Below are 115,343 nucleotides of genomic sequence, written 5' to 3' on the forward strand. Positions count from 1 at the left end.
CAATGACGGACTCTATCAAACATTTTACTGGATTTGATATTTCAGGAAAAAGTGAAACAGCGTTATTTGATGCTGCCAGAGGAATGGGAATTGATGTAGATGCAACCATGGGGAAAGGGAAACTGATTGATGAGATTTTTGGCGCGAAATGCGAAGGAAATTACATTCAGCCTACTTACATCACGGATTACCCAAAGGAAATGTCTCCGCTTTGCAAGCAACACCGTGACAATCCAGAATTGACAGAACGTTTTGAATTGATGGTTTGCGGAAAAGAAGTGGCAAACGCCTATTCTGAATTGAATGACCCAATTGACCAAAGAGCCCGTTTTGAAGACCAAATGAGATTGGCTGAAAAAGGAGATGATGAAGCCACAGGAATAATTGACGAAGATTTCTTGAGAGCATTAGAATACGGAATGCCTCCAACATCCGGAATGGGAATTGGAATGGATCGATTGATTATGTATTTGACAAATAATGCTTCTATCCAGGAAGTGTTGTTGTTCCCGCAAATGCGCCCAGAAAAAACTCAAGTTAAAATTGAATTGGAAGACGATGAAAAATTGATTATTGACCTTTTGAAAGTCAATGAAAACCAAATGGATTTTGGTTTACTAAAAATCAAATCGGAACTGAGCGGTAAAAAATGGGATAAAGCCATGAAAAATTTATCTTCTTTAGGATTGACCGAAGTTGTGGTAAATGGCGACAGCAAAGCGTGTCGATTGAAAGCCTAAGTGTATTATAGAGCTATATTTATAAAAAAGGAGCTTCAAATTGAAGCTCCTTTTTTATAAAGAATATTATTTTTTATGACTTTCCGTAACTGATACCAAGTTGTTTCTAAAGCAGTAATCATCAATCTAACCCGATATCGCGGATTTCATAGCAGTTACTTTTTTGATTCAGACCCAAATATATACTTTTTTGCCATTGATACAAGTAACGTATAGTCATATAGTTTAAATAGGACTTCAATGGTTACTACCCAAGGAATCCATCCATTTACGACTTGTGGTAAAAGCCAACACAGTGAGTAACTGCATTGACAATTAAAAAAGATGTCTGATTATTTTTTCCAAGCTCTTCCGGCAAAAGCATCATCTAATTCAGGATTTGTGTTGTGATTAGAATAGTTACTAATTGTTTTTACCGCAATTCCGGCAATAATACCTAAAACATGCGTTTCTGTATATCCTGCGGCTAAAAAGGCATCAACTTCTTCTTGTGCAACATTCCCGCGGTTTGCAGTAAGCGAACGCGTTAGTTTTGATAAAGCGGCTAGTTTTAGATCTGGCACTTCTTTTCCATCGCGAATGGCATTGGTTACTTCAGTGGGTACTTTTGACATTTTATCGGCAATAAAACTGTGAGCAGCCGTACAATATTCACAATTATTTTCATAAGCTACCGAAAGAAAAACAACTTCTTGTTCTACAGAATTAAAACCTGAATTGGCTCTAAAGCTGTTGTATCCATAAATATAGATATCTAACAACGCTGGATTTTGCCCCATGCCTTTGTACATATTAGGTACAAATCCTAATGTTTTTTGAGTGTTGTCAAAAATTGCTTGAGATATTGGAGAAACTGGATTATTTTCTAATTTTAAATGTGCCATAATTTTTGTTTTATATTAATTAGTATTTGTTATTCAACATTACAAAGGTGCAACAAATAAGAAGCTTAGACTTTTGTAATTCGTTCAACTATTTGGATAATTGGTTCAAACGGAAATTCGATGGCGTTTGACTGTATTTTTCGTGAAAAAGTGTCGAAAAATTGGCTAAATCATTGAAACCACAATCGAAAGCAATGTTTGTAATGCGTTCATCAGATATTAATAAAAGTTCAGCTGCTTTTTCTAATTTTTTATTTCTAATATAATTGGCTGGACTATCGTCATAATTTTTTTTGAATTCTCTCTTGAATGATGAAAGACTTAGGTTGGTCATTTGAGCCAACTCTTCCGAACTTATAGGATTGTATAAACTATTTTCTATAATTTGCTTAAAAGTATAACTAGTAGGAGAAAAAAGTTGAGATAAAATTTGTTGAATAACAGGCGCATTTTTGGTTTGACATAAAAGCAGAATTATTTCTTTTAATTTAATGACTAACAAATCTTCGTTAATAAGTGTGGGATTGTCAAAATAAAAAAGCAAGCCTTCTATGTATTTTTGGATTAGAAAATCGTTATTGATTTGGGTTATATCAATAGTTTGATCGACTAATTTTGGTTGCTGAAAAATCTTAGGCAGATCGGTCTCATAAATTTTCTTGAGTATTTCAGGATGAAAATGGACAAATACGATCTGACTTTTTTTAGAAAGAGTATTGCCTTTCATTTGACTGAAGTAAGTACCACATTTGAGTAAAACCGCTTCGTTTACGGGTACTGATATACTTTGATGCTGCATTTTGTAGTCTACTTGCCCTTCGAGCATGTATAGAAAACAAGCTTCATTAGGCACTGGATTTGGGATTTTGAATGGTGCTTCTATTGTCACTTTTTCAAAAATTATATTTCCGAATAATTGGTATTGTTTTCTTTCTGTAATCATTTGAATAGTGTTAAGAGCAAACCAACATCTCGTTTATTTTTTCCGAGACGAAAAACAAAAACCTAGTTTTAGAGTCAAATGGAATTAATCCCTTTATAAATTCCAGCTTCCACTTTTTTTAGCGATTTCCGTCAATGGCTATTCGTTTTTGTTTGTCGCTTTATAATTAGCTAAAGTACTATAAAATTTAGATTTCAAAACCATATCTAACTCTTTTACTACGATATTTAGCTTTTTTTTGATAGTCTTTACCATCGAGTCTAGAGTTAAATTACTACTGTTTTAGGGGTGCAAAAAAACAAATAATAAACCATAGTGATAGTTTTTTAGAATTTCACAACAAATTAACGATTGAGTTATCGCATTAATTATAAGTAAAGCTATCCCAAATCAGGATTTTAAATATGATTTAAACCTTTACTACCCTAAAATCAAACGATAATTTTTTGTTAAGGATTAAACTTTTTAGGTCTATTGTTATCTTATATACATAAAACTTAAAACAAATGAAAAAATTATTTATCGTTGCATTATTAGTTGTCGGAATGACAAGCTTTGCACAAGAAAAAGAAGCAAGACCGGAAAGAGCTCAAATGGAGCAATTAACTCCTGATCAAAGAAATCAACTGCAGTTAAAAAAGATGACTCTGGAATTAGATTTGAATGCTTCACAACAAAAAGAAATGAGTACAATCATCGCGGAACAAAGTACTAAAAGAGAAGCTAAAATGGCCGAACGAAAAGCAACTAAAGATTCAGCTAAAAAACAACCGACTTCTGACGAACTTTTTGCTAAGAAAAGCCAAATGTTAGATGAGCAAATTGTGATGAAAAAACGAATAAAAAAAATTCTTTCAGCAGACCAATATAAAAAATGGGATGAAATGAAAGGGAACAAACATCACGGAATGAAAAAAAGAATGATGCATCATAAAAACAAAAAACCAGTAGAAACGGGTAATAAAAAATAATCCTTTCACTTAAACTAAGTAATAACCATGGTATAATGTCGTATTTTAAAATCAGGATAAAATTATATAACAATCTGATTTAAAACTATTTTACTTAAAGTTAATTCTTTTGACTTTACGCCTTTTAAACTTTCGACTTACTTGTTTCATCTTACTTCATAAAAAAGCCCCAAAATTTGGGGCTTTTTTGATTTAAAATGTTTTCGAAACTTTAGCTATCGCTTGAATGGTGAAATCTAAATCTGCATACGTTAATGCATCCGTAATAAACCACGTTTCATAAGCGGATGGCGCAATATAAATTCCTTCCTGCAATAATCCGTGAAAGAATTTCTTGAACGTTTCGTTGTCGCCGTTTGCAGCCGTTTGAAAGTCTACAACCGGAGCCGCATCAAAGTGAACCGAAATCATTGAGCCAACAGTGTTGATTGTAAATGTAACATCATTTGCTTTCAGCACTTTATCAATTCCTGCCGCCAAATACGCTGTTTTCTCTTCTAGTCTTTTAAAAATAGTACGATCACTGTTTAAAGCTTGTAACATGGCTAATCCTGCGGCCATTGCCAATGGATTTCCAGACAATGTTCCTGCCTGATACACAGGACCTAACGGAGCAAGATAATTCATGATTTCTGCTCGGGCGGCAAATGCACCAACAGGCAATCCTCCACCGATTACTTTCCCAAAACAAACGATATCAGCCGTTACATGCAATAATTCCTGAACACCACCAGCGGCGAGTCTGAAACCGGTCATTACCTCATCAAAAATCAAGAGAATTCCGTTGTCGGTACACAATTGGCGTAAGCCTTCCAGAAAGCCTTTATTAGGCGGAATACAACCCATATTCCCCGCAACAGGTTCCACGATTATAGCAGCAATTTCATTTTTATTCGCATCTATTAAAGTGGCTACGTTTTCTAAATCATTGTATCGTGCCAGCAAAGTATCTTTGGCCGTCCCTGCTGTAACACCAGGACTGTTTGGCGAACCAAAAGTAATGGCTCCACTTCCGGCTTGTATCAAAAACGAATCCGAATGTCCGTGGTAACAACCTGCAAATTTGATTATTTTATCTTTTTTTGTAAAACCACGAGCCAGCCGTACAGCGCTCATACAGGCTTCGGTACCAGAGTTTACAAATCTAATTTTATCGATATTTGGAACCATAGCAACGGCTAAAGCAGCAATTTGTGTTTCTAATTCTGTGGGCATCCCAAACGAAGTTCCCAACTTTGCTTTCTCTATCACGGCGTGTACAACCGGTTCGTAAGCGTGTCCTAAAATCATTGGTCCCCATGAATTGATATAATCAATCAAACGGTTGCCATCTTCATCGTACAAATAAGCACCTTTGGCACTTTTGACAAAAATAGGAGTTCCTCCCACTGCTTTAAACGCTCTTACGGGTGAATTTACGCCACCGGGAATTACTTTTTCTGCTTCAGCAAAAAGCTGACTACTTCTTTTATATAACATGTATGGAATTATGAATTATCGTTATTTTAAAATTATTTTACTACCAGTTTTTGTCCAATAGAAAGGGCATTGTCCGAGAGGTTATTTTTTTGTTTTAAATCCTCAATCTTTAATTCGAATTTTTTCGAAATAGAATATAGCGTATCGCCTTTTTGAACCACATAGGAATCCAGCCCCTTAGGGATTGTATTTCTGGATTCAACCGTTAATTCTGTTATCATTTGTTTTTCATTGGACACATAATTAATATCCAGAACCTGATTGTCATATTCATGCAAATTGTAGCGTTCAATATACGAAATCAATTTATCCGGATATTTAGGATCTGTGGCATACCCGGCGGCTTTTAAGCCTTTGGCCCAAGCTTTATAATCGCCTTTTGAGAATTCAAATAATCCAGCATAGCGGCTTCTTCCTGTTAAAAATAAAGCGTGATCTTTAAATGATTCTGATGGATTGTCATATTTTCTAAAACATTCCTGTGCAGCATCGTCATCATGCCTGATACTTTCACCTGTCCAGCCTACATGGCATTTTATTCCAAAATGATTGTTCGCATTTAAAGCCAAATTACCCTTCCCGGCACCAGACTCTAAAATGGCCTGCGCTAAAATAATACTTGCAGGAATACCATAATTCCTCATATTGCCCATTGCAATATCTTTGAATATGGAAACGTAGGTTACAATCACATCATTTGTAACTATTGTTTTTGAAGTTGAAACAATCTCTTCCGTTTCACTATTATTCAGTTCTTTACTTGATGATTTTCCTGCGGTGGCACGTACTGTTTTGGTTTTCTTTTCATATCCTTTTTTAGCCGTCGTAGCAATTTTTGATTTTGAAGGCGCTTTTTTGGTAGTAACAATAATTGGTTTAGTGGCATTACAACTCACCAAAGTTATTAGTATAAATAGCAGTAGGATTTTCTTAATCATTGATCTCAATTATTGGTAATTGTTTGTTCCGAAGTTTCATATTCATTCCCTGAATTCCCTGAATTCCGCCCGTATGAATTAGTAAAATTTTTGATTGGGCAGGAAAATAGTTTTTTTGAATTAGATCTATAACACCAAAAACCATCTTTCCCGTGTAAATTGGATCTAAAGGAATCTTATTTTGCTTATAAAATGAATTGATAAACCCGATTAATGCTTCATTAACTTTTCCGTAGCCCCCAAAATGATAGTCTGTAATGAACTCCCAGTTTTCATTTTGTACAAAACTACGAATTTCTTCTTTCAAAAAGTCGCCTTTTAAGGCCGGAAACCCTAAAACTTTTTGATGCGACAAAGCACTGTTTATGATACCGGAAATGGTACCGCCAGTTCCTATCGCACAACAAATATAATCAAATTGAGCATCTTCCTGAGTTAGAATTTCCTCACATCCCTTGATAGCAAGATCATTAGTCCCGCCTTCCGGCAGGAGATAAAAACGACCGAATTGTTGTTTTAATTTCTCCAAAAATGAGTCATCACTTTTTAACCGATACGCGTCTCTTGAAATAAATTCCAGTTGCATTCCACAATTTTGAGCGAAAATTAATGTTGGATTCTCTGAGATTTTACTTTCTAATTCCTCACCACGGATAATCCCGATGGTTTTAAATCCTTTTTCTTTTCCCGCATAAGCCACAGCTGCTATATGATTGGAAAAAGCACCTCCAAAAGTAAGCAATGTGGTCTGCTCGTTTTTTTTGGCTTCAAGCAAATTGTATTTCAGTTTTCTAAACTTATTTCCGGAAACAAAAGGATGAATCAAATCTTCTCGTTTGATGGTTACTGAAATAGAGTTCGGAAATGCTGTAATTACCTTTTGATTCAAACGAATATCTTTTGACACAAAGGTAAATTTATATATAAAAAAATACAACCTTTATAGATTGCATTTTGTATTAATTCTTTTCAAGTGGATTTAATTTTTAATTATAATTTTCTGACCACCTCTATTTTGTCTTTTGTAGCTAATTTTACAATGTAAATACCATCGCGAAGACCCGCAGTAGAAAACGCATAGCTGGTATTAACTCCCAAATTTTCTTTCTTAAAAAATCAATTTTCCGGCTACATCATATAAACCACAAGCAACAAGATCCAATAACAAGAGATTACTGATTTTTAGATCTTTTGCAGAATTGTTTTGATAAATTACAAAATTTTTACGCACTGCCTCTTCAACTCCTAAACGGGAATTGTTTTTAAAGGTAATTTCAAACTGGGTATTATTGACACCAGCTGGAAGTGACAACTCATGGAAATCGTTTTTCATCTCTAATCCATGATATCCTTTTGGAATTAAATATTTAGAAACAATCAGAAACATTCGCTATAAAATTATAAATTTGTACTACTAAAATGGTGCTTTTTAATGAAAAAGCGCAATCATTTGAATCCCAATTTAGCAATTGAACGAAATCGAATGACGCCTGCAATCGCACAATACCAAATATGATGGACCAAAGTACTGAAAATAAATTAATAGAAGGGGAAGATTTCTATTACACACCCGAAGGCTATAAATGTTTTACTGAAAAACACCATTTAAAACGGGGTTATTGCTGTAAAAGTGGCTGTCGCCATTGTCCGTATAAAAGCCCGCTAACCCCCAAAGGGGGAAAAAGAAGAGATTATGAATAATAAAAGCTTACATTACTATGACTAATTCACCTCACATAACTCCTACCACAATTCCGATTTCAGAAACCAGGACCCTTTTTAAAGAACAAATACAACAAGGAATCCCATCGGTTTTACCAAAACCAAAACCATACGATATAGATATCAATCACGCACCAAAGCGTAAAGAAATCCTTTCGAATGAAGAAAAAAAATTAGCACTTCGTAATGCTTTGCGTTATTTTGAACCAAAACATCATAATGAGCTAATAAAAGAATTTCGACAAGAATTAGAAATATACGGCCGTATTTATATGTATCGCTTTCGTCCCGATTATGAAATGCGTGCGCGTCCAATAAATGAATATCCTGGAAAAAGCGAACAAGCCAAAGCAATTATGCTGATGATTCAAAACAATCTGGATTACGCCGTGGCACAACATCCGCACGAATTGATAACCTATGGCGGCAATGGAGCTGTATTCCAAAACTGGGCACAGTATTTATTGACGATGCAATACTTATCAGAAATGACCGATGAGCAAACATTGACGATGTATTCCGGGCATCCAATGGGATTATTTCCCTCGCATAAAGAAGCGCCACGAGTTGTAGTAACAAACGGCATGGTAATCCCTAATTATTCTAAACCGGATGATTGGGAAAAAATGAATGCTTTAGGCGTTTCTCAATACGGCCAAATGACCGCCGGAAGTTACATGTATATTGGCCCGCAAGGAATTGTACACGGAACAACTATCACGGTTTTGAATGGTTTTCGTAAAATAAAACGCAGTCCAAAGGGCGGATTATTTGTTACTTCTGGTTTGGGCGGAATGTCTGGCGCACAACCTAAAGCCGGTAATATTGCCGGTTGTATCACCGTTTGTGCCGAAGTAAACCCTAAAATTACACATATTCGCCACAGTCAAGGATGGATTAATGAAGTGATTGAAAATATTGATGCGCTGGTAAAAAGAGTCGCTTTGGCGCAAGCCAATAATGAAATTGTGTCCATCGGATATCTTGGAAATGTGGTTGAGGTTTGGGAAAAATTTGACCAGGAAAACATCCATATTGATTTAGGATCAGATCAAACTTCGCTACACAATCCTTGGGCAGGTGGCTATTATCCTGCTGACATTTCCTTTGAAGAAGCCAATGAAATGATGGCATCAACTCCTGATTTATTTAAAACAAAAGTACAAGAAACATTACGACGTCATACGACAGCAATCAATAAACACACTGCCAAAGGAACGTATTTCTTTGATTATGGAAATGCTTTCTTACTGGAAGCTTCCCGTGCCGGTGCAGATGTCATGGCAGAGAATCACATCGATTTCAGATATCCGAGTTATGTACAGGATATCATGGGACCCATGTGTTTTGATTACGGTTTTGGCCCTTTCCGATGGGTTTGTGCTTCGGGAAAACCAGAAGATTTAGCCAAAACAGATGTAATTGCTTGCCAGGTTTTGGAAGAAATGTCCAAAACAGCTCCCGAAGAAATTCAGCAACAAATACAAGACAATATTCATTGGATAAAAGGCGCACAAGAAAACAAATTGGTTGTAGGCTCACAAGCACGAATCCTTTATGCAGATGCTGAAGGACGCGTAAATATTGCCGAAGCTTTCAATCAGGCTATTGCCAATGGCGAAATAGAAACCGTAATTTTAGGTCGCGATCACCATGATGTTTCCGGCACCGATTCTCCATACAGAGAGACTTCTAACGTTTATGATGGCTCAAGATTTACCGCCGATATGGCGATACAAAACGTCATTGGAGACAGCTTTCGTGGCGCCACTTGGGTATCCATTCACAATGGCGGTGGCGTGGGCTGGGGAGAGGTAATAAACGGCGGATTTGGTATGGTTCTTGATGGTTCAAAGGAAGCGTCAAGACGTTTAGCATCAATGCTTTTCTGGGATGTCAACAACGGAATTTCCAGAAGAAGCTGGGCTAGAAATGAAGGAGCAGTATCTGCAATAAAAAGAGCGATGCAAACGGAACCTTTATTGAAAGTAACCATCCCTAATATAGTCGCTGACAATTTGTTGGATTTTTAAAAATTTGAACGTATCTTTAATAAACATTTAGTAATCAAAAAAAACAGGTCATGAAAGCAATTAAACTCCTTCTCGCATTTCTACTTTTAGTATTTGCCTCTTGCGCTTCCGTAAAAGTATATTCTGATTATGATAATAATGTCGATTTTACTCCATACAAAACGTATGCTTTTCATAAAAAAGGCATCGATCGAGTTGAAATATCAGAATTGGACAAAAAAAGAATACTCAATGCCATAGATCGAGAATTAAGCAAAAAAGGAATGACCAAAAGTGAAAATCCAGATTTGCTGATTAATATATTAACTAAAGAAAGAGAACGCATTGACGTAAACCAGTTCAACGCAGGATGGGGTTACGGATGGGGTTGGGGATGGAATCCTTACTTTTGGGGAGGCCGCAGCAGTTTTGTTTCCTCATCAACAGAAGGGACATTGTATATTGATTTAATTGATGCCAAGAAAAAAGAATTGGTTTGGCAAGGCGAAGGAGTTGGTTATTTGACCGAAACCCGAAGTGAAAAAGAAAAACAAATCAACGAATTTGTGGCAAAAATTCTTGAACAATTTCCGCCCAAAGTAAAATAGTTTACCATCACATTTCAACATAAAAGCCTACCTTTGCGTAGGCTTTTTTTATACCTAATTATGGCACAATTTAACGACATTTCCACATTCGAAGATATCAAATTACTAGTGAATACTTTTTATTCTAAAGTTCAAAAAGACGAATTTATCGGACCCATATTCAACGAAAAAATAGGCAATCGCTGGCCGGAACATTTAGAAAAAATGTATCGCTTTTGGCAAACTATTTTACTTGAAGTGCATTCCTATTCCGGAAGCCCATTTCCGCCACACAAACAATTACCGGCCGCCAAAGAACATTTTGACCGCTGGATGCAAATTTTCACTGAAACAACTGACAACTTATTTTCTGGTCCATTAGCCGACGAAGCTAAACTTCGGGCAAAAAATATGGCTGAAATGTTTAATTACAAAATTGACTACTTCCGCAATCTTGAGAAAAGTCAAACGGACAATTCATAGTTTTTAAAGTGGGTTTAATCCAAAATATGTTCCTTTTTGCAAACAGCAACAAATTATTTTATGCGCAATTTATTATTACTTGTCGTTTTACAAGCTTTCCTCCTTTCTTGTTCCAATTTAAAGCAAACAGCTGACAACAAGTCAACCCCAAGTTTAAAACTAATCAGTTCCATTGAAATTCCTTTTGAGGAAACGTTTCAAAACACAAAAGTGGGCGGATTGTCCGGAATCGATTATGATGCCAAGAATGATTTGTATTATTTGATCAGTGACGATAGATCCATGTTTAACAATTCAAGATTTTATACGGCAAAAATTCATTTGCTCGAAAATAAAGTTGAACGTATTGATTTCCAAAGTGTCACCACTTTAAAAAATGCAACTGGGAAAGCGTTTGGCAATTGGAACACCATGCCAACTACTTCAGCAGACCCGGAAGACATCCGATTCAATCCAATAACGAACACTTTGGTTTGGAGTAGCGAAGGCGCTCGAGTGCTAACAGCAGATAAGGAAGTTTTACAAGATCCTTCTCTAAATTTCATGAATTTAAAAGGTGATTTTCTAGGCAATGTCACCTTACCGGAAAATTTAAAAATGCAGAAACTGGAAAAAGGTCCGCGAAACAACGGCACTTTAGAAGGAATTACTTTTGACAAAAACTATAAAAATGTCTATACCAATATTGAAGAACCATTATTTGAAGATGGCGACCAAGCCAATACCAGCAAAGGCGGTTTGATTCGGTTGTATCAATTTGATGTCAAAACAAAAAAGAACACCGCTCAATACGGCTATAAACTGGAACCTATTGCTCGTGAGCCTAATCCGAAAGGGGCATTTGGTGTAAATGGCGTTTCGGCAATTCAGTATTATGATAAAAATCAATTACTGGTAGTGGAACGCTCCTATTCTACCGGAACGCAAGCCTGCACGATAAAAGTATTTTTGTGTGACCTGAAAAAAGCAACTAATATAAAAAATTACAGCTCTTTGCAAAATCAAAAATTCGAATTGGCTTCTAAAAAACTGGTCCTTAACATGGATGATTTGGGAATTTTTATTGATAATATCGAAGGACTTACTTTTGGTCCAAAATTGGCAAATGGTAATCAATCTATTATTTTCATTTCAGATAATAATTTTTCAGATAAACAAAAAACGCAGGTTTTGGTGTTTGAGTTGGTGAAGAAGTAAATCCAAAAAATAGCTATCAATCCTCTATCCAGTTCGCCAAAGAACATATTCAGTACCAACAAAAATGAGAATGCACAATGTTTAATTTAGCGGAAGTCAATGAAACATAATTGGAGAATGTTTGAAATTATACTATCTGGAATTCAGATTTGCCTCGGTATTTTAATATGGTTTTTTGTCTATTTAACTTGCAATCAATATTATACTTTTTTGTGGAAAAATCCATTAATAGACCATCATAGCATTGTTCAAATGGCTGTCAGAAAAAATATAACTTTAGTAATTCTATCACTTATTGCTATTTCATCAGCAATACTTTTAATCAAAAACCTATCTAAAGGCTGGGTGATGAGTGTTATAACTTGGATTATGCTTACAATAACATTGATAATCAACTCCTATCGATTAAACCAAAGCAATCCTAATGAGTTAGATTTAGTTTCTATATTTATTATAGGAATAATTACATTTGTTTTTATAGCTATTGTATTCGCATTAAATAATATAGAATTCAAACGGAAATACAGCCCAACCATAAAAAACTGGATTTTCATAGCAATTTCTATTGTTGTACTGACAGCTTTAAAATTTTTATAAGCTTAAGCGAGAGTGTGACGAACTGAGCAGACTTTGTACGTGTAATGTATTGATGAGATTGCTTCGTTCCCCGCAATGACTGAACGCAACTAAATTATGTTGAATTATCTAATCTCAAATTAAACTTCAACTCCCCTAGCCCCGATTGCAATGAAAAGCTTTTTGTGAAAGCCGTTTTGATTTTTTTTGTTTATAAAAAGCGACTCCTCTCCCCAACCCTCTCCAAAGGAAAGGGAGAAAAGAGGAATACCCCCCTTTTTATTTCTCCTGCCGGAACATTAGAAAAACAAACGGGTTTGCAAAAACTTGCAATGAAAATCGGGAAATAGCTCCTGAAATTTGTACTTTTGCAGTTGAACTACAAGGTTTTCGATATGAACTCAACTATAGAAAGCAATCCGTTATTAGACCGATTGCCAAAGCACTTAAAACAATTCATTAAACCTCAGGATTACAGCGATTATACGCCCATAAATCAAGCGGTTTGGCGTTATGTGATGCGCAAAAATGTAGCTTATTTATCAAAAGTGGCGCATAGTTCCTACCTGGAAGGATTGAAAAAAACAGGAATCGAGATTGACAACATTCCGAGCATGTATGGAATGAACCGCATTCTGACTGAAATAGGTTGGGCAGCGGTTGCGGTAGATGGATTTATTCCGCCCAATGCTTTCATGGAATTTCAGGCCTATAATGTGCTTGTAATTGCTTCTGACATTCGCCAACTTGAACATATAGAATACACGCCCGCACCAGATATTATTCACGAAGGTGCAGGTCATGCTCCCATTATTGCTAATCCGGAATATGCGGAATATTTACGCCGTTTTGGAGAAATAGGCTGCAAAGCGCTCTCTTCACATAAAGATTATGAAATGTATGAAGCCATCCGACTGCTTTCGATCGTAAAAGAAGCTGAGGGAACTCCCCAAGCTGTTATTGATGCTGCCGAAAAAGCGGTAGAAGATTTGCAAAACAATATGGGTGAATTATCAGAAATGGCGCAAATTAGAAACCTGCATTGGTGGACTGTCGAATACGGACTCATTGGAACCGTAGAAAATCCTAAAATTTATGGTGCCGGTTTGTTATCTTCAATAGGCGAAAGTGCGCACTGCATGACAAACGAGGTCAAGAAAATTCCGTATGACCTATCAGCAGCAAACCAGAGTTTTGACATCACAAAATTGCAACCGCAACTTTATGTCACACCAACATTTGCTTATTTAAACCTAGTTTTAGAGGAATTTGCGAATAAAATGGCACTCCGAATAGGCGGTTTATCCGGAATAGAAAAACTGATAGACTCAAATGCTCTGGGAACAATTGAATTGAGTACAGGCTTGCAAATTTCGGGCGTTTTTAGTACCGTAATTGCACACGAAGGCAAGCCTATTTATATACAAACCATCGGAAAAACGGCTTTAGCTTCTCGCCAAAAAGAACTGGTTGGTCATGGAACTTTGACACATCCTGAGGGTTTTGGGAGTCCTATTGGGAAGCTGGAAGGAATCAATCTGGCAATTGAAGACATGAGTCCAAAAGATTTGAATGCCTACGATATACTGGAATCTAAAACGGTCAAACTGGAGTTTGAAGGTGGCATCACTGTTGAAGGTGAAATCATAACCGGCTCCAGAAACTTACAAGGCGAAATTATTTTGATTCGCTTTAAAAACTGTACTGTGTCACACGGAGAAACGATTTTGTTTCAACCAGAATGGGGCATTTATGATATGGCTGTGGGCAAAAAAGTGATTTCGGCTTTTTCAGGCCCTGCTGATGTGAATAGTTTTGATTTGATTTCGCACCTTCCCTCGAGCAAAACCATCAAAGTGACGCATACTGCAGAACGGGATGATTTAGAGGTTTTGTACCAAACTGTTAGAAATAGCAGAGAAACCAAGGAGACAGAAACACCCTTGAAGCCTATATTCGAAAATTTACAAACCAATCACCCAAAGGATTGGTTATTAGCTGTTGAAATCACCGAGCTGCTAAAAGAAAGAAATGAAATGAAATTATTACAGGAAATATTGGTTTATCTCGATCAATTAAAACAAAAAAGACCTGAAGTAGCACATTTGATTACTGGTGGTTTGGATTTAATCTTTGACAAAGAGAAAGCTTAGTTTTCCAATTTAGGTTTATCAAATCGAGCGCAGTCGAGATTTTTCAATAGGCTTAAACAGCTATAAAAATGGTTTCGACTGCGCTCAACCTGACAAAAAAACTATTATAATTTTATTTTTTGTCCAAAATCTTTTTCGCTTTCGATTACTTTTCCTTCGTATTGTAATTTCCAGCCCATTGAATTACTCAAAATTAATATTTTGGACAATTCGCTGATTAATCGGTTTTGAGCATTGGTTTTCAGTGAAGACTTTTCTATTTTCTTGGCGAGATTTGCTTTGACCGATTTATTGATCTTATTATAATCATCTCCCGTAAACGGATTCAGCTTGCTTTGTTCTACGTTATAAAACTGAATATCCGGACTTATTTTTATTTCTTCTTTTGGAATACTAACAATAGTGATGGTTTTATTTTTTTCATCTATTTCATATTTCATTTGGCGCAAATCATAAGCAACTGTAACATCAGCATTGACTATTACCAATGCTTTTTTCTCAAAAGAAAGCATATCCAACAAATATTTTTGTTGATTTTTATAGGTAATCACTTCGGAGAAATGACCTTCAGTAACTACTAATTTTCCAACATTTAGAATTTGTTGCTGAATGAGATTTGTGTTGTACTGGATATCTTCATCGTCGTTTTTCTTAAAATCGCAGTATTTGAATAATAAAAATATTCCCCCGATAACTACTATTGCAATACCTATTCTTCTTAACATAATTAAAATTTCATAAATGAATATTCTGATTCCAATTTAGTGATTTTTTCTCTGACTTTAGACTCAAATTTTAAATGACTTTCAGATTTCGGATTAAAAGGCTTGTGCGAAAGACTTTTTTGAATAGTTGAAACTTCATCCATTGTAGCAAAAGCAGTTTCAGAAATTATAGTTTCCTTGAAACGTTTCCAAATATAATCGATTGCCACTGGATTGGGATGCAACATATCTTCAGTATAAAAACGGTAATCCCGAAGTTCATCCATCATGATTTCGTAGCTGGGAAAGTAATTTATAGTCGAAAGTCGAAAGTCAAAAGTCCCATGAAGCGCACTAATTATATTGGCTTTGCTCCATTGATTTTCGACAAAACCATCTTTGATGTGACGCACTGGAGAAACGGTAAAAATAATGGTGCAACTAGGATTTACAACATGAATTAATTTCAGTGTCTTTACTATACTTTCTTCTATTTCTTCAACAGAAAGTAATTCTTTCTGAAACAGCTTTTGCGGTACTTTATGACAATTAGCCACAACACAATTGCTTTCTATATTTCGATATACCCACGAAGTTCCGTAAGTAATAATAATATGGGAAACATGCTGCAATTGCAGTTTTGTAGCTATCAGTATTGCATTTAAAGAAGCTAACAATTCCTCTTTACTAGAACTGCTCAAATCCGAATGCACATCAAAACAATGCCAGCGTTCATTGTAAAAAAAAATGTCGCTTTCTGTAAGTTGCTTTCCGGAAACAGCAAAATCAACTAGTTTTTCAATCGCTATAGGATGAAACAAAATGCCAAATGGATTACAACTATTTTGAAATTTAAAATAGTCCAGTTTCTGCGCCATATTTACCGCAAAACAAGAACCCAAAGACATGATTTTAGAAGTATAATCAATAGGAAACTTACTTTTAGGAATGGGAACTTGGGTTCTGAAATTCATATCTATTTCTCGCAAAGCCGCATAGGTTAAAGGTTATTTACAATTCTTGTAATTCCTGTTTTAATTAGTGGTTCGTTGAAATTAATTAACAAGCCAAATTTCATTCCTGTAATTTTCAGATACGTTTAAAGTTGTATTGGATGAACATTAGCAATTTGTTCAACTGATTTTATTTCTAAAATAACTTTATTTTCTATGATTAAGTCAGTTCTGAATCCAATATCTAATTTTACTTAATCCCAGACAACGGGAAGTGGTTTTTGACTTTCAACTAGTAGTCCTCTTTTCGTTAACTCATAAAACAAAACAACTTCATAAACTGATTCTAATAACCCTGGACCAAACTTAGTGTGCATCTTCTAACAAACATCAATAACAATTTTTGAAATCTCGTTTTCAGTCATTTTTATATTTCTCGCTAATATATTAAAAAAATTACGATATAATTACTTTACAAACTCAATTGCTTTTTCTAAAGCTTGCTGAATTCCTGCGACATTCTTCCCTCCTGCTGTTGCAAAAAACGGCTGTCCTCCGCCTCCACCTTGGATAAATTTACCCAATTCACGAACCACTTGTCCTGCATTTAGGTTTTTCTCCGCAACTAATTCTTTAGAAATATAACAGGTCAACATTGGTTTTTCTCCCGAAGCTTCGGGATTCACTGTAGCCAAAACTAGAAATAAGTTATTTCCTAAATTTCCTAATTCATACGCCAAATCTTTTGCTCCCTCCGGATTCAAATCGACTTGTTTTGCCAAGAATTGAACGCCATTAATTTCCTGTATCTCAGCGATTAAACTCGCTTTAAGATTTTTGACTTTATCTTTTACCAAAAACTCAATTTGCTTAGTCAATTTGACATTTTCTTCTTGCATAGAATGAACGGCTTTCAGAATATCCTGAGGATTTTTTAAGGCTATTTTTACTTCATTCAATGTGCTTTCATGCGAAGCAAAATGTGCTTTTACCGCATCACTTGTAATCGCTTCTACACGACGAATTCCTGCAGCAACCGCTCCTTCTGAAACGATTTTGAAATGCCAGATTTCAGCTGTATTTTTCACGTGGATTCCACCGCATAATTCCATGCTTTCGCCAAATTTAATCGCACGAACCTCATCTCCATATTTCTCTCCAAAAAGTGCCATCGCTCCTTCTTGAACTGCTTGCGCAAAAGGAATATTTCTTCTTTCAATTAGTGGTAATTGCTCTTGAATTCTTGCATTTACAAAATCTTCCACTTGCTGCAATTCGGTTTCCGTCATTTTAGCAAAATGAGAAAAGTCAAAACGCAAGTAGTTTGGATTTACTAGCGAACCTTTTTGTTCTACGTGTGTTCCAAGAATACTTCTCAAGGCTTGGTGCATTAGGTGTGTCGCCGAGTGATTTCTGGAAGACAAACTTCTCAAATCTTGATTTACTTTGGCTACAAAACCAGCATTTATATTTTCCGGTAATTTTTTTGCAAGATGTAAAATCAGGTTGTTTTCTTTTTTCGTATCGATGATTTCGATAGTTTCATTTGCAGACCCAAGCGTTAGCGAACTGGCGGAGCAAACTAACGTTCCTTTATCACCCACCTGTCCTCCACCCTCTGGATAGAAAGGGGTCTTATCTAAAACGATTTGGTATAAAACACCATCTTTTTTACTGTCTACTTTACGAATGCGAGTGATTTTTACGTCACTTTCTGATTGGTCGTAGCCTACGAATGTTTCTACATTTCCTGGAACTAATAGCAACCAGTCTTCGGTAGAAACTTCTGATGCGGCACGGGAACGTTTTTTTTGTTCTTGCATGGCGGCGTTAAAACCAGCTTCGTCCAGTTCGAATCCTTTTTCTCTAAGAATTAATGCGGTCAAGTCAATTGGAAATCCAAACGTATCATACAATTCAAACGCTTTTGTTCCAGAAACTGTTGAACCTTTAGTTTCGGCAACCACATTTTCTAATAATTGCAATCCTTGGTCTAATGTTCTCAAGAAAGAAGATTCTTCTTCACGAATTACATTCGTAACCAATTGTTGTTGCGATTTGATTTCCGGAAAAAACTCTCCCATTTGATTCGCTAAAACAGTAACTAATTGATTGATGAACGGTTCTTTTATATTAAGAAACGTAAATCCGTACCGAATGGCACGACGCAAAATTCTACGAATTACGTAACCAGCACCTGTGTTTGATGGCAATTGTCCATCGGCAATAGCAAAAGCAACCGCACGAACGTGATCGACTACTACCCGAATAGCGATATTTATTTTTTCCTCATCTGCATTCGGTACGGACAAGTCTCGACTTGTACCTACGGAATTTGATGTGTATTTTAATCCTGTAATTTGCTCTACTTTTTCGATAAGTGGCATAAACACATCCGTATCATAATTGGATGTTTTTCCTTGTAATGCCATACACAAACGCTCAAATCCCATTCCGGTATCAACGTGTTTTGCTGGCAATTTTTCCAGAGAACCATCGGCTTTACGGTTGAACTCCATGAATACATTGTTCCAGATTTCCACTACTTGGGGATGATCATTGTTAACCAAACTTTTTCCTGAAACTAAGGCTTTTTCTGCTGCAGAACGAATGTCAACGTGAATTTCTGAACACGGCCCGCAAGGTCCTTGGTCTCCCATTTCCCAGAAATTGTCTTTCTTGTTTCCAAGAATGATACGGTCTTCGTCAATTAATGCCGCCCAAATATCCCAAGCTTCCTGATCGAATGGTACGTTTTCACTTGGATTACCTTCAAAAACGGATACGTATAAGTTTTCTTTTGGAATTTTATAGACTTCTGTCAAAAGTTCCCATGCCCAGTTGATAGCTTCTTTCTTGAAATAATCTCCAAAAGACCAGTTTCCCAGCATTTCAAACATGGTGTGATGGTAGGTGTCAAAACCTACATCTTCCAGATCATTATGTTTTCCTGAAACACGAAGGCATTTTTGCGTATCAGCAATTCTGTTGCTTTTTGGAGTTCCGTTACCTAGAAAATATTCTTTGAACTGGGCCATCCCTGAATTGTTGAACATTAGTGTTGGATCATCCTTGAGAACTATGGGTGCCGATGGAACGATTAAGTGTCCCTTTGATGCGAAAAAATCTAGAAATTGTTTGCGTACGTCTTGTGATTTCATTTTTTTATTTAAATATTTAAAGATTCAAAAATTTAAAGATTAGTTAGAATTGAATTTTTCAATCTTTTAATCATTAAATCTTTTAATTTCTTTTGCCCCAGATAGTAGTGAAAAGCTTCGAGATTTATACATTTATTTTTTCTTGAGGTGGCAGAGCGACCGAAGGAAGCTCCTGCTAGCTCATTAGAAAAAAAATGTATAAACGAGAACTTGCAACAAATAGCTGGAATAGGCACATTATTTTATTTATTATTGAAAAAAGGGTGTAACAAATGAAACATTTCTTAAATTTGTTCGTCTAACCTTTTACAGTGTGCAAAAATAGGGTATTTTAAAATATGTCGAAAGTAAAATATTATTACGATTCTGAAAATTTAGCGTATAGGAAAATAAAAACTCGAAAAAGAAGAAAATTTGGTGTTATCATTCTGTTTTTGCTGGCCTCGATATTATTTGGTTTTTTGAGTTTTATTGTATTATTGAACACCCCTTATTTTGAAACGCCTAAAGATCGGTTGCAGGCTCGTGAAATTGAAAATTTAAGATTGAATTATGCGATTTTAAATAAAAAAATGGATCAGGTAAATAGCGTAGTTGAGGCTCTTGAAGACAGAGATAATAATTTGTATCGGGTATATTTCAATAAAACAGCAATTCCTGACTCTGTCCGGAAAGCGGGATTACCGGGAATAAACAGGTATAAAGTACTAGAGGGATATGACAATTCCCAGTTGGTACTGAATACCACCAAAAGAATTGATGTATTAAGTAAGGAACTCGCCATTCAATCCAAATCACTGGATGTCATTTTGAAAATGGCAGATGCTAAAAGTGATTTTTTGTCTGCCATTCCTGCCATTCAGCCAGTGCGAAATGAAAATTTAAAACGACTGGCATCTGGTTTTGGTTATCGAACAGATCCGTTTACAAAAGTAAGAAAAATGCATGAGGGAATGGACTTTACCGCCAAAACAGGAACTCCAATTTATGCCACTGGAGACGGAATTGTAATAACCGCCGACAATAGGGCCTCTGGATATGGAAATCATATTGTAATTCGGCATGGATTTGGATACGTAACATTATACGCGCATTTGAGTAAATATAAAATACGAGCTGGACAGCGTGTAAAACGCGGAGATGTCATAGGATATGTGGGAAGTACCGGAAGATCTGAAGCACCGCACTTGCATTATGAAGTTCATAAAGACAACAAAGTGGTAAATCCGCTTAATTTTTATTATGGAAACATTTCGGCAGTAGAGTATGTTGCTATAGCACAATTAGCGAATCAAGAGAATCAATCGTTAGATTAATGCTTTAACAAAGTGTTCAGTATTCAGTCGTAACAGTTTATAAAAGAAGTGTTCAGAAAAGATTAAAATAAAAAATATGCACATTGAACTTTCTAAAGATAAAAGATATTACAGCATTGGCGAAGTAGCCAAAGCATTTGACGTGAACGCCTCGCTGATACGTTTTTGGGACAATGAATTTGATATTTTGAAACCAAAAAAAAATGCCAAGGGCAATCGCATGTTTACACCCGAGGATATCACTAATTTGCAATTGATCTATCATTTAGTCAAGGAAAGAGGTTTTACGCTGGAAGGGGCTAAAACCCATTTGAAGGAAGGACAAAAGAAGGCTTTGGACAAGTTTGAAATAATCAGGAAATTAGAAACGATACGCACACAATTAACAAATATTAAAAACGAATTGTAATCCCAAAACAAAACAGGGATCCTACTATTTACAATTAAAATTAAACAACAAACATTAAATTAAACAAAGATGAAAAGATTTTTGCCTTGGATTATCGTAGGAGTTATTATTATTGGTATGTACAGCTGGATTAAAGGGATCAATAATACTGCGGTAACAATGAACCAAACAGTAGAACAATCGTGGGGAGATGTACAAACGGCGTACCAAAGAAGAAATGACCTGATTGGAAATCTAGTAAATACTGTAAAAGGTGCTGCTGATTTTGAAAAAAGTACCTTGACTGCTGTTATTGAGGCACGTGCCAAAGCTACCTCAACTACTATTGACCCAACGAACATCACACCGGAAAAATTAGCTGAATTCAACAAAGCACAAAGTGGTGTAAGTAGTTCTTTGTCTCGATTGTTAGTATCAGTAGAGCGCTATCCTGAGCTGAAAGCCAACCAGAATTTCTTGAAATTACAAGATGAATTAGCTAGCACAGAAAATCAAATTTTAACGTCAAGAACGCGTTTTAACGAAGCAGTTAAACCTTATAATTCACACATTAAAACGTTTCCAAACAGCTTATTTGCAGGAATGTTTGGATTCAAAGACAAAGCATATTTTACTGCTGTTGAGGGAGCGGATGCACCTGTTGAAGTAAAATTCTAAAGTTAGATTATTAGACTTTTTATCTTTTTAGAAGTCAAAATAAAATAAATTTAAATTAAAGAAAAAACCTTTAAAAATTAACAATTTTTGATTTCAGGTTCAACAATTCTGAAATCAAAAATCGTTAATCTTAACTCAAAAATATTTCAATGTCAAAAGTAGCAGAATTATTAACCCCGGAAAACGAACAGGAGATTGTTGAAGCTATTCGCATGGCTGAAAAAAACACTTCTGGTGAGATTAGAGTTCACATAGAAAAAACAACTTCCATGGATGCGTATGAACGAGCCAGAGACGTTTTTCATGAACTTAAAATGGATGAAACCGAACTTAAAAATGGTGTTTTAATATATTTAGCTGTTGATGATCACCAATTTGTAATTTGTGGAGACCAAGGCATCAATGATGTTGTTCAAGATGACTTTTGGAATTGTACACGGGATCTAATGGTCGTTCAGTTTAAAACCGGGAATTTCAAGCAAGGACTTATTGACGGAATCACCAGAGCCGGTGAACAATTACAAAGTTATTTTCCTTGGCAAGAGGGAGACACGAATGAATTATCAAACGAAATATCTAAAGGATAATGCTATTACAAAAAAAGAATACCCTAATTTGCCTAAAGTTGTTTGTTTATCTGTTATTTACACAAGTTAGTTTTGCGCAATTTACCATACCTGAAAAACCAACGTTACAAACCTCTGTTTACGATTATGCCAAGGTTTTAAGTGCCACAGAAAAAGCACAATTAGAAGAAAAACTGATTAAATACTCTGATTCTACCACAACTCAAATTGTAGTGATCACTATAGAAAGCCTAAAAGGGGAAGATGTAAGTCAATTAGCTACCCGGTGGGCACAAACTTGGGGAATTGGAGGAACTGCAAAAGAAGACAATGGTGTCATTATTTTACTCTCTAAAACCGAAAGAAAAATTGCAATAAACCCTGGTTATGGTCTAGAAGACAGGCTTACCGCAGGAACTGGTGGAGAAATAATCCGGAATATAATCATTCCAGAATTTAAAAAAGGAACCTATTACAGTGGATTAGACAAAGGAACAGATGCCTTAATTGATGTTTTTAAAGGCAAATACAAAGGTGTTCGCAAACAAACACCAAAAGAAAAAGAATTCCCGATCCTTCCTATTATAGTTATTGTGATCGTGATACTGGTATTAATATCCCGAAATAAAGGGGGTGGAAATTCAGGAAATTCCGGTGGCGGAGGTCCAAGTCTACTCGATGTCATTATTTTAAGCAGTCTTGCCGGTGGCAGAGGTGGCGGCGGTTTTGGCGGTGGAGGCTCTTCTGGAGGTGGTTTTGGTGGCGGTTTTGGTGGCGGGGGATTCTCTGGTGGCGGATCAAGTGGTAGTTGGTAACTTAGGACTGGGATGTGTTTCCGCATTAAAACCTTGTTTATTAAACAAATACAACCGTGATTGATACCCAACCCAAAAAAGTAGATTTCTTTTTAAATACCAATAATTTAGCTCATTTTTTTGAAACCTATTTACAGAATAGCAATAATCCAAATTAGTAGCCAAATTAACCAATCAATGATATTACATGCTTTCACATAAAGCCAAATATGCGCTAAAAGCACTGCTGTTTTTAGCGCAACAAGAAGAAACCCATATTTCTCGAACTATCGAAATTGCCGAGGCAGCCTCTATTCCAAAAAAGTTTTTGGAACAGATTCTATTGGATTTAAAGCGTGGCCATTTCGTAGGGAGCAAACAAGGGAAATTTGGCGGTTATTATCTTTTAAAATCTAAAAATAACATTACTTTAGCCGATATTCACAGGCTTTTTGATGGTGCAATTGCCCTGCTACCTTGTGCCTCATTGAATTTTTACGAACGTTGTTCTGATTGCGTTAATGAATCGGAATGCCTACTAAGACACGGATTGATTAGTATTAGAGAAGAAACTTTAAAGGCTATGGAAGGCATCACTATTGCTTCATTGGTAAAAAAATAAAAAATATCATTTAAACTCTACTAATTTTATAGAATTAATTATATATTTGCCTCGAATTTAATATATCATTAACAATACAAATTTAAAAGTATGAAAACGTACCGAAGTAAGTTTGCTTTTTTGAATAGAAAATCTCGCAAAAATCAACTAATTATAATTACAAAAAAGAGCTCTCAAATGATGTGTATGTGTTAGTAAAAAAAATTTAAATTAAATTCTACTAATTACATATACTTACTTTAAATGAAAAATTATATAAATAATACCCTTGTAATACTATCCGTTTTAACGTTCACAATATCATTTGCGCAAAACATTGAAGGTGTAATTACAACAAACCTAAACATACCATTAGAAGCCGCAAATATTGTACTAAAAGAAACAACTTCTAACACAATTACAGATTCTAGCGGAAAATTTACGATTGACTCGAAAGGAAAATTCCCTTTAACTCTTTTAGTTCAATATGTGGGATATAAAACCGCAGAAATAGAAATTACTTCCTTACCGATATCTACATTACAAATAAATCTTACTGAAGAAAATGTATTGGTCGAGGTGGTCGTTTCTTCAAGACGCCGGATAGAGAAAGTACAAGATGTGCCAATTGCAATCTCCGTAATAACGGGAAAACAGGCAGAACAATCTGGAGCTTTTAACGTTAATCGCATAAAAGAACTTGTCCCATCCGTTCAATTGTATTCATCAAACCCCAGGAATACGGGAATTAATATTCGAAGCCTAGGTTCTCCTTTTGGACTTACAAATGACGGAATCGATCCGGGTGTTGGTTTCTACGTTGATGGCGTTTATTATGCACGTCCAGCTGCAACCACTTTAGATTTTATCGATGTCGAACAAATTGAGGTATTGCGTGGTCCACAAGGATCTTTGTTTGGTAAAAACACCACTTCGGGTGCCTTTAACATTACTACACGTAAACCAAGTTTTATATCAGATGCTACCTTTGAAGTAACCTACGGAAATTACAACTTTTTGCAAGCTAAAGCTTCGGTTACTGGAGCTTTGAGTTCAAAAATCGCCGGTCGAATCTCATTTTCAGGAACGCAACGTGACGGTTTAATCCATAATGTTGTTACTGAAAAACCTACAAACACATTAAACAATCAAGGAATTAGAGGACAATTACTTTATACTCCTTTTGAAAGAACAAATATCATATTAGCTGCAGATATCACAATACAACGTCCAGATGGATATGCTCAGGTAGTTGCGGGTGTCGCACCAACAGAAAGAGCGGCTTACCGTCAATTTGATGCTATTATTGCTGATTTGAATTATCAATTGCCAAGTTTAAACGCGTTTGACCGTAAAATTGATCACGATACGCCATGGCGTTCAGGACAAGATATGGGAGGAATATCTCTTAACATAGATACAAAAATTGGTAATGGGACACTTACGGCAACAACAGCTTGGCGTTTTTGGAATTGGGATCCATCAAACGATAGGGATTTTACAGGATTACAAGTATTAGCCAAATCGCAAAACCCAACCAGACAGACACAAATAACACAAGAAGTACGCTATGCAGGTCAGCTTACCTCAAAATTAAGCGGTGTAGTAGGTTTATTTTTTATTGACCAAACATCACAAACAGATGGTACAGAAGAATCCGGTAATGCACAATGGCGATTTGCGCAAAGTACTACCAGTAATTTATGGAAGACACCTGGCCTATTTGAAGGATATGGGATCAAAACCGATGCCCGCATTAGAGCTTCCAGTGCGGCAGTATTTAGTCAGTTGGACTGGGTAATAACAGAACGTTTGCATGTATTACCAGGTTTACGTTATAATTTTGACAAAAAAGACGCTACTTACAACCGTACAACATATGGAGGACTTCAAACGAATGATCCAGCCTTAATTGCCTTGAAAAAATTAGTTTATACGGATCAGTCTTTTTTATCTAATACTAATAATATTAATTTTTCTGGAAATATAACCGTTTCTTTTAAAGCAACTGACAAGATTAATGTGTATGCGACTTTTGCAAAAAGCTACAAACCCGTTGGAGTAAACGTAGCTGGATTACCTACTCTTGCCGGGCAACCAATTCTTGAACTTGCAGTAATTAAACCGGAAGAAGTAAATCATTATGAAATTGGAGTAAAAACAGCACCGTTTAAAAACTCAATATTCAATTTTACCTTCTTTAATACCGATATCAAAGATTTTCAAACCAATGTACAGGCCGCTGAATTAGGTATAAACCGTGGCTATCTTGCCAATGCAGATAAAGTAGAGGTAAAAGGGGTAGAATTAGACGCCAGTTTTGTAATCAACAAACATTTAACCATCAATGGAGCAGCGACCTATACAGACGGTAAATATGTCAAATTTATAAATGCACCCCTTCCGTTAGAACAAACAGGAGCAGCAGTATCCTTTAAAGATGTTTCCGGAACTGCTTTACCTGGTGCTTCAAAATGGGCAGGATCTTTAGGAGGTGAACTTTCAGATAATGCCAAATTTTTTGGAAATACAGGAAAAATATTCTTTGGAATCGATTCTTATGCCCGTTCTGAATTCTCTTCTAGTCCATCAGCTTCAAAATATTTAGTCGTTCAGGGTTATGCCTTATTTAATGCTCGTGTAGGTTTCCGGGCAACAGATGGTTTGTCGGTACAATTCTGGGGACGTAACCTTTTAGACAAAGAGTACTACGAACAACTATTACCGGCGGGTGGAAATTCAGGACAATATGCAGGGGTATTAGGCGATCAAAGAACGTATGGTATTACACTTCGTTATTCGTTATAGTAGCACTAAATATAAACAAGCATAACAGCACCAGTAAAACTGAGTTTTGATTGTGCTAGATATGCAAATAAAACGAACCGTATTAATTCTTTTACATTTTTAAACCTTTAATGTTGAACTATTTTGTCCTCTAAAGCAGCATATACTCTGTTTTTTTTGTGCGGCATTTGTTATACAAAAAAACTGCCCCAAAAAAGCGACTAACTTTTTGAGGGCAGTTCAATATACATAGGCTCATTGAAAAAACCATTGAAGGTTCTTATTTTTTAATTAACTTCTGACTGTAGCTTGTACCATCTTCTAATTTTATAGTGACAATATAAACCCCTTGAACCAGATTACCCGTGTCTACCCTAGATTGGAAACCTAAGTCCATTTTAGACTCTATTAATTGTCTTCCGTTCATATCAAATATAGAGACTACAGCCTTCCCCGCATTTTTATTTGATCTGATAAACAGCTCAGAACTCATTGGATTAGGATAAATGCTGAATAAAATTTCTGTGTTGTCCAAAAGGGTTAAATTACCACAAACCCCTATTAAAGGAACGTTAACAGTAAAATCTTCCACCTGATCATTCCTTCTTTCTGAGGTTCCTTGTTGCGCTAAAGCCCCAACCCCTCGTCGGGCAAATACCGCACGTATCAAGCATTCATTTGCACCACCATAGAGCACAGCATCAGCCTGTATAATTGAATTTCTTCCCTCTACAAATCCAACATTACCACATGTAATTAATTTTAAACCATCCATTACTAATTGGATAGCCATATTATTTCCACCTGTACCATAATAAATATCCGGATCAAAACCATACTTACCGATAAAAGCCCAATACATATCCCAAATCATAGTTGACCAAACAAATCCTACACCATGAGGTACGCTTATTGCAGGATTCGCAATATCAGCATAAGTATAATCATTGATTGACATATCAGTAGAATATGGAGAAGGACGTATACCAGGCCCTTCGATACCCTGAAACTGTACATAGGTTCCAATCCCTCTTTTTTGTTCGGGGGTATCGTTTATTTTTTGGGTCATTATAAGTCCAAAAAAGTCAGACCAACCTTCTCCCATTTGCTCTTCATAAGCTTGACTCAATAAACAATCAAAACGATTTCGACCTCCAACTAACCGTGTTGATATTCCATGCCCATATTCATGAGCAATTATTCCTTGATCCAAATCACCATCTCTATTGATCAAATTAGCAAGAGGACCTCTGTCAACTAACCGACCGAAAACAGGTTCTGTTGCCATTTTGTCTAGTAATATCTTTCCGTCCTCAAAAGACAAACCTACTGTGGGGATTGTAATCGTTTTGTATGGTACACCGCCTCCATTTACTGGACCAGCGTTTGGAGCGTTGTTAATGATTATGACACCAATAGCACCATTGTCCTGCGCTATTGTAATTTTATCAACAAATGGACAATTACCACGGATGATAACAGCAATTTTACCTTTAACTGCAACCGCACCAGCAGCTGTATAAGCTGTACATCCATCCCTAGGATCAGGACTCTGCGCTGGTGTACCGGGGGGAGTGGAGTTAGTTGAAACCCATGGAGTCCCGTCATCTTCTACAAGAACTAATCTGCTGTCAATAGAAGGATCCCCTTCTCTAGGAATAGCTACAAATGGAAAGCGCACGGAAGCATATGATTTCCGAAGTTCAGTTGCACTTGGAGGAATGACATCAAGAAACTCCCCAAAAGGAGATGCGCCCCATAAAAACATTTGCATTGTTGGCTCAAATCCATCAATCAAAGTACCAAAATTAGCATTATTAAGCCCACTACCGTCCTGAGCTTCAGCCTGTACTTCATCTCCATCCCAATCATTAATGGTTGCGCTGGTAGGTCCAGCAAAACGATCGTAATCACCCTCCTGGAAATTCCCATTCGTTTCGTCAAAACCATAGGCATAGGAAACATCATGCATGTAGTTGTTCCAAACAAATAAATTGACAATTGCAGCTTTTTGATAGGCTATCGGAGCCTTGCCTAAATCTAAAGGGTAGTCAAAACTCAGCGTACCTATACTGCTGGGCGCAGCAAAAGAATCTTCGGTCGCTGGCCCGTTAATCTTGCCCCCATCTTCATAGGACTGGACGTTATTACCAAGCGTCTTGGATTCTATTTTTCCACCAAATTCATGCCAGCCTTCCGGTGAAGGGACAGCACTTCCTGCTTTTTGTGTACCGATACGTGCTGGATTATTAATCATAGTCCTGCTGCCATGATTGGGAGTCTCAACACCCAAAGGAAAAGCATTGTATTTAGATCCATCCGTAGCAGAAAGTGCTACATTAGATTTCGAATCGAGTACAATAACATTTTTACTATCTTTTTTAAAATTAAAAAAAAGATTGTCTTTTTCATAGCTATGGCTGTGATTCTTGTGACTCCTTTGATTCACAGGTTTCTCATCAGTTACAACAGGTATATCAAAATTACAACTGATCATTAAATCGGATTTCTCTAAAAGTGTCCCATTAGAAGCATTGATCTTTGTTTGCCACCAATGCGAGGCTGGATCTTTAACAATAATCTCATAGGACAATACGAAAGTACCGGTAGAATTCTTAAAATAATTTAATGGAGCTTCAAAATTGCTTGTCTCTAGCTCCGAAGGCTTAAGATCTGATTTAGTAGCATAATTCACTACACTAACTCCGGCAGTATTGCTCAATCCTAACTCACTGATCGCCTTTCGTGCGGACTGAGCTGCGGTCAAACTAGCATTGCTACTACTGATGTTTCCGTATATATTTTTCACAAAAGTATGCTTAAAACTAGTAACCACATTGTTTTTTAAAAGCACTGTGGCTGCTGTATTTGCAATTTTAACCCCTCCTACCTCTTGTTGCAGATACGCAATTAAATAATCCGAGTTTTTAAGCGTCCCATAACTGGTTATGGTAAATTGATTGGCATCTGTAGCAGATAAATTTAAACTTGCAAAATTCACAAGCAGATAGTTTTTTATAATATCTTTTTTATCTTGACCATGACCTATGGTGCTCAGTGTTAAAAAATAACAAAACAAAAAAACAGAGTAAAGGTTTCTCATAATTAGCAGATTTTTAATTACTTAATTCAAATCTAAAACGAATGTAAATTATGAAATTTGATTTAATAAATTTTAGCGTATAATTTGAAATAAAAAACTAATAATTTATATTTAAACGTAAAAAATCAGGTAAATAGCAATTTATTACACTAAAATAAAAGAAAAAAATATTTTTCAGCAATGCCAAAAACATATTTGTACACGTTTATAAAAGGCAATTTTAGGCGATTAAAAATTCTAGCGATTAAAACTAAAGGCTAAACTTACCTATCCGTTTTATTTCTTTTAAAAACAAACTGATTTATACTGTTTTGAAGACTACAAAATGCTATCCATATCTAATGCAACAGTGTTAAACAGCTATATACTTGGCCTCAATGAGTACAAATGACATAAAACCACTAGGTTCTACACCCAAGTTTTCATAAGTTTTACCTGCACTATAACGAAGTAAAAAAGTATTGATGAATTACTTACAAAAACATTAACGCACTTAATTATAACCAGATTGTTAGTACCTTATTTTGAATGCATACCAGTTTTAAAATATTTCATAAAATAAAATAAAATATCTCCTATAGAAATACTAGACTTTGTTTAAATTTGCCTTAATTGAAATAAAATTTAGTGAAAACCATTAGAATTATCTTGTTTTTATTTGTGTCACTGGGCTGCCAAGGACAAAGCAGCAAAATAGTGGATCATCAAAGTATTCTTTGGACACGCTATTACAACCAATTATCGTTAAACGAGAAGTGGTCTCTGCATTCTGAATTTGACAATCGTCTTTTTGTAAAGCCTATAGCTGAAAATTTATATGTTATTCGTGTTCAAGGACGTTATAAAATTAATGATCATCTGGAAACTGGAGTCGGTTTTGCTTATTTCTCTGTTGACACGCAGGTTCCTGAAATTAATTTTGATTTTGAAATCCCGGAATATAGAGGGCAACAGGACATTACATGGAAAAAAATCATAGGTAAAGTAACTTTCCATCAACGTTTTCAATTAGAAGAACGTTTTATTCATAACGCTAGCAAGACTGATTTATCGCCGGGAACCTCGTTTTCATGGAGGTTCAGATATAGACTTCAAGGGGATTATACCTTTTGGAAAAAAGAAAAACACTTTGTCAAAGCAATATTATCTGATGAAGTAATGGTTAATTTTGGAAAAAAAATCATCAAAAATACGTTTGACCAAAACCGAATTTACATCGCTCTGCAATATGGTTTTAATCCGAATATTGCTTTAGAATTGGGCTATTTAAACAGTTTTCAGCAGCGATCCAACGGAATTGATTATTTCAATAGAAATATTATCCGATTCAGTATATTGCATAAAATAAGACTCCAAAAAAAGAACCGAAAGAACTATTAGTACGTATATATTTTTACTAAAAATACTAAATAATCATATTTTAAGTACTGATTATAAGTATATTAACTAAATATTTAGAATTTAAGATGTGTCTTTAATTAAAAGATATAGCCATGAAAAATTTCGCAATTAAACTCGTGTGGTTTACCACCATTTACGTTTTTGTATTTGCCGGTTTATGTCAAACCACTATTCCTTTGCCAATTTTAATGATCCGACATTGCGTAAGTATACCATTAATCCTATTTATGGTTTACACCGTTCTAGCTGACGATTAAAACTATAAAAACATTCAAAAATTGGTACAGTGACCATCCTACGGAAACTTTTGAAGAAGAAAAACGTTAATTGCTCAAATCCATTTTATGCAAAAAAATCCCGATAAAATCGGGATTTTTTTTATTTTTCTCTAATATAAATATCGATTGGAACGCCTGAAAAGTCCCAGTTTTCTCTAATTTTATTCTCCAGATAACGTTTGTATGGTTCTTTTACATATTGTGGCATATTAGCAAAAAATACAAATTGTGGTGTTGGTGTTGGCAACTGCATGCAGTATTTAATTTTTACATACTTCCCTTTTGTTGCCGGTGGCGGGTAGGCTTCAATCACTTTCAACATAAATTCGTTGAATTTTGAAGTTGCAATATGCTGTTTTCTGTTTTCAAATACTTTGACGGTTGCTTCTAATGCTTTTAATAAACGCTGTTTGGTCAAAGCCGAAACAAAAAGAATAGGCACATCCGTAAATGGCATCAATTCTTCTCTGATTTTAGCTTCATAATCCCGAGTTGACATCGTTTCTTTTTCGACTAAATCCCATTTGTTTACTAATATTACAACTCCTTTACGGTTTTTCTCAGCCAACCAGAATATACTTTGATCCTGACCTTCAAATCCACGCGTGGCATCAATAATCAAAATGCAAATATCCGCATGCTCAATCGCACGAACCGAACGCATTACTGAGTAAAACTCTAAATCTTCCTTCACTTTCGCTTTACGACGAATACCCGCAGTATCCACTAAGTTAAATTCGAAACCAAAACGGTCAAATTTTGTGTCAATTGCATCCCGAGTTGTTCCCGCAATATCTGTAACAATATACCTGTCTTTACCAATTAAAGCATTGATAAAGCTTGATTTTCCAGCATTAGGACGTCCAACCACTGCAAAACGAGGCAATACAACTTCTTCCTGAGTTGGCTCTGGTTTTATAGGAAAAGCATCAATTAATGCATCTAATAAATCACCGGTTCCACTTCCTGAAATACTGGCAAACGTATAATATTCTCCTAAACCAAGGTTGTAAAACTCAATCGCATCTTTCTCACGCATGGAATTATCTACCTTGTTTACAGCCAGTAAAACTGGTTTTGTCACCTTACGCAACAATCGTGCAACGGCATCATCCATTGGAGTAATTCCTTCCTCTACATCTACCACAAAAATGATAACATCAGCCTCATCTATTGCAAGTTCGACTTGTTTACGGATTTCTCCTTCAAAAACATCATCAGAACCACGCACGTATCCGCCGGTATCAATTACAGAAAACTCTTTTCCGTTCCATTCGCTTTTTCCGTAGTTTCTGTCACGGGTCACTCCCGAAACAGAATCTACAATAGCTTCTCTTCTTTGTATCAGCCTATTAAAAAGGGTTGATTTCCCTACATTAGGTCTTCCTACTATCGCAACAATGTTATTCATAATCCTATTTTCAAATATTTTGCAAAGGTATGCTTTTTTTAGTTTGTAGTGACCAGTTTTGAGTATTCAGCAAAAAAGCACACTAACTGCACGCCTTCAAACTAAATTTCAATGCCTTTTTAGGAGCTATTTCCAGCTGTCCACTCTATCTTTTATGTTTTAAAGAAAAACATAAAAGGATGCCGTTCCCATCTGGGCTAGGGCATTTCGAATTCTAATATTATTTATCGGAAAGTTTTTAGAGCTGAGCGCTAATAAACTGAACACTGAACTTATTGATTATACCCAAATCGTTTCAACATATTAACGTTGCTACGCCAGTTTTTGTTGACTTTTACGTACAATTCAATATGGATTTGTTTTCCGAAAAACTTCTCCAAGTCGGCACGAGCTTCCATTCCTACTTTCTTCAAAGCAGCTCCTTTATGTCCGATGATGATTCCTTTTTGAGTTTCGCGCTCCACCATAATCAAAGAACGGATTCTGATGATATTTTCATCCTCAAAAAACTCTTCGGTAACAATTTCTACAGCGTATGGAATTTCTTTACTATAATTCAATAATATTTTCTCCCGGATGGTTTCATTCACAAAGAAACGTTCTGGTTTGTCTGTCAATTGATCTTTCGGGTAATACGCCGGTGATTCCGGTAATAACTCAATGATACGTCCAAAAACTTCCGGCACATTAAAATTCTGCAAAGCAGATATTGGAAAAATTTCTGCGTTTGGAACTTTCGCTGCCCAAAAAGCAACTTGCTCTTCTAGCTGTACTTGGTTTGAAGTATCAATTTTATTCAATAAAAGCAGAACCGGGATTGTGGCGTGAATAATTTTATTAAAGAAAGCTTCATCTTTCAAATCCTGCTCTCCAATTTCGACCATATAAATCAAGATATCAGCATCTTCAAAAGCAGACTTCACAAAATTCATCATAGATGCCTGCATTTCATAGGCAGGCTTTATAATTCCTGGCGTATCTGACAAGATCAATTGAAAATCTTCCCCGTTTACAATTCCAAGAATTCTATGGCGTGTTGTTTGTGCTTTTGAAGTAATTATGGACAATCGTTCTCCAACAAAGGCATTCATTAATGTTGATTTCCCAACATTTGGATTTCCTATGATGTTTACAAAACCTGCTTTATGTGACATTTCTAATATAATTTATTGTGCAAAGGTAGACATATCAAGTCAATAGACGAAATAAAACATTTTTTAAAATTTATGTTTGAATTTATTAAATTTGGTTGTACATTTGCACTCGAAACAACGCGGGATAGAGCAGTAGGCAGCTCGTCGGGCTCATAACCCGAAGGTCACAGGTTCGAGTCCTGTTCCCGCTACTAAGTTAATCGTATTGAGATTACAAACGCACATCGCGGGATAGAGCAGTAGGCAGCTCGTCGGGCTCATAACCCGAAGGTCACTGGTTCGAGTCCAGTTCCCGCTACTAAGAGAAACCCATCAACATTTTGATGGGTTTTTTCATTTTTAAACCCTTCCTCAACCCCTATAAATATTGAGATTAACTCAAATATGGCAAGCCCTACAAGGAAAGTTCCTCTATTGACAGCAATCATACCTTGCACGAAAGGCTCTATTATAAAGAGATTTTATTCCTTGGTCGATGGTATGAAGTAAATGTCAATTTGCATTTAGAGAACTCCTTATTTAAATCACTAGAACAAGGCGAGGAACAATTACTGGATAAAGAGCGCCAGGTAATTGTTAGATAAAGACACACGGGAAAAATTAAAAAAGTTCATTTGAAAATACAGACTGGCTTTTGTCTTAAGAATATGCTTTTTTTAGTTTTTAATTTATTTTTCGGAATGCTACTTTTTGAACTTCAAAACAGAACCTCATGGATTAAGAAACCTATCCACTAAAGAAATAAGTCTAAGCTAACTAATGGAGAACTCATTTTGAAATGGAAACATCAAGAAAGGTGTTGGCCGATTTGTTTTTTCATTAGAATAACCAAAAACAACTAAGAAATTCAAACAATAGAGATCCAAAAAACTTCCCAAATATTTAAAAGGAATAGATCAAAACAGACAACTAATACACGAATCCGTAAAGCATTTTAAAACTAAAAAAAACCTGCGTGATAAGTCACACAGGTTTTTTACCAACTACGTTTACTAAAATCAACCTATCCAAAATCAACTAAATTCAATTTATTAAAAGATACTAAGCGGTTATTTTATTTAAAATTAATCCTCCGAAACAATAGCTGAGTTTCTATTGGTCGTAACTTCTAATAGCACTGCAACGCCTTTGTCATTCAACATTGTCATATTTAACACATCTAAAACTGCTAAATCTTTAGACACTACTCCATTAAATCTATTGTATGAAATATTCATTTCTTTAAGATTTTCTAATTTTTCTAATTCTATTGGCACTTGACCGTTCATTTTGTTGTCAAATAAACTAAGATTTTCAAGTGCTGTCATGTTTACCACTTCACTACTTAATACTCCCGAAAGTTTATTACTATTTAAGAGCAATATTTTTAACGTTTTTAAATCATATAAAGAATTTGGAATTTCCCCTATAATTTCGTTGTTAAATAATGATAGTATTTCTAACTGTTTCAAGGATCCTATTTGCATGGGCAATTCCCCTGAAAGCGCATTCATATACAACTCTAAGTCTTTCAAATTACTCATTTCACAAATAGAGGAAGGAATTGTTCCTGACAACTTATTAAAAGAAAGGTTCAATACTTTCATTTCTTTTAATTTTCCAATAAAAAAAGGAATCGACCCTGATATTTGGTTCTTGTGTAAATCCAACTCTTGAAGACCTACGAGATTAACAATTTCAGCTGGAATTTCACCCACTAAATTATTATCAGCTAGATGTACTGCAATCACTTTTTCGTCTTGTACTTTTATGCCATACCAAGTGGTAACAGGTGATGATAAATCCCACTTGACATGCCACTGACTTCCACTAGTGGACTGGTACAGTTTTACTAAGGCATCTTTCTCCTGATCAGATACATCGGCCAACATTGAACATGAAAAAAAAATGATTAAAAACAGAGTAGTTACACTTTTCATCCCTTTAAATTTAGTCTTTTACATTCCTAAAATAGATGGTTTCTAGTTAATCAGCAAATAAAACCGATGAAATACATGTTTTATAATTTTAAATAGAGATATCTCTTACAGCAAAATATTTTTTAGAGTGCGTTCTATAACTACTCTGTCAATGATTGAACTTCCTTTTTCTTAGAACAATTCTAATTAAATTTAGCTTCATCAGGACAAAATAAATTACAAAACACCTGACTGGCAGTATATTTTGGATGGATATTTCACAAATATGAGAGTAGTAATTTGCCCCAAAATTCAACAACAACAACAACAACAATAAAACTACATTCCCTAAAGCTCTTCGATGGCTTTTGCCAAATCAAGATCCTTATCCGTTACACCATCTGCATCATGAGTAGTCAGCCGAATGGTTACTTTATTATACATGTTGCATAATTCCGGATGATGATTTTTTTTCTCCGCTTTTATTCCTACTTGAACTATAAAACCTAAGGCTTGAGTAAAATCCAGGAACATAAACTTTTTCTCAATTCCATTATTAATATACTGCCAGTCTTTCAATTTTTTCAACTCTGATTGAATGGATTGTTCGGTGTACGTTTTCATACTTTTATTTATTTATGGGTTGATCTGCCTGTAACTTGCTGATGTAAAACAATATTCAGATTAAAACAATTATGAAGATCCAAATTTCAGGAATATAAAGTTAGTAAATTTTGATATATTGAAAAATAATTTAACTTTATTAACTAATTTTGGCGAAAAATATTTCTTTTTAATTTGAATTCAGCATACTCCTTTAAAATTTATACTACTACTGCGCAGCTCCATTCAAACTGGGATGACATGGCGATTTCGACTGTTTTTTTATCCAAAAAATATCTGGATGTTTTAGAAAGATCATCCCCTGAGAACATGATTTGTCATTATATTGGACTCTTTGAAAATGACACTTTAGTAGGGATTGCGCTTTCCCAATTTCTGGATTTAAACAAACTGGAATCTTTTGGAGAACGCGATAAGTGTATCAAGACAGCGGTACGAAATTTTGTTTTCAGGAACTTTGGATCTCATGTACTGGTTATTGGCAACAATATGTTAACCGGACAAAATTCTTTTGCTTTGTTAGACACCATTGATAAAAAGAGAGCTTTACAAGTATTGAATACTGCTGTAACTGAATTAAAACAACGCTTTAAATCCAAAGGCAAAAAAATTCACATTACCACCTACAAAGATTTCAATTGCGAAGAAATCAAAACCTTCCGTATTCCGGAATTCAAAAATGAATATCCGTTTTCGACACAGCCTAATATGGTTTTCACCATTAATGAAGCCTGGAAAACAGAACAAAATTATATTGACTCTCTTTCAAAAAAATACCGGGATCAATATAAAAGAGCAAGAAAGAAGGCAGATCAGATTGAAAAAAGAAAATTACACTTGGAAGACATCATTGCCTTGGAAGAAACGATTTATGATTTGTACCTTCATGTGGCTAAAAATGCTCCCTTTAATACTTTTTTTCTTCCAAAAAATCATTTTAGGATTTTTAAAGAAATTTTCAAAGACAAATTTCTTTTTTATGGTTATTTTTCAAAGGACAGACTAATAGGTTTCAATACTTTGATTAAAAACGGTTCCATAATGGATACCTACTTTCTGGGATATGATGAAAGTGTTCAGCGCGAGAAAATGCTGTACCTGAATATGTTATATGACATGATTGCCTATTCAATTAATAAAGGCTTTCAGGAAATTATCTTTGCAAGAACTGCTTTGGAAATCAAAAGTTCTGTTGGCGCTAAGCCCATAAAAATGTATGGATTAATAGGCCACAGCAATAGGGTTGCCAATCATTTTATGCCAAAGATATTCAAATATTTAGAACCTAAAATCAAATGGCAAGAACGCAATCCGTTCAAATAAATCCATAATCTGGATCAGTATATGGTACGGCAACTTTCATGTGTTTGGGTAAAATTTCGACATTTAGCTTAGTTTCGGATCCACAATATTCACCGTCAACTTGAAAACTAACCGGCACACTAGTCGTGATTAAAGCATTTTTTACTGATATTATTTCTATATCTTCTGCATCATCTGTTGTTATATTTCCGGTAATAATTTTCCCAAGCACTACTAAATCTAAATTTTTCAAGATCACTAATTCAAATTTCCCATCGTCCATTAGTCCGTTAGGATTAATAGAAACTCCTGTTCCATATTTTTTTGAATTGGCAATAACAATCATTCTCGCTACACATTCAATAGTGGGAAAATCACCTGTTATTGTGGCAAAAAAAGGCTCATCTAAATCAATCAGAGTAGACACCGCTTGCAAAGCATACCCCAGTTTTCCCCGAATCGTACTTTTTTCATAGTTCTTAATCAATTCTGCATTAAGTCCAATATCACTTAGGTGAACACTTTTTTTTCCATTAATAGAAATCATATCAATCATCATGTACTCATTGTGAAAAGCAATTTCTAAGTTTTCCTCAAGTGTGGCAGGTAAATTCAAGTCTACTGCCAATCCATTAGCTGATCCGGCGGGTAAAATTCCTAAAATTACATCTTGATTTTCCATTGCTTCGGCTACCATTTTTATGGTTCCGTCACCTCCTGTAATAATAATTCGTTGTGGTTTGTAGGTTTGATACAGCACCTTTATATTATCAATATCATTTACTCCCGAGGTATTATAAATTACCGGATTAAAATTTTCTTTTTCAGCAAAAAGTGCCACAGCATCAATAAATTCAGATTTATCAATGTCACCGGAAATAGGATTAACAACAACAATAATGTTATTTCTCAAACTTTATCTTCTTTTATTAATTAAAATTAATTAAATTCATCTCCAATCAAAAGTACTACAATAAATGAAACCAATTTTAAAATTATATCGTGGCTACGCTAATGAGCAAGAATTAATTGTCATGGGGCATGTGTTCAAACCAACAACAGTTAAAGAATATAATTTTCAAAAAAAGAACTTTAAAAATGCTACTTCAGTAATCAAAATGTTTCAAATAAAGACACAAGCAAATGCTGATGTGTATTTAGAACAAAACAATTCCAAAATCCATACCAGAACACTAAATGATGGTTATTTTAAGTTTTGCGTGCCACTAGATCAGGATTCTAAGTATGGCTGGATTGATTATAAAGTGAGTATTACTCATAATAACGAAACCATTACAGCCAAAGACAGTTATATTCGTCCACACAAAGGAAATCTGGGAATCATCTCTGACATTGATGATACTTTTTTAGTTTCTCACACGCTGAATCCTTTAAAAAAATTATATGTTTTATTGTTTAAAAACATATATAAAAGAAAAACTTTTGATGATGTAGTTACCCATTATCAAGCCTTGAGTTCGGCAGGAAGAACAAACAAACACGAGTTAAATGCGTTCTTTTATGTTTCCAGCAGTGAATGGAATTTGTATCGTTTTGTCATACAATTCACTGAAATTCATAAGCTTCCAAAAGCCGTTTTATTACTGAAAGACATCAAGACGAGCCTGGCTGATTTTTTCATCACCGGAAGTGGGGATCACAACCACAAGTTTGACAAAATAAAACACATTCTAGAGTTTTATCCCAATTTAGAGTATGTACTTCTAGGGGATGATTCACAACATGACCCCTATTTATACGAAGCTATTTGTAAAATTTTCCCAGTTACCGTAAAAGCAGTTTATATCCGACAAACTGGGACTTCTAAAAAAGAAAAAATAATTACAATTATGGAAAATTTAGAAACCTTAAAAGTTTCTATTTGTTATTTCAAAAACAGTAGTGAAGCTATTGCACATTCAAAATCTATTGGGATTATTAAATAAAAGAAGAGCTCCAAAACCGGAACTCTTCTTTTTTACACAGTATCAATTTCTTCCTGAACAGCTTCCCAATCTAAAAGAAATTTGTCTAACTCAGCCTTTTTCTTATTGTACGCCATAAAAAACTTAGCATCCTCAATATGTTTATCATAATTAGAAGCCAGCATTTTATCATCTTGCTGAATGTCTTTTTCTAATTGCTTGATTTGGCTTTCGATCTTGCTTAACTTGTTTTGTAATGCTTTTCCTTTTTTCTGATCTTCGTATGATGCTTTATTGCTTTCTTTAGGTGATGCTACTTTCTGAGCCTCTTTTTTTTCTACTTCACGCATGTTTTCCATATTGCGTTGTTCTAAAAAATAGTTGATATCCCCTAAATATTCTTTTATTTTTTGGTCTTTAAATTCATATACTAAATTTGACATGCCCTGCAAGAAATCCCTATCGTGAGAAACCAGTAATAAAGTACCGCCAAATTTTTGAAGAGCGGCTTTTAACACATTCTTCGATTTGATGTCCAAGTGATTAGTAGGCTCATCCATCAATAAAACATTAATAGGTTGCAACAATAATTTACACAACGCCAAACGGTTTCTTTCGCCTCCGGAAAGGACTTTTACCTTTTTATCTACATCGTCACCACGAAACAAGAAAGAACCCAGCATATCGCGTACTTTCATTCGGTTCGTATCTGCCGCCGCATCTTCCATCGTTTGCAACAAAGTGATTTCGCCATCCAGATATTCAGCCTGATTTTGTGCAAAATACCCCAATTGTACATTATGTCCTAACTTGATATTTCCTTTATACTCGAATTCGTCAACAATAGCCTTAATAAAAGTTGATTTTCCTTGCCCGTTTTGTCCTACGAATGCTATTTTACTTCCACGCTCCACTAATAGATTGATATCTTTCAAAATCGTTTTGTCCCCGTAGCTTTTGGTCACATTTTCAGCTTCTATAACTACTCGTCCCGGTTCTTTCGAAACTGGAAAAGTAATATTCATAACGGAATTGTCATCTTCATCTACTTCAATACGTTCTATTTTGTCAAGTTTTTTAATCATCGATTGTGCCATGGAGGCTTTAGAGGCTTTGGCACGAAATTTTTCGATTAATTTCTCTGTTTCTTCTATTTTTTTTGCTTGATTTTTTTGCGTAGCCAATTGTTTTTCACGAATCTCATGACGCAATTCTAAATATTGAGAATATGGTTTATTGAAATCATAGGCTTTACCAAGGGAAATTTCGATTGTTCTGTTTGTCACATTATCTAAAAACATTTTATCGTGCGAAACAATTACCACCACACCGGGATAATTGCGAAGAAAACTTTCCAGCCAAATGATACTCTCAATATCCAAGTGATTCGTGGGCTCATCCAGCAGCAAAACATCATTGGCCTGCAATAATAACTTGGCTAATTCGATACGCATTCTCCATCCACCGGAAAAAGTTTCGGTTTGATTATCAAAAACATCTCTTTTAAATCCTAAACCAAGTAAAATTTTCTCCGTGTCCCCCACATAATTATAACCGCCCAATAATTCAAAACGATGGGTGTAATCCGATAAGTCTTCAATGATTTGACTGTATTCATCACTTTCATAATCCGTTCTGGTAACCAATAAGTGATTGATTTCTTCGAGCTTTTTCTCTACAATTTTAATCTCTGTAAACGCTTCATATGCTTCTTCCAGAACCGTTCTTCCTTGTTCAAAGTCAATATCCTGACGCAAGAATCCCATACGAAGGTCTTTCTCTTGAGAAATAACACCTGAATCTGGAGCAAAATCTTTTGCTAACATTTTAAGCATGGTCGATTTCCCCGCTCCGTTCTTTCCTACAAGACCCACGCGGTCTCCGGCACCCAATCGAAAGGTAACTTCTTCAAACAAATAGGAACCACCAAATGAAACGGATAAATTGTGTATATTAAGCATGTATTGTGATTTTATTCCTTTTTGAATGCGTAAATTTGTAACTCCAAAAAAGGAAAAATTAAATTTTTTGCAAATGTTAAAAAAAGGATCCAAATTATATAGCATTTTAACAGGAACTTGTCCTAAATGTCAGAATGAGAGTATGTATTTAGATAAAAATCCGTTACATCTAAACAAAATATTGAAAATGCACGAAAATTGCAGTCATTGTGGTTTAAGATATCAAATTGAACCTTCTTTTTTTTATGGCGCTATGTACGTTAGTTACGGATTAAATGTAGCAATAGGAATTGCTGCTTTTGTCATCTCTTTTGTTCTCTTCGAATCCAGTCTAAAAGTTGCATTCCTTGCAATAATAGTATCACTGGTTATTTTATTCCCTTTTGTTTTGCGATGGGCAAGGAATATTTACATCAACATGTTTGTTTCGTATGATCACAAATTAAATAAAAAATAACACTATTTTTTTCCTTTAGATACAAATCGATTGATGTCAATTACAGTGTCTAAAGGAATTTTATTTTCAATAGTGTCAAATAAAGCTTTTGCCATTGCAGGACCTAACATAACTCCTCGTGTGCCCAAACCATTCAAAATATGTACTGAATTATAATTTTGATGTGTTCCTACGAGTGGTCTTCTATCTTTTACCGTGGGGCGAACTCCGGCAAAATGAGCCACAATTTCAAAATCACAAGTAATAATCTCTTTTATTCTTTCCACTAATTCCGTTTTTCCTTCTGGAGTAGGTAAATCTGTTTTATCTTTCCAATTGTAAGTGGCTCCTACCTTGAACAAATCATTTCCAAGAGGCAAAATAAAGACACTTGTATTGACGATCACATCTAAACGCAAATTAGGTGCTCTAATGACAAAAAGCTCCCCTTTTGTACCGTCTAATGGCAAATGTTTAAAATAAGGATTTCCATGCATTCCAAAGCCTTCGGCAAAAACAATATGTTTCGCTTGAATGTCTTTGTACCGAATACCATTTGAGTCAACCTGAAGCGCCTCATAATCAAAAGACTCCTCCTGAAACATCTTATTATGGATAAGATAGTCTCTGTATTTACGCAACAACAATGAGGTATCAACATAACCCGTCTGCAAAACTTCTCCGTATCCAAAGGGAGAATCAATTCCAGAAAATTTCTCAAAAATCAATTTTGTGGATAAAAATGGCGAAAGATTTATTTTATCCGAAGCTATAAACCAATTATTCTGTTCTTCGACGGAGAAAAATTTTCTCAAAATAGGTCTCTTAAAATCTACGGTACATTCTAATTTTTTTTCCAACAGCGCATAAAATTCATTCATCAAAACTAATTGCTCTTGTGCCTGCCAAACCTCACTGAATCGTTTTAAAATAACAGGGTTATACAAACCCCCCGCGATTCTTGAAGAATTTTGAGAATTATTATCCAGTACTAAAATACTTTTATCATTTCGCAGCGCAACCTCTGCAAATGAAATACCCGCTAAACCTGAACCAATTATTAAATAATCAATCATTTGAAGAAATATAATTTAAACTAAAGACAAAGTAAATACATTAAAACACAAAACTCTTACCATCACAGTAAGAGTTTTGTGTTTATAGTAAAAAAACTGAAATTAATAATTCCACATATCAGATTCGAAATTGCGAATTTTCTCTTTCACTCGATCGGATTCTAACAACTGATTCTGGGCATTATCTTTCATATACTCTTCAATGGATCTGTCTCCATAAACATTTTCTTCTTTGTAAATAAAACTATTAAAACGTCTTGAATTTAAGATTTGATCAAATGAAATCGGCATCGCTGAATTTTTATCATTGAATGCTTTAGCATCATGCAACACATCTCTTGCTGCTGGAAAAAACACCCAAAACAACTCAATATAATCTTTTTGATCACTATTCATCGTATAAACATCCGGAGTCACTGGACAAATACCCAATAAACGATACTTTAATTCACTCTGCCTTTTATCAAAATACCAATACCCCTTAATTTTATACTGTGTTACGTCCTGAGCAGAAAGATCCTGTCTCAGAATATACTCTTCTGATATTTGATTCCCTGCATTTATTTGTTCTCTACCGGCGTCTGTAGTATCTATTCGAGTTAATGAAGCTTGGATGTCTTTAAATGATTTTTTAGTGTTAAAATAACTATCTGTATACACTTCTGTTAATTCACCACTTTTTATGGCTTTAGTCAGCACATCGTATAACGAACGCCTATCCGAACCAATATTTGCAGTATCTACAGGAAAATACAATGAAAAATTAATCTTTTCGTTTAAATCGATTATTTCCCAGGTTGTTTTTCCCATTAAAACATCTCTATCATGCACATATCCATAGGACAAAGGCCTATCGTTATCTGAAATTAATTGTGCATCAGATTTTAGACCTATCTCGTCAGGAGTTTTTGCATTAAGCAAATTAGATTGTGCAACCGAAGCAAGACTTCCTGTGGAACAGACTATAGCGATTAAAAAATTTCTTACATTCATCATAGTATCATTATAAGATATTGAAGTAGGTTTATATAAAACCGTACTAATTATTGTATTTCAAAAATTACTGGAGCTGTTCTTGGCAATAAGTAGCTTCCTGCACCAACAAGTTTGGTTTTAATCTCAGAAATGGTCACTTGATCACCTCTTCCTGCTTTTGACAATACGGCCTTACATTGTGCATTTAATCTGTTTCCTGATACAACTACTGTCGGCTGTCCGGTAACTTTTAAATTAAAACCAACTACATTTAAACCAACTTCAAAATCAAAATCTTCCAATTTAGCTCCAATAGTTGCAATTTCAAGATTTGATTTTGGTCCTTTTACAACACCTGTTTCTCCCCTAATAGTTCCAGCTGGCCCCGGAATACCTTTGATTCTGAAAACTTTTTTATCAGTAGCCACTTTTCCGTCAGACATTTTTCCTGATACGCTGACTATAACTTCATTACCACCACCAGGATTCATAACGTATTTACCGTTGCCTACCTTTGATAAACCTGGAGCAGAAGCATTAACAGCATTATCCGGAATACCTGCAAAGGAAATAGTCATAGGATTGGATACGCCTCTATAAACGACATTCATCTTATCTGCTGAAATTGTTGCAGAATTAGGTCTTGGCACCACAACATATTTTCCAGCAAATTTCAATGGAATTGTTTTACCATCCTCTACAAACGTAAATTGTCCTGCAATATTTTGTTCACCTACACCACCAGCTGTTAAAGCAATCTTAGCTTGTCCCGTAGCCGGATCTAACCTAGCACCAGTAACACTTGTTGGTTTGGTATTCTCGTCATAACGTCCCAAAACTACTTTACCTGTAACCTGTTCGCCCTGGAAATAAGCATTTTTATCCAATACAACGATAGCTTGATAATTACTGTAAGATGCCGCTGCAACCGCCGCTTTACCTAATGCCGTACTGTACACATCTGATTCTGCTTTTTTAACATCATTCTGCCAAGCAGATAGTTTAGCTAAAGAAGCAACTGCTGGAAAGCCTTTAAAATGATAATCTAAATAAGGTATCGCTATACCGTCTTTATTCTTAACATCTGCCAAACTAAACTTAGCTTGAACTTCAGATAAAATTGGCGCTAATTTTTTATTATCACCCAAAGCCAACTTCATGTCCGATTTATACTTTTCAACTGTTGAAATAACTTCTTTTCCTTTAGCGGAGTAACCTGCGGGACTGAACCATAAATTATCTATATTATCTCCTTTGTCCATAGCCTCATACGGTAGTTTACCCGTCTCCGGATCCACTTCGGTTCCTACTAAAACTTCCGCTTTTATTTGTCTAATATAATCGTAAAAATTTTTTGTTATCACTTCTACTTTATGAGCTGTTATGGCCGCTGCAGCAAATTCGCCACCTGCTTCCGCTGCTTTCGCATCTAATCCAGCTAACATTTGAGCGTTTGATTGTTGGGCTGAAGCGTTTGACCCTTCAAATTTTTCATTCATTAATCCAAAAGCAGACAACACTTCTTTGGACATATTTAATGCTAACATTGCGATGAAAACCAAATACATTAGGTTAATCATCTTCTGTCTAGGGGTTAGTTTTCCTCCTGCCATATTTTCTAAATAATTAGTTTAATATTTTTTTATAGTTTGAAACTAATTATCCTTTATTATTCATTGCAGAAAGCATTCCACCATATACATTATTCAAAGAGGATAGGTTTGAAGTCAATGACTGCATTTGATCTTTTAATTTTAGGTTGTTTTCAGCAACTTCTTCATTAATTTGTACATTTCTGGAGGCGCTTTGTAATTGTATTTTATACAGACTGTTCAATGACTCCATTTGGGCTGCAGCCAAAGTCAACTCCTCGCTGTATTTTTTAGTAGATGTAATAGAATCTATTGTTGGGGCAATTCCCTTTGCTGCTGATTCGAAATTTTTGATGCTATTACCTAAACTAGCCATTAATTCCCCATCAATTTTGGCATCTTTTAACATCATATCTAATTTTTGAGACAACAATCCTTGTGCATCAGATGGTGTTTCTACTTTTTTAGTTGCTGGTTTAGCCTGACCGTTAGCTAATTCCGGATATACTAAAGTCCAATCCAAATCATTATCAACCGGTTCAAAGGCAGAAAGCGCAAAAATGGCTGCTTCTACAACAAGACCTATAGTTAGCATTAAATTTCCTGTAATAAAACCAAATTCAATATGGGTGATTTTGAATAGTGCGCCTATGATTACAACAGCAGCTCCCATGCCGTATGCGAAATTCATTGCTTTCTTACTTAATAATGCCATAATAGTGTTTTTAAAAAATGAATAGATTTGGTTTGTTTTAATTATCTCTTTTTTCCGATTCCGGTAGTTTGAACTCCCATGTAATCCTGAACGGTTCTAAAACCTATATAACTCCTGGCTGAATCAGCATATTCATAATCTCTTGTACCTACCTGTAGGAAATAAGCAACATCTTTCCATGAACCACCGCGCAGTACTTTGCGTTTATTTGAAGTATCCTGAACATTTGGATTCATTGACGATACATACTCATACGCATTTGGATCATATGAAGAATCGGTCCATTCCGAAACATTTCCTGCCATATTATACAAATTATAACCATTTGGTTCATACGATTTTGCTTCAACAGTATACAAGGCTTCATCTGCTGCATAATCGCCCCTGTTGGGTTTGAAATTTGCCAAGAAACAACCTCTGTCGTTTTTAGTATATGGCCCTCCCCAAGGATAAGTAGCAGATTCTAAACCTCCTCTGGCTGAATATTCCCATTCTGCTTCGGTTGGCAATCGAAAAGAATTGATTAAGTCTTGTCCTTTCTTTTTTGATTTGATATGGCTGTTTTTATATAATGTTCTCCAGGCGCAAAATGCTTTTGCTTGAGTCCACTTGACCCCTACTACAGGATAATCTCCGTAGGCTTTGTGCCAAAAATAATCATTATGCATTGGCTCATTGTAGGAATAGGCAAAATCTTTAATCCAAACGCTAGTATCGGGATATACATTTATTTCTTCGGTTTTGATATAGTCTTTTCGTCTTCCGTCTTTTGCTTTGGCAGCAGCCTGAATATCCATCCAAGAATAACGGAATTTCAATTTATTAACATCAATAGTGCGAAGACCATTGTATGATTCTTCTATTGGCAAATACATAGAATCCATTACTTCAGTATAATATTCATCCGGATATAGTTTCGTATCCATTATTAATTTTACTTTTTTATTCAGCTTTCTACCAGCATAAGGATCGTCAGCGGTTCCTACACTATAATAATTATCATACATGTATTTGTCATAGGCTGTCATTTTCTCTGGATCCGAATCATTAAAAGCAAAGTCACCTATGCTTCCTGCATTCTTACCTTTAGCCGTTGAGGCATCAGCAGTTTGCCCTACTTCATCAGCTAAAATGGCTAATCTCACCCTCATTGTAGAGTCTTTTACCCACTCTACAAACTTACGGTATTCACTATTGGTAATTTCCGTTTCATCCATATAAAAGGAGCGAACCGTAACTGTTTTTGTTGGAGCGTCCTCTACATTGGCTAAATCAGCATCTGACTTACCCATTATAAAAGCGCCACCTGGGATTAATGCCATTCCAAGAGGTTTTTCCGGATGCCATTTCCCTCCATTAATACCAACTAGTTCTCCTCTGTCGCTTGATTTACCACAGCCAATTAAAAGGGTCAAAATTGACGTAAATGCAATGAACTTCTTCATATAAATTTGGTTATATATTCATTATTTTTAAGGGTGTAAACCTATTTATTATTTTTTAAAAAAACAATTTTTTTAAACTAAACAAACTCTATTTTATAAAAAAAGAATAAATAAGCATAAAATTATCCTAAATGATGTTTTTCCTCTGCGCTTTCCACCATCTTTCGGGCAATTCCTGATTACAAGCCATTAAATATTCTTCATAAGAACATGGTAATAACGTGTTTCTTTTTAATTTATTATTAACATTTGAAATAAATGGAATTTCGATCCACCATCGGTCTGTTTTATCACTTTTATAAAAAACAAGATCCTCTTCTTCCATGGGAACTATATATTTCAAGTAGTTTTCTTTACTTCCAAAAGGATACTCATGCGAGCGATAATGAAAGCCTTCTATGAAATACCAAATTATTTGTGCTATGATCACTGATTCTTGTGCGGAATTATTGTGATTAAAGATCCCCAATGCGGAAACTTTATCACTTATTCCTGCATATCGTGACAGCGCGCATATTTCTTTCCCGTTAAAACCATTGGGTGCAAATGAACTAAAATTGCCGGAATCAGATGATTTTACAGCATTTAAATCAATACTGACCACATCTGCATCTCTGAAAACAGGTTCAGATATAGCTATATTATTCGAAACCTCCCCTAATCGATAGGCATCAAAAAACAATTTCTCTATCAAATCTATTTCTTCTTGCGAATTAAAATACGTTTGATAGCCTATGTTACAATAATTAAAGAGATTGTTCGGCTCGTCTATAATTATTTTTGTCAAATAAGAAGTGGCCGAGGCCTGTTCATTCTCTTTTCCAAAATCAAACTTATTATCGATAGCGACTAAATTCACCATCTGTTCTAAATCATCATACGCTCTGTACAAAGCATAGGTCAGATCCTGAGAACCTCCAATAACAATAGGAATAATCTTCTTTTTTATTAAACTTGCTGTTACTTTTTTTAAGGCAAAGTAGGTATCTTCCGTAGAGTTTCCAGCAAGAATGTCACCTAAATCAGCAATAGATGCATCCCAGTTTCCAGGAAATAATCCATATAATTCTTTCCTAACCGAGAGTAAATCAACAGTGGACACCGCATTGGCATTGCCTCGGTTTTCTAAAACACCTAGTACGGCAATTTTAATCTTGTTTAAATCAGGGAATTGTTCCTGGGTATGCAACACAATTTTACCGCCCAGTTGCTGTGAAGTCAATCCATTTATATATTCCAGGATTTCATCATCAACGGGCTTTAGAAAATCAAATTCCATTTTTATATTTTTTTCCCTTAATCACAACTCTTAACAAAGAGCGATGAAACCGGAATTAGTGACTAATTACTTTTTTGCGACAGGTTTCTTAACGGCTGTTTTTTTGACAGCTGCTTTCTTTGCTGGTGCTTTTTTGGCGGCTACTTTTTTAGCAGGCGTTTTTTTGGCAATCATTTCTTGGACTTCCGCCAATGTTAATTTGGCAGCATCTACGTCTTTACTCAATTCAATTTTGAGTTTTCCTTTGGTGATTACAGAGCGACCCCAGCGGGCTTTCTCGACCAGAATACCTTCATCCTCCCAATTATGCAATACTTTATCGATATTTTTTTGCAATTTATCTTCAATCAATGCTTCTATATCAACTTGAGACAAATCATCAAAATTATATTTCTTACTTACATTAATAAACAAGCCATCCCATTTGATAAAAGGACCAAAACGACCAACGCCTTTTTGAACACCTTCGCCTTTATAAACGGCAATTGGAGCATCGGCAATAGCCTTTTCATCGATTAATTCCTGAGCCCTTTCAAAATCAACATCCAGTGGATTTTCTCCTTTTGGCAAAGAAACAAAAGCCGCACCATGACGAATATAAGGGCCGTAACGACCATTACTTACCTCAACTTCTTCGCCTTTATATTCTCCAAGATTTTTTGGTAATAAAAATAGATTCAGCGTTTCCTCTAAAGTGATGTTCCCAATATTTTGATCATTCATCAAACTCGCGAACTTTTTTTCTTCATCATCAGCTGCACCAATTTGAGCCATTGGTCCAAATTTTCCTAAACGAACCGAAACCGGCTTTCCTGTTTTTGGATCGGTTCCAAGAATTCTCTCCCCGCTTTCACGATCTGCATTGGCCTCTACATCTTTCACTATAGGGTGAAATTTATCGTAGAACTCCTGCATCATTTTAGTCCACTCAATATTTCCTTCCGCTATTTCATCAAAATCCTCTTCGACTTTTGCAGTGAAATTATAATCCAAAATATTTCCGAAATTCTTTACCAAGAAATCCGTAACAATTGTTCCAATATCTGTAGGAACTAATTTTCCTTTATCAGATCCGGTGTTTTCTTTCAGCACCTTCGCTGCTACTTTTCCGGATTGCAACATCAATTGCACGTAATTTCTTTCTTGCCCGTCCAGATTTCCTTTTTCTACATAATTCCTGTTGATAATCGTAGAAATTGTTGGCGCATAGGTAGACGGACGACCAATTCCTAACTCTTCTAATTTTTTTACCAATGAAGCTTCGGTATATCTTGCAGGCGCTCTAGAATATCTTTCGGTTGCTGAGATGTAATTGTTTTGTAATTTTTCATTGACTTTCATTGCCGGCAACATGCCTTCCTGCTCTTCTTCATCGTCATCATGCCCTTCAAGGTATACTTTCAAGAAACCTTCAAAAAGCAAAACCTCTCCGGAAGCCGTGAATATTTCACCATGATTATTCGCTTCAATTTTCACGTTAGTACGTTCTAATTGTGCATCACTCATTTGCGAAGCCAAGGTTCTTTTCCAGATCAAGTCATACAAACGCGCTTGATCTTTGTCTATATTTACCGTATGACGGGACATATCCGTAGGACGAATTGCCTCGTGTGCTTCCTGTGCTCCCTTACTTTTATTGACAAAAGTTCGAGGTTTAGAGAACTCTTTTCCGTAGGATTTAATAATTTCAGCCTGAGCCGCTTCCATCGCATCTTTAGATAAATTCACGCTATCCGTTCTCATATACGTGATCAGTCCGGCTTCATACAGGCGTTGCGCCAGTTGCATGGTAATTCCTACCGGCAAATACAATTTACGAGCGGCTTCTTGTTGCAATGTTGATGTGGTAAACGGACCTGTTGGTGTTTTTTTGGTAGGTTTAGTCTCCAAATCGGCTACCTTATATGTAGAACCTATATTTCTATTTAAAAAATCTTCGGCTTCTTTTTTAGTATTGAAATTTTTAGGCAGTTTGGCTTTGAATATTTTACCGGTTTCATTAGTAAATTCTGCCACAACAGAATACGTAGCTACAGCATTAAAGTTTTGAATTTCCCGTTCCCGTTCCACTATCAAACGAACTGATACTGATTGCACACGGCCTGCCGAAAGCCCTCCCTTTATTTTTCTCCAAAGTACAGGAGATAATTCATAACCTACCAATCGATCTAATACACGACGCGCTTGCTGCGCATTGACTAAGTTATAATCAATTTCTCGTGGATTATCAATGGCTTTTAGAATTGCAGTTTTAGTGATTTCATGAAAAACAATCCGCTTGGTTTTGGTCGCGTCTAATTTTAATTCTTCGGCTAAATGCCAAGAAATAGCTTCTCCCTCGCGATCCTCATCACTTGCTAACCATACCATTTCAGCTTTTTTAGCAAGTCCTTTTAATTTAGTAACCAATGCTTTTTTATCAGCAGAAACTTCGTATTTGGGTTTGAAGCCATTTTCTACATCAACACCAATTTCCTTAGACGGCAAGTCAGCAATGTGCCCATAACTTGACTCGACCTGAAAATCTGCTCCTAGAAATTTTTCGATTGTTTTTGCCTTTGCAGGTGATTCCACTATAACTAAATTCTTTGCCATATTCCGATTGTTTATGTCGGCAAAAGTAGAAGATTTTTTTAAATTTTAAGTTTTTTAAATTTTAAAAGTCAATTTAATCATTCAGTTGCAAGTTTTGAATGATTTGAATCCTATACTTTAAAAAAAATAAATCACTGCGGTTTTATTAAAAATACTGCCTTTTTATGATCTATTTCCTAAAATCCAACTGCAATTAAGTATGTGAAAAGTTTAAAAGTCGTCAAGTCAAAACAAAAAACATAGCCAATAGTATCTTAAAATCAACTTGTTCCATCATTTTCTCTAATTTTAAAACACCCCATTATACAATGATTGTTACTTAAAACTTAAAAGAAGCCCTTTTACACAACAACGACATTCAACCCCATTTCTTCCAGTTTCGTTTTAGTTTCGATATCGATACCTTCATCGGTAATTAAAACATCAATTTTTTCTACATTGCAGATTTTACCAAAACCCCTGACATTCATTTTAGTTGAATCGGCCAAAACAATTACTTTTTCGGCTACATCAATCATCGCTTGATTCAAATGAGCTTCCATAGCATTTGAAGTACTTAAACCAAACTCTAAATGAAGCCCATCAGTTCCAATAAATAATTTATTACAGGAAAACTGGCTCAAAATTCCTTCAGCAATAGCACCCACAACTGAAGTTGATGCTTTTCTAATATCACCACCCAGTTGAATGGTATCAATTTCCGAATGTTTGCAGAGCTCTAAAGAAACTTTAAGCGAAGGAGTCAGTACAGTTAATTTTTGAAAGCCCCCCATCACTTTAGATAAATTATGAATCGTAGTCCCGGAGCCCATAATGATGTAATCATTGTCATTAATGTAACTCAAAGCCGCTCTTGCGATAAGCTTCTTTTGCTCTACCTGAAGCAATTCTTTATCACTTACATTTCTTTCAAACGCATAAATGGGCTGTTTACTAGCGCCTCCATGGGTACGATGCAACAGATTCTTGCTTTCTAAAAAACTCAAATCCTTCCGTATGGTTACGGACGAAACCTTGTGTGTTTCGCACAGCTCCACCACATGAACATACCCTTTTTGATTTAATTCCTCTATTATTAGTTCCTGTCTGATATTAATTATAGTCATACTACTGTTTAAATATTGAAATAAAGATAGGTATTCTTTTAGAAATAAAAAATAAAACAGGTTATTTTGAATAGTTTCATTTTGTTTCGATTTATTTCGTTATGTTTGTAAAACGAAATATTGTGTTACGGTATAAAAACAATAAAATGAAAAGATCAGAACAATTAATTCAACTTACACAAACCAAAAATTGGGATGTAATTATCATTGGCGGTGGTGCTAACGGATTAGGAATAGCGCTAGACGCAGCTAGCAGAGGTTTCAAAACCATACTGTTGGAATCAATTGATTTTGCCAAAGGAACCTCCAGTCGAAGCACAAAGTTAGTTCATGGTGGGGTTCGGTATTTAGAACAAGGAGACATTGCTTTGGTACGCGAAGCCCTAAAAGAAAGAGGCCTAATGGCACAAAACGCTGGTCACTTGGTGAAAAACCAATCCTTTGTGATTCCAAATTATAATTGGTGGGGCGGTTATTTCTATACCATAGGATTAACCATATACGATATGTTAGCCGGACGATTAAGCTTAGGCGCTTCTAAATATGTGTCCAGAAAAAAAACAATAGAATTGCTTCCGACCATTACACAAAAAGGATTGGTTAGCGGCGTTGTATATCAAGACGGACAGTTTGATGATTCGCGTTTGGCAATCAACATTGCGCAAACAGCCGTTGAAAAAGGAGCTACGCTTTTGAATTATTCGAAAGTGATTAATTTATTGAAAGACGATAAAAACCAAGTTACGGGAGTAGAATTTGAAGATAAAGAAACCGGCACCAAATATAAATTAAACGGAACTGCCGTTATTAACGCTACCGGGGTTTTTACCAACTCAATCATGAAAATGAATGATTTGGAATACAAGAAATATATTGTTCCAAGCCAAGGGATTCACTTGGTTTTTGACAAATCGTTCTTACCAAGCGAACATGCTTTAATGATTCCAAAAACAAGTGACGGACGCGTTTTATTCGCAGTGCCGTGGCATGATAAAATTGTGGTAGGAACCACCGATACTTTGGTTAAAAAATCGAGTCTGGAGCCAATTGCCTTGGAACAAGAAATTGATTTCGTTTTAGAAACTGCTCAAAGATTTCTAGAGAAAAAACCAACAAGAGGCGATGTTTTATCAGTGTTTGCAGGCTTAAGACCTTTGGCAGCGCCAGAAAAAAAAGGGCAAAGTACCAAAGAAGTTTCCAGAAGTCATAAAATAATTGTTTCGGATACCGGATTAATCACCATCACCGGAGGAAAATGGACTACGTACCGAAAAATCGCTGAAGACGTTATTGGCAAAGCCATCAAAGTCCATAATTTACCTAAAAAAGGATGTAAAACGGAACACATCGCTATCCACGGCAATAAAATAACTTCCGTAACAGACCGAGAGAATCATTTATACATTTATGGAACTGACATTCCTAAAATACTGAAATTACAGGAAGACGAGCCTTTATTAAAAGAGAAACTACATCCTGATTATGATTATACCATGGCAGAAGTGGCTTGGGCTATTCGTTTCGAAATGGCCAGAACCATTGAAGATGTATTGGCCAGACGCGTGCGACTTTTGTTTTTAGACGCCAGAGCAGCGATTGATTCTTCTGAAAAAGTTGCTCAATTATTAGCCAAAGAATTAGGCCGTGACACCCCTTGGGCCGAAGCTCAAACAGCTGAATTTAGAACTCTGGCCAACGGTTTCCTTTTAACAGAATTTCAAGTAAAATAATCTACAACTCTATTAACATAAAAACACCCAAAATGAAAAACAAACTAATTCTTGCCCTTGACCAAGGAACTACCTCCTCCAGGGCAATTGTCTTCAACCACGATGGAGAAATTGTCAACGTGTCTCAAAAATCTTTTGAACAAATTTTCCCAAAACCAGGATGGGTAGAACACGATCCAAACGAAATCTGGTCCTCACAAATGAGCGTAACCGCTGAAGTTATTGCAAAAGTAGGAATCTCAGGAAAAGAAATCGCCGCCATTGGCATCACCAATCAAAGAGAAACCACAATTGTTTGGGATAGAGAAACCAGTATTCCAATTTATAATGCCATTGTTTGGCAAGACCGGAGAACTGCAAAATATTGTGACGCATTGAAAGCTCAAGGGCACGGAGATATGATCAAAGAAAAAACAGGACTGGTTTTAGACGCTTATTTTTCTGCCACAAAATTAAAATGGATTTTAGATAATGTGGAAGGGGCTCGTGAAAAAGCAGAACAAGGAAAATTGTGTTTTGGAACTGTCGACACTTGGCTTATTTGGAAATTGACCCGAGGTAAAATGTTCATGACTGATGTTTCTAATGCTAGTCGTACGATGATGTTAAACATTCATACTTTAGAATGGGACCAGGAATTATTAAATTTATTCGATATCCCGCAATCGATATTGCCAGAAATAAAACAAAGTAGTGAGGTCTATGGAGTAACCTCAACCACGCTGTTTTCTACAAAAATCCCTATAGCAGGCGTTGCAGGAGACCAACAAGCAGCTCTTTTTGGACAGTTGTGTATCAATCCCGGAATGGTAAAAAACACGTACGGAACCGGTTGTTTTATGCTAATGAATACTGGCGAAAAGCCCGTTTATTCTAAAAATAATTTATTAACAACCATAGCCTGGAAAATTAACGGAAAAACAACTTATGCATTGGAAGGCAGTGTTTTTGTGGGTGGTGCGGCCGTACAATGGCTAAGAGATGGTGCTAAAATGATTGATGCTGCCCATGAAATTGAAGAACTAGCAGCCAGCGTTCCGGACAACGGAGGTGTGTATTTTGTTCCCGCATTAACAGGTCTAGGAGCTCCTTACTGGGACCAATACGCTCGAGGAGCCATAGTTGGGATAACCAGAGGAACCACAAACGCGCACATTGCGAGAGCAACTCTTGAAGGAATAGCGTATCAAGTCTATGATTTAGCAAAAGCCATGGAGGCCGATTTTGAAAAAAAAGGAACAGAACTACGAGTGGATGGCGGAGCAGTTGCAAATAATTTATTGATGCAATTTCAATCGGATCTTTTTAATTTCAAAGTGATTCGCTCAAAGACATTAGAAACAACAGCCCTAGGAGCAGCTTATTTAGCCGGTTTAGCTATTGGATATTGGGACAGCGTAGATGAATTACAAAAACAATGGACAATAGACCGTGAATTTTCACCCGAAATGCCCAGAGACACTGTCACTGAATTGGTAAAAAACTGGGATAAAGCGGTAGGCCGAGCTGGAAACTGGATAGAAAATTAATCATTAAAACCATACATTATGACTCCATTTATTGCAGAAATTCTCGGTACCATGCTAATGATTTTATTAGGTAATGGCGTAGTTGCCAATGTAGCTCTTAAAGGAACCAAAGGAAATAATTCCGGATGGATTGTCATCAGTACAGCATGGGGTTTTGCCGTTTTTGTAGGCGTTGCTGTTGCCGGTCCGATTAGCGGTGCGCATTTAAATCCTATTGTCACCTTAGGCTTAGCACTCATAGGAAAATTTGCCTGGTCACAGGTTGCCTCCTACATCTTGGCTCAATTCATTGGAGCTATGCTGGGAGCCTTTTTAGTTTGGCTTTCCCATAAAGATCATTTTGCAGCCACAGAAGATGAAGGCGGAAAACTTGCTTGTTTTTGCACAGGACCCGCGATTCGGAATTACTCCTCCAATTTAATGAGTGAAATCATCGCCACTTTTGTATTAATTTTCGTGATATTCTATATTGCCGGTCCAGAGCTGATCATGAGTTCTGATACTGGCGCTGCAATTGGACTTGGAACTGTTGGCGCTTTACCGGTCGCTATTTTAGTTTGGGCTATAGGATTATCCTTGGGAGGAACCACAGGGTATGCTATAAATCCTGCAAGAGATTTGGGACCTCGAATCATGCACGCTATTTTACCCATAAAAGGCAGCAGCGATTGGAGGTATGCCTGGGTTCCTATCGTTGGCCCTATAATAGGTTCCTGTTTGGCCGCAACCTTATATATGTTACTTCTCTAACCTTCTTTTTTAAAAGTAAAATCATGCGAAAATTATTTTTCACCACTATAATCTCTATTATAGGGCTAGCTGGATATGCCCAAGAAACTCCTGTTGCCGATACCATTCCAGCAGCTGTAGCAAACACAAAAACGAACCGACTAGATTTTGATGTAGAATTAAAAACGAGCCACCTCTGGAGAGGACTGGTTATCAACGGAAGCATGACTGCCATGGGAAACATTCATTATGCTTTGGACAAAAAACGAAATCTAACCGTGGGTCTTTGGGGCGGGAATGGGTTTGATGGCGAGTACAAAGAAATTGATTATTACATTCAATACAAAAAAAATGGTTTTTCAATCGCCTTATGGGACCTATTCAATACTACAAATATTGAAAACCCTGCCGTTTTTAATTACGATCGAAAAACAACCACGCACATTCTTGACTTAAGAACATCCTATCAATTTCCTGACCGATTTCCTTTGCGGATAGAAGCTGATTTTCTGCTTTACGGTAATGATCGTGAATTAATGAATAACCTCGATTATAAAAACAGATATTCCACCTATGTTGAATTAGGATATCCGTTATTGAAAAATCAAAAAATCACTTTAGAGGCCTATTTAGGAGCCGGATTTGCCTTAAACGGAGAATCCCATTTATATACAAATGATCCCAACAGTAATTTTGATATTGTAAATACCGGAATCAGGGCGTATAAAAACATTCACATTCTAAATTACAAACTTCCTGTTTCCGCAGTAGCCATGTGGAATCCAGCCCTTAAAATTGCCCGAATTCAATTGGGTGTGGTATTGTTCTAATTACAACAACAACACCTGGTTTGATAACGAAAACGTTCTTTTAGAAACAAAAGAACGTTTTCGTTATTCCAAAATTAAAACCCAAAATAGTGTTAATTCTTAATCTGACATCTTGTCATATTTATTTCAATTGCGTTATCTTTGCACTTTGAAAATATGCAATGGAAAAGATAATAGAAGAAAGCAAGCAGGGAGAAAGTCTTGTTTTAGAAAATAAACCCGAGAACACGAAGAAACTTTTTATTGAGAGTTACGGTTGCGCAATGAATTTTTCGGATAGTGAAATTGTAGCTTCTATATTATCCTCAAACGGATATAATACGACGCAAATTCTGGAAGAAGCCGATTTAGTTTTGGTGAATACCTGTTCTATTCGGGATAAAGCAGAGCAAACAATTCGCAAACGTCTAGAGAAATACAATGCCGTAAAACGCATTAATCCAAAGATGAAAGTGGGCGTTTTGGGCTGTATGGCAGAACGTTTGAAAAGTAAATTTCTGGAAGAAGAGAAAATTGTTGACCTCGTTGTAGGTCCTGATGCCTATAAAGATTTGCCGAACCTTTTGCAAGAAGTAGAAGAAGGACGTGATGCCATTAACGTGATCTTATCGAAGGATGAAACTTATGGCGATATTTCTCCTGTTCGATTGATGAGCAACGGAATTACGGCTTTGGTTTCAATTACTCGTGGTTGCGATAATATGTGCACGTTTTGTGTGGTACCTTTTACCAGAGGACGCGAACGCAGCCGTGAACCACAAAGTATCATGAAAGAAATTCAGGATTTGTGGGACAAAGGCTTCAAAGAAATTACACTTTTGGGACAAAATGTGGATAGTTTTCTTTGGTACGGCGGCGGATTAAAAAAAGATTTTGAGAACGCTACCAAAATGCAAAAAGCAACTGCTGTTGACTTTGACCAACTCCTTGAAATGGTAGCCGTAGGTTTTCCTAAAATGCGTATTCGATTTTCAACCTCTAATCCGCAGGATATGCATGAAAGTGTGTTGCACGTGATTGCAAAACATCCTAATATTTGCAAACACATTCACTTGCCTGTCCAATCTGGAAGCAATAGAATTCTGAAAGAAATGAACCGTTTGCACACGCGTGAAGAGTACATGACTTTGATTGACAAAATCAGGACTATTATTCCAAATGGTTCCATTTCACAGGATATGATTGCTGGTTTCCCTACAGAAACCGAACAAGACCATAAAGACACCTTGAGTTTAATGGAATATGTGAAATATAATTTTGGGTATATGTATTCGTATTCCGAACGTCCGGGAACTTTGGCTGGAAGAAAAATGGAAGATGATGTTACCGATGAAACAAAAGCAAGAAGACTGCAAGAAATTGTCGATTTACAACAAAAACATGCTTGGTTCCGCAGTGAAGAATTCATTGGACAAACCGTAGAAGTTTTAGTAGAAAAAGTTTCGAAAAAATCGACTGAGGAGTTTTCCGGCAGAAATTCACAAAGTACTACCGTAGTTTTCCCAAAGGAGAATTATAAAATTGGGGATTTTGTTTTGGTTAAAGTTGAAAGTTGTACAAGCGGCACTTTGAAAGGGAAAGCGGTTGGTTTGAGTGAAATGAATTAATAAAATTAGTGGCTAATTTTTAATTCATTAGAAATAAAAGAGTTTAAGTAATTATAAATGAGATTGCTTCGTGCCTCGCAATAACAATATGGAATCAGTTCAAAATATTAAACAACGATTTGAGATTATCGGGAATGACCCGAAGCTTAATCGTGCGATAGAAAAAGCCATTCAAGTTGCTCCTACTGACATTACCGTTTTGGTAGCCGGAGAAAGCGGAGTTGGAAAAGAAAATATTCCCAGAATTATTCATTCGCTTTCGCACAGAAAGCACGGAAAATACATAGCTGTAAACTGTGGCGCCATTCCAGAAGGAACCATTGACAGTGAGCTTTTTGGGCATGAAAAAGGCGCTTTTACCGGAGCAACAGGAACTCGCGAAGGTTATTTTGAAGTGGCTGATGGAGGAACTATTTTTCTGGATGAAGTGGGCGAATTACCCTTGACCACCCAAGTGCGTTTGTTGCGTGTTCTTGAAAATGGTGAATTTATAAAAGTAGGTTCTTCACAAGTACAAAAAACAAATGTCAGAATTGTGGCGGCCACAAATGTCAATTTATTTGATGCTATCGAAAAAGGGAAATTCCGTGAAGACCTCTATTATCGTTTAAGTACAGTGGATATTACTTTGCCCCCTTTACGCGATCGAAAAGAGGATATTCACTTATTGTTTAGGAAATTCGTCGCTGATTTTGCCCATAAATATAAAATGCCTCCTTTGAAACTGGATGAAAGTGCTGTGCAATTATTGCAAAAATTTCGTTGGAGCGGAAACATCCGACAATTGCGAAATGTAGCGGAACAAATATCCGTTTTAGAAACCAACAGAGAGATATCCGCAGTGACATTACAATCCTATTTACCCGTACAAGGAAACAATTTACCTTCCGTTATTAAAGACCAAAAAAACGAAAGTGATTTTAGTACCGAAAGAGAAATTTTGTACAAAGTACTTTTTGATATGAAAAGCGATCTAAATGATTTAAAAAAACTAACCTTAGAACTCATCCAGAATGGCGTTTCTAAAGTGCAGGAAACAAATCAAAACTTGATCAAGAAAATATATGGATCTAAGGAAAATGATAGTGAAATTGATTTTGAAGAAGAACCAAGAGCAACTTTAATAGCTGTAAAAAACAATGACAACGCTTATCAGGAAAGGGATGATACTTATCTTTTTGCCGAAACTGTCGAAGAAGAGGAAACCTTGCGTCTGGAACAAAAGGAAATAGAAATGATTAAGAAATCATTAGAAAAAAATAAAGGAAAACGAAAAGCCGCTGCAGATGAATTGGGAATTTCCGAAAGAACTTTATACCGGAAAATCAAACAATTTGATTTATAATGTAGTCCGAAAAATACAACTTGTTTAATTGAAAATGAATATATTTGACCCGAACATTGGTGAGCCGGCGAAGCAATTTTTAAAAAATAAAATGAAATATCTAAAACGTATACTTCTCTCCGTACTTATAATAAGCATCAACAGCTGCTCGGTTTACAACTTTACAGGGACGGGGAAAATTGATGCTGAAACATTTCAAGTGGGCTTTTTTCAGAATAATGCTGAATTAATTGAACCCGGAATTGACCGGACATTTACACTAGAACTTCAAGATTTGATTCAGAATCAAACCAATTTAAACTTGGTACAAAATGGTGCAGATTTAACCTATGAAGGAGAAATTGTTGATTACAGAATTAGCCCTATGACAGCAACGGCAGACCAGCAAGCTTCTCAAAACCGTTTGACAATTCGTGTGAATGTTCGTTTTACCAATAAGAAAAAAGAAACAGATGATTTTGAAAAACCATTTACTTTTTTCTTTGATTATCCTGCACAACAACAATTGACAGGCGCAACCTTGAATGCTGCTTTAAAAGATATTTTTGAAAGAATAACACAAGATATATTTAATGAATCTCTGGCTAAATGGTAAATAAAGAAATATCCAGTTGGCAGTTTTTAGTATTCAGTGCAATATACTAAAACTTGAAGCCTGATTGTTGAACATTGATTACTGAACATCGAACACTTGAAAAATGAATGTAACTGATTATACTTATTTGATTAACAAACCTGATGTTGTACATCAAAAGCAAACAGAAGCTTTGGAAAAAGTATTAAACGAATTTCCTTATTTTCAGAGCGCCAGAGCACTTCACCTAAAAGGCCTGTACAATGAGAACAGTTATAAATACAATGGTGCTTTAAAAATAACGGCTGCTTATACAACGGACAGATCCATTTTATTTGACTTTATTACCTCCGATGTTTTTACTTCAATTCACAAAAGTCTCTTTACTAAAAAAGCACTTGAAATCCTTGACATTCCGGTAGTTGAAAGTGAAATTATTTCGTTTCAAGAAAAAAAAGAACCCAAATTAAATCCTTTAGAACAATCCATTCTTACCTCAATAAAGGAAGCTTCTCCAACCGCCCCAATCCAAACGAATTCTATACCAATAGCAGAAAAAATGGATCTTGGAAAACCGTTGGATTTTTCGGCAAAAGAACAACATTCCTTCCAAGAATGGCTACAGCTCTCTCGTACAGAACCTATAGAAAGAGAGAATGAGGATTCTAAAAAACCGGATGCTCCAATGGACGAGGAGAAAAGAAAAAAATTAGACTTAATCAATAAATTTATAGAAACAAGTCCAAAGATTTCTCCTGTAAAACACGGCGCTGCTTCCTCAGTATCCTTAGACCTAAATGCACCAGATAACTCGTACTTGATGACCGAGACTTTAGCCCGAGTTTACTTGGAACAAAAAAAATATCAAAAAGCGATACAAGCTTATGAAATATTAATTTTGAAATATCCAGAAAAAAGTAGTTTCTTTGCAGACCGCATAACGGATATTAAGATTTTACAACATAATAATAATTAAACAATGAGCACATTTTCAATTTTTTTAGTTTTAATAACTATAGTTTGTTTTCTATTAATCGTAGTAATCATGGTTCAAAACCCTAAAGGTGGTGGATTATCCTCTACAATAGGTGGTTCTCAAATGTTAGGCGGGGTACAAAAAACAACTGACTTTTTAGACAAAAGCACTTGGACATTAGCAACTATATTAATCGCACTTATATTACTTTCAAGCTTGAGCTTTACAGGAACATTAAGTGATACTGATTCTAAAATCATTGACAATATGGGAACCGCTGCACCAAACACAACTACTCCTATAGCAGTACCTGCTCAAAACACACCTGCAGCTACAAATCCAGTAAAATAAATCACTTCTACATATTCTAAATGCCAGCCTGTCAAAGCTGGCATTTTTTATAAGAAAATGTGTCAGTTTGATTAAGATGGCACAATTTCTGAAATCTTCATCTTTATTAATTAATATTGAATACTAAAAAATATAAAATCATGGATTTAAACATTAAACCTCTTTCAGACAGAGTCCTTATCGAGCCCGTTGCTGCTGAAACAAAAACGGCGTCAGGAATCTTCATCCCTGATACTGCCAAAGAAAAACCACAAAAAGGAACTGTTGTTGCTGTAGGAAACGGAACAAAAGACCACACTATGACAGTGAAAATTGGTGATTCTGTTTTGTACGGAAAATATGCTGGTACTGAATTGAAACTAGAAGGAAAAGATTATTTGATCATGCGTGAAGACGATATTCTTGCAATTATCTAAATTAAAGTACGGACAAGTCGTGACTTGTCCCTTCAAATAAACATTAAACAAAATTTAAAATGGCAAAAGATATAAAATTTGATATAGAAGCACGTGACGGATTAAAACGTGGTGTTGATGCATTGGCAAATGCAGTAAAAGTAACGCTAGGGCCAAAAGGTCGTAATGTTATTATTGGAAAAGCTTTTGGCGGACCAACCGTTACTAAAGATGGTGTAACTGTAGCAAAAGAGATTGAATTGAAAGACCCACTAGAAAATATGGGCGCACAAATGGTAAAAGAAGTAGCCTCTAAAACGAATGATTTAGCCGGAGACGGAACTACAACTGCAACCGTTTTGGCACAAGCGATCGTAAAAGAAGGATTGAAAAATGTTGCTGCCGGAGCCAATCCTATGGATTTGAAACGCGGGATAGACAAAGCAGTTGATGCTATTGTTGCTGATTTGGCTAAACAAGCCAAAGTAGTAGGTACGGATTCTGAAAAAATCAAACAAATCGCTTCAATTTCTGCTAACAATGACGAAGTAATTGGGGAGTTAATCGCTGCTGCTTTCGCAAAAGTGGGAAAAGAAGGGGTTATTACTGTTGAAGAAGCTAAAGGAACAGATACGTATGTTGATGTTGTTGAGGGCATGCAGTTTGACAGAGGATATCTTTCTCCTTATTTTGTTACCAATTCAGAAAAAATGGAGGTAGAACTAGAAAATCCATACATCCTTTTATATGACAAAAAAGTTTCTTCTTTAAAAGAATTATTACCGGTTCTTGAGCCTGTAGCACAATCTGGGAAACCATTATTGATTATTGCTGAAGACGTAGATGGGGAAGCATTGTCTACACTAGTGGTAAATAAATTACGTGGAGCCTTGAAAATCGCCGCTGTAAAAGCGCCTGGTTTTGGAGACCGAAGAAAAGCTATGTTAGAAGACATCGCTATTTTAACTGGTGGAACTGTAATTTCAGAAGAAAGAGGATACACTTTAGAAAACACAACTATCGAAATGTTAGGTACTGCTAAGAAAGTGACTATCGATAAAGATAATACTACAATTGTAAGTGGTGCAGGTGATGCGGATATGATCAAAAATCGTGTCAACCAAATCAAAGGTCAAATGGAAGCTACCACTTCTGATTATGACAAAGAAAAGTTGCAAGAACGTTTGGCTAAATTAGCTGGTGGAGTTGCTGTACTTTATGTAGGTGCTGCATCTGAAGTAGAAATGAAAGAGAAAAAAGACAGAGTAGATGACGCACTTCACGCTACTCGTGCTGCAGTTGAAGAAGGAATTGTTGCTGGTGGTGGAGTTGCTTTACTGAGAGCTAAAAATGCACTTAGTGCTATTAAAGCAGATAATGCTGACGAAGCAACCGGAATTCAAATTGTATCTCGTGCAGTGGAGTCTCCATTGAGAACTATTGTTGAAAACGCAGGTCTTGAAGGGTCTGTAGTTGTTGCAAAAGTCGCTGAAGGTAGTGGTGATTTTGGTTATAACGCAAAAACAGACGAATATGTCGACATGCTTAAAGCAGGAATTATTGATCCTAAAAAAGTAACTCGTGTAGCTTTAGAGAATGCAGCTTCAGTTGCCGGAATGATATTGACTACTGAGTGTGCTTTGATTGATATTAAAGAAGATAATGGTGGTGGAAACCCAATGGGTGGCGGCATGCCAGGGATGATGTAACAATACATCTTTTTAGATTAAAATTTAAAACAAACCAATATATTTAGATTTTTTAAAGAAAATGAGCTCGATTATATTTCGGGCTCATTGTTTTTGTAGAGTTAACATTGCATTAGTGAATTAATTTCATACTTTTACTACTAAATTAGTAACTAAGGCAATCTATTTTTTATGATAAAACCAAGGCGTTTTTTTCTATTCGTTACTTTTTTAGTATCTTCAGTTATGTTTAGCCAGAATAATGAAGAAACCGTAAAATCAAAGATTGGTGTTGTTCTTAAAAATTATTTTAAATTAGATAGAGAAGCAATCCATATTCATGTAAATAAATCAACATTCTTAAGCGAAGAGACTATATGGTATCAAGGATACATAGTTACTAGAAAGACTACTAAACCATTTTACACTTCCAATGTTTTTGTACTATTACTTGACGAAAAAGGAAAACAACTCTCTGAAAAATTAGTATTTGCTGATAATGGTGTTTTTTCGGGTCATATTAAACTTGGCCCTAATCTGGACTCCGGAAACTATTACATCCAAGTATATACTAACTGGATGAACAACTTTACAGAAAATGAATCTACTTTGGTAAAAGTAAACATAATCAATCCAGACCAAGGCATTCAGAATACGGAAAAAATAGTTAAAGAAACACTTAAAGTTTACCTAAATCCAGAAGGGAAAAATCTTATCAGCGGAGTTTCAAATACGATCGGGATACAAGTAAAAGACTGCAATAATAATACACCTATAAATCTTGAAGCAACTATACAAAATAGCAAAGGAGAGGCTTTGCAAACCGTCAAATTAAATAATTTTGGCTTCGGAAAATTTCACACAATCCCAACTACAGAAGTGCTAACAGTAGCAGTGAAATATGAAGACAAAATTATCGAAAATAATTTGCCCCCTGCTAATTTAATAGGCGTTGCTATTGAAGCAAGTTCCTTCATGCTAGACAACAAAACTAAAATCAAAGTAAAAACAAATAAATCTAGTTTCAATAGCTTACAATTTCGTGGATTAAATTTAGTTATTCATCAAGACCAAAATTTCATCGTTGAACCTTTAAACATTAATCCTAATAACTTAGAGCAAATAATTGTTGTCAATAATACAGGTCTAAATCCAGGAATTAATACTATCAGAATAATTGATAACGAATTAAAACAATGGTCTGAAAGACAAATATACATTAGTCCAATTACAAAAAATAATTATGATGTTATAAAAAATAATCAACAGGGAAACATTATAAAACTTGCCGCATTCTCCAATTCAACTAATAATATGATTAGTATTTCTGTTTTGCCTGTAGAAACGAAAAGTATCGACGATAACAATTCTATCATCGCAGGATTGACTATCAACCCTTATTTAAAGACATCTCTTTTAAATTCTAATTATTATTTAAATGATGTAAATAGATTAAAATATTACGAATTAGATTTGGCTCTACTGAATCAAGAAAGCCTAAAATATGATTGGGATTACATGAAACTGCAACCACCTACTGCACATTATACTTTTGACATTGGAATTAATTTAAAAGGAACCGTAGCTAACCCACTTAAAAGTAAATCATTTCATAAAGTAAAACTAGTAAGCAGTAAAGAATTCATAACGGCATCAGCTGATGTCACTGAAAATGGTACTTTCGAATTCCAAAATCTGCTTTTAACAGATTCTACTTATGTTAATTTATCCTTGCATAAACAACCAAATTTTGAATATGTTGATGCAAAATTAGCGCTACAAGTTGTCAATAGAAAAAAACTATATAATAAAGTTTTTACTGGTCTTATTAAAAAGAACTGTAATTTAGAAAATGATACTATTAAAACCGTAAATCTTGATTTACCATACTTTAAGGAAAAAGCCATTCAACTTAAAGAAGTTGTGTCAAAAAACAAAAAAAAACAATTAACACATATTAATATTCTTTCAAACAGAATGCTTCGTGGTCATAAAATTGATAGTACCAACAACTCTTCAAGAATTTTAAATTTCATAGAACAAAATGGGTTCATGGTAGATCGAACCATTGGCAAGATAAATATATATAGTAGATTGCCTCAATTAAGTGTAGGACCACCACCCACACCTATTGTTTATATTGATGATAGGCAACTCTACTTTGATTATTATGAACTTGAATTTTTAAAAATGGATGAACTTGATGAAATCTATATTAATGCTCTAGCTATAGTGGCAGGCGGTAACAATAATCTTGGGATAATTAGAATTTACACCAAAAAACAACAAAATACTCACTCCAAAAAATCAAATCCAAATTCGTTTTTTGTAAAAGATGCATTTTCAAAAAGTAGTACTTTTCAAAATTTAGAATACGAGAATGCTTCTAGTAACGGTTTTAATAATTTTGGCACAATTAATTGGTTTACAAAAACAATTTCAGATTCAAACGGTAATTTCACATTTGATATTCTAGATTATAACAAAAAAAACTGCAAAATTATCATTGAGGGCATGACTACAGACGGACAAATTTTTCATGAAGAAAAAGTGGTTCAATTAAAGTAAATCGAAGAACTATTAAAAATGCCACCAAATAGTCCTACATTATTTGGTGGCATTTTTAATTTTTAAATTAGATTTATTCTTGAACTTTAGCTTTTTTGCTAAACTTATAAATTACCGGTAAAACAGTAATCCCTACTAAAATCAATACAATTAATTCGATATGCTCCTTTAGATCAATCTGATAATTCTCAAGTAAAAAACCATATAAATAATGTCCGGCAAAAATTAGGGTGAACGACCAAATAAAAGAACTTAAAATATTATAAAACATAAACTTCTTCTTATCCATTGAAACGATTCCGGCAACTATTGGTGCAAAAGTCCTCAATATTGGAAGAAATCGAGCAAAAATAATTGCCTTACCTCCGTATTTTTCAAAAAAATCTTTTGATTGAACCAAGTACTTTTTCTTAAACCAAAAACTATCTTCCTTGTTGTATAGATAATACCCGCTTTTAGAACCAAACCAGTAGCCTACTACGTTTCCTAAAATTCCTGACAATGCGACAAGTGTGGATAGGAGGACCACATTTAGAAAATCATTATTGATAACTAAAATATTCTCTATCAATTCGCGACTGTAAATTCCTGCCAAAAACAATAAACTATCTCCTGGCAGAAAAAAACCTGCAAAAAGACCCGTCTCCGCAAAAACAATAAATAAAACTATATAAATACCCAATTTAATTCCATTAACATCAAAATGAATATAAAAAAGTGGGTCAATTAAATTCTTCCAATCAAAATCGTTCATTCTAAGGTGTTTTATGCTAAAATTATTCGTGCGTGAAAGTACGGATAATATATCTCAACCACAATTTATGATACTATTTTAAAGTTTTATTAACTATTTAAAGTAGCAGAATTATCTTTACATTATTTACAGCCAAAAGTTGTTTATAAAAATCCTGATTTTAGTTATGTGTATAACCGTTTTTCATAGTTAACAACTACAATTTTTACTCAAAAAAAATTAAAGTATGGCATTAAAAAAACCAAAGTTTTCACTTTGGCGTTTCTTTAAAATTATTTTCGTTTATATTGACAACAAGCATGAAGACTGTCATAATCTTCCTTTAAAGCCCTGGCTCCCTCTGTGTCGTGACCTACTTTCGCAATCGCTTTTTGAATTGTTGGAACATTCGTTTTTTGTTCGTTTATAATCAGATATAAAGTACCACAATCCATATGCCATTCGGCAGATTTCACACCAGAAACACTAAATGCCACTTTTTCAATTCTCTTTTTGCACATGTCACAATTCCCGCTCACATGAAATTCAACCTTAGCATTTTTGCTTTTCCCTTCTTGAGCCTGAACCGTAAACCCAACAAAAATCAGTAACATTACTAGTGTTATATTTTTCATCATTTAATTTTTTTTAACCTATTTAATTTTAAAACGTAAACCCGCATAATACATTTGTCCAAAAACTGGACCATAAACTATTGATGCGTCAAAAGTAGGTCCAAATGGATTTTCATTACCCAAGATAACATTGTCCTGCTTGTAATTACCAATGTTTTCTCCGCCAATATAGATTTCGAAAGTTGGAGAAAAAGATCGTGTAACCTGTATATTCATCACAGAAAATGAAGGTGAAAATTCAGGCAGCCTGTCAACTTCAGGATTGATTGACGTATTGGGTAATTGTTGTTTTCCGAGCCAGTTAAGCGTATAATCAAACTTCCATTGTTTTCCTTCTTCTAATATTTGCGTTTCAAATCCTAAATTTCCAAAGAAACGATGTTTTGCCTGTAGTGGTCTTTGATAGGTTCCTGATAAATAATCCGTTTGAACATCATAGTATTTGTAGGCTGTTCTCAAATTAAAACGCTTTATTGGTTCATAATTAAATTCTACTTGCAAACTATTCGCATACGATTTTCCGTTCAAGTTATAAAACAAAACCTGTTGCGGACTTTGCATTATATCAACAATTGCTTGGTTCTGAAAATCAGTTCTGTAGAAATCAAAACCAACATCAGCACTTTTGCCAAAAAACAAAAAACCCTGCATAAAACTCAATCCATAATTCCATGCAATTTCAGGATTTAAACCGTATATTTTTCCTTTGGTATCTAAAAATTCAAAAGTTCTTGAACTAGCTAAAAGCTGTTGGTTTTCAGCAAAAACATTAGCACTTCGTTTCCCTCTACCTGCTGAAAATCGCAAAACACCTTTCTCCCAAGGATTGTATCGCACATGTAATCTTGGCGTAGCAAAAGTCCCTAAACGATTGTGATTATCTATTCTGCCGCCTAGAACTACGCTAAAATTCTCCGTATTATCATACGTATATTCAAAAAAAGCACCTACTGAGTTATCAATTCTGCTGTAATCATTCACATTGACAAACTCACCGTATTTATCATAGGTAAAGTTTAGACCTGTAGAAAATTTATGCATTGTATTATTAATAATCGAATTGAAAATCAGGTTCGAATAATAACTTTTTTGTTCAATATTATATTGATTTAGTCCAAAATAAGAGTTTTGATCGTGACTGTTAAAGGCATTCTGAAAACCAATACTTTGATATGGCATGTCAGGAAAAACATAGCCTAATTTAGCGGAAACATCAAAACGTTCCGTATTGATTTCGGAACCCCAATAATTTGTCGTTCCCCTGTCTCTATCCGGATCAAAATTTAATTCTCCTGTTTGTTTTTGATCATTCATATATCGGAAATTGATGAAACTCACCCACCCTTTTTTGGCATTGGTATATTGCCACCGATTTAAAACATTGATTTGTTTTGCTAATGGATTATCAAGAAAGCCATCGTCATTCATATCGTTTTTTGCAACTCTGGTATTTCCGTGTACAAATAAACTACTGCTCCATTTATCAGAAATTTTAGTATTGAAATGTGTATTTAATTCAAATCGAGAATCTGTCGAACCATAGACATTTAGAAAAAATGGAATATCGCTGATTGGTTTTATTAATTCGGTATTAATTTGTCCCGAAATACTTTCGAAGCCATTGACAACACTTCCTGCACCTTTGGTAATTTGGATACTTTCTACCCAAGTTCCTGGTGTAAATGACAACCCATAGGCTTGAGAAGCACCACGTACCGAAGGAATATTTTCCTCGGTAATCATCAAGTAAGGACTCGTCAATCCTAGCATTTTTATTTGTTTCGTTCCCGTCAAAGCATCCGAAAAATTAACATCAATTGAAGGATTTGTTTCGAAACTTTCTGCCAGATTGCAACAAGCGGCTTTCAGTAATTCTTTGCTTGTCAGTGTTGTAGTATTAGTTGTTAGTTTGTACGATTTTTTTAAACTTTTGCTGCTGCCTTGTATTTTTATCTCTTGCAAAGTATCTTGCGAATAAGAATTAAAAGCACATAAAAGAAACAATAAAAATATTGAAATTTGTTTTTGCATGATTGATTTTTAATGTTAGAATAATGTAAAACCACTAAAGTGTGATTCAAGTTCTACTAAAACATTAAAAGCTACGCGTAGAAAATATATTGGTGGTATAATTTAAAAAAAAGCGGCGCATTTGTATCGAAACAATACGACGTAAATTGGCTGTTTTGAAAATTTGAAATAAATGAAAAGACATAAGGATTCCATTCTTTTATTGAAAATGTAAAATCTGTATCGGCAGAAACTGTTTTTTGGACTAATTTATCCGTCTTCTTTTGAAAATTAACCTCTTTGTCTTCGCAACAATTTGATTTTTTTTCAACAACATTACAACATTTTTTTTCTAATTTTTGATCTTCAACAGGAGTTTTAAGAGTAATAGACGAAATTTCATTTCCGCAATAACGCAGATTAAATGCTACTCCTACATTGGAAACCAATAGGAAAAAAGCAAGAAGAACACTAACCAGTCCTTTGAATTTCATCATGCAAAAGTAGTGATTTAATCAAACTCCAAAAGCTAAATTCAAGTTAAAATCTACAATTCAAGTTCTTGTCCTATCAAAGGAACTTTACATTCAAAACTATATTTTTCCTGGACTTTGATACGGAGTTCATCCAGTGGCTGATTTTCACCATGCGCTGACAACCTTTTTATTTCCTGAATTTTTGCTTTTACCGGATAATATTACCCGCGAATATTAATTCCTTTTGCCCCTTGCATCAATTTTCTTTCTCGTGTTCCTTCGGCGTGATACCCCACTGTAATTATTACAAATCCCCTCCATGGCTTCCTTATAATCCGGAACTAATGAAAACATTTTACTCATTTCAGCACATTCTCCCGGCGGTAACTTGTGCCATTTTTTATTAGTAGAAAAAATATTCAGTGCAGTGATTCCCATTGAAGTATCAATAATATATGGGATCTTGGAGATTCTGTCTTCTTCCTGAATTTTAACGCTATCCAAAAGGATTTAAAACGAGACCGAATATACCTCGGAACTTTCACATCCGTAGCAACCTCTCGACCCGTATGATACTTACATTCGACCATAGCGATCGTTTCGTTTTTTTGACCAGCACATCTATTTCATGCGAGACACATTTACCTTGTAAGGTCAAATTATTTATTGATTTATAATGCTACGCGAAAAAATTCGTCCTATATATTTTTCAAAAAAAAACTGCAGTACTTAAGAGTCCAATTGTTTCTCTTAAATTATAACGTGTGACATGAAAATCAGCTTTTTCTTCAATAATGAAAAAGCCATTTTGTAGATTTATTTTGTAGAAATACCCTCATACATCTGCTTTTTTATAGCCTGTAAAATTGCGTCAACCGCCATAATGCTAGCACCAGATTTGATCAGTGATTTTTTAAGTTTATCCGAATTAAATTAGGCTATATAGTCAGAATGTTTCACTATTTTAATAGCAATAGAAATTTGATTTACAGATACTTAAATCGACATTGAAGACAAACAAAAAAGACTACTTATTTTGTTTCTGATAATAAAATCCAGGAACAAACAATAATAAAAAAATAGGCTGAATTAGAAACCGACGGATATAAAACAATATCCAATTGTGGTTTCCCCAAATAAAATAGATGATGTAGAAAAAAGCAACCATTAAAATCATAAAAAGAAAATAATACAGCACAAAGGCGAATTTCACCATCATTATTTCTTTAAAAAGCACATAAATAATCCCCAATGAAATAGCGGTATTTAATGTATAACGAAACAATAGCCCATAAAATAATTGGACTGCATTGAAACTTGGCAACGGTAACTTCGCAAAATCTTTCTTGAAGAAATCCAGAAAAGGATCATAAAACAACTGATTTTCAAAAGCACGAACAAGCACCAGCAATACAACAAAAAAAAGAAATTGCAGTACGCGAACTTTGTTATTAAGAATCTTTTGAAGCATATCTTGAAAATTTACGAACCCAAATTAACCACAATACAAAAACTAAACTATAAATGTACAAAGGAAAAAGAACTCCGTGCAAGAAGGGTTCCTGTTTTGGAAAATAAAAAATAAGTGCGCTTAAAACAGCTATTCTCAAAACATTCAATACATAAATAAACAGACTTCCTCCAAAGATAAAAAGCAGCGTCGTTAGTAGTTTTCCAGAAAAAGCCACGACAAATGAAATAAACAAAATAATTACGCTAATTGCATTACATCCTTCTACAATTCGGGCTACATATTTCTGGTTATAAAACAACTTCATATAAGGAGATGCAGTGCTCTCTTCAATTGAAGATTCATCATTAAATAACTGCAGCACTTGCTCTGTATTTTCACTTACCATTCTGGTAACAGAATCTATTTGATTTTCTTCAAAACCATTAAGAAAACGCTGATACAAAAAAGTCAGCACTATATAAGTTAAAAAAAAAGTACCTAGAAAAATCAAAAAAGGCTTGTAGAGAATAAAATATTTTTTCAAAATCTATTTTTTTAACAAATTTATGTAATTTTTAAAACTGGCTTTAAATACTTTTGTACAAATAAAAATAAAAAAACATGACATTTCAAGAACTACAACCAAAAGTAACCGAAATCACATTAAATACAACGTTGTCAAGAGACGAAAAACTATTGTCTATTTGTGAGCTGCTTAGTAACTCTGTTGCCTATTATAATTGGGTAGGATTTTATTTTGCAAATCACGAGTCTAAAACATTACACTTAGGACCCTATGTGGGAGCAGCAACAGACCATACGGTAATCCCTTTTGGAAAAGGAATTTGCGGACAAGTGGCTGTTTCAAACGAAAACTTTGTAGTTCCTGACGTTGCAGCGCAAGATAATTATATTGCTTGTAGTTTTACCGTGAAATCAGAAATCGTTGTACCCCTTTTTGTAAACGGAGAAAACATAGGACAAATTGATATTGACAGCCATGTCATAGATCCATTTACAAAAGAAGACGAAAAGTTCTTAGCCTTTGTGAATGAGGAAATTGCAAAATTGTATTAAGATTTAAAATAATTCATAATTCATAATTCATAATTCATAATTATTTTTTACTTTTGCACCCGTCTTACAATAGCTGTAAGGCATACATAAAAATCATTAAACAAATATTGGAATGTATTTAACTAAAGAGATTAAAGAAGAAATCTTCGCTAAACACGGAGAAAAAACAAACACTGGAAAATCAGAAGCTCAAATTGCTTTGTTCACTTTCAGAATTAGCCACTTAACGGAGCACTTGAAAAAAAATCGTCACGATTATAATACAGAGCGTTCATTAGTCTTGCTAGTAGGTAAAAGACGATCTTTGTTGGATTATTTGAAGAAAACAGAAATCAACAGATACCGTGAAATTATCAAAGTATTGAATATCAGAAAATAATCAATATGTAAAGAGGCGCGAGAGTGCCTCTTTTTGTTTTTATATTTCCGCGTCCAAAGTTCATTTTATAATCCTGACACAAAAGGGATTAGAATTAAGACCGCATTATAAGGTAAGTACCAATTTGTATTTGCAAATAAAAAAGTTTCGTTTTTCATTGGGTTTTAAGCATTAACTACGCAAAATAACTACAACACAACTAAAATCCATTGTTTAATCAAGAAAATACAATTATGATTCCAAAAGTTTCAAGAGAAATTATCGATTTAGGAGATGGGAGAAGCATCTCAATCGAGACCGGAAAATTAGCCAAACAAGCTGACGGTGCCGTAGAAGTACGAATGGGAAATGCAGTGTTGCTGGCAACAGTTGTATCTGCCAGAAAAGCAAGCCCAGGAATTGACTTCTTGCCCTTAACATTAGATTATCGTGAAAAATTTGCTGCCGCCGGGCGTTTTCCAGGTGGTTTCTTTAAAAGAGAAGCAAGACCAAGCGATAATGAAATATTAACTATGCGTTTAGTGGATCGTGTATTGCGTCCTCTTTTCCCAAAAGATTATCATGCAGAAACGCAAGTGATGATTCAATTGATGTCGCATGATGAAAACGTAATGCCAGATGCATTAGCCGGTTTAGCCGCTTCGGCAGCTTTATCTTTATCTGATATTCCTTTTTCAACTTTAATTTCTGAAGTTCGTGTAGCCAGAGTTGACGGTCATTTCATCATCAACCCAAGTCGTACTCAATTAGAATTGTCTGATATTGACATGATGATTGGCGCTTCAAAAGAATCTATCGCAATGGTAGAAGGAGAAATGAAAGAAATTTCAGAAGCCGAAATGGTTGAAGCGATTAAATTTGCGCACGAGGCAATCAAAATTCAAATTGCTGCTCAAGAACGATTAGTTGCTGCTTTTGGTAAAAAAGAAGTACGAACTTACGATCAAGAAAGAGAAGATGTGGCTATTTATGAAAAAGTAAATGCTGCAGCTTATGACAAATGTTATGCAATTGCAAAACAAGGAACAGCAAAACACGAAAGAACAGCTCAATTTGCGGAAGCAAAAGAAGCTGTAAAAGCATTGTTTACTGAGGAAGAATTAGCTGAAAACGGTGATTTAGTTTCAAAATATTTTGCTAAATCCAGTAAAGAAGCCGTTCGTAATGTAACCCTTGATTTAGGCACACGTCTGGACGGTAGAAAAACAAATCAAATTCGTCCAATTTGGGCTGAAGTTGATTATTTACCTTCAGTTCACGGATCTGCTTTATTTACAAGAGGAGAAACTCAAGCATTGGCAACAGCTACTTTAGGAACTTCCAGAGAAGCAAACCAAATTGACTCTCCATCACAACAAGGCGAAGAAAAATTCTACTTGCATTATAACTTCCCTCCTTTTTCTACTGGTGAAGCAAAACCATTAAGAGGAACTTCAAGAAGAGAAGTGGGTCACGGAAACTTAGCACAACGTGCTTTGAAAAACATGATTCCTGCTGATTGTCCTTATACCATTCGTATTGTATCTGAAGTATTAGAATCAAATGGTTCATCTTCAATGGCAACCGTTTGTGCCGGAACATTAGCTCTTATGGATGCCGGGATTCAAATGACCAAACCCGTTTCCGGGATTGCAATGGGATTAATTTCTGATGAAAAAACAGGCCGATTCGCTGTATTGTCTGATATTCTTGGTGATGAAGATCACTTAGGAGACATGGATTTTAAAGTAACCGGAACCGCAGATGGAATTACCGCTTGTCAAATGGACATAAAAATTGAAGGATTGGCGTACAACATCATGGAAGAAGCTTTAGCTCAAGCTCGTGAAGGTCGTTTGCATATTCTTGGAAAAATTATAGAAGTTTTAGCTGCTCCAAAAGCAGATGTAAAAGCGTATGCTCCAAAAATCATCACAAGAACAATTCCTGGCAACTTTATTGGTGCATTGATTGGACCTGGTGGAAAAGTGATTCAAGAATTACAAAAATCTACAGGAACTACTATCGTTATCAATGAAGTAAATGAGCAAGGAGTTATTGAAATTCTAGGAACAGATCCTGCCGGAATTGAAGCGGTATTGGCTAAAATTGAGTCCATCACTTTCAAACCACAAATGAACGAAGCTTACGAAGTGAAAGTAATCAAAATGCTAGATTTTGGTGCCGTTGTAGAATACACAGCTGTTCCAGGAAACGAAGTTTTATTACACGTATCCGAGTTAGCTTGGGAACGCACTGAAAACGTTTCGGATGTGGTCAATATGGGCGATGTCTTTATGGTGAAATACCTTGGACTGGATCCAAAAACCAGAAAAGAAAAAGTGTCCAGAAAAGCACTTTTACCAAGACCTCCTCGCGAGGAAAGAAAAGAGTAATCAGATCTTAGTTTACTAAAGGTTTATTTATAGGGAATCCCGTTTCATGAATTTGAAACGGGATTTTTGTTATATATAAATTTATTTTAAAACAATTGTAACTTTTAGGCAACTTCATACGTATAATCATTTGTACACTTAAAATTTAGGAGACAAAAAAACATGAGACAACTAAAAATCACCAAGCAGGTAACCAATCGTGAAACCGCTTCATTAGACAAGTATTTACAAGAAATTGGTAAAGTTGACCTTATTACCGCAGACGAAGAGGTAGAATTAGCACAAAAAATTAAAGCCGGCGACCAGAAAGCATTAGAAAAATTGACGAAAGCCAATTTACGTTTCGTAGTATCTGTAGCCAAACAATACCAAAATCAAGGATTAACCCTTCCCGATTTGATCAACGAAGGAAACCTTGGACTTATAAAAGCAGCACAACGTTTTGATGAAACACGTGGTTTTAAATTCATCTCGTATGCCGTTTGGTGGATTCGTCAATCTATCTTACAAGCATTGGCAGAACAATCTCGTATCGTTCGTTTGCCTTTGAACAAAATTGGTTCTATCAATAAAATCAACAAAATGTACGCTTTATTAGAGCAATCTAACGAGCGCCCACCTTCTGCTGAGGAAATTGCAAAAGAACTTGATATGACCGTAAATGACGTAAAAGAGAGTATGAAAAACTCTGGCCGTCACTTATCCATGGATGCGCCTCTTGTAGAAGGAGAAGATTCTAACCTTTATGACGTTTTACGTTCCGGCGAATCACCAAATCCAGACAGAGAATTAATCCATGAATCATTGCGTACCGAAATCGAGCGTTCCCTAGAAACATTGACGCCAAGAGAGGCTGATGTAGTTCGTTTGTACTTTGGTCTTGGTGATCAACACCCAATGACCTTAGAGGAAATTGGCGAAACTTTCGACCTGACTCGAGAACGTGTTCGTCAAATCAAGGAAAAAGCAATCCGAAGATTAAAACACACTTCAAGAAGCAAAATACTAAAAACCTATTTAGGATAAAACAGTCAATTTTTTAAAAATCAAAAGTCATAACGTTCTACAACATTATGACTTTTGATTTTAAACTTGTGACTAATAGCTAACGACGGTCTGATTAACTGTTCGTTTTTTGATTGATGATTGAAACTCCGGCTGATTACCGGAGTTTTATTTTTTTAAGCAAAACTCCATTCAGTTCGCTTAGCTCGGCTCGGATATCAGGAGTTATATTTTTAAAATCTAAATTCTTCTCACCATTCATTTCTCACTACTATGGCGTAACCCTCCGTAAAAACTTCGGGTCGGGCTATCGGCTGTATCTCTCCGCTACGCTACGAGGATGCCGCCTCTATCCCTTACGCGCAATGTACGGACAACTCGCGAGTTGTCCCTTCTAAAAAAACTTTCACCAATTGCTGCAAAAAAACTACTTTTGCACAAACAACACAAACTGTAAAGATGCACTACAGTGCATCTCTATAAAACAACTACACAATGAAAAATACTCTTATTGCACCATCAGTACTTGCGGCCGATTTTGGAAACCTGCAACGCGATATCGAAATGATCAATGACAGTGAAGCCGATTGGTTTCATATTGACATCATGGATGGTGTTTTTGTACCTAACATTTCGTACGGAATGCCCGTTTTGGAAGCCATAAACCGCCATGCAAAAAAAACAATCGACGTTCACTTGATGATTGTAGATCCAGATCGCTACATCAAAACTTTTGCTGAATTGGGCGCCAATATTCTAAGCGTACACTACGAAGCTTGTACCCATCTTCACAGAACCCTGCAAGCCATCAAAGCCGAAGGAATGAAAGCTGGAGTCGCCATTAATCCACACACAAATATCGACCTATTAGAAGATGTAATCAACGACATTGATTTGGTTTGCATCATGAGTGTAAATCCAGGTTTTGGCGGACAATCATTTATCGAAAATACCTATGCTAAAATTGAGAAGCTAAAAGCTTTAATCACTAAAAAAGAAGCAAAAACAATTATTGAAGTAGATGGCGGTGTTACCAACAAAAACGCAAAACAACTTGTAGAAGCCGGAGCTGATGTACTGGTAGCCGGAAGTTATGTTTTTAAAGCAGAAAATCCAACAGCTACAATTGCTGATCTGAAGAAATTGACAAACCTATAATACTAAAAGTCCCGATTCAATAGTTATTAGATCGGGACGGGTTTAAAATGAAAATAGCAATTACAAAAACCAACTAGAGGCTGTCACGGTCAATGCAACTTTTATAAAGGAACGCTCTGAAAAACTCATTGAGCGCTTTAAAGACAAAATAGAAAAAGCTTAAACAAACAATTACGGATTTAAAAGACCAATCATCTAAATTTTCTCGCTGTGGTTTAAGGTTGAAACTGCAACTAAAAACGCATTACTACTTACTTTTTCTTCAAACTACCATACCATTCCTGTAGCGAAGGATAAATGAATCCAGCTGTTTTTTGGATTGGATTATAAAAAAGAGAATTATCCAGCGTCTCTTTTTTGGCCAACAGATGGTTGTAGTTAATCTTCTCGAAAACCGCGAAAACAATACCCAGAATCAAAACAGTTTTCAGCACCCTGAAAAAACCACCTCCCAAAGCATTCAACCAGCCCAAAAAAGCAAAATCAGCTACTCCTGTCAGGAATTTACCTAAACCTGAAACCACAACAACTACAATAATGAACGTAAGAACAAAAGCTACTACTTGAATGGTATTAGGATTCCATTTGACAAATCCCACTAAAATATCCCGCATATAGGAGGAAAATTGTACTGCAATATAAATACCGGCCAGTAGTGAAATTAGTGATGCTAACTCCACAAAAAGACCGTTTTGAAGGCCTTTGTAAAAAGCAAAAGCAAGCAATACACCCAAAATGATATCAAAAAATCCCATACTTAATTAATTTGCAACGATCAAACAGCAAATATAAAAGAATTATTCTTTACCATAGTCAATTTTCAAGTTCTTATCTTTGCGAAAAATAATTTTATGACAAATGAATTAATAACTCATGACTCATAATTCATAATTCAACAAAAATGTCAAGAGACACACAACTTAAAGAACGCTGGGAACAGCTTGTAAATATACTTTCCAATCAATTTTCTCAAGGGGAAGATTTAGATTTAGACGCTATTATTTATCTAATTGGCGTACAAGAACTCGGGAAAGTACATAACGAATACAAGAAAGACGAAAAACTAAACCTAATGCATATCGCGATTTGCAGGTTATTAGAGCCTTATGGATTCTATGAATTTGAATTTTTTGACGAGGAAGGTTGGCCACATTACAAAGTAAAAGAGGAATTACCACCGCTAAAAGCTGGAGAACAATCCGTTTTAATGAAAGAAGCCATTGTGAATTATTTCCTGGAGAAGGAACTTATTGATTGATATTATTTATTGTACGGGCCAGTCGTGACTTGTCCCTATCAACAAAAATCACTAAATTTGCATAATTAATTATTGGAATGAAAATGATAGATAAGATAAAAGAATATATTGGCGAAGCAAATGCTTTTTCAACGCAAAACGCAGCAGAACTAGAAACGTTCCGAATCAAATTCTTAGGAAGCAAAGGGCTTTTAAAAGACCTTTTTGCGGAATTCAAAAATGTGCCTAACGATCAAAAAAAGGAATTCGGACAAGTAATCAACCTGCTCAAAACATCTGCCGAAGACAAAGTAAAAACCCTTCAGGAAGCTTTAGAAAACAAAGAAGAAACCAAAGGCTTTTACGGGGATCTCACGCGTTCGGCTGAACCAATAACTATTGGTTCCCGCCATCCTATTTCATTGGTGAAGAACCAAATTATTGATATCTTTTCAAATATTGGTTTCAATGTTTCCGAAGGTCCTGAAATCGAAGACGACTGGCATAATTTTACCGCATTGAACCTCCCGGAATACCATCCGGCTCGCGACATGCAAGACACATTTTTTATACAAACCAACCCTGATATTTTGTTGCGCACACACACCTCTTCTGTACAGGTACGTTACATGGAAGAAAATAAACCGCCAATTCGGACCATTTCTCCGGGAAGAGTTTTTCGTAATGAAGCCGTGTCCTCTCGTTCTCACTGCATTTTTCACCAAGTGGAAGGGCTGTATATAGACAAAGATGTTTCTTTTGCCGACTTAAAACAAACCCTTTTGTATTTTACCAAAGAGATGTTCGGAAAATCAAAAATCCGTCTGCGTCCCTCCTACTTTCCTTTTACGGAGCCAAGCGCTGAGGTTGATATTTATTGGGGACTTAAAACAGAAACTGATTATAGAATAACCAAAGGAACCGGATGGTTAGAGATCATGGGCTGTGGAATGGTGGATCCAAACGTTTTAAAAAATTGCGGCATCAATCCTGAGGAATACAACGGATTTGCCTTTGGAATGGGAATCGAAAGAATTGCCATGTTGTTGTATCAAATAGGCGACATCCGTATGTTCTACGAAAATGACGTACGTTTCTTAGAACAATTCAAATCAAGTATATAAAAATTTAAGAGCACTGATTTTTGATTTTAGAAGTTTAAATCTGAAATCAAAAATCGGTAATCATCACTCAACAATCAAATGAAATCCGACATCATCACCCCCGAAGTAGAAAACGTATTCCTAGCTGCAGTCCAAGAATGGAGCGACGATTTCATGGAAAAAGTATGGTACGCCTATTTAATAAATGACAGTGACTTTTTAATCGAAAGCGTCATGGTTGTTTCTAAGGCATTTGGAACCATCAACGGTGAAATGAAAAAAACATCCCTCTTGCGCCACGCTTTTGTAGCAGTTCCGCCAGTTTCAGTAATGAAAATCGAAATGATTGAAAAAAGCGTTTTAGCACTCAACAATGAATTCATGCTGACTTTCTTTATCGGAGACAAACTATACGATAAAAAATACATTTTCAAAGCACAATCCATCTGCGAATCAGCAGTCGAAGAAGTGCCTATTTTATTTATTGATGGTATTATCGTGAGATAAATCAGCACTATTGTCGCGTTTATTTTTTTTCTTCCAATTTAAATATCCTATTACAAATATTCCGAATAAGACGAAATAAAGCGTTCGGAACAGGTTTCTTTTGGAGAAAAAAGCATCTTCAAAAGAGCGTTCGAATAAGTCAAAAACGAGCAAGCTTAGGGAAAGAATAATTCCCCAACGCATCCCGTTTTTAATCTGAAATCGCCACCTTTTACTCATAAAAATGATTTAGCGATTTTGTTGTTTAACTTTGGATTTCCATGTAAAATAACCTAAAACAAAAATCCCTACACCGATATAAGCAGCTGCTCGAATATAAAAATTAGGCGTAGCGACTTGTACTGAAAAAGGGATTTCTTTTATGTCGAATAACACATTGAAAACTGTCATAAATACACCCCAAATTCCGCCAGTTTTAATTTGATATTTCCATCTTTCGCTCATGACATGATTGTATTTTGATTATTAAATATATAGCAGAATTAATCCAGTTTGTCGGTCAGTTTCTTAAATATGGTTTTCGCATCTTTTCCTTCGTATAAAACCTCATAAACGGCATCAATAATAGGTGTTTTGGCACCATAAGCCTGATTTAGCTTATAAGCACTTTTAGTAGCGTAATATCCTTCAGCAACCATGCTCATTTCCATCATTGCTGATTTCACCGTGTAGCCTTTACCTATCATATTACCAAACATTCTGTTTCTCGAAAAAACCGAATAGCCTGTAACCAGTAAATCGCCTAAATAAGCAGAATCATTGATGTTGCGTTTCATTTTATGAACTTTCTTGATAAATTTTTTCATTTCCCTGATCCCATTACTCATCAATACGGATTGGAAATTATCTCCATAACCCAGTCCATGGGCCATTCCTGCAGCAATGGCATAAATATTCTTTAGCATCGCAGCATATTCAGTTCCTATAATATCATCTGTAATTTTAGTCTTAATGTAATTTCCAGCAAGAGTATCGGCAACAATTTTTGCCTTATCAGAGTCGCCACATGCGATTGTCAGATATGATAACCGCTCCATAGCCACTTCTTCTGCGTGACAAGGACCAGAGATTACACCAATGTTATAATAAGGAATATCATATTTTACATGGAAATGTTCCCCTACAATCAAACTGGTCTCAGGAACAATCCCTTTTATAGCCGAAAAAATAATTTTATCTTTCAACGAAACAGTCAATTTTTCTAATTCACCCTCTAAAAAAGCGGAAGGAATAGCAAAGATAACGTAGTCCGCATAGGCTACTGCTTCATTGATATCATTGGTTAGCTTCAATTTTTGGGTATCAAATTCAACAGAGCTTAGGTAATTTGGATTGTGTTTGTAGGTCTTGATGTGTTCTATAGCAGCATCATTGCGCATGTACCATGAAATTTCGGTAAGATTTACGCATAACATTTTAGCTATGGCTGTTGCCCAGCTCCCACCACCAATTACTGCAAATTTTATGTTTTCAGTCATTTTTTATTGAATTTAATCAAAAGTACTTAAAAACTATGAATCAAGCCAAAAAAGCACCGCCTTAAATCTGGGATTCACAGGGGTTTTCAATAATAATATCACAATATATTAAATTAAATTTAAAACATTTGATTTTCAAACACAATATAAACACATTACTACCGTTATTCTTTTATTATAGTTACTGTTTTAACAAAAAAAACAGAATTGAATTAGTTAGTTATAATTTGAATTTTAAAAGGCGTTCCCATACAAAATGAGAACGCCTTTTTATTTAAAAATACTTCAATCGGTAATCTGATTATTTGAATTAATAACTCATTTCTACAATTGATTTCACTTTTTCTAAAGTGATATTTTCTTTTTCTCCTAATCCCAGCCAACCTCTTTCTTTGAAGCGGTTTACTATAAAATCAGCCGTTTTATCATAGTCTTTGGTGTAATCCGATAATTTAGTCTCCATTCCCATTGTATGGAAAAACTCAACTGTTATATTGATCGCTTCGTTTGCTATTTCATCCTCAGTTCCAGTCAAATTGAAAATACGTTTTCCGTATTGTGCCAGTTTTCCTTTTTTGGTTTCAAACATCACTCGGTATAAATTTGGACCTACAACCGCCAATGTTCTAGCATGATCAATTCCGTACAAAGCGGTTAATTCATGGCCAATCATGTGTGTAGCCCAATCCGAAGGAACTCCTTTCTGGATTAATCCATTTAGAGCCATCGTACAACTCCACATAAAGTTAGAAGCCAAAGCATAATCTTTAGGATTCTCAACAACATCAGGGCCAACTTGAATCAAGGTCTGTAAAATACTTTCGGCAATTCTATCTTGAAGATATCCTTCATGTGGATAGGTTAGATATTGTTCCAAAACATGGGTATAGGCATCAACAACTCCGTTTTCCAATTGTCTTTTGGGTAAAGATTCAATGACGGTTGGATCGCAAATAGAAAATTTTGGAAACAAGGCGCTACCACCAAATGATAATTTTTCTTGTGTAGATTCAATGGTAACTACACCGCCAGAATTCATTTCACTTCCCGTTGCCGGTAACGTTAAAACTGTTCCAAAAGGAATAATTTTAGATACATCTTTAGTTAATACTCGTTTTTGAAGAATATCAATAGGGTTTCCGTCAAAGTTCACGGCAGCCGAAATGAATTTTACCCCGTCAATTACGGATCCACCACCTACTGCAAGAATAAAATCTACTTTTTGCTCTTTGATAATCGCAACTGCTTTCATCAATGTTTCAAAATGCGGGTTTGGCTCAATTCCCGAAAATTCGACGATTTCAAAACCTTTTAAAGCATTAACTACCTGTTCATGGATTCCATTTTTAAAAATACTTCCGCCTCCATAAGCCAAAAGAATTTTTGCCCCCTGTGGAACTAAAGTAGAAAGTTTTTCAATTTGTCCTTTTCCAAAAATTAAATTAGTAGGATTGTATAATTCGAAGTTTAACATGTTTTTATTTTTTTAAATTCAATTGATTTAATAATTTTTCTGCAACGAGTTTAGATGAAGCCGGGTTCTGACCTGTAATCAATAAGCCATCTTCTACTGCATACGGTTGCCAATCCCCTATTTTTGAATATTTGGCCCCGTTAGCTTGCAACGCATCCTCTAATAAAAATGGTACGACATCAGTTAAGCCTACAGCTTCCTCTTCCGTATTAGAAAATCCGGTTACTTTTTTTCCTTTTACCAAAAAATCCCCATTTACTTTTACGTTTTTCAACACTGCTGGTGAATGACATACAAAAGCGACAGGTTTATTATTCGTATAAAAAGCTTCAATCAAAGCGCTTGAATTTTCATCCGTGGCTAAATCCCATAACGGTCCATGACCTCCTGGATAAAAAACGGCATCATAATCCGATTCTTTTACATCGGCTAATTTGTGCGTATTTTTCAGTTTTGCCAATAATTCAGTATCAGCATCAAATCGTTTAGTATCTTCAGTTGCTGCAGATGGATCTTCACTTTTTGGATCTATAGGTGGTTGTCCTCCTAACGGGGTAGCAATATCAATAACAACTCCTTTATCTACTAATTCATAATATGGCGCGGCAAGTTCTTCTGTCCAAAATCCTGTTTTTTCTCCCGTGTTACCTAGTTTATCGTGACTCGTAACAACAAATAATACTTTTTTCATACTTTTTTTATTTTGTGCAGTTGCTGTAATGCAACTTACTGTTAATGCTATAATGGCAAAGAATGCAATTTTCTTCATTTCTTATTTTGTTTCTACAAATTTAGTGCGAATATGCTATTAGTAAAAATAATTTAAATTATGTTTGTGATAAATATATTTATATCATGGTTAATCTCGAATGGTACAGAACGTTTAAATCCGTTTATAAAAACGGTAATTTTTCGTTGGCTGCCAAGGAATTATTTATCAGTCAACCCGCTGTAAGTCAACAAATATCAATGTTGGAAGCACATGTCGGATATAAACTTTTTAATCGAAAGTCAAAAGGTGTGGAGCCAACAGAATATGCTAAGTTACTCAATAATCTAATCATCGAGGCGTTGGACCGATTGGAAAATGTGGAGAATGGTTTTCGTGCCAAAGCGTTTGATGCGAATCGATTAATATCCATTGGCATCTCGAAACACTTGATGATCAGTTTGGGAAATGCCTTAATTTCAGAATTTGATTTTATAGATTTTAGTTTCCATGAGAACGACACACTTTTTGAATTGGTCGATTCTAAAAAACTCGATTTTGCTATTGTTACCAAACAATATGACACGTTTGACACCATTCAGAAAAAGGTTGGCGAAATCAAACAAGTGATTGTTGGTTCCAATAACATTGATGCTTCTGAGTTAAAATCTAATATCAAAATAAAGAATTTCTCTGCAACTGAACAGTGGTTAAACGACCAAAAGTGGTTCACCCACAATGCACAGATTCCGCATATAAAGTTGTTTTGGCTGCATGTTTTTAGTAAAAAAAGGCCCTCGATGATTCCCAATTATATCATTCCGTCCGAGTATGAAATGCTTGAAATAATTTCGAAAAATACCGGAATAGCCGTTGTTTGGGATATAAACGCAAAAAGTTTAATAGCAGAAAATAAAATCCAATTGATGTGGAACAGCAAGCAAATGCCAAGTACAGAAGTATATGTGTTATCCGGTAAAAATGATAATTTGAGTCCTGTTTTTGAGAATATTCAATTGGAATTAAAAAGAATTCTGGCGTAATTACTTCTTATAAAAGTTATTGTGATCAATACATTCCCAAACTTTAGCGGGCAATAAAGGCTGTACATTTTTCCCTTTTTTGATATTATCCCGAATAAATGTAGATGATATTTCAACAACCGGAGCGTCAATCAGGTGGATTTTTGGGTGATTCTTGAAAGTTAGATTTTCTACTTCCAAAGAAATAGCTTCGCCGGTTTGGCCTTTGGTTTCGAGTCTAGGATACACATAAATCTCGTGATGCGCCAGAATAGCTTCGTAGTTTTTCCATTTGTACAACGACCTTAGATTGTCTTCGCCCATGATTAACGAGAATTCGTAATTGGGATGTTTTTCCTGCAAGTGAACTAAGGTATTTATTGTATAATTGGGCTGTGACAATTTAAACTCAATATCCGAAGGTTTGATTTTTGGAAAATCTTCAGTAGCAAGATATACCATTTGCAACCGATGGTAATCATCAAGCAAAGTATTTTTTTTCTTCAAAGGATTGTGTGGCGTAACCACCATCCATACTTGGTCTATATTAGCATGCTCGGCCATGTGATTGGCAATGATAAGATGTCCAATATGAATGGGGTTAAACGTTCCGAAATAAAGTCCTATTTTCATAATATATCAATGTAGTTTGCCTAAGTTAGTTTGTCATTCCTCGTTCCTCGGAATGACACTAGAAAATTCCTCCATGACAGTGTTTTTCGAGAGTAAATTTAAATAAATAAAACAAAGAAATCTAATTCTGCTGAATGGCAATGATTAAATTCCCGATATGTAGTATTGTATGTGCCAAAACAGAGCCCGATTTTCATGCTTTGGTTTCTTTTATTTGTGGTTTTTTACAAGTTTATTTTTGAGTATCATGTTTTGACACTGGTGACAAATATCTTTGCACCATTGTGACGAAGAAGGATTATGCCGTTATAAACTTGCGGCAATTTAATAAAAAAACAAAATTAGATTATGAAGAAGATTATTTTAGGATTAATGGTTATGTTAAGTGTAGTAAGTTTTGGTCAAGAAAAGGAATTTTCTTTTACTAAAGAAAAAGGTTTCACTGAATATGTTGTAATAGACAAAAACGGTCAAACAGATAAGGAGTTGTACCAAAAAGCATTAGATTGGATTAATGAAACTTACAAAAACCCCGAAAAGGTAATATTAGCCAAAAACGAAAACTCTTATATTAGAATTGAAGGTATGGATTCTAATATTTCTTGGATGAAGGTTATGGGTATGACAACCTATTACTCAACTAAATACGAAATTGAATTTTACTTTAAAGATGGTAAAGTTAAGTTTGATATTTCAAGTGTTACCACTTATACAGAACCTAGTAAATATGTTTCTGGAGGTTGGTCAAAAAAATATTATTATTCAATGCCGTTAGATGAAAAAACATCCGATTTAATCTTCAAAGAAGATGGTACATTTAGAAATAACTATCGAGATATTCAAACTAATATTGAATATTACAATGGTTTAGCTAAATCTTTAGATGCATATTTAAGTGGCGAAGCAAAATCACAAACATCAAATTGGTAACTTGATATATGCCTTTAGATATGTAAATGATGCTAATGGATTTACAACGGAAATTAATGGTAAAATAATGAAACGTGACCAGTTATATTTCCAAAATAACAACTAACTTCGGAGAAAATCTCCACACGCTATGTAGAAATGGATCAGAAGCTTGAAGCAATGTTAGTCACTAAAACTTTAAAAATGGCAACAAATAATATTAAAATAATTGAACTAATTGAAAAGACTTTAACTCAAAATAACATCGACTATAATTCAATTATTGATGGATTTGGACAGTTGGATGCAAGTAAAAAACGAGAAGAAGGGCATGAATTCACATTAAGTGATCATGTCAAAGCTCTTCTATTGTCTCAGTTAAGCAATCAAAGGTCGTGGGGAGGTATTGCAAAAAACCTAAAAAATCTTAAAATAATTTTTCAGGATTACAATCCAGAAAAATTAAAAGAATCAGATACAAACTATTTATTGGAAAATATCCGTGAAATAAAATGTGGTAATCGAAAAATTAAATATCAAATTCTTAATTTAAGAGAGAATATTAAACAATTCGAAAAAATTGTTACAAAGTACGGTAGTATGGACAACTTCATTAACTTGAATAGTGCTGAACAAACGGCTGAATTACTATCAAATCCTAAAAGTGAATATAAAATTAAAGAACTAGGTTTCACTTTGGCGATGGAATATTTAAGAAATGTCGGTGTAAGGTCAGTTAAACCAGACCTACATATTTTAAGAATTTGCGGAACTGATCGATTGGATTTATTCCCTTTAAAAACCAATCCTTTGCAAGCAACTCAAATTTTCAATGAATTCTGCAAGGATATTGAACGAAACACAACCTATGTTGATAATTTAGTTTGGATATTTGGCGCAAAAGACTATGCAAATATTTGCAGTAAAGTTCCAAAATGCGAGTTATGTCTTTTAAGAACGGAAGGTCTTTGTAATTTTAAAAATGATAACGGACTGCAATAGTAGGGGTGAAGAAACGTAAACTCCATAATATAAACGATAAGAGACATTTAATATCACAGCTAAAAAACTAGATGATTTGATTGGAATTATCAACGCAATATTCAAACAGATTCTCCGACAATTTAAGATGACACTCTGTAATGTGTGTGTGTGTAAATTGAAATCCGTCAGTCACTTACGCCTTTTTGCATATAAAGAAATTATTGATTCTGCTCCATTGCTTCCTTGAAATAGTTGAAAAATCTTTCACGCAAGTGCAAAGGCTCAATGATTTCAATTGAACGAGCATGAGACAATAGTTCTGTAAATAAATCGTCAGTAATTTTAATGTTGAGAGTGACCTCTACACGTCCATTCTTTTCTTTTATTTCTTGTTCGGGAAGGATTGGGTACGATTTGATGTAATTAGCTTCTTCCTTGCTGTAAGACAGAATTACCTTTTCGGCAGGGATTTCAGAAGTGTACATGGCAAAACAATCTTCGTATCTTTTTATCAATTCTATCTTGTTTAGTTTCCTTTCGAATTTGTTTCTGGTTTCTTCTAATAATGTTATCCTATCAAGTCCATAAGACCGGAACGTTCCATCTTCTTTAGTTCCTAAAACATACCAACGTCCACGACTTTCTTTTAGAGCAAGTGGCTGTAAAAAGCATTCTTTTAATTCCCCCGATTCATTATTGACATAATTGTGATGTAAAAATGTAACTGCTTTTTGGTCTTCTATACACTTTTTAAGTATGAAAAAATGTTCTGAACCTCTGGCTTTTCTCTTCTCGGGAATGATAAATTCATTTACCCCATCAGTACTGTGAACAAAAGCAAGTAACTCAAAAGTTTCAAGGATTAAAAGAGCTTCTCCCTCGATTTCTCCGTTAATTTTATATCCTTTTGCTTTAGGATCGTAACTTAAATTGGGAGTAAAAAACTGTTTTATAGCTTCAATATCACGCTTAAAAGTTGCTGGTTTTATATTGAATTGTTTTTGTAATTCAGTCACTGAAGGGTATTCTACTCTTTGAATTTCTCTCAAAATGGATACCTGCCGCTTTAACTGCTCAAAATTTGACATAGATTTTTTTCCTTTTTTCGATCTAATCCTTTACAAAATTCTTTACCAATTGATAAGCTTCTTCCAAAGCAATATTTAAATCGTAGTTTTTTATAATCACATCAAATTGTGGCGCTGTAGCCAATTCAACAGAAGCTTTAGCGATGCGCATATTGATTTTGTCATCACTTTCGGTAGAACGTTCCTTTAATCTTCTTTTTAGTTCATCTACGCTTGGTGGTTTCACGAAAACGGCTAACGTTTCTTCCGGGAATTTATGCTTGATGCGCAATCCACCAGAGACATCAATATCAAAAATTACATTTTTTCCTTTTGCCCAGATGCGCTCCACTTCACTTTTTAAAGTTCCGTAGAAATTATTGCGGTACACTTCTTCCCATTCCAAGAAGTCTTCGTTCTTAATGTGTTTTTTAAAGTCTTCGGTAGACATGAAATAATAGTCTTTTCCGTTTACTTCTTCGCCTCTTGGTTCGCGGGAAGCTGCCGAAATAGAAAACTCCAGATTCAAATCTTCTTTGCTTAATAAATGCCTAACTATGGTGGTTTTCCCAGATCCTGATGGTGCCGAAAAAACGATTAATTTTCCTCCTGTGCTCATTTTATGCTGAATTTATTTCAGTATCTATATTATAGAACGTTCAATACCTGCTCCTTTATTTTTTCCAATTCGTCTTTCATCTGAACGACTAATTTCTGCATTTGTGCGTGATTGGATTTAGAACCCATCGTGTTGATTTCACGTCCCATTTCTTGGGTAATGAAACCTAATTTTCTACCGTTAGCCTCCGTTCCGTTGATGGTTTCCAAGAAATAATCCAGGTGATTCGTCAAACGTACTTTTTCTTCGGTGATGTCTAATTTCTCCAAATAATAAATCAATTCCTGCTCAAAACGGTTTTCGTCTACATTCACTTTAAGTTCAGCAATTGCAGTTTGCAAACGGTCTTTTATTGCCTGAACACGTTCTGGATCAAGCGCCAAAGCTTCCGTCATATACTGCCTAATGTTACCAATTCGCAATTGAAATTCTTTTTCAAGAGACATTCCTTCATCTCTTCTAAAGGTCAAGATGTTTTGTAAGGCTTCTTCGATAACGGTTTGGATTTGTACCCAGTCGTTTTCATCGATTTCATCACGTTCTATTTTCATAGTGTCCGGCATACGGATCGCCATTTTCATCAGTTCCGTTTCATCTGCATCAGCATACACTTCTCTTAACTGATTGATGTACCCTTTTACAATGGGCACATTTACTTTCGTAGAAGTTTGTTCGGCGGTAGTTTCGATAAAAATAGAAAAATCTACTTTGCCTCTTTCCAGCTTAAGTGCGATTTGGTTGCGTAAACCCAATTCCATTTCGCGGTACAGCGAAGGCATTCTCACATTCAAATCCAAACCTTTACTGTTTAAAGATTTCACTTCTACCGTGATTTTTTTGGTTGGTAATTGCAAAGTAGCTTTACCAAAACCCGTCATTGATTGTATCATATAATTTTCTAAAAGAGGTCAAAGATACTAAAAAAGTGGTCAGTGGTCCGTTTTTAGTAAACAGTGACTCGGCATAAGTACATATTTAGTAATCAGATTTTAATTTTTGAGTTGATATAAATAGCCCAACGAACGTTATAAAAGACAATAACCTGCAATTTAGGCGCTGAACACTAACAGCTGATTACTGCACACTCTTTTTCTGTGTCACTAAATAAACGCCGATAAATATCAAAACTGCCGAACCAATTTTTACCAAACTCAATTCGTCTTTGCCCAAGCTTATCGCAAAAATAGTGGCAAATAGCGGTTGCAAATAAATAAAAACGGCAACCGTCGTTGGTTTTAATTCTTTCATCGAAAGCAAATTAAGCAAATAGGTCAGAAATGTAGAAATGACGACAACAAATCCAATTTTCCAGCAAATATCCATGGGAACCAAAGCCCAGTCCACCGTTTGAAATTGACTCCAGCCAAAAGGCAAAACCATAATAAATCCAAATAAATAAATCCATTTTACAAACGTAAACGCATTGTATTTATCCATTAATTTCTTGACGATAATCAGGTAAAATCCATAGGAAATAGCATTGACCAATACCAGAAAATTTCCCATCCCGGCGTTTGTGGCGCTGCCAATGGATTTTCCGTACAGAATAAGAAAAGCAGTCCCTATCAGACCAAGTATAATTCCAAAAACCATTCGTTTTTGCATGCGTTCCTTCATGATAATAGCCGAAAGCGTCAACACAATCATTGGTGTCGAAACCATGATAACTGCAGCACTAATAGGCGAAGTAAGGCTTAATCCTTTGAAAAATGTAAGCATATTAAATGCTACGCCAAAGAAAGCTGCGGCAATAATTCGGGGAAAGTCATTGGAGGCAATTTTTTCCTTCGGCATAAAAAGCCAAAAGATCCAAAACAAAATCATTGAACCACCTACGCGCAACAGTATAAAACCATAGGCATCAATATACAACGGCATGACATCTTTGGCAATAGTAAACGTGACTCCGTAAATTATGGAAACAATTGTGGCACCAATTAGTGCAAGATTTCTTTTGGACATTATGCCAAGGCTTTCATTACCTGCAACATATTTTGTTGGGTATTCCCGATATAAATCTTGTCTTTGATGATAAATACAGGGCGACTCAAAAACGTGTAATGTTCCAGAATGTATTTTTTATAATCGTCTTCGGTCAAGGATTTATTTTTTAAATCCATCGATTTGTACAGTTGTGCTTTTTTGCTAAAAAGCGCTTCATAACTTCCGGAAAGTTCGCGCATTCGTTCTAATTCAGCAACAGTAATTGGATCTTGTTTGATGTCGTGAAACTTAAAATCATGCTCTTTAGGAAGTGATTTTATGATTTTTCTGCAGGTGTCGCAAGAAGCGAGATAATATATTATGTCCATATAAATAGCAATTTCTTTGTGCAAAGAAAATTCATTTGACACGGAAAATGATTATTTTTATCAAAAAATAAAAAAATGAATCAAATATTAGACATTACTTTAACCAGCCGAAAAATAGTTTCACAGTTTTTAAAAGGATATACTTTAGCGCAACTCAACACGATTCCGGAAGGATTCAACAATAACCTGATTTGGAACATCGGTCATATAATAGTGACACAGCAAGTATTAGTGTATAAATTATCGGGTTTACCGATGATGGTTTCTGAGGAAATGGTAGAAAAATATAAAAAAGGAACTAAGCCAGAACATATTGCAACACAAGAAGAATTAGCCGAAATGAAGGATTTGTTATTTGAAACTATCAATCAAACTAAACTTGATTTTGAAAATAAAAACTTCAAAAACTTCACTGAATATCCTACATCAACAGGGTATACGCTAAAAAGTGCTCAGGATGCAATGGCTTTCAATGATTTTCATGAAGGGCTTCACATTGGGATTATGATGAGCATTAGAAAATTTATTTAATCACTTTTGGCAAAAGAAAAATCCCCTGTTACTTGCTTTGTTTTTCATTAAAACACAACCCTGAAAAGGAAGCACAAGCAGTTTGGTTTTTTGTACTTGAAGACCATAAAAAAGGATTCTTTTTATAAAAAAAGTATTAATTTGTATAACTCACAGCGTATAATAATAGCAACATGCAAAGACCTTCATTTTCCATATACGATGCATCAGCTGGATCCGGAAAAACCTATGCGCTTGTCAAAGAGTACCTCAAGATTATTCTTGTTGCAAAAAAAAATGATGCCTATCGCACTATACTGGCCATTACGTTTACCAACAAAGCGGTGCACGAAATGAAAAGCCGAATTGTGGGTAGTCTTTCTGAATTTGCAAAAGACGAGCCCAGCCACAAAGCCCAGGACTTGATGCAGGATTTAGCAATAGATACAGAACTTTCGATCCTCGAAATCAAAACTAAATCACAGCAAATTATCAAGCATATTATTCATAACTACGCTGCATTTGATATTTCTACGATTGATAAATTCACCCACAAGGTAATTCGGGCCTTTGCGCATGATTTGAATTTGCCCATGACTTTTGAAGTCACCCTGGACACTGAAAATTTATTAATTGAGGCTGTAGATGCTATAATTGCTCAGGCCGGTGAAGATGAAACGTTGACAAAACTGCTCATCGATTTCACGATGGAAAAAACTGACGATGATAAATCTTGGGATATTTCCCGTGAAATTCTAGAGACAGGCCGTTTGATCCTCAATGAAAATAACAGAAACGAAATCACGCAGTTTCAGGATAAATCCATCGCTGAGTTCGTTGCAATAAAAAAGAAATTAGTAGAAGCCAGTAAAGATTTAGAAAAACAGACTGTTGTTTTTGCAACAGCGGCCTTGTTATTAATTGACACCAATGGAATTGATGTAAAATCTTTTTCCAGAGGAACTTTTCCCAATCATATCAATAGTATTCAACAGGGAAAATTCAATCCGAAGAATAAAATTTTTCGTAAGTTGGATGATATAACCATAAATAAAACGGCAAAAGATCGTGCGATTATTGAAAACATAATTCCAGATTTATTGCAATTTTTAGACAAAGTTTACAAAGCTTTCGAAAAGATCCATTTTTATAAAGCCTTCCTGAAAAACATTACACCACTTTCCTTATTAAATACGGTAAGTAATGAATTAGCCAAAATACAAAGTGAACAAAATGTACTTTCCATTTCAGAATTTAATGCCATAATCCATAGGGAAATTCAAAACCAGCCAGCGCCTTTTATATACGAACGATTGGGGGAACGCTACCGCCATTTTTTTATCGATGAATTTCAGGATACTTCGGAGATGCAATGGCAAAACCTGATTCCGCTTATTGACAATGCCCTTTCCGGACAGGATGATTATGGAGAAAAAGGAACCTTGATGATTGTGGGCGATCCCAAACAGTCTATTTACAGGTGGCGCGGCGGAAAAGCCGAACAGTTTATTGAATTGAGTAAAGATCAAAACCCGTTCAATAATCCTGATAAAAAACTTGAACATCTTGATAAAAATTACCGAAGTTATTCGCAGGTAATCGAATTTAATAATGAATTTTTTAAATTGTTGTCCGGTGAATTTGCTCATTTAGATTACAAAGAGTTGTATGAAAATCACAGCCACCAAAAAACCAATGACAAAACAGGAGGTTATGTGAATATTTCTTTTATCCCAAAAGTAGAGAAAACAAATGATAATCCGGAAGCTTCTGGAGACGAAGAAGCTTTAGATAAAACTGATTTATATGTTTTGGCCACGCTGAATACGATTCAAAAAGTAATTCAAAAAGGATTTGAATACAAAGATATTGTCATTCTTACCCGGAAACGAAGTCAGGGAATTGCGATTGCGAACTATTTGACAGAGCAAAGAATACCGCTTTTATCCTCGGAAACGTTAATGATTCAAAATGCTACTGAAGTACGATTGATTATTCATTTATTAAAATACCTGAAAAACAACGCTGATTTAGAAGCTAAGGCGAATTTCCTTTACTATATAGGAACGCATATTCAGGACAGATTACCTGTTGCTGATTTCATTGCCAAAGGAATGGCATTGTTTCAGGAAACGGATTTCGAAAATTGGCTGGTGAGTTTTAATATTTCATTGTCGTTTCAAGACATTAGAAAAAAATCATTGTATGAAGCGGTAGAGGTTATTATTGCAAAGTTCCTCTCCCCGGCTCTCTCCAAAGAAAAGGATGACGAAGTGGTTAATCGTAAGGATAAATTCCATCGTATTGAATCAATACATGCTGAGAAAATTCTTTGGATGGAGTTTAAATCTAGATCATTTGAAGATTATAAATTCAGGCAACACCATTTGATAGCTGATTTTATTGTTCATTTTGTTTGTTTATCGAAAAAACTGGTTGTTGAAGTGGATGAGGATTATCATTTTACCGAAGAGCAGGTTCAGTTAGATAATAATAGAACAATTACCCTGAATAAATTAGGGTATAAAGTCATTCGATTTACCAATGAACAGGTTATAAAGAATATTTCGGAAGTTTTAAAACGAATAAAAGAAGAATTAATTCAACGAGAAGAAATTCAAGACTCCAACTTATCGGTGTCGGCTCCTGCCCCTTCGGGGAAGGTTAGGGAGGGGAATGCCTACGTCCAATATTTTTTAGACATAGTTCTGGAACGTGACATTCGCAACCAAGCAGGAATTTCTGACTTTTTAAATTTCTGGGATAAAAATGCACAAAAATTTAGTATTCCTTCACCAGAAGGAAATAATGCCGTTCGGATTATGACAATTCATAAATCAAAAGGATTGGAGTTTCCGGTAGTCATTATGCCATTTGCAGAGGAAGATTACAACAGGAAACCAAAAGATAAATTGTGGCTCAATGCTGAAGGAGGAATTTTTGGCCTGTCAAAAGTATTAATTGATAACAATAGCGCCGTAGAAGGATTTGGAGAGGAAGCGGCTGAGATTTACAATCAAAAGAAACAGGAAGAATTATTAGACAATATCAATGTGCTTTATGTGGCTTTGACCAGAGCGGAGGAACAGTTGTATGTGATTTCAAATATGAATTTATCCAGTAAAGGGGAAGTTCCAAAAAATAATATGTGTGCTTTTTTTATTAATTATTTAGAGAGTAAAGGGGAATTCGATACCGATAAATTGGAATATGATTTTGGGGATATCGCTAAATTATCAAAAGAAAAAAAACACATTGATACCTCCAAAACAATTCCGTTAGTTTTGGAAATTTTGAATCCAAAAAACATCAAAATTGCACAAAGAGAAGCATTGATGTGGGGAACACAACAACAGGAAGCCATTGCCTATGGAAACGTCATTCATGAGATTTTATCTTTTGTGAAAACGAAAAACGATATAGATTTAGCTATAACAAAAGCGATCGAAAACGGACTCATCGTTTTTAAACAAAAGGAAGCCGTTTACAGTACCATACAGGAAATTGTCACTCATACAGAACTAACCGATTATTTTTCGGAAGGGAATGAGGTACTGAATGAACAAACAATTATTCAAAAGGAAGGAAAGACTATAAAACCGGACCGAATGGTTTTGACAAAAAATAAAGAAGTGTTGCTGTTGGATTATAAAACAGGAACACATAATCCTAAATACCACTTACAATTAGAAAAATATCAAAATGCAATTGAATTAATGGGGTATAAAGTGGTAAAAAAAGCACTAATTTATATAGGAAAAGAAATCGATGTAGTAAATTTGTAGCCTAAAAAATGAATTATTCGCAAAATTGAATTTTAAAAACATAAAAAATGTACGGAAAAATTAAAGACTATTTACAGTCAGAATTACAAACAATAGAAGACAATGGAATCTTCAAATCAGAGCGCATTATCACCTCACCACAAGATGCAGAAATAACCATTTCGACAGGAGAAACGGTTTTAAATTTTTGTGCCAATAATTATCTTGGCTTGTCATCCCATCCAGAAGTTGTTCAGGCTGCAAAAGACGCTCTTGATACGCATGGTTTTGGAATGTCATCGGTGCGTTTTATTTGTGGGACACAAGACATTCATAAAACTTTGGAAAAAAAGATTTCTGAGTTTTATGGCACAGAAGATACCATTCTTTATGCGGCCGCTTTTGATGCAAACGGAGGTGTTTTTGAACCCTTATTAGGAGATCAGGATTGTATTATTTCGGATAGTTTAAATCATGCCTCTATTATAGATGGTGTTCGTTTGTGTAAAGCGACGCGATATCGCTATGAAAATAGCAATATGGGAGACCTGGAAAAGCAGCTGATTAAGGCTACAGAAGCCGGTACCCGTTTCAAATTAATTGTTACGGATGGTGTTTTCTCCATGGATGGCGTTGTAGCTCCGTTGGATAAAATTTGTGATTTGGCCGATAAATATGACGCAATGGTTATGGTTGATGAATGCCATGCTGCTGGATTTATTGGTGCTACCGGAAAAGGGACACTTGAGTTAAAAGGAGTCATGGGAAGAGTAGATATTATTACAGGAACCTTAGGAAAAGCACTTGGTGGCGCCATGGGCGGGTATACGACCGCTAAAAAAGAAATTATCGAAATATTACGTCAACGTTCCAGACCGTATTTATTTTCAAATTCCTTAGCACCAGCAATCGTTGGAGCTTCCATTAAGGTTTTTGAACTCTTAGAAAAAGATACAACACTTAGAGACAAACTAGAATGGAATACTAATTATTTTAGAGATGGGATTAAAAAAGCAGGTTTTGATATCATTGATGGGGATTCTGCAATAGTACCGGTGATGTTATATGATGCAAAATTGTCTCAAACTATGGCAAATGAATTATTAAAAAGAGGAATTTATGTAATAGGCTTCTTTTTTCCAGTAGTTCCTAAAGATAAAGCAAGAATTAGAGTACAACTTTCTGCGGCACATACAAAAGCGCATTTAGATCAGGCAATAAATGCCTTTGTAGCGGTAGGAAAAGAGTTAAATGTTATATAATTCGCACTTTTAGCCTTGTTTGTAGGTTTTTTTTAACATAATATTTTGTAGTTTAAAAATTACGTCCTATTTTTGCTTGTAATTAACTAAATTGTAATTAAAAAAATTAAGTATGAAACATCTTAACAAAATTTTAGTTGCTGCGATGATGGTGATGGGTTTAAGTTCTCACGCACAAGACAGTAACAACCCATGGGCAATCTCTTTTGGAGCAAATGCCGTAGACACTAGAACTAGTGCTGGTGGAGGAAATAATTGGCTAGACCGTCATTTTTCGCAACCTTTTGACGCGAAAACAAACTGGAACGTCCTACCTTCTGTATCGTATTTAAGTGTCTCAAAATACGTAGGAGATAATTTCTCTTTTGGTCTTACTGGATCTGTAAACAAAATTGATAAGTTTGTAACTTTTGCTCCAGGTGCTGTAGGTCATGACTCCAGAGGATATCTTGTCACTAATCCTGGTGATTTAATGTATTATGGTGTTGATGCTACGATAAGATACAGCTTCATGAATTTAATTAAATCTAAAGTTATAGACCCATCTCTTTCTATTGGTGGTGGATATACATTCTTTGGAGACAGTAGTTTTGGAACTTTAAACCCAGGTGCTGGTTTAACTTTATGGTTTTCCGAAAATGTTGGTTTCGAACTTGCAACTAGATACAAAAAATCTTTTGGTGATAGAGTAGATGTTTCTAGAACTCCTGATGCTCCATCTCATTTTCAACACTCTGCTGGTATTATCTTCAAATTTGGTGGAAAAGATACAGATGGTGATGGAATATATGACAAAGATGATGCTTGTCCAGAAGTTGCTGGTTTAAAAGAATTCAACGGATGTCCTGATACAGATGGAGACGGAATTCAAGACAGTGAAGATGAGTGTCCAAATGAAGCTGGTCCTAAAGAATTAAAAGGATGTCCTGATACAGATGGAGACGGTGTTGCTGATAAAGATGATGCTTGTCCAAATGAAGCTGGTCCTAAAGAATTAAAAGGATGTCCTGATACAGATGGAGACGGTGTTGCTGATAAAGATGACAAATGTCCTACAGTTGCAGGTCCTAAAGAAAACGGTGGATGCCCATGGCCAGATACTGATGGAGATGGTGTTCTAGACAAAGATGATGAGTGCCCTACTATTGCTGGCCCAGCTAGCAACAAAGGATGTCCTGAAGTAACTACTGAAGCTTTAGACAATCTTAAAATTCAAGCTAGAGCAGTTTACTTTAATTCTGGTAAAGCAACTTTCAAAACTGGAGATGTTCCAGCTAGATTAGATGCAATGGCAGAAATCCTAAAAAATTATCCAAATGCTAAATTTAGCATTGAAGGACATACAGATAGCGATGGTTCAGATGAATACAACCAAAAACTTTCTGAAGATAGAGCTAGTATCGTTAAAGAAGCTATGATCGAAAGAGGAATAAAAGCTGAAAACTTAAATACTGTTGGTTTTGGCGAAAGCACTCCAGTTGAAACAAATAAAACTGCTGCAGGTAAAGCTAAAAACAGAAGAACTGAATTGTTATTGCAAAAATAATATTGTTCAAAAATTTTTAGAAAACGCCTCGATTTATCGAGGCGTTTTTTTTATTTTTATAAAATGACAAATACTTCTTTTCTAGATAAAATAGCTTCGGTTTTAATCGCAAAATACGCTGACACTCTTTCCAATACGATTGTTGTTTTACCAAACAAACGAGCTAAAATATTCCTGATTGAAGCCTTAAAGAAACAAGTCGCAACCAACATAATTTCACCCGAAATTATAAGTGTTGAGGATTTTGTTCAAAACATAGCTGGTATCCGCACTATAGATCCTATCGAATTATTATTCGAATTCTATGAAGTGTATTTATCTATTACCGCGACAGCAAATCAACAATCCTTTGAATTATTTGCCAATTGGGCCAAAACACTCCTGCAGGACTTCAATGAAATTGACCGCTATTTACTAGATCCATCCCATGTTCTTTCCTATCTGAAAGACATTGAAGACATCAAAAAATGGGGAATTGAAGTAGAAAACAAAACGGCATTATTAGAAAAATATATTGATTTTTGGAAACTACTGCCCAACTATTATCAATCATTGTACGCTCATTTACTGAACAAGGGAATCGGCTATCAAGGATTAATCTATCGTGAAGCAGTGCATAACATAAATCATTTTTCGAATTCCCTACATGACAAAAAATTCGTCTTTGCGGGTTTTAATGCATTGAATGCAGCCGAAGAAAAAATAATCCAACACCTCATCGCTTCTGATCAAGCCAAAATATATTGGGACGCAGACCAAACCTTTCTCAATGATCCCTATCATGATGCTGGTTTATTTGTAAGACGTTTTAAAGAAAACTGGAAACATTATAAATTACATCCGTTTGAATGGATTGTAAATGATTTTTCTCAAACTAAAAACATTCAGGTCATTGGCACACCCAAAACAATTGGTCAAGCCAAAATAGCCGGGAGTATTATCGAGAATATCATCAATGAATCACAAAGCCTAGGGACTGATGGAACGCTAGATAAAGTTGCTGTGGTTCTGGGCGAAGAAAATCTTTTGGTACCGCTTTTATATTCATTACCCTCAAGTGTTGGCGCTTTGAATATTACGATGGGATATTCCAGCAAGAACAATCCAGCGCAGATTTTGACTGCTAAATTATTCAAAATGCACACAAATGCATTGTCCAGAAATGCTAAAAGCTATGTCTTATACTACAAAGATATCTTAGATATTTTAACCCACCCTTTGGTGGAACCATACGCAAAAACCAGCGCGCTAGTCCAAACCATTAACCAAAATAATTATACTTTTATTACGCATCATAAATTGATGGAATTGAATGGAATTCCAAGTGAAATATTTCTTTTATTATTCCAAAAATGGGAAAAGGGTTCGATTCCAGTTTTAGAGACCATTTCAAAATTATTGCAAACCATCAAAGGAAATTTAAGCAACGACAACGAAGAAGAAAAAATCACCAAAGCTTTTGTTTTTGCTATTTTTAAAGTCATTAACAAACTAATTAATTATTATTCAAAGCACGAACATATCGATAAAATCGAAACTCTTTATGCCATTTATAAACAAGTTATTGATTTGGCCGAGGTTTCATTTGAAGGAGAACCGCTCAATGGTTTGCAAATTATGGGCGTTTTAGAAAGCCGTGTATTAGATTTTGAAACCGTTATTGTCACTTCGATGAATGAAGGGAAATTCCCGGCCGGAAAATCGCAAAATTCGTTTATCCCCTATGATGTAAAACGCGAATTGGGCTTACCCACATTCAAAGAAAAAGATGCAATTTACACCTATCATTTCTATCATTTATTACAAAGAGCAAAGAACATTTATTTAATTTATAATACCGAGAGTGAAGGATTGGATGCCGGAGAAAAAAGCAGATTCATCACGCAACTGGAAGTCGAAAAACAAAAAAATCATACGCTGACTCACGAAATTTATAATGCCCTGCTACCCGAAACAGCGTATCAGCCTATGGTGATTCCAAAATCAGAACGTGTTATGCTGCGATTGAAAGAAATAGCCGAAAAAGGGTTTTCTCCATCGGCGATGACGAGTTATATCCGGAATCCAATTCAGTTTTATTTCCAGAAGATTTTACGCATCAGCGAAGTAGAAGAAGTAGAGGAAAATATTGCCTTGAATACCTTGGGAACTATTATCCACGAAACTTTGAAAGTTTTATACGAGCCTTTCATTGATAAATTTATATCAGAAAGTGATATTCTAAATTGTTTCAAACAAATAGATACAGAGGTTTTGAAACAATTCAAATTGGTGTACAAAGAAGGTGAAATCAAAAAGGGTAGAAATTTGCTGGCATTTGAAGTCGCCAAGCGCAATGTTTCGAATTTCCTGAAAGTGGAACTGGAAAGTATCAAGAATGGTGATGCAATAAAAATTATAGCTTTGGAACAAACATTCGAGCGAATTATAAATCATCCTAATTTGCCTTTTCCGGTATTGATAAAAGGAAATGTAGACCGGATTGAAGAGCGCAACGGACTCATTCGAATTATCGATTATAAAACCGGAAAAGTAGAAAAAGCAAGCGTTACACTGAAATCATGGAAAGGACTTACTGAAGATATTAAAAGCGACAAAATCATTCAGGTGCTGGCGTATGCTTATATGTATGAGCATGACGCTAAAGGAAAACCAATTGAAGCAGGAATAATTTCTTTTAAGAATTTAAAAGCAGGTTTTCTTGCGTTTAATTTTAAAGAAATCAACGAAATAAATGCAATTATAAATGAAGAAATATTAGGTAATTATTTAGAGCAAATGGTTCTTTTATTAAGCGAAATTTTAGATGAAAACATTCCTTTTGAAGAAAAACTAATTTAAACAAAATTCCCAATCAGAAAACTAGCCAATATCTTCGAATTTTACAAAAGCACCTTAACAATTAACATGTCAATAAGCACTTTAGCATGGGTTTTTGGCGGATTTGAAACCTTCAAATACGCCCTTATTATTTTTGGTTTCTTCATTAGCCTTTTGATAAAAGAAGTGAATGCTAAAAACGAATATCTGTTTTATTACAACAACGGAATCTCTAAATTGCATCTATTCATTTATGGTTTTCTGATGAATTTTGTTTTTTCGCTAATGCTGATTTTAGTCATTAATGTAGTATTGAAATTCGTATGACTAAAAATATTTTAGAAATAGATAGTATCCAAAAACAATATGAGGGGAAAAGTATAGTTTCTGATGTGTATTTGAGATGTGAAACTGCTGATATTATTGGGGTTTTAGGAAGAAATGGTTCCGGGAAATCGACCTTGTTAAAAATCATTTTCGGAATTGTAACTGCTGATTTTAAATTTGTCCGGGTAGATGGCGTCGTGAAATCAAAAACTAGTGATTTGCTAAACGAAATCAGTTATTTGTCTCAAGATAATTTTATTCCAAATTCATTTTCGATAAAAAAGACTATTCAATTGGCTATTGCCAAAGATAAATTACAGGATTTTTATGCTGACGATATGATTCAATCGATGATAGAGAAAAAAATAAAACATTTATCTGGCGGAGAATTACGGTATTTAGAAATTAAATTAATCCTGAATAATGCATCGAAATTTGCTTTACTAGACGAACCATACAATGGCTTATCACCCATAATGATTGAAAAAATTAATGAATTAATCACTGCAATGTCCAGCACAAAAGGCATTATTATCACGGATCATAATTATGAAAATGTGATAAAAGTCTCCACAAAACTGGCGTTGATGAAAGAAGGAAAAATGTACCATTTAAAAGACAAAAGCGAATTGGTGGAAAAAGGGTATTTGAAACCTGGAATGATTTAGATGCTTTTGAAAAAAGCTAATAATACGTTCAACAATTCGTCTTGGTTTTCAATGTGACTCATGTGTCCGTCCGGAAAAGTCACCAGTTTCATGGCTGTGCCTTCTATCTGTTCCTTGGTTTCTTCGTAATTTAGAACCGGGTCTTTTTCGCCCAGAATCAAAAGTTTAGGAAAAGATGCTAAATGCAACAACACTTCTCTGTCTTGTCGTATTTTCATTCCTTCCAGTGAGGCAACGATTCCCTGAAGGGGTGTTTTTAAAGCTTCCTTCTTTACGCTTTCAATTACTGATAAAAGGCGCTCTCTGTTGTTTTCACTGAATAAATTTGCAATAGAAAGTGAGATGAAATTGACAAAAGATTGTTTTACTGCTTTTATAGCCCGATCTCTATTTGTTTTTCGTTCCTCGCTGTCGGCTCTTGCGGTCGAGTTTAATAAAACCAATCCTTTTATCGTGTCCGGATACAATTCGGCGAAAGCCAAAGCTACATAACCGCCCATAGAATGCCCTACAAAAATGGCTTTACGGATGCGTAGTTCCGATAAAACAGCGTGCACAGCATCAGCATTATCCTCCATCGTTTGCACGTAACTCAAACATTCCGTTTCGCCATGTCCCAATAAATCAATGGTGATGATGCGGTTTTTTTTAGCAAACTCCGGAATATAAAAATCCCACATGCCTTTATTTTCCAAGAAACCGTGAAGTAAGACAATAGCGGTTCCCTTCCCGGTATCGGAATAGGAGATGTTGGTATTTTTAAAGAGAATTTGTTTCAAGGTTTTTTGTTTAAAGTACTAGATTCAGCTAATTAATGTAACTTTATAAAAAAGACATTTCCGCCCTTTCGTTCAAATGCAACAAATGTTGTTTATTTGCGCCTGACAAAACTTAAAAATAAGGAGCCCCGTAATCCGCGAACAAAGATACACAATCAGTGTACTATTTAGAACTAACTATAAAAAGCAAAATAGCAATTTTAGATCGAGACAAATCTGTCATAACCCAATAAGCAAAGTGCAATTGTAATTTACGTATTGAAAATCAATTCTTTACCGTGTTTTCAACAAAAAATCCGTCTGTTGATTGAACCAGACGGATTTTTAATACATAATGAGAATGTTTTATTATTCTATTTCAGAAACTCTCAGGGTGTTTACCATCCCCTTTTCCTTAATAGGCATTGCTGCTAAATTGATAAGGAAATCTCCTTTTTGTACAAAGCCTTTTTGTTTTACAATTTCATTTATGTCCGTTACGGTATCATCTGTGCTTACATCTTTAGTGTACATGAAAGATTTTACACCCCATAATAAATTAAGCTGAGTAAGGATTCTCTTATTTGAGGTAAACACTAAAATGTGTGCATTTGGTCTCCATGCAGAAATTTGAAATGCGGTATACCCACTATTTGTCAAAGTACAAATTGCTTTTGCTTTGATTATATTAGCCATGGAGGCAGCGTGGTGACAAATTGTTTTAGTGATAAATCGTTTTGTTTTTATCTGTGGCGTATTTTGTGGCACTTGGATTAGCGGTGAATCTTCTACAGCTTCAATGATTTGAGTCATTTTTTGAATTACCTGAACCGGATAATTTCCAGTTGCTGTTTCTCCCGAAAGCATTACGGCATCAGCACCATCCATAACGGAGTTAGCAACATCATTAACTTCGGCACGAGTTGGTGTAAGAGACGTAATCATTGTTTCCATCATTTGCGTGGCAACAATAACTGGAATTCTAGCCGTTTTGGCTCTGCGAATAAGTTCTTTTTGAACTAACGGTACTTCATGAGCAGGAAGTTCTACTCCTAAATCTCCGCGGGCAACCATCAGACCATCACAATAAGCAACAATTTTGTCAATGTTTTCTAGTGCTTCCGGCATTTCGATTTTGGCAATAATTGGAATTTTATGTTCTGAATGTTTGGCGATTAATTCTTGTAATTCTTGTAAATCTTGTGGTGTTTTCACGAAAGATAAGGCAATCCAATCTACATTTTGGCCAATGGCAAAAATGGCATCTGCAATATCTTTTTCGGTCATTGCCGGTAGGGATATTTTTGTATTAGGTAAATTTACCCCTTTTTTTGATTTCAATTCGCCACCTTGAATTACTCTTGCTATAACTTCTGATTTTTTATCCGTCTCCACGATTTCGAAAATGAGTTTACCATCATCAAGCAAAATTCTTTCTCCAGGATTTACATCATTTGGAAAGTTTTGATATTTCATGAATACTTTCTTAGCAGTTCCAAGAATATCTTCGGCAGTTGTAAATGTAATTAGATCCCCATCGTGTACGACGACACCTTCCTCCATAACTCCTACTCGAAGTTTTGGCCCTTGTAAATCGCCAAGAATCGCAGTTGTATAACCAAACTCTTCATTTAAACCTCGTATAAGGCTTATTTTTTCTTTTACATCATTGTAGTCCGCATGCGAGAAGTTCACTCGAAACACATTTACACCAGCTTCGATCATGTCTTTTATGATCTCTCTTGTACTGCATGCAGGCCCAAGTGTGGCTACAATTTTAGTTTTTTTGTTTGTAAGCATTTGTATTAAAAAATTAAATTGTTTTTAGATTTTATTTTATTTGTATCTACTACATAAACAGTAGATATGCTGTTTATGGTATTTAATAGCAGTTGCGTTTGGGATACGTTTACGGTATCTTCGTGATGTTCTATTTTTAAAAAATAATCTACTTTTTTAAATTCAGGAAGTAAAAAGACTTTTGTTGAAACTTCCATGGACACGTTAGAAAATAGATTTTGGTTATTTCCTTTATTATACTGGATGACCTCATTTTTATTTTGAATCAAATTCCAAGAAATACCGCTTTCGATGTCTTCATAATAAAATCTGGAAAAACCTGTTTCTCCTTCTTTAATATTAATTTGAATTTCACTTTTACTTTTACTAAGATTCACAGGCAGCATTTGATTAATAAAAAATGCCAAACGATAGTCCTCTAATGAAGTATGAATCGCAATAAGATAGTAATCTATTTCGTCAAATTCGCCCAGATCAAGTTTAAGAATAGCCATTTCATGAAAAAATAAGATGTAAATATAGTATTTCTATCGAAGTATTGACCGTTCAAAAGGTGATGTTTTTGTTAATTTATAAACGAAAACGATATAGTTTTATGTATATTAAATTATTTTCTGTCCATTTTTTCTTGAAATGCAAAATAAGCGCGTTGGGATGCTTTTTCTTCTGCTTTCTTTTTTGATGTGGCTCTTGCTTTAGCAATCACTTTATTGTCAATGCTAAGTTTTACACCAAACAGACGTTGCCCGTCAATGGCATTGTCCTCAAAAATATCATAATGAAATATTTTTTTTTCTTTTTGACACCATTCTATCACCAGACTTTTGTAGCTGATTACTTTTCCTTCGAGTCTTGCAATATCTACATAAGGCACTACTACTCTTTTTTGAATGAATTTTTCGCAATATACATAACCTCGGTCTAAGTAAATCGCTCCCACCAATGACTCAAAAATATTACCATGGATGTTCTCGCCAAAATGCTGAAGTGGCACTTTGCTTTCTATGTATTGCACTAAATTTAAGTCTTTCCCTAATTCGTTCAAATGCTCCCTACTCACAATTTTAGAACGCATTTTAGTCAAATATCCTTCGTCCCCAGCGGGTGCTTTATTGAATAGATGAGCCGCAATAACGGAGCTTAACATTGCGTCTCCCAAGAATTCTAACCGTTCGTAATTGATTGGATTTCCTAAAATATCAAGGCGATTAGAGGAACGATGGGTGAATGCTTTTTTATAAAAATCAAGATTTAAAGGGGCAAATCCTAAAATTTTCTGAATAGAATCAAAAAAAATCCCGTCTTCTGGAGAACGGGATTTTGAAAATATTTTTCTAATTATACGCATTTATAATTAGATTTCTAATTTTTTTACTAGTACACAAGCATTGTGACCTCCAAAACCGAAAGTATTACTCATCACTACATTCATTTCTCTTTTCTGAGCTTTGTTGAACGTAAAATTTAGTTTAGCGTCGATATTTTCATCATCTGTGAAATGATTTATTGTTGGTGGCACTAGTCCATGTTTTAAGGAAAGTATCGAAGAAATTGTTTCTACTGCTCCGGCTGCGCCAAGTAAATGGCCCGTCATAGATTTAGTCGAATTTAAATTCATCGTGTAAGCATGTTCCCCAAAAACATGAAGTATTGCTTTAGATTCTGCCATGTCACCAAGTGGCGTAGAGGTTCCGTGCATATTCACACCATCTACATCAGTTGCTTGTAAACCGGCATCTCTCAAACAGTTTAACATTACATTTTTAGCGCCTAATCCTTCAGGATGCGGTGCCGTAATATGGTAGGCATCAGCTGACATTCCGCCACCGCCAATTTCGCAGTAAATATTTGCTCCACGAGCAATAGCGTGTTCGTATTCTTCTAGGACTAATGCGCCAGCTCCTTCGCCTAAGATAAAACCATCTCGATCTTTATCCATTGGTCTTGAAGCGGTTTTAGGATCGTCATTTCTGGTAGATAAAGCATGCATGGCATTAAAGCCTCCCATTCCGGCTATTGTCACCGCAGCTTCAGAGCCTCCGGTTATCATAGCATCAGCATGACCTAATCTTATATAGTTGAAAGCATCAATAATAGCATTTGTAGAAGAAGCACAAGCAGAAACAGTGGTAAAATTTGGACCTCTGAATCCGTATTTTATAGAGATATGTCCTCCTGCGATATCCGAAATCATTTTTGGAATAAAGAAAGGATTAAATTTAGGAGTACCATCACCTGCAGCAAAGTTCAACATTTCAATTTGAAAAGTTTCTAATCCTCCAATTCCAGAGCCCCAGATAACACCTACTCTGTCTTTGTCTAATTTTTCAAAATTGAAACCGGCATCTACAACCGCTTCATCAGAGGCAACCATAGCATACTGCGCATAGCGATCCATTTTTCTGGCTTCTTTTCTGTCTAAGAAATCTTCAGCATTAAAATTTTTCAATTCGCACGCAAATTGAGTTTTAAATTTTGAAGCATCAAAATAAGTTATTGGTGCTGCTCCACTAACGCCATTAATAAGTCCATTCCAATATTCTTGAATGTTATTTCCAATAGGAGTAAGAGCACCTAAACCTGTTACAACAACTCGTCTTAATACCATAAATTCTTTATTTTTTGTTATCTTTAAACAAATAAAACCCATGCTTTCTTTACTGTATTTTTACAAAAAGAGCCATGGGTATTACAATAAATATCTTTTTGATTGAAATCCAATCTCGAATTTAATTTCAAAATAATAATAACACCCGCTTACAAGATTGTAAACGGGTGCGTATTTATTATTTTTTTGCTTCCTCGATGTAAGAGATTGCTTGACCTACAGTAGCGATGTTTTCTGCTTGATCATCTGGAATTTGAATGTCAAATTCTTTTTCGAATTCCATAATAAGCTCAACAGTGTCTAATGAGTCAGCTCCTAAATCATTAGTGAAGCTTGCTTCTGTTACAACTTCGTTTTCGTCAACACCTAATTTGTCTACGATAATCGCTTTTACTCTTGATGCAATGTCTGACATAATCTTTAATTTTAGAATTTAATTTGTTGGCAAAAATAAAAAACTTTATTTGAAAACAACTATTTAGTTAATAAATGTGACAACTAAATTATGAAATTTATTTTAACAAAGCTGCCACAATGTTATTTATTTTCATTTTTTATCCCTTTTTTTGCATCATTAAAACAAGCTAGGTTATGAAAAAAATTGTCGTTTTTGCTTCTGGATCGGGTACTAATGCTGAAAACATCATAAAGTATTTTGCAAAATCTAAACTTGCAACGGTTCAAGCAGTCTTTGCAAACAGCTCCATCGCCAAGGTGCTTGACAAAGCAAAAAACCATGGCGTTGCAACGAATATTTTTACTAAAGAACAATTTATTGAAGGGGAAATATTACATAAAATAAATACAATTCAGCCTGATCTGATTGTTTTGGCTGGTTTTTTATTGAAATTCCCTGAAAATATCATCACATCCTATCCGGAAAAGATCATAAACATACATCCTGCCTTGTTGCCAAAATATGGTGGTAAAGGAATGTACGGGATGAATATTCACCGAGCCATTGTAGAAAATAATGAAAAAGAAACCGGAATTACCATTCATTATGTTAATGAAAATTATGACGAAGGAAATATTCTTTTTCAAAAAAAAATAATTTTATCAGGGCACGAAACTCCAGAAGAAGTTGCCCAAAAAATTCATGAATTGGAACAAAAGTATTTTCCGGAAGTGATTGAAAGATTATTAACTCATAATTTATAATTTTGAATTCTCACGACGTACACATATACACAGACGGTGCTGCTAAAGGCAATCCAGGTAACGGTGGCTATGGCGTTGTTATGGAATGGGTAGGAAAACCTTATAAAAAGGAATTCTATGAAGGTTTTCGTCGGACCACTAATAACAGAATGGAGTTGTTGGCAGTAATTGTAGGTCTCGAAAAGCTAAAAAATCCTAATACTACCGTTTTGGTGATTTCGGATTCTAAATATGTGGTGGATTCAGTAGTAAAAAAATGGGTTTTGGGTTGGGAAAAAAAAGGTTTTGCAGACCGGAAAAATGCTGATTTGTGGAAACGATTTTTAATTGTATATAGAAAACACAAAGTAGATTTTAAGTGGATCAAAGGCCACAACAATCATGTCCAAAACGAAAGATGTGATGCCTTAGCTGTTATGGCTTCAATGCAAAAACAACTTTCTATAGATGCTTTTTACGAAAGTACTTGTGAGTGATTATTATATTTGAGTAATTGCTAATTCGCTTTTTTTATATTTATTTGAAATCAAATCTTTGTTTATTGTGCTGTGAATGATTTTGGCTAGCGCTTCAATGGTTCTGATTTTTGCATAAGGACGGTGGTAAATAATACTCATTTCACGAACCGGAATAGGAGCGTTAAAAAAACTGACTTGTTTTTTTCTTTCGGTAGAAAGGGTGTTGTAATATAATTCGGGAATCAAAGTTAATCCGCCAAATTCGTCAATCATATTCAATAAAGTATCAAAAGAACTTGCTTCAAGTTTTAAATTTTCAACCATTTTTTCTTTTTTCTTTAAAGAACATAATTTAATAAATTGTTCTCTAAGGCAATGACCTTCTTCCAAAAGCCAGATTTTATGATTTCTAATTTCATCGGGTAAAATATAGTTCTGTACCGGGTCAATGTCGCCATACACCATTAAAGTTTCATAAAATAACACGATATCTTCAATTTCAGTGTCATGTAAAGGTGTCGCAACAATTCCCATGTCAAGTTGCCCTTCTTTCAGCTGTTTTGTAATGGAGTTGGTTGTTTGTTCTGAAATTTCTAGTTTTAAGTCAGGAAAGTTTTCTAAAATAGGTTTTAAAATTTTTGGAAGTAAAGAGTTTGCTATTGTCGGGATGATTCCAATTCTAATTTTTCCTTCAATTTTTCCAATACTCTTTTTGGCGTTGTCTTTTAAAAGCTGGCTATGAAGAACTACTTTTTTTGCATTTTCAATAGTTTCTATTCCAATTTCGGTTGTTTCAGTTGGATTTTTCTTTCGGTCAAAAATCACTATTCCAAGCTCTTGCTCTAATTTCTTGACCATTGCGCTCAATGTTGCTTGAGTTACATTGCAATACTCTGCGGCCTTAGTGAAATTTTTTAAGCGATCTACTGCAATTATATATTCTAATTGTTGGATATTCATATATAGATATTGTCTATAACAAAGATATAAAATTTCAGTTATGTCAATATGATTTTTGTCGATATTTTTGCATGAATTAAATAAAAAAATAATCTTATGAAACAAAAAGCATTAGTCTTATCAATAGCGATATTGATAACTCAGCTAACATTAGGTCAAACGTTGACAACAAATTCCGGAGCTCCAGTAGGAGACAATCAAAATTCAAAAACAATTGGACAAGATGGACAAGTCCTGCTTGAAGACATTCATTTGATTGAAAAACTAGCTACATTTGACCGCGAACGTATCCCGGAAAGAGTGGTTCATGCTCGAGGAACTGGTGCATTTGGAGAATTTGTTGCTGCCTCTGATTTTTCGGATGTTACGATGGCAGATTTCTTAAATAAAGCGGGTAAAAAAACACCATTATTGGTTCGGTTCTCAATGGTAATACATCAGGCAGGTTCTCCGGAAACGTACCGTGATCCTCGAGGTTTTGCAGTTAAATTTTATACTGAACAAGGAAATTATGATTTAGTAGGAAACAATTTGCCCGTTTTCTTTATCCGTGACGCAATGAAGTTTCCAGACATGGTTCATGCCTTTAAACCGTCCCCAATAACAAATGGCGCATCAGATCCGAACAGAGCATTCGATTTCTTTTCCAATGTACCAGAATCAACGCACATGTTTACTTGGGTATTTTCTGATTATGGAATCCCTGCTAATTTTCGCCAAATGGAAGGAAATGGAGTACATGCTTACAAATGGGTAAATGCGAAAGGCGAAGTAACCTACGTAAAATACAAATGGGTTCCGCAACAAGAAGTACGTAATTTATCGCAAGCCGAAGCTAATGCAATTCAATCCACACAAATTGAGCATGCTACTTTGGATTTGCGCAATGAAATTGAAAAAGGAAATTTTCCAAAATGGGATTTGTATGTTCAAATGTTGAAGAAAGAAGATTTTTTGGCTTTGGATTTTAATGCTGTTGATCCTACTAAAATTTGGCCTGAAAAAATTGCTAAACTGATAAAAGTAGGAACGATGACTTTGAATCAAAATCCATCAAATTATTTTCAACAAATAGAGCAAGCCGCTTTTTCGCCAGCAATTTTAGTTCCAGGTATTGAGCCTTCAGAAGATAAATTATTACAAGGGAGATTGTTCTCATATACTGATACACAACGCCATCGTTTAGGAGGGAATTTTCAACAAATTCCAGTAAACATGCCTAAAAACGGAGTGAACACCTACAATGAAAATGGGTATATGTCGTTGCGCCCTCAAACTGGTGATGTAAATTATCAGCCTTCAACAAATAAACCGGAGGTAAAGGATGATGCAAAATTCAAGTATTCAAAATCAGAATTTGCAAACGTAACTACTGCACAGTCAAAAATTTCGAAACCAAATGATTTTACACAAGCGGGAGATTTGTACCGTTCTTTTTCTAAGAAAGATCAAGATGCATTAATTTTTAATTTATCAGGTGCTTTAAAACAAGTAAAAAACAAAGTAATTGTTGCTAAGATGATTGCTCATTTTTATCAAGCGGATAGAGAATACGGAATGCGTTTAGCAAAAGAGCTTAAAATGGATCGTAAAGAATTAGAATCTTTAATGATGCAATAATTGTAAGGAAACTTAATAAAGGAGCGTTTTTAGCGCTCCTTTACTATTTAAATTTTAAAAAAATGAAAAAAATAATTTTCACCTTATTGATTTTAATTTCTGGTTTTTTGAATGCGCAAAACAGAGATGTTTTTGAGGCGGCAAGGACCAATGATCTAAAAACGATTGAAAAATTTGTACAGGAAGGGAATGATATAAATTTATTAAATTCCTCTGGTTATAGTTTGCTTATTCTGTCGGTTTACAATAATAATTATGAGGTTGCAACGTATTTGATTTCGCAAAAAGCAAATTTAGATATTCAGGATTCCTCCGGCAATTCCGCTTTGATGGGTGCGTGCTTTAAAGGGTATTCTTCCTTAGCAGAATTGTTATTGGCACACAAAGCAAGTCCAGACATAATAAATTACAATAAGGCAAATGCGTTATTTTTTGCTGCCACTTTTGGTCAGGAAAAATGTGTAGAAATTTTGTTGAACTATAAAATTAATACGCATCAAACAGACATTTTTGGAAAAACAGCTTTGGATTATGCGGTGAACCAAGAAAATGAGGCTATTATTGACTTATTAAATAAAAATATTTTGGTTAAATCATAAATTCAAATAAGGATAACAACTCTAATAATTATGGCGTAAATTAGTCTAAAACTACCTCTTAATTTGGCAAAATTTTACACCTCAGACTCTTTGCAACTTCACAAGTTATACCCTATCTTTGCGCCTTAATTTGAAACTACATAAATGAATAAATTATTGATTGTTGGAAGCGTTGCTTTTGATGCTATAGAAACGCCTTTTGGCAAAACGGATAAAATTTTAGGTGGAGCTGCACCTTATATAGGACTTTCGGCTTCTTTTTTTAATTTACAATCTGCCATAGTTTCTGTCGTTGGCGATGATTTTCCACAAGAATATTTAGATTTATTGACAGCAAGAAACATTGATATTTCTGGACTTGAAGTAGTAAAAGGTGGAAAAACGTTTTTTTGGAGCGGTCTTTACCATAACGATTTGAATTCAAGAGATACATTAGCAACGGAACTTAATGTTTTGGGTGATTTTCAACCGAAAGTCCCTCAGAATTTTAAAAATGCCGATATAGTAATGTTAGGAAATTTACATCCATTAGTACAAAGTAGCGTAATTGACCAAATGGAAACTAAACCAAAATTAGTGGTGCTCGACACTATGAATTTTTGGATGGATTGTGCTTTGCCTGAATTATTGGATGTGATGAAACGTGTTGATGTGATTACAATCAATGACGAAGAAGCAAGACAACTTTCGGGAGAATATTCTTTAGTGAAAGCGGCCGCTAAGATCCATAATATGGGGCCTAAATATGTAGTAATTAAAAAAGGTGAACACGGAGCACTTTTGTTTCACAATAAAGAAGTTTTCTTTGCGCCAGCACTGCCATTAGAAGAAGTTTTTGATCCAACAGGAGCAGGAGATACTTTTGCAGGAGGTTTTGCAGGATATTTAACACAGAGTGAAAACATCTCTTTTGAGAATATGAAAAATGCGGTTATATACGGTTCTAATTTAGCCTCATTTAGTGTGGAGAAATTTGGAACGGAACGGATGGTTAATTTAGATAAAGAGGAAGTTGTGTCCAGATTAAAACAATTTAAATCATTGACACAGTTTGACATAGAATTATAATACATGGAAACCTCGGAAACGGGGTTTTTTTGTTAAAAAAATATAAGAGATACTATCTGGTTTGATTATTGCCCACATATAAATCAGTCCAATTCATTTTTTAGAATAACACAACAACAAACAACAACACAATGAGCGACGCTTTACAACACGAATGTGGAATAGCACTAGTTAGACTACTCAAACCGCTTGAATTTTACAAAGAGAAATACGGAACGGCTTTTTACGGAATACAAAAAATGTATCTCCTTATGGAAAAGCAGCACAATCGCGGGCAAGACGGAGCAGGTTTTGCAAGTATTAAAATGGATGTTGAACCTGGTGAGCGATACATAAGTCGCGTGCGATCAAACCATTCGCAGCCTATTCAAGATGTATTTAAACAAATAAATGAAAGAATAAATGAAGAGATGGCAGCTCATCCTGAATATGCGGATGATGTAGCGCTTCAAAAAGAGAATATTCCTTACCTAGGCGAATTGTTTTTGGGTCATGTGCGTTATGGAACTTTTGGGAAAAATAGTATCGAAAGCGTTCATCCATTTCTGCGTCAAAGCAATTGGATGCATCGAAATCTGATATTGGCCGGGAATTTCAATATGACCAATGTGAAAGAACTTTTTCAAAATTTGGTAGAATTGGGTCAGCATCCAAAAGAAATGGCAGATACGGTTACGGTTATGGAAAAAATCGGACATTTTCTGGACAAAGAAGTGATGCAGTTGTATCAGGATTGTAAAGAAGAAGGTTTGTCTAAAAGAGAAGCTTCTCCTGTAATTGCCGAACGCTTGGATATTGCTAAAATTTTGAGACGTTCTTCTAAAAATT

Annotated in this window: 107 protein-coding genes, 2 tRNA genes and 1 pseudogene (2 of these 110 cut by a window edge); 59 read left to right on the forward strand and 51 right to left on the reverse strand. The window is 35.2% G+C overall.

The window, feature by feature from the left end:
- Window positions 1-740 carry the 3' portion of a lysine--tRNA ligase gene (gene lysS, locus EKM03_RS08880; protein WP_126555192.1) on the forward strand. The gene continues 970 nt to the left of window position 1, outside the view, so 740 of the gene's 1,710 nt are visible here — the last part of the coding sequence; its start codon lies beyond the left edge, outside the window; it ends in the stop codon at window positions 738-740.
- A 332-nt stretch (window positions 741-1,072) separates the two neighbouring features.
- Here lysS and EKM03_RS08885 read toward each other — a convergent pair whose 3' ends face one another.
- The gene (locus EKM03_RS08885; RefSeq protein ID WP_126556148.1) at window positions 1,073-1,624 is read right to left on the reverse strand and encodes a carboxymuconolactone decarboxylase family protein; all 552 of its coding nucleotides are present in this window, start codon (window positions 1,622-1,624) and stop codon (window positions 1,073-1,075) included.
- 88 nt (window positions 1,625-1,712) lie between these two features.
- Window positions 1,713-2,567, reverse strand: coding sequence for a helix-turn-helix transcriptional regulator (locus tag EKM03_RS08890; protein ID WP_126556145.1), 855 nt, complete (start codon window positions 2,565-2,567; stop codon window positions 1,713-1,715).
- Between the two features lie 506 nt (window positions 2,568-3,073).
- Between EKM03_RS08890 and EKM03_RS08895 the strand changes: the two genes are divergently transcribed.
- Window positions 3,074-3,538, forward strand: a complete 465-nt coding sequence (locus tag EKM03_RS08895) for a hypothetical protein (protein ID WP_126556142.1) — start codon at window positions 3,074-3,076, stop codon at window positions 3,536-3,538.
- Window positions 3,539-3,730: 192 nt separating this feature from the next.
- On the opposite strand, the gene hemL is transcribed toward EKM03_RS08895, so the two are convergent.
- The 4 genes from hemL to EKM03_RS08915 form a co-directional block, all read right to left on the reverse strand.
- Entirely contained in the window at window positions 3,731-5,017 is a 1,287-nt protein-coding gene (gene hemL, locus EKM03_RS08900; RefSeq protein ID WP_126740208.1) for a glutamate-1-semialdehyde 2,1-aminomutase, read from the reverse strand.
- Window positions 5,018-5,049: 32 nt separating this feature from the next.
- Entirely contained in the window at window positions 5,050-5,955 is a 906-nt protein-coding gene (locus EKM03_RS08905) for a glucosaminidase domain-containing protein (protein WP_126462017.1), read from the reverse strand.
- Window positions 5,948-6,862 carry a 1-aminocyclopropane-1-carboxylate deaminase/D-cysteine desulfhydrase gene (locus EKM03_RS08910; protein ID WP_370273110.1) on the reverse strand — a complete coding sequence of 305 codons (915 nt, stop codon included), beginning with the start codon at window positions 6,860-6,862 and terminating at the stop codon, window positions 5,948-5,950. The genes EKM03_RS08905 and EKM03_RS08910 overlap by 8 nt, the downstream gene beginning before the upstream one ends.
- Before the next feature lie 201 nt (window positions 6,863-7,063).
- The gene (locus EKM03_RS08915) at window positions 7,064-7,342 is read right to left on the reverse strand and encodes a hypothetical protein (RefSeq protein WP_126462014.1); all 279 of its coding nucleotides are present in this window, start codon (window positions 7,340-7,342) and stop codon (window positions 7,064-7,066) included.
- 125 nt (window positions 7,343-7,467) lie between these two features.
- Between EKM03_RS08915 and EKM03_RS08920 the strand changes: the two genes are divergently transcribed.
- The 7 genes from EKM03_RS08920 to EKM03_RS08950 all read left to right on the forward strand — a co-directional run bounded on the left by EKM03_RS08920 (window position 7,468) and on the right by EKM03_RS08950 (window position 14,685).
- Complete coding sequence (locus tag EKM03_RS08920) at window positions 7,468-7,656, forward strand: DUF5522 domain-containing protein (RefSeq protein ID WP_126462011.1); 189 nt, start codon at window positions 7,468-7,470, stop codon at window positions 7,654-7,656.
- A 17-nt stretch (window positions 7,657-7,673) separates the two neighbouring features.
- Window positions 7,674-9,710 (forward strand): urocanate hydratase, encoded by a 2,037-nt coding sequence (locus EKM03_RS08925; RefSeq protein ID WP_126740209.1) that lies wholly within the window; start codon window positions 7,674-7,676, stop codon window positions 9,708-9,710.
- Between the two features lie 50 nt (window positions 9,711-9,760).
- A complete protein-coding gene (locus EKM03_RS08930; RefSeq protein ID WP_126516082.1) occupies window positions 9,761-10,297 on the forward strand; it encodes a DUF4136 domain-containing protein in 537 nt (178 codons plus the stop codon).
- Between the two features lie 60 nt (window positions 10,298-10,357).
- Window positions 10,358-10,759 (forward strand): group III truncated hemoglobin, encoded by a 402-nt coding sequence (locus EKM03_RS08935; RefSeq protein WP_126740210.1) that lies wholly within the window; start codon window positions 10,358-10,360, stop codon window positions 10,757-10,759.
- A gap of 60 nt (window positions 10,760-10,819) precedes the next feature.
- Window positions 10,820-11,956, forward strand: a complete 1,137-nt coding sequence (locus EKM03_RS08940) for an esterase-like activity of phytase family protein (RefSeq protein WP_126740211.1) — start codon at window positions 10,820-10,822, stop codon at window positions 11,954-11,956.
- A gap of 99 nt (window positions 11,957-12,055) precedes the next feature.
- Window positions 12,056-12,553 carry a hypothetical protein gene (locus EKM03_RS08945; RefSeq protein WP_126740212.1) on the forward strand — a complete coding sequence of 166 codons (498 nt, stop codon included), beginning with the start codon at window positions 12,056-12,058 and terminating at the stop codon, window positions 12,551-12,553.
- 374 nt (window positions 12,554-12,927) lie between these two features.
- Window positions 12,928-14,685, forward strand: a complete 1,758-nt coding sequence (locus EKM03_RS08950) for an aromatic amino acid hydroxylase (protein ID WP_126740213.1) — start codon at window positions 12,928-12,930, stop codon at window positions 14,683-14,685.
- A gap of 104 nt (window positions 14,686-14,789) precedes the next feature.
- On the opposite strand, the gene EKM03_RS08955 is transcribed toward EKM03_RS08950, so the two are convergent.
- The 4 genes and pseudogenes from EKM03_RS08955 to alaS all read right to left on the reverse strand — a co-directional run bounded on the left by EKM03_RS08955 (window position 14,790) and on the right by alaS (window position 19,503).
- Complete coding sequence (locus EKM03_RS08955) at window positions 14,790-15,410, reverse strand: DUF4230 domain-containing protein (RefSeq protein ID WP_126455347.1); 621 nt, start codon at window positions 15,408-15,410, stop codon at window positions 14,790-14,792.
- Window positions 15,411-15,412: 2 nt separating this feature from the next.
- Window positions 15,413-16,363: a GSCFA domain-containing protein gene (locus tag EKM03_RS08960; RefSeq protein WP_126461986.1), complete on the reverse strand. Its 951-nt coding sequence runs from the start codon at window positions 16,361-16,363 to the stop codon at window positions 15,413-15,415.
- A 26-nt stretch (window positions 16,364-16,389) separates the two neighbouring features.
- A pseudogene (locus EKM03_RS08965) lies at window positions 16,390-16,719 on the reverse strand (GxxExxY protein).
- A 90-nt stretch (window positions 16,720-16,809) separates the two neighbouring features.
- Entirely contained in the window at window positions 16,810-19,503 is a 2,694-nt protein-coding gene (gene alaS / locus EKM03_RS08970) for an alanine--tRNA ligase (protein WP_126740214.1), read from the reverse strand.
- Window positions 19,504-19,841: 338 nt separating this feature from the next.
- On the opposite strand from alaS, the gene EKM03_RS08975 reads away from it, so the two are divergent.
- The 7 genes from EKM03_RS08975 (at window position 19,842) to EKM03_RS09005 (ending at window position 26,654) form a co-directional block, all read left to right on the forward strand.
- Window positions 19,842-20,819, forward strand: coding sequence for a M23 family metallopeptidase (locus EKM03_RS08975; RefSeq protein WP_126461980.1), 978 nt, complete (start codon window positions 19,842-19,844; stop codon window positions 20,817-20,819).
- Between the two features lie 76 nt (window positions 20,820-20,895).
- Window positions 20,896-21,228, forward strand: a complete 333-nt coding sequence (locus EKM03_RS08980; RefSeq protein WP_126461977.1) for a MerR family transcriptional regulator — start codon at window positions 20,896-20,898, stop codon at window positions 21,226-21,228.
- Window positions 21,229-21,297: 69 nt separating this feature from the next.
- Window positions 21,298-21,885, forward strand: a complete 588-nt coding sequence (locus EKM03_RS08985; RefSeq protein ID WP_126461974.1) for a LemA family protein — start codon at window positions 21,298-21,300, stop codon at window positions 21,883-21,885.
- A 149-nt stretch (window positions 21,886-22,034) separates the two neighbouring features.
- Window positions 22,035-22,472 (forward strand): TPM domain-containing protein, encoded by a 438-nt coding sequence (locus EKM03_RS08990; RefSeq protein ID WP_126455359.1) that lies wholly within the window; start codon window positions 22,035-22,037, stop codon window positions 22,470-22,472.
- Entirely contained in the window at window positions 22,472-23,266 is a 795-nt protein-coding gene (locus EKM03_RS08995; RefSeq protein WP_126556120.1) for a YgcG family protein, read from the forward strand. The genes EKM03_RS08990 and EKM03_RS08995 overlap by 1 nt, the downstream gene beginning before the upstream one ends.
- 187 nt (window positions 23,267-23,453) lie before the next feature.
- Window positions 23,454-23,867 (forward strand): Rrf2 family transcriptional regulator, encoded by a 414-nt coding sequence (locus tag EKM03_RS09000; protein WP_126740215.1) that lies wholly within the window; start codon window positions 23,454-23,456, stop codon window positions 23,865-23,867.
- A 243-nt stretch (window positions 23,868-24,110) separates the two neighbouring features.
- Entirely contained in the window at window positions 24,111-26,654 is a 2,544-nt protein-coding gene (locus EKM03_RS09005; RefSeq protein ID WP_126740216.1) for a TonB-dependent receptor, read from the forward strand.
- Between the two features lie 259 nt (window positions 26,655-26,913).
- On the opposite strand, the gene EKM03_RS09010 is transcribed toward EKM03_RS09005, so the two are convergent.
- Complete coding sequence (locus EKM03_RS09010) at window positions 26,914-29,736, reverse strand: T9SS-dependent M36 family metallopeptidase (protein ID WP_126740217.1); 2,823 nt, start codon at window positions 29,734-29,736, stop codon at window positions 26,914-26,916.
- Window positions 29,737-30,363: 627 nt separating this feature from the next.
- Between EKM03_RS09010 and EKM03_RS09015 the strand changes: the two genes are divergently transcribed.
- Window positions 30,364-31,116, forward strand: coding sequence for a DUF2490 domain-containing protein (locus EKM03_RS09015; protein WP_126556111.1), 753 nt, complete (start codon window positions 30,364-30,366; stop codon window positions 31,114-31,116).
- Between the two features lie 113 nt (window positions 31,117-31,229).
- Window positions 31,230-31,394, forward strand: a complete 165-nt coding sequence (locus EKM03_RS09020; protein ID WP_233579294.1) for a hypothetical protein — start codon at window positions 31,230-31,232, stop codon at window positions 31,392-31,394.
- A gap of 121 nt (window positions 31,395-31,515) precedes the next feature.
- Here the strand turns inward: EKM03_RS09020 and der are convergent, their stop codons facing one another.
- Both der and era read right to left on the reverse strand, forming a co-directional pair.
- Window positions 31,516-32,826, reverse strand: coding sequence for a ribosome biogenesis GTPase Der (der, locus tag EKM03_RS09025; RefSeq protein WP_126461959.1), 1,311 nt, complete (start codon window positions 32,824-32,826; stop codon window positions 31,516-31,518).
- 272 nt (window positions 32,827-33,098) lie between these two features.
- Window positions 33,099-33,980, reverse strand: a complete 882-nt coding sequence (gene era, locus EKM03_RS09030; RefSeq protein WP_126452863.1) for a GTPase Era — start codon at window positions 33,978-33,980, stop codon at window positions 33,099-33,101.
- Between the two features lie 118 nt (window positions 33,981-34,098).
- Between era and EKM03_RS09035 the strand changes: the two genes are divergently transcribed.
- Both EKM03_RS09035 and EKM03_RS09040 read left to right on the forward strand, forming a co-directional pair.
- Window positions 34,099-34,171 (forward strand) — tRNA-Met (locus EKM03_RS09035).
- Between the two features lie 34 nt (window positions 34,172-34,205).
- Window positions 34,206-34,278 (forward strand) — tRNA-Met (locus EKM03_RS09040).
- A 766-nt stretch (window positions 34,279-35,044) separates the two neighbouring features.
- Here the strand turns inward: EKM03_RS09040 and EKM03_RS09045 are convergent.
- Both EKM03_RS09045 and EKM03_RS09050 read right to left on the reverse strand, forming a co-directional pair.
- A complete protein-coding gene (locus EKM03_RS09045; RefSeq protein WP_126461956.1) occupies window positions 35,045-35,899 on the reverse strand; it encodes a leucine-rich repeat domain-containing protein in 855 nt (284 codons plus the stop codon).
- A 327-nt stretch (window positions 35,900-36,226) separates the two neighbouring features.
- A complete protein-coding gene (locus EKM03_RS09050; RefSeq protein ID WP_126740218.1) occupies window positions 36,227-36,502 on the reverse strand; it encodes a 4a-hydroxytetrahydrobiopterin dehydratase in 276 nt (91 codons plus the stop codon).
- Window positions 36,503-36,676: 174 nt separating this feature from the next.
- Here EKM03_RS09050 and EKM03_RS09055 point away from each other — a divergent pair, with 174 nt between their 5' ends.
- Window positions 36,677-37,825: a GNAT family N-acetyltransferase gene (locus EKM03_RS09055; protein ID WP_126461947.1), complete on the forward strand. Its 1,149-nt coding sequence runs from the start codon at window positions 36,677-36,679 to the stop codon at window positions 37,823-37,825.
- Here the strand turns inward: EKM03_RS09055 and EKM03_RS09060 are convergent.
- Window positions 37,818-38,717 carry a diacylglycerol kinase family protein gene (locus EKM03_RS09060; RefSeq protein ID WP_126740220.1) on the reverse strand — a complete coding sequence of 300 codons (900 nt, stop codon included), beginning with the start codon at window positions 38,715-38,717 and terminating at the stop codon, window positions 37,818-37,820. The genes EKM03_RS09055 and EKM03_RS09060 overlap by 8 nt on opposite strands.
- A 64-nt stretch (window positions 38,718-38,781) precedes the next feature.
- Between EKM03_RS09060 and EKM03_RS09065 the strand changes: the two genes are divergently transcribed.
- A complete protein-coding gene (locus EKM03_RS09065) occupies window positions 38,782-39,750 on the forward strand; it encodes an App1 family protein (protein ID WP_126461942.1) in 969 nt (322 codons plus the stop codon).
- Between the two features lie 32 nt (window positions 39,751-39,782).
- Here the strand turns inward: EKM03_RS09065 and EKM03_RS09070 are convergent, their stop codons facing one another.
- Window positions 39,783-41,690 carry an ABC-F family ATP-binding cassette domain-containing protein gene (locus EKM03_RS09070; protein WP_126461939.1) on the reverse strand — a complete coding sequence of 636 codons (1,908 nt, stop codon included), beginning with the start codon at window positions 41,688-41,690 and terminating at the stop codon, window positions 39,783-39,785.
- Between the two features lie 73 nt (window positions 41,691-41,763).
- Here EKM03_RS09070 and EKM03_RS09075 point away from each other — a divergent pair, with 73 nt between their 5' ends.
- Entirely contained in the window at window positions 41,764-42,147 is a 384-nt protein-coding gene (locus EKM03_RS09075) for a DUF983 domain-containing protein (RefSeq protein ID WP_126461936.1), read from the forward strand.
- A 2-nt stretch (window positions 42,148-42,149) separates the two neighbouring features.
- Here EKM03_RS09075 and EKM03_RS09080 read toward each other — a convergent pair whose 3' ends face one another.
- From EKM03_RS09080 to EKM03_RS09115, 8 genes are all read right to left on the reverse strand, one after another.
- Window positions 42,150-43,202 (reverse strand): FAD-binding oxidoreductase, encoded by a 1,053-nt coding sequence (locus tag EKM03_RS09080; RefSeq protein WP_126740222.1) that lies wholly within the window; start codon window positions 43,200-43,202, stop codon window positions 42,150-42,152.
- Between the two features lie 102 nt (window positions 43,203-43,304).
- Window positions 43,305-44,195 (reverse strand): gliding motility protein GldN, encoded by an 891-nt coding sequence (gldN, locus tag EKM03_RS09085; protein ID WP_126462161.1) that lies wholly within the window; start codon window positions 44,193-44,195, stop codon window positions 43,305-43,307.
- A 50-nt stretch (window positions 44,196-44,245) separates the two neighbouring features.
- Entirely contained in the window at window positions 44,246-45,790 is a 1,545-nt protein-coding gene (gene gldM, locus EKM03_RS09090; RefSeq protein WP_126740224.1) for a gliding motility protein GldM, read from the reverse strand.
- Window positions 45,791-45,836: 46 nt separating this feature from the next.
- On the reverse strand, window positions 45,837-46,484 hold the full coding sequence (gene gldL, locus EKM03_RS09095) for a gliding motility protein GldL (RefSeq protein WP_126461927.1): 648 nt from the start codon (window positions 46,482-46,484) through the stop codon (window positions 45,837-45,839).
- Between the two features lie 41 nt (window positions 46,485-46,525).
- Complete coding sequence (gene gldK / locus EKM03_RS09100; RefSeq protein WP_126740225.1) at window positions 46,526-47,929, reverse strand: gliding motility lipoprotein GldK; 1,404 nt, start codon at window positions 47,927-47,929, stop codon at window positions 46,526-46,528.
- A gap of 127 nt (window positions 47,930-48,056) precedes the next feature.
- Window positions 48,057-49,208, reverse strand: a complete 1,152-nt coding sequence (locus tag EKM03_RS09105; RefSeq protein ID WP_126461921.1) for a formimidoylglutamase — start codon at window positions 49,206-49,208, stop codon at window positions 48,057-48,059.
- Between the two features lie 66 nt (window positions 49,209-49,274).
- Entirely contained in the window at window positions 49,275-51,803 is a 2,529-nt protein-coding gene (gene topA, locus EKM03_RS09110) for a type I DNA topoisomerase (protein ID WP_126563820.1), read from the reverse strand.
- 341 nt (window positions 51,804-52,144) lie between these two features.
- Window positions 52,145-52,909, reverse strand: coding sequence for a DeoR/GlpR family DNA-binding transcription regulator (locus tag EKM03_RS09115; protein WP_126461915.1), 765 nt, complete (start codon window positions 52,907-52,909; stop codon window positions 52,145-52,147).
- Between the two features lie 146 nt (window positions 52,910-53,055).
- Here EKM03_RS09115 and EKM03_RS09120 point away from each other — a divergent pair, with 146 nt between their 5' ends.
- The 12 genes from EKM03_RS09120 (at window position 53,056) to EKM03_RS09175 (ending at window position 67,231) form a co-directional block, all read left to right on the forward strand.
- Entirely contained in the window at window positions 53,056-54,639 is a 1,584-nt protein-coding gene (locus EKM03_RS09120) for a glycerol-3-phosphate dehydrogenase/oxidase (protein WP_126563819.1), read from the forward strand.
- A gap of 32 nt (window positions 54,640-54,671) precedes the next feature.
- Complete coding sequence (glpK, locus tag EKM03_RS09125; RefSeq protein ID WP_126461909.1) at window positions 54,672-56,168, forward strand: glycerol kinase GlpK; 1,497 nt, start codon at window positions 54,672-54,674, stop codon at window positions 56,166-56,168.
- Window positions 56,169-56,186: 18 nt separating this feature from the next.
- Window positions 56,187-56,918: an MIP/aquaporin family protein gene (locus EKM03_RS09130; protein WP_126740227.1), complete on the forward strand. Its 732-nt coding sequence runs from the start codon at window positions 56,187-56,189 to the stop codon at window positions 56,916-56,918.
- A 23-nt stretch (window positions 56,919-56,941) separates the two neighbouring features.
- Complete coding sequence (locus EKM03_RS09135) at window positions 56,942-57,727, forward strand: hypothetical protein (RefSeq protein WP_126461903.1); 786 nt, start codon at window positions 56,942-56,944, stop codon at window positions 57,725-57,727.
- Window positions 57,728-57,888: 161 nt separating this feature from the next.
- Window positions 57,889-59,334: a tRNA (N6-isopentenyl adenosine(37)-C2)-methylthiotransferase MiaB gene (miaB, locus tag EKM03_RS09140; protein WP_126563817.1), complete on the forward strand. Its 1,446-nt coding sequence runs from the start codon at window positions 57,889-57,891 to the stop codon at window positions 59,332-59,334.
- A gap of 88 nt (window positions 59,335-59,422) precedes the next feature.
- Window positions 59,423-60,679 carry a sigma-54-dependent Fis family transcriptional regulator gene (locus tag EKM03_RS09145; protein WP_126740229.1) on the forward strand — a complete coding sequence of 419 codons (1,257 nt, stop codon included), beginning with the start codon at window positions 59,423-59,425 and terminating at the stop codon, window positions 60,677-60,679.
- Window positions 60,680-60,770: 91 nt separating this feature from the next.
- Window positions 60,771-61,274 (forward strand): LptE family protein, encoded by a 504-nt coding sequence (locus EKM03_RS09150; RefSeq protein ID WP_126461894.1) that lies wholly within the window; start codon window positions 60,771-60,773, stop codon window positions 61,272-61,274.
- Window positions 61,275-61,377: 103 nt separating this feature from the next.
- Window positions 61,378-62,229: a tetratricopeptide repeat protein gene (locus tag EKM03_RS09155; protein WP_126461891.1), complete on the forward strand. Its 852-nt coding sequence runs from the start codon at window positions 61,378-61,380 to the stop codon at window positions 62,227-62,229.
- Between the two features lie 3 nt (window positions 62,230-62,232).
- On the forward strand, window positions 62,233-62,580 hold the full coding sequence (gene secG, locus EKM03_RS09160; RefSeq protein ID WP_126461888.1) for a preprotein translocase subunit SecG: 348 nt from the start codon (window positions 62,233-62,235) through the stop codon (window positions 62,578-62,580).
- Between the two features lie 140 nt (window positions 62,581-62,720).
- Window positions 62,721-62,996: a co-chaperone GroES gene (gene groES / locus EKM03_RS09165; protein WP_126452815.1), complete on the forward strand. Its 276-nt coding sequence runs from the start codon at window positions 62,721-62,723 to the stop codon at window positions 62,994-62,996.
- Between the two features lie 59 nt (window positions 62,997-63,055).
- Entirely contained in the window at window positions 63,056-64,684 is a 1,629-nt protein-coding gene (gene groL / locus EKM03_RS09170) for a chaperonin GroEL (RefSeq protein ID WP_126452813.1), read from the forward strand.
- Window positions 64,685-65,242: 558 nt separating this feature from the next.
- On the forward strand, window positions 65,243-67,231 hold the full coding sequence (locus EKM03_RS09175; protein WP_233584080.1) for a hypothetical protein: 1,989 nt from the start codon (window positions 65,243-65,245) through the stop codon (window positions 67,229-67,231).
- Between the two features lie 73 nt (window positions 67,232-67,304).
- On the opposite strand, the gene EKM03_RS09180 is transcribed toward EKM03_RS09175, so the two are convergent.
- The 7 genes from EKM03_RS09180 to xrtF form a co-directional block, all read right to left on the reverse strand.
- Window positions 67,305-67,985: a DedA family protein gene (locus EKM03_RS09180; RefSeq protein ID WP_126461885.1), complete on the reverse strand. Its 681-nt coding sequence runs from the start codon at window positions 67,983-67,985 to the stop codon at window positions 67,305-67,307.
- A 272-nt stretch (window positions 67,986-68,257) separates the two neighbouring features.
- On the reverse strand, window positions 68,258-68,602 hold the full coding sequence (locus EKM03_RS09185; RefSeq protein ID WP_317125142.1) for a metal transporter: 345 nt from the start codon (window positions 68,600-68,602) through the stop codon (window positions 68,258-68,260).
- A 15-nt stretch (window positions 68,603-68,617) separates the two neighbouring features.
- Complete coding sequence (locus EKM03_RS09190) at window positions 68,618-70,630, reverse strand: TonB-dependent siderophore receptor (RefSeq protein WP_126554722.1); 2,013 nt, start codon at window positions 70,628-70,630, stop codon at window positions 68,618-68,620.
- Window positions 70,631-70,701: 71 nt separating this feature from the next.
- Window positions 70,702-71,106, reverse strand: a complete 405-nt coding sequence (locus tag EKM03_RS09195) for a hypothetical protein (RefSeq protein ID WP_126461880.1) — start codon at window positions 71,104-71,106, stop codon at window positions 70,702-70,704.
- A gap of 213 nt (window positions 71,107-71,319) precedes the next feature.
- Window positions 71,320-71,589 carry a hypothetical protein gene (locus EKM03_RS09200; RefSeq protein WP_126562684.1) on the reverse strand — a complete coding sequence of 90 codons (270 nt, stop codon included), beginning with the start codon at window positions 71,587-71,589 and terminating at the stop codon, window positions 71,320-71,322.
- A gap of 523 nt (window positions 71,590-72,112) precedes the next feature.
- Entirely contained in the window at window positions 72,113-72,556 is a 444-nt protein-coding gene (locus tag EKM03_RS09205; protein WP_126461877.1) for an exosortase F system-associated protein, read from the reverse strand.
- A complete protein-coding gene (gene xrtF / locus EKM03_RS09210) occupies window positions 72,537-73,082 on the reverse strand; it encodes an exosortase family protein XrtF (RefSeq protein ID WP_126461866.1) in 546 nt (181 codons plus the stop codon). The genes EKM03_RS09205 and xrtF overlap by 20 nt, the downstream gene beginning before the upstream one ends.
- Before the next feature lie 77 nt (window positions 73,083-73,159).
- On the opposite strand from xrtF, the gene EKM03_RS09215 reads away from it, so the two are divergent.
- The 5 genes from EKM03_RS09215 (at window position 73,160) to rpe (ending at window position 78,532) form a co-directional block, all read left to right on the forward strand.
- Window positions 73,160-73,615, forward strand: a complete 456-nt coding sequence (locus tag EKM03_RS09215; protein ID WP_126461863.1) for a GAF domain-containing protein — start codon at window positions 73,160-73,162, stop codon at window positions 73,613-73,615.
- 112 nt (window positions 73,616-73,727) lie between these two features.
- Window positions 73,728-73,994, forward strand: a complete 267-nt coding sequence (gene rpsO / locus EKM03_RS09220; protein ID WP_066079886.1) for a 30S ribosomal protein S15 — start codon at window positions 73,728-73,730, stop codon at window positions 73,992-73,994.
- Between the two features lie 233 nt (window positions 73,995-74,227).
- Window positions 74,228-76,369: a polyribonucleotide nucleotidyltransferase gene (locus tag EKM03_RS09225; protein WP_126452801.1), complete on the forward strand. Its 2,142-nt coding sequence runs from the start codon at window positions 74,228-74,230 to the stop codon at window positions 76,367-76,369.
- A gap of 162 nt (window positions 76,370-76,531) precedes the next feature.
- Window positions 76,532-77,395 carry an RNA polymerase sigma factor RpoD/SigA gene (locus tag EKM03_RS09230; protein ID WP_007137700.1) on the forward strand — a complete coding sequence of 288 codons (864 nt, stop codon included), beginning with the start codon at window positions 76,532-76,534 and terminating at the stop codon, window positions 77,393-77,395.
- A 474-nt stretch (window positions 77,396-77,869) separates the two neighbouring features.
- Complete coding sequence (gene rpe, locus EKM03_RS09235; protein WP_126461860.1) at window positions 77,870-78,532, forward strand: ribulose-phosphate 3-epimerase; 663 nt, start codon at window positions 77,870-77,872, stop codon at window positions 78,530-78,532.
- A gap of 251 nt (window positions 78,533-78,783) precedes the next feature.
- Here the strand turns inward: rpe and EKM03_RS09240 are convergent, their stop codons facing one another.
- Window positions 78,784-79,287 carry a CvpA family protein gene (locus tag EKM03_RS09240; protein ID WP_126461857.1) on the reverse strand — a complete coding sequence of 168 codons (504 nt, stop codon included), beginning with the start codon at window positions 79,285-79,287 and terminating at the stop codon, window positions 78,784-78,786.
- A gap of 146 nt (window positions 79,288-79,433) precedes the next feature.
- Here EKM03_RS09240 and EKM03_RS09245 point away from each other — a divergent pair, with 146 nt between their 5' ends.
- The 3 genes from EKM03_RS09245 (at window position 79,434) to EKM03_RS09255 (ending at window position 81,379) form a co-directional block, all read left to right on the forward strand.
- Window positions 79,434-79,790, forward strand: coding sequence for a hypothetical protein (locus tag EKM03_RS09245; protein ID WP_126461854.1), 357 nt, complete (start codon window positions 79,434-79,436; stop codon window positions 79,788-79,790).
- An 83-nt stretch (window positions 79,791-79,873) separates the two neighbouring features.
- On the forward strand, window positions 79,874-80,893 hold the full coding sequence (pheS, locus tag EKM03_RS09250) for a phenylalanine--tRNA ligase subunit alpha (RefSeq protein WP_126461851.1): 1,020 nt from the start codon (window positions 79,874-79,876) through the stop codon (window positions 80,891-80,893).
- A 78-nt stretch (window positions 80,894-80,971) separates the two neighbouring features.
- On the forward strand, window positions 80,972-81,379 hold the full coding sequence (locus tag EKM03_RS09255) for a hypothetical protein (protein WP_126461849.1): 408 nt from the start codon (window positions 80,972-80,974) through the stop codon (window positions 81,377-81,379).
- On the opposite strand, the gene EKM03_RS09260 is transcribed toward EKM03_RS09255, so the two are convergent.
- The 5 genes from EKM03_RS09260 to EKM03_RS09280 form a co-directional block, all read right to left on the reverse strand.
- Window positions 81,350-81,598 carry a hypothetical protein gene (locus EKM03_RS09260; RefSeq protein WP_126461846.1) on the reverse strand — a complete coding sequence of 83 codons (249 nt, stop codon included), beginning with the start codon at window positions 81,596-81,598 and terminating at the stop codon, window positions 81,350-81,352. The two genes, EKM03_RS09255 and EKM03_RS09260, sit on opposite strands and share 30 nt — an antisense overlap.
- A 9-nt stretch (window positions 81,599-81,607) precedes the next feature.
- Window positions 81,608-81,823 carry a hypothetical protein gene (locus EKM03_RS09265; protein WP_126461843.1) on the reverse strand — a complete coding sequence of 72 codons (216 nt, stop codon included), beginning with the start codon at window positions 81,821-81,823 and terminating at the stop codon, window positions 81,608-81,610.
- 38 nt (window positions 81,824-81,861) lie between these two features.
- Window positions 81,862-82,857, reverse strand: coding sequence for an NAD(P)H-dependent glycerol-3-phosphate dehydrogenase (locus EKM03_RS09270; protein WP_126562677.1), 996 nt, complete (start codon window positions 82,855-82,857; stop codon window positions 81,862-81,864).
- A 310-nt stretch (window positions 82,858-83,167) separates the two neighbouring features.
- A complete protein-coding gene (locus tag EKM03_RS09275) occupies window positions 83,168-84,331 on the reverse strand; it encodes an iron-containing alcohol dehydrogenase (RefSeq protein ID WP_126740231.1) in 1,164 nt (387 codons plus the stop codon).
- A gap of 4 nt (window positions 84,332-84,335) precedes the next feature.
- Window positions 84,336-85,100: a type 1 glutamine amidotransferase domain-containing protein gene (locus EKM03_RS09280; RefSeq protein ID WP_197037211.1), complete on the reverse strand. Its 765-nt coding sequence runs from the start codon at window positions 85,098-85,100 to the stop codon at window positions 84,336-84,338.
- An 86-nt stretch (window positions 85,101-85,186) separates the two neighbouring features.
- Here EKM03_RS09280 and EKM03_RS09285 point away from each other — a divergent pair, with 86 nt between their 5' ends.
- Window positions 85,187-86,083 carry a LysR family transcriptional regulator gene (locus EKM03_RS09285; protein ID WP_126740233.1) on the forward strand — a complete coding sequence of 299 codons (897 nt, stop codon included), beginning with the start codon at window positions 85,187-85,189 and terminating at the stop codon, window positions 86,081-86,083.
- On the opposite strand, the gene nadD is transcribed toward EKM03_RS09285, so the two are convergent.
- A complete protein-coding gene (gene nadD / locus EKM03_RS09290; RefSeq protein ID WP_126740235.1) occupies window positions 86,084-86,695 on the reverse strand; it encodes a nicotinate (nicotinamide) nucleotide adenylyltransferase in 612 nt (203 codons plus the stop codon).
- A 348-nt stretch (window positions 86,696-87,043) separates the two neighbouring features.
- Here nadD and EKM03_RS09295 point away from each other — a divergent pair, with 348 nt between their 5' ends.
- Both EKM03_RS09295 and EKM03_RS09300 read left to right on the forward strand, forming a co-directional pair.
- The gene (locus EKM03_RS09295) at window positions 87,044-87,625 is read left to right on the forward strand and encodes a DUF4468 domain-containing protein (RefSeq protein ID WP_126562673.1); all 582 of its coding nucleotides are present in this window, start codon (window positions 87,044-87,046) and stop codon (window positions 87,623-87,625) included.
- Window positions 87,626-87,808: 183 nt separating this feature from the next.
- Window positions 87,809-88,606 (forward strand): hypothetical protein, encoded by a 798-nt coding sequence (locus tag EKM03_RS09300; protein ID WP_126740236.1) that lies wholly within the window; start codon window positions 87,809-87,811, stop codon window positions 88,604-88,606.
- Between the two features lie 200 nt (window positions 88,607-88,806).
- On the opposite strand, the gene EKM03_RS09305 is transcribed toward EKM03_RS09300, so the two are convergent.
- From EKM03_RS09305 to EKM03_RS09325, 5 genes are all read right to left on the reverse strand, one after another.
- Entirely contained in the window at window positions 88,807-89,676 is an 870-nt protein-coding gene (locus tag EKM03_RS09305; protein ID WP_126740239.1) for a YafY family protein, read from the reverse strand.
- Window positions 89,677-89,698: 22 nt separating this feature from the next.
- Window positions 89,699-90,274, reverse strand: coding sequence for a guanylate kinase (gene gmk, locus EKM03_RS09310; RefSeq protein ID WP_126740241.1), 576 nt, complete (start codon window positions 90,272-90,274; stop codon window positions 89,699-89,701).
- A gap of 29 nt (window positions 90,275-90,303) precedes the next feature.
- Window positions 90,304-91,164 carry a YicC/YloC family endoribonuclease gene (locus EKM03_RS09315; RefSeq protein ID WP_126554698.1) on the reverse strand — a complete coding sequence of 287 codons (861 nt, stop codon included), beginning with the start codon at window positions 91,162-91,164 and terminating at the stop codon, window positions 90,304-90,306.
- A 184-nt stretch (window positions 91,165-91,348) separates the two neighbouring features.
- A complete protein-coding gene (locus EKM03_RS09320; protein WP_126740242.1) occupies window positions 91,349-92,236 on the reverse strand; it encodes a DMT family transporter in 888 nt (295 codons plus the stop codon).
- The gene (locus tag EKM03_RS09325; RefSeq protein WP_126452753.1) at window positions 92,236-92,586 is read right to left on the reverse strand and encodes an arsenate reductase family protein; all 351 of its coding nucleotides are present in this window, start codon (window positions 92,584-92,586) and stop codon (window positions 92,236-92,238) included. The genes EKM03_RS09320 and EKM03_RS09325 overlap by 1 nt, the downstream gene beginning before the upstream one ends.
- A gap of 75 nt (window positions 92,587-92,661) precedes the next feature.
- Here EKM03_RS09325 and EKM03_RS09330 point away from each other — a divergent pair, with 75 nt between their 5' ends.
- The 7 genes from EKM03_RS09330 to EKM03_RS09360 all read left to right on the forward strand — a co-directional run bounded on the left by EKM03_RS09330 (window position 92,662) and on the right by EKM03_RS09360 (window position 103,483).
- Window positions 92,662-93,117, forward strand: a complete 456-nt coding sequence (locus EKM03_RS09330) for a DinB family protein (RefSeq protein ID WP_126554694.1) — start codon at window positions 92,662-92,664, stop codon at window positions 93,115-93,117.
- A 173-nt stretch (window positions 93,118-93,290) separates the two neighbouring features.
- Complete coding sequence (locus EKM03_RS09335; RefSeq protein ID WP_126740244.1) at window positions 93,291-96,881, forward strand: exodeoxyribonuclease V subunit beta; 3,591 nt, start codon at window positions 93,291-93,293, stop codon at window positions 96,879-96,881.
- Window positions 96,882-96,928: 47 nt separating this feature from the next.
- Window positions 96,929-98,122 carry a glycine C-acetyltransferase gene (gene kbl, locus EKM03_RS09340; protein WP_126554690.1) on the forward strand — a complete coding sequence of 398 codons (1,194 nt, stop codon included), beginning with the start codon at window positions 96,929-96,931 and terminating at the stop codon, window positions 98,120-98,122.
- Between the two features lie 112 nt (window positions 98,123-98,234).
- The gene (locus tag EKM03_RS09345) at window positions 98,235-99,668 is read left to right on the forward strand and encodes an OmpA family protein (RefSeq protein ID WP_126740245.1); all 1,434 of its coding nucleotides are present in this window, start codon (window positions 98,235-98,237) and stop codon (window positions 99,666-99,668) included.
- Between the two features lie 63 nt (window positions 99,669-99,731).
- Complete coding sequence (locus EKM03_RS09350) at window positions 99,732-102,509, forward strand: PD-(D/E)XK nuclease family protein (protein ID WP_126740247.1); 2,778 nt, start codon at window positions 99,732-99,734, stop codon at window positions 102,507-102,509.
- A 66-nt stretch (window positions 102,510-102,575) separates the two neighbouring features.
- Window positions 102,576-102,815 (forward strand): hypothetical protein, encoded by a 240-nt coding sequence (locus EKM03_RS09355; RefSeq protein ID WP_126461807.1) that lies wholly within the window; start codon window positions 102,576-102,578, stop codon window positions 102,813-102,815.
- Complete coding sequence (locus EKM03_RS09360) at window positions 102,812-103,483, forward strand: ATP-binding cassette domain-containing protein (RefSeq protein WP_126554682.1); 672 nt, start codon at window positions 102,812-102,814, stop codon at window positions 103,481-103,483. Before EKM03_RS09355 ends, EKM03_RS09360 begins: the two co-directional genes overlap by 4 nt.
- Here EKM03_RS09360 and EKM03_RS09365 read toward each other — a convergent pair.
- The 6 genes from EKM03_RS09365 to EKM03_RS09390 form a co-directional block, all read right to left on the reverse strand.
- Window positions 103,480-104,262, reverse strand: coding sequence for an alpha/beta fold hydrolase (locus EKM03_RS09365; protein WP_126563801.1), 783 nt, complete (start codon window positions 104,260-104,262; stop codon window positions 103,480-103,482). The two genes, EKM03_RS09360 and EKM03_RS09365, sit on opposite strands and share 4 nt — an antisense overlap.
- A 348-nt stretch (window positions 104,263-104,610) precedes the next feature.
- The gene (pyk, locus tag EKM03_RS09370) at window positions 104,611-106,041 is read right to left on the reverse strand and encodes a pyruvate kinase (RefSeq protein WP_126562657.1); all 1,431 of its coding nucleotides are present in this window, start codon (window positions 106,039-106,041) and stop codon (window positions 104,611-104,613) included.
- 5 nt (window positions 106,042-106,046) lie between these two features.
- Complete coding sequence (locus tag EKM03_RS09375; RefSeq protein WP_126740249.1) at window positions 106,047-106,535, reverse strand: IPExxxVDY family protein; 489 nt, start codon at window positions 106,533-106,535, stop codon at window positions 106,047-106,049.
- 113 nt (window positions 106,536-106,648) lie between these two features.
- Complete coding sequence (locus EKM03_RS09380) at window positions 106,649-107,389, reverse strand: ribonuclease III family protein (RefSeq protein WP_126461796.1); 741 nt, start codon at window positions 107,387-107,389, stop codon at window positions 106,649-106,651.
- A gap of 6 nt (window positions 107,390-107,395) precedes the next feature.
- Window positions 107,396-108,649, reverse strand: coding sequence for a beta-ketoacyl-ACP synthase II (fabF, locus tag EKM03_RS09385; RefSeq protein WP_126461793.1), 1,254 nt, complete (start codon window positions 108,647-108,649; stop codon window positions 107,396-107,398).
- Between the two features lie 178 nt (window positions 108,650-108,827).
- Complete coding sequence (locus EKM03_RS09390) at window positions 108,828-109,064, reverse strand: acyl carrier protein (RefSeq protein ID WP_007137004.1); 237 nt, start codon at window positions 109,062-109,064, stop codon at window positions 108,828-108,830.
- A gap of 176 nt (window positions 109,065-109,240) precedes the next feature.
- On the opposite strand from EKM03_RS09390, the gene EKM03_RS09395 reads away from it, so the two are divergent.
- Together EKM03_RS09395 and rnhA are read left to right on the forward strand one after the other, a co-directional pair.
- Complete coding sequence (locus tag EKM03_RS09395) at window positions 109,241-109,810, forward strand: phosphoribosylglycinamide formyltransferase (protein WP_126461790.1); 570 nt, start codon at window positions 109,241-109,243, stop codon at window positions 109,808-109,810.
- Between the two features lie 2 nt (window positions 109,811-109,812).
- Entirely contained in the window at window positions 109,813-110,286 is a 474-nt protein-coding gene (rnhA, locus tag EKM03_RS09400) for a ribonuclease HI (RefSeq protein ID WP_126461787.1), read from the forward strand.
- Window positions 110,287-110,289: 3 nt separating this feature from the next.
- Here rnhA and EKM03_RS09405 read toward each other — a convergent pair whose 3' ends face one another.
- Window positions 110,290-111,228 (reverse strand): hydrogen peroxide-inducible genes activator, encoded by a 939-nt coding sequence (locus EKM03_RS09405; protein WP_126452727.1) that lies wholly within the window; start codon window positions 111,226-111,228, stop codon window positions 110,290-110,292.
- Between the two features lie 96 nt (window positions 111,229-111,324).
- Between EKM03_RS09405 and EKM03_RS09410 the strand changes: the two genes are divergently transcribed.
- The 4 genes from EKM03_RS09410 to EKM03_RS09425 all read left to right on the forward strand — a co-directional run.
- On the forward strand, window positions 111,325-112,848 hold the full coding sequence (locus EKM03_RS09410) for a catalase (protein ID WP_126563799.1): 1,524 nt from the start codon (window positions 111,325-111,327) through the stop codon (window positions 112,846-112,848).
- A 62-nt stretch (window positions 112,849-112,910) separates the two neighbouring features.
- A complete protein-coding gene (locus EKM03_RS09415) occupies window positions 112,911-113,447 on the forward strand; it encodes an ankyrin repeat domain-containing protein (protein WP_126461781.1) in 537 nt (178 codons plus the stop codon).
- A gap of 144 nt (window positions 113,448-113,591) precedes the next feature.
- Window positions 113,592-114,515, forward strand: a complete 924-nt coding sequence (locus EKM03_RS09420; protein ID WP_126461778.1) for a PfkB family carbohydrate kinase — start codon at window positions 113,592-113,594, stop codon at window positions 114,513-114,515.
- Window positions 114,516-114,646: 131 nt separating this feature from the next.
- Window positions 114,647-115,343, forward strand: partial view of an amidophosphoribosyltransferase gene (locus EKM03_RS09425; protein WP_126452719.1) — the 5' portion only. Its footprint extends 1,202 nt past the window's final position; 697 of the gene's 1,899 nt are visible here — the first part of the coding sequence; it begins with the start codon at window positions 114,647-114,649; its stop codon lies beyond the right edge, outside the window.

This window comes from Flavobacterium sp. GSP6 (assembly GCF_003984855.1).
In the GTDB taxonomy this organism is placed as follows: Bacteria; Bacteroidota; Bacteroidia; order Flavobacteriales; family Flavobacteriaceae; genus Flavobacterium.

Excerpts from the sequence above, each read along its gene's own strand:
- EKM03_RS09145 (WP_126740229.1), top strand. The coding sequence starts at position 59,423 with ATGGAATCAGTTCAAAATATTAAACAACGATTTGAGATTATCGGGAAT.
- EKM03_RS09395 (WP_126461790.1), top strand. The coding sequence starts at position 109,241 with ATGAAAAAAATTGTCGTTTTTGCTTCTGGATCGGGTACTAATGCTGAA.
- groL (WP_126452813.1), top strand. The coding sequence starts at position 63,056 with ATGGCAAAAGATATAAAATTTGATATAGAAGCACGTGACGGATTAAAA.
- gldN (WP_126462161.1), bottom strand. The coding sequence starts at position 44,195 with ATGAATGTAAGAAATTTTTTAATCGCTATAGTCTGTTCCACAGGAAGT.
- EKM03_RS09390 (WP_007137004.1), bottom strand. The coding sequence starts at position 109,064 with ATGTCAGACATTGCATCAAGAGTAAAAGCGATTATCGTAGACAAATTA.
- EKM03_RS09020 (WP_233579294.1), top strand. The coding sequence starts at position 31,230 with ATGAAAAATTTCGCAATTAAACTCGTGTGGTTTACCACCATTTACGTT.
- EKM03_RS08915 (WP_126462014.1), bottom strand. The coding sequence starts at position 7,342 with ATGTTTCTGATTGTTTCTAAATATTTAATTCCAAAAGGATATCATGGA.
- EKM03_RS09285 (WP_126740233.1), top strand. The coding sequence starts at position 85,187 with ATGGTTAATCTCGAATGGTACAGAACGTTTAAATCCGTTTATAAAAAC.
- EKM03_RS09150 (WP_126461894.1), top strand. The coding sequence starts at position 60,771 with ATGAAATATCTAAAACGTATACTTCTCTCCGTACTTATAATAAGCATC.
- EKM03_RS08920 (WP_126462011.1), top strand. The coding sequence starts at position 7,468 with ATGATGGACCAAAGTACTGAAAATAAATTAATAGAAGGGGAAGATTTC.
- EKM03_RS09410 (WP_126563799.1), top strand. The coding sequence starts at position 111,325 with ATGAAACAAAAAGCATTAGTCTTATCAATAGCGATATTGATAACTCAG.
- EKM03_RS09105 (WP_126461921.1), bottom strand. The coding sequence starts at position 49,208 with ATGGAATTTGATTTTCTAAAGCCCGTTGATGATGAAATCCTGGAATAT.
- EKM03_RS09195 (WP_126461880.1), bottom strand. The coding sequence starts at position 71,106 with ATGATGAAATTCAAAGGACTGGTTAGTGTTCTTCTTGCTTTTTTCCTA.
- EKM03_RS08985 (WP_126461974.1), top strand. The coding sequence starts at position 21,298 with ATGAAAAGATTTTTGCCTTGGATTATCGTAGGAGTTATTATTATTGGT.
- EKM03_RS08935 (WP_126740210.1), top strand. The coding sequence starts at position 10,358 with ATGGCACAATTTAACGACATTTCCACATTCGAAGATATCAAATTACTA.
- EKM03_RS09240 (WP_126461857.1), bottom strand. The coding sequence starts at position 79,287 with ATGGGATTTTTTGATATCATTTTGGGTGTATTGCTTGCTTTTGCTTTT.
- EKM03_RS08990 (WP_126455359.1), top strand. The coding sequence starts at position 22,035 with ATGTCAAAAGTAGCAGAATTATTAACCCCGGAAAACGAACAGGAGATT.
- EKM03_RS09375 (WP_126740249.1), bottom strand. The coding sequence starts at position 106,535 with ATGGCTATTCTTAAACTTGATCTGGGCGAATTTGACGAAATAGATTAC.
- EKM03_RS09280 (WP_197037211.1), bottom strand. The coding sequence starts at position 85,100 with ATGAAGAAAATTGCATTCTTTGCCATTATAGCATTAACAGTAAGTTGC.
- EKM03_RS09295 (WP_126562673.1), top strand. The coding sequence starts at position 87,044 with ATGAAGAAGATTATTTTAGGATTAATGGTTATGTTAAGTGTAGTAAGT.
- glpK (WP_126461909.1), top strand. The coding sequence starts at position 54,672 with ATGAAAAACAAACTAATTCTTGCCCTTGACCAAGGAACTACCTCCTCC.
- EKM03_RS09275 (WP_126740231.1), bottom strand. The coding sequence starts at position 84,331 with ATGTTAAACTTCGAATTATACAATCCTACTAATTTAATTTTTGGAAAA.
- EKM03_RS08950 (WP_126740213.1), top strand. The coding sequence starts at position 12,928 with ATGAACTCAACTATAGAAAGCAATCCGTTATTAGACCGATTGCCAAAG.
- EKM03_RS09305 (WP_126740239.1), bottom strand. The coding sequence starts at position 89,676 with ATGTCAAATTTTGAGCAGTTAAAGCGGCAGGTATCCATTTTGAGAGAA.
- EKM03_RS08890 (WP_126556145.1), bottom strand. The coding sequence starts at position 2,567 with ATGATTACAGAAAGAAAACAATACCAATTATTCGGAAATATAATTTTT.
- EKM03_RS09270 (WP_126562677.1), bottom strand. The coding sequence starts at position 82,857 with ATGACTGAAAACATAAAATTTGCAGTAATTGGTGGTGGGAGCTGGGCA.
- EKM03_RS08945 (WP_126740212.1), top strand. The coding sequence starts at position 12,056 with ATGAAACATAATTGGAGAATGTTTGAAATTATACTATCTGGAATTCAG.
- EKM03_RS09135 (WP_126461903.1), top strand. The coding sequence starts at position 56,942 with ATGCGAAAATTATTTTTCACCACTATAATCTCTATTATAGGGCTAGCT.
- EKM03_RS09045 (WP_126461956.1), bottom strand. The coding sequence starts at position 35,899 with ATGAAAAGTGTAACTACTCTGTTTTTAATCATTTTTTTTTCATGTTCA.
- EKM03_RS09230 (WP_007137700.1), top strand. The coding sequence starts at position 76,532 with ATGAGACAACTAAAAATCACCAAGCAGGTAACCAATCGTGAAACCGCT.
- EKM03_RS09335 (WP_126740244.1), top strand. The coding sequence starts at position 93,291 with ATGCAAAGACCTTCATTTTCCATATACGATGCATCAGCTGGATCCGGA.
- kbl (WP_126554690.1), top strand. The coding sequence starts at position 96,929 with ATGTACGGAAAAATTAAAGACTATTTACAGTCAGAATTACAAACAATA.
- pheS (WP_126461851.1), top strand. The coding sequence starts at position 79,874 with ATGATAGATAAGATAAAAGAATATATTGGCGAAGCAAATGCTTTTTCA.
- EKM03_RS09315 (WP_126554698.1), bottom strand. The coding sequence starts at position 91,164 with ATGATACAATCAATGACGGGTTTTGGTAAAGCTACTTTGCAATTACCA.
- EKM03_RS09350 (WP_126740247.1), top strand. The coding sequence starts at position 99,732 with ATGACAAATACTTCTTTTCTAGATAAAATAGCTTCGGTTTTAATCGCA.
- EKM03_RS08980 (WP_126461977.1), top strand. The coding sequence starts at position 20,896 with ATGCACATTGAACTTTCTAAAGATAAAAGATATTACAGCATTGGCGAA.
- miaB (WP_126563817.1), top strand. The coding sequence starts at position 57,889 with ATGGAAAAGATAATAGAAGAAAGCAAGCAGGGAGAAAGTCTTGTTTTA.
- EKM03_RS08940 (WP_126740211.1), top strand. The coding sequence starts at position 10,820 with ATGCGCAATTTATTATTACTTGTCGTTTTACAAGCTTTCCTCCTTTCT.
- EKM03_RS09000 (WP_126740215.1), top strand. The coding sequence starts at position 23,454 with ATGCTTTCACATAAAGCCAAATATGCGCTAAAAGCACTGCTGTTTTTA.
- era (WP_126452863.1), bottom strand. The coding sequence starts at position 33,980 with ATGTCACATAAAGCAGGTTTTGTAAACATCATAGGAAATCCAAATGTT.
- nadD (WP_126740235.1), bottom strand. The coding sequence starts at position 86,695 with ATGAAAATAGGACTTTATTTCGGAACGTTTAACCCCATTCATATTGGA.
- EKM03_RS08885 (WP_126556148.1), bottom strand. The coding sequence starts at position 1,624 with ATGGCACATTTAAAATTAGAAAATAATCCAGTTTCTCCAATATCTCAA.
- EKM03_RS09185 (WP_317125142.1), bottom strand. The coding sequence starts at position 68,602 with ATGATGAAAAATATAACACTAGTAATGTTACTGATTTTTGTTGGGTTT.
- EKM03_RS09010 (WP_126740217.1), bottom strand. The coding sequence starts at position 29,736 with ATGAGAAACCTTTACTCTGTTTTTTTGTTTTGTTATTTTTTAACACTG.
- EKM03_RS09260 (WP_126461846.1), bottom strand. The coding sequence starts at position 81,598 with ATGAGTAAAAGGTGGCGATTTCAGATTAAAAACGGGATGCGTTGGGGA.
- EKM03_RS09175 (WP_233584080.1), top strand. The coding sequence starts at position 65,243 with ATGAACAACTTTACAGAAAATGAATCTACTTTGGTAAAAGTAAACATA.
- EKM03_RS09050 (WP_126740218.1), bottom strand. The coding sequence starts at position 36,502 with ATGAAAACGTACACCGAACAATCCATTCAATCAGAGTTGAAAAAATTG.
- hemL (WP_126740208.1), bottom strand. The coding sequence starts at position 5,017 with ATGTTATATAAAAGAAGTAGTCAGCTTTTTGCTGAAGCAGAAAAAGTA.
- EKM03_RS09265 (WP_126461843.1), bottom strand. The coding sequence starts at position 81,823 with ATGAGCGAAAGATGGAAATATCAAATTAAAACTGGCGGAATTTGGGGT.
- EKM03_RS08975 (WP_126461980.1), top strand. The coding sequence starts at position 19,842 with ATGTCGAAAGTAAAATATTATTACGATTCTGAAAATTTAGCGTATAGG.
- rpe (WP_126461860.1), top strand. The coding sequence starts at position 77,870 with ATGAAAAATACTCTTATTGCACCATCAGTACTTGCGGCCGATTTTGGA.
- EKM03_RS09065 (WP_126461942.1), top strand. The coding sequence starts at position 38,782 with ATGAAACCAATTTTAAAATTATATCGTGGCTACGCTAATGAGCAAGAA.
- fabF (WP_126461793.1), bottom strand. The coding sequence starts at position 108,649 with ATGGTATTAAGACGAGTTGTTGTAACAGGTTTAGGTGCTCTTACTCCT.
- EKM03_RS09225 (WP_126452801.1), top strand. The coding sequence starts at position 74,228 with ATGATTCCAAAAGTTTCAAGAGAAATTATCGATTTAGGAGATGGGAGA.
- EKM03_RS09115 (WP_126461915.1), bottom strand. The coding sequence starts at position 52,909 with ATGACTATAATTAATATCAGACAGGAACTAATAATAGAGGAATTAAAT.
- EKM03_RS09155 (WP_126461891.1), top strand. The coding sequence starts at position 61,378 with ATGAATGTAACTGATTATACTTATTTGATTAACAAACCTGATGTTGTA.
- EKM03_RS09325 (WP_126452753.1), bottom strand. The coding sequence starts at position 92,586 with ATGGACATAATATATTATCTCGCTTCTTGCGACACCTGCAGAAAAATC.
- EKM03_RS09215 (WP_126461863.1), top strand. The coding sequence starts at position 73,160 with ATGACATTTCAAGAACTACAACCAAAAGTAACCGAAATCACATTAAAT.
- groES (WP_126452815.1), top strand. The coding sequence starts at position 62,721 with ATGGATTTAAACATTAAACCTCTTTCAGACAGAGTCCTTATCGAGCCC.
- gldM (WP_126740224.1), bottom strand. The coding sequence starts at position 45,790 with ATGGCAGGAGGAAAACTAACCCCTAGACAGAAGATGATTAACCTAATG.
- pyk (WP_126562657.1), bottom strand. The coding sequence starts at position 106,041 with ATGCTTACAAACAAAAAAACTAAAATTGTAGCCACACTTGGGCCTGCA.
- EKM03_RS09415 (WP_126461781.1), top strand. The coding sequence starts at position 112,911 with ATGAAAAAAATAATTTTCACCTTATTGATTTTAATTTCTGGTTTTTTG.
- EKM03_RS09245 (WP_126461854.1), top strand. The coding sequence starts at position 79,434 with ATGTCAAGAGACACACAACTTAAAGAACGCTGGGAACAGCTTGTAAAT.
- EKM03_RS09330 (WP_126554694.1), top strand. The coding sequence starts at position 92,662 with ATGAATCAAATATTAGACATTACTTTAACCAGCCGAAAAATAGTTTCA.
- EKM03_RS09420 (WP_126461778.1), top strand. The coding sequence starts at position 113,592 with ATGAATAAATTATTGATTGTTGGAAGCGTTGCTTTTGATGCTATAGAA.
- topA (WP_126563820.1), bottom strand. The coding sequence starts at position 51,803 with ATGGCAAAGAATTTAGTTATAGTGGAATCACCTGCAAAGGCAAAAACA.
- gldK (WP_126740225.1), bottom strand. The coding sequence starts at position 47,929 with ATGAAGAAGTTCATTGCATTTACGTCAATTTTGACCCTTTTAATTGGC.
- EKM03_RS09300 (WP_126740236.1), top strand. The coding sequence starts at position 87,809 with ATGGCAACAAATAATATTAAAATAATTGAACTAATTGAAAAGACTTTA.
- secG (WP_126461888.1), top strand. The coding sequence starts at position 62,233 with ATGAGCACATTTTCAATTTTTTTAGTTTTAATAACTATAGTTTGTTTT.
- EKM03_RS09405 (WP_126452727.1), bottom strand. The coding sequence starts at position 111,228 with ATGAATATCCAACAATTAGAATATATAATTGCAGTAGATCGCTTAAAA.
- EKM03_RS09355 (WP_126461807.1), top strand. The coding sequence starts at position 102,576 with ATGTCAATAAGCACTTTAGCATGGGTTTTTGGCGGATTTGAAACCTTC.
- EKM03_RS09360 (WP_126554682.1), top strand. The coding sequence starts at position 102,812 with ATGACTAAAAATATTTTAGAAATAGATAGTATCCAAAAACAATATGAG.
- EKM03_RS08925 (WP_126740209.1), top strand. The coding sequence starts at position 7,674 with ATGACTAATTCACCTCACATAACTCCTACCACAATTCCGATTTCAGAA.
- EKM03_RS09190 (WP_126554722.1), bottom strand. The coding sequence starts at position 70,630 with ATGCAAAAACAAATTTCAATATTTTTATTGTTTCTTTTATGTGCTTTT.
- EKM03_RS09380 (WP_126461796.1), bottom strand. The coding sequence starts at position 107,389 with ATGCGTATAATTAGAAAAATATTTTCAAAATCCCGTTCTCCAGAAGAC.
- EKM03_RS09130 (WP_126740227.1), top strand. The coding sequence starts at position 56,187 with ATGACTCCATTTATTGCAGAAATTCTCGGTACCATGCTAATGATTTTA.
- der (WP_126461959.1), bottom strand. The coding sequence starts at position 32,826 with ATGAATAACATTGTTGCGATAGTAGGAAGACCTAATGTAGGGAAATCA.
- alaS (WP_126740214.1), bottom strand. The coding sequence starts at position 19,503 with ATGAAATCACAAGACGTACGCAAACAATTTCTAGATTTTTTCGCATCA.
- EKM03_RS09005 (WP_126740216.1), top strand. The coding sequence starts at position 24,111 with ATGAAAAATTATATAAATAATACCCTTGTAATACTATCCGTTTTAACG.
- EKM03_RS09080 (WP_126740222.1), bottom strand. The coding sequence starts at position 43,202 with ATGATTGATTATTTAATAATTGGTTCAGGTTTAGCGGGTATTTCATTT.
- EKM03_RS09345 (WP_126740245.1), top strand. The coding sequence starts at position 98,235 with ATGAAACATCTTAACAAAATTTTAGTTGCTGCGATGATGGTGATGGGT.
- EKM03_RS09070 (WP_126461939.1), bottom strand. The coding sequence starts at position 41,690 with ATGCTTAATATACACAATTTATCCGTTTCATTTGGTGGTTCCTATTTG.
- EKM03_RS08930 (WP_126516082.1), top strand. The coding sequence starts at position 9,761 with ATGAAAGCAATTAAACTCCTTCTCGCATTTCTACTTTTAGTATTTGCC.
- EKM03_RS08995 (WP_126556120.1), top strand. The coding sequence starts at position 22,472 with ATGCTATTACAAAAAAAGAATACCCTAATTTGCCTAAAGTTGTTTGTT.
- EKM03_RS09075 (WP_126461936.1), top strand. The coding sequence starts at position 41,764 with ATGTTAAAAAAAGGATCCAAATTATATAGCATTTTAACAGGAACTTGT.
- EKM03_RS09120 (WP_126563819.1), top strand. The coding sequence starts at position 53,056 with ATGAAAAGATCAGAACAATTAATTCAACTTACACAAACCAAAAATTGG.
- EKM03_RS08955 (WP_126455347.1), bottom strand. The coding sequence starts at position 15,410 with ATGTTAAGAAGAATAGGTATTGCAATAGTAGTTATCGGGGGAATATTT.
- gmk (WP_126740241.1), bottom strand. The coding sequence starts at position 90,274 with ATGAGCACAGGAGGAAAATTAATCGTTTTTTCGGCACCATCAGGATCT.
- rpsO (WP_066079886.1), top strand. The coding sequence starts at position 73,728 with ATGTATTTAACTAAAGAGATTAAAGAAGAAATCTTCGCTAAACACGGA.
- EKM03_RS08905 (WP_126462017.1), bottom strand. The coding sequence starts at position 5,955 with ATGATTAAGAAAATCCTACTGCTATTTATACTAATAACTTTGGTGAGT.
- EKM03_RS09320 (WP_126740242.1), bottom strand. The coding sequence starts at position 92,236 with ATGTCCAAAAGAAATCTTGCACTAATTGGTGCCACAATTGTTTCCATA.
- gldL (WP_126461927.1), bottom strand. The coding sequence starts at position 46,484 with ATGGCATTATTAAGTAAGAAAGCAATGAATTTCGCATACGGCATGGGA.
- EKM03_RS09205 (WP_126461877.1), bottom strand. The coding sequence starts at position 72,556 with ATGCTTCAAAAGATTCTTAATAACAAAGTTCGCGTACTGCAATTTCTT.
- EKM03_RS08960 (WP_126461986.1), bottom strand. The coding sequence starts at position 16,363 with ATGAATTTCAGAACCCAAGTTCCCATTCCTAAAAGTAAGTTTCCTATT.
- EKM03_RS09180 (WP_126461885.1), bottom strand. The coding sequence starts at position 67,985 with ATGAACGATTTTGATTGGAAGAATTTAATTGACCCACTTTTTTATATT.
- EKM03_RS09255 (WP_126461849.1), top strand. The coding sequence starts at position 80,972 with ATGAAATCCGACATCATCACCCCCGAAGTAGAAAACGTATTCCTAGCT.
- EKM03_RS08895 (WP_126556142.1), top strand. The coding sequence starts at position 3,074 with ATGAAAAAATTATTTATCGTTGCATTATTAGTTGTCGGAATGACAAGC.